114 protein-coding genes, 1 tRNA gene and 1 pseudogene (1 of these 116 only partly in view) are annotated in these 108888 nt (G+C 72.5%); 41 read left to right on the forward strand and 75 right to left on the reverse strand.

What is annotated here, in order from left to right; all coding sequences use genetic code 11:
* Nucleotides 1-235: 235 nt before the first annotated feature.
* Genes QDS12_RS00005 through QDS12_RS00015 form a run of 3 tightly spaced genes read right to left on the reverse strand, consistent with a single transcriptional unit; the run spans nt 236 to nt 3026 of the window.
* On the reverse strand, nt 236-850 hold the full coding sequence (locus QDS12_RS00005) for a response regulator transcription factor (RefSeq protein ID WP_279876152.1): 615 nt from the start codon (nt 848-850) through the stop codon (nt 236-238).
* Between the two features lie 57 nt (nt 851-907).
* A complete protein-coding gene (paaK, locus tag QDS12_RS00010) occupies nt 908-2218 on the reverse strand; it encodes a phenylacetate--CoA ligase PaaK (RefSeq protein WP_279876153.1) in 1311 nt (436 codons plus the stop codon).
* 22 nt (nt 2219-2240) lie between these two features.
* Nucleotides 2241-3026, reverse strand: a complete 786-nt coding sequence (locus QDS12_RS00015; RefSeq protein WP_279876154.1) for an enoyl-CoA hydratase-related protein — start codon at nt 3024-3026, stop codon at nt 2241-2243.
* Nucleotides 3027-3134: 108 nt separating this feature from the next.
* Between QDS12_RS00015 and QDS12_RS00020 the strand changes: the two genes are divergently transcribed.
* Entirely contained in the window at nt 3135-3779 is a 645-nt protein-coding gene (locus tag QDS12_RS00020; protein ID WP_279876155.1) for a TetR/AcrR family transcriptional regulator, read from the forward strand.
* On the opposite strand, the gene paaI is transcribed toward QDS12_RS00020, so the two are convergent.
* The 9 genes from paaI to paaA are packed head-to-tail and all read right to left on the reverse strand — an operon-like array spanning nt 3776 to nt 10852.
* Nucleotides 3776-4153 carry a hydroxyphenylacetyl-CoA thioesterase PaaI gene (gene paaI, locus QDS12_RS00025; RefSeq protein ID WP_279876156.1) on the reverse strand — a complete coding sequence of 126 codons (378 nt, stop codon included), beginning with the start codon at nt 4151-4153 and terminating at the stop codon, nt 3776-3778. The two genes, QDS12_RS00020 and paaI, sit on opposite strands and share 4 nt — an antisense overlap.
* 59 nt (nt 4154-4212) lie before the next feature.
* Nucleotides 4213-5043, reverse strand: a complete 831-nt coding sequence (locus QDS12_RS00030; protein ID WP_279876157.1) for a 3-hydroxyacyl-CoA dehydrogenase family protein — start codon at nt 5041-5043, stop codon at nt 4213-4215.
* Entirely contained in the window at nt 5040-5783 is a 744-nt protein-coding gene (locus tag QDS12_RS00035) for an enoyl-CoA hydratase/isomerase family protein (protein WP_279876158.1), read from the reverse strand. Before QDS12_RS00035 ends, QDS12_RS00030 begins: the two co-directional genes overlap by 4 nt.
* Nucleotides 5780-6958, reverse strand: a complete 1179-nt coding sequence (locus QDS12_RS00040) for a thiolase family protein (RefSeq protein WP_279876159.1) — start codon at nt 6956-6958, stop codon at nt 5780-5782. The genes QDS12_RS00035 and QDS12_RS00040 overlap by 4 nt, the downstream gene beginning before the upstream one ends.
* Nucleotides 6959-6972: 14 nt before the next feature.
* Nucleotides 6973-8055, reverse strand: coding sequence for a 1,2-phenylacetyl-CoA epoxidase subunit PaaE (paaE, locus tag QDS12_RS00045; protein WP_279876160.1), 1083 nt, complete (start codon nt 8053-8055; stop codon nt 6973-6975).
* Between the two features lies 1 nt (nt 8056).
* Entirely contained in the window at nt 8057-8560 is a 504-nt protein-coding gene (paaD, locus tag QDS12_RS00050; RefSeq protein WP_279878431.1) for a 1,2-phenylacetyl-CoA epoxidase subunit PaaD, read from the reverse strand.
* Nucleotides 8560-9495: a 1,2-phenylacetyl-CoA epoxidase subunit PaaC gene (paaC, locus tag QDS12_RS00055; protein WP_279876161.1), complete on the reverse strand. Its 936-nt coding sequence runs from the start codon at nt 9493-9495 to the stop codon at nt 8560-8562. The genes paaD and paaC overlap by 1 nt, the downstream gene beginning before the upstream one ends.
* 50 nt (nt 9496-9545) lie before the next feature.
* Nucleotides 9546-9839, reverse strand: coding sequence for a 1,2-phenylacetyl-CoA epoxidase subunit PaaB (paaB, locus tag QDS12_RS00060; RefSeq protein ID WP_279876162.1), 294 nt, complete (start codon nt 9837-9839; stop codon nt 9546-9548).
* Entirely contained in the window at nt 9836-10852 is a 1017-nt protein-coding gene (gene paaA / locus QDS12_RS00065) for a 1,2-phenylacetyl-CoA epoxidase subunit PaaA (RefSeq protein ID WP_279876163.1), read from the reverse strand. Before paaA ends, paaB begins: the two co-directional genes overlap by 4 nt.
* A gap of 136 nt (nt 10853-10988) precedes the next feature.
* Between paaA and paaZ the strand changes: the two genes are divergently transcribed.
* Both paaZ and QDS12_RS00075 read left to right on the forward strand, forming a co-directional pair.
* The gene (paaZ, locus tag QDS12_RS00070; protein ID WP_279878433.1) at nt 10989-13028 is read left to right on the forward strand and encodes a phenylacetic acid degradation bifunctional protein PaaZ; all 2040 of its coding nucleotides are present in this window, start codon (nt 10989-10991) and stop codon (nt 13026-13028) included.
* Entirely contained in the window at nt 13025-13348 is a 324-nt protein-coding gene (locus QDS12_RS00075; protein WP_279876164.1) for an EthD family reductase, read from the forward strand. The genes paaZ and QDS12_RS00075 overlap by 4 nt, the downstream gene beginning before the upstream one ends.
* A gap of 18 nt (nt 13349-13366) precedes the next feature.
* Here the strand turns inward: QDS12_RS00075 and QDS12_RS00080 are convergent, their stop codons facing one another.
* The 3 genes from QDS12_RS00080 to pdhA are packed head-to-tail and all read right to left on the reverse strand — an operon-like array spanning nt 13367 to nt 16760.
* Nucleotides 13367-14668: a dihydrolipoamide acetyltransferase family protein gene (locus tag QDS12_RS00080; RefSeq protein ID WP_279876165.1), complete on the reverse strand. Its 1302-nt coding sequence runs from the start codon at nt 14666-14668 to the stop codon at nt 13367-13369.
* Nucleotides 14665-15669: an alpha-ketoacid dehydrogenase subunit beta gene (locus QDS12_RS00085; protein WP_279876166.1), complete on the reverse strand. Its 1005-nt coding sequence runs from the start codon at nt 15667-15669 to the stop codon at nt 14665-14667. Before QDS12_RS00085 ends, QDS12_RS00080 begins: the two co-directional genes overlap by 4 nt.
* The gene (gene pdhA, locus QDS12_RS00090; protein ID WP_279876167.1) at nt 15669-16760 is read right to left on the reverse strand and encodes a pyruvate dehydrogenase (acetyl-transferring) E1 component subunit alpha; all 1092 of its coding nucleotides are present in this window, start codon (nt 16758-16760) and stop codon (nt 15669-15671) included. The genes QDS12_RS00085 and pdhA overlap by 1 nt, the downstream gene beginning before the upstream one ends.
* A 116-nt stretch (nt 16761-16876) precedes the next feature.
* On the opposite strand from pdhA, the gene QDS12_RS00095 reads away from it, so the two are divergent.
* Together QDS12_RS00095 and QDS12_RS00100 are read left to right on the forward strand one after the other, a co-directional pair.
* Nucleotides 16877-17338 carry an Lrp/AsnC family transcriptional regulator gene (locus QDS12_RS00095; protein WP_279876168.1) on the forward strand — a complete coding sequence of 154 codons (462 nt, stop codon included), beginning with the start codon at nt 16877-16879 and terminating at the stop codon, nt 17336-17338.
* Between the two features lie 68 nt (nt 17339-17406).
* On the forward strand, nt 17407-18582 hold the full coding sequence (locus QDS12_RS00100; protein ID WP_279876169.1) for a 4-hydroxybenzoate 3-monooxygenase: 1176 nt from the start codon (nt 17407-17409) through the stop codon (nt 18580-18582).
* On the opposite strand, the gene QDS12_RS00105 is transcribed toward QDS12_RS00100, so the two are convergent.
* The 3 genes from QDS12_RS00105 to QDS12_RS00115 are packed head-to-tail and all read right to left on the reverse strand — an operon-like array spanning nt 18579 to nt 21111.
* The gene (locus QDS12_RS00105; protein ID WP_279876170.1) at nt 18579-19226 is read right to left on the reverse strand and encodes a 3-oxoacid CoA-transferase subunit B; all 648 of its coding nucleotides are present in this window, start codon (nt 19224-19226) and stop codon (nt 18579-18581) included. The two genes, QDS12_RS00100 and QDS12_RS00105, sit on opposite strands and share 4 nt — an antisense overlap.
* Nucleotides 19226-19921, reverse strand: coding sequence for a 3-oxoacid CoA-transferase subunit A (locus QDS12_RS00110; RefSeq protein WP_279876171.1), 696 nt, complete (start codon nt 19919-19921; stop codon nt 19226-19228). The genes QDS12_RS00105 and QDS12_RS00110 overlap by 1 nt, the downstream gene beginning before the upstream one ends.
* On the reverse strand, nt 19918-21111 hold the full coding sequence (locus QDS12_RS00115) for a thiolase family protein (RefSeq protein WP_279876172.1): 1194 nt from the start codon (nt 21109-21111) through the stop codon (nt 19918-19920). Before QDS12_RS00115 ends, QDS12_RS00110 begins: the two co-directional genes overlap by 4 nt.
* 71 nt (nt 21112-21182) lie before the next feature.
* Between QDS12_RS00115 and QDS12_RS00120 the strand changes: the two genes are divergently transcribed.
* The gene (locus QDS12_RS00120) at nt 21183-22064 is read left to right on the forward strand and encodes a LysR substrate-binding domain-containing protein (RefSeq protein WP_279876173.1); all 882 of its coding nucleotides are present in this window, start codon (nt 21183-21185) and stop codon (nt 22062-22064) included.
* A gap of 9 nt (nt 22065-22073) precedes the next feature.
* On the opposite strand, the gene pcaC is transcribed toward QDS12_RS00120, so the two are convergent.
* Genes pcaC through pcaH form a run of 4 tightly spaced genes read right to left on the reverse strand, consistent with a single transcriptional unit; the run spans nt 22074 to nt 25796 of the window.
* Nucleotides 22074-23210: a 4-carboxymuconolactone decarboxylase gene (gene pcaC / locus QDS12_RS00125; RefSeq protein ID WP_279876174.1), complete on the reverse strand. Its 1137-nt coding sequence runs from the start codon at nt 23208-23210 to the stop codon at nt 22074-22076.
* Complete coding sequence (locus QDS12_RS00130; RefSeq protein ID WP_279876175.1) at nt 23210-24406, reverse strand: lyase family protein; 1197 nt, start codon at nt 24404-24406, stop codon at nt 23210-23212. Before QDS12_RS00130 ends, pcaC begins: the two co-directional genes overlap by 1 nt.
* 5 nt (nt 24407-24411) lie before the next feature.
* Nucleotides 24412-24948 carry a protocatechuate 3,4-dioxygenase subunit alpha gene (pcaG, locus tag QDS12_RS00135; protein ID WP_279876176.1) on the reverse strand — a complete coding sequence of 179 codons (537 nt, stop codon included), beginning with the start codon at nt 24946-24948 and terminating at the stop codon, nt 24412-24414.
* Nucleotides 24945-25796 (reverse strand): protocatechuate 3,4-dioxygenase subunit beta, encoded by an 852-nt coding sequence (pcaH, locus tag QDS12_RS00140; protein ID WP_279876177.1) that lies wholly within the window; start codon nt 25794-25796, stop codon nt 24945-24947. Before pcaH ends, pcaG begins: the two co-directional genes overlap by 4 nt.
* Nucleotides 25797-25865: 69 nt before the next feature.
* On the opposite strand from pcaH, the gene QDS12_RS00145 reads away from it, so the two are divergent.
* From QDS12_RS00145 to QDS12_RS00185, 9 genes are all read left to right on the forward strand, one after another.
* On the forward strand, nt 25866-26615 hold the full coding sequence (locus tag QDS12_RS00145) for an IclR family transcriptional regulator (RefSeq protein WP_279876178.1): 750 nt from the start codon (nt 25866-25868) through the stop codon (nt 26613-26615).
* 53 nt (nt 26616-26668) lie between these two features.
* The gene (locus QDS12_RS00150; RefSeq protein ID WP_279876179.1) at nt 26669-27109 is read left to right on the forward strand and encodes a DUF2269 family protein; all 441 of its coding nucleotides are present in this window, start codon (nt 26669-26671) and stop codon (nt 27107-27109) included.
* Between the two features lie 58 nt (nt 27110-27167).
* Complete coding sequence (locus QDS12_RS00155; RefSeq protein WP_279876180.1) at nt 27168-28418, forward strand: multidrug effflux MFS transporter; 1251 nt, start codon at nt 27168-27170, stop codon at nt 28416-28418.
* Between the two features lie 101 nt (nt 28419-28519).
* Nucleotides 28520-29209, forward strand: coding sequence for a GTP pyrophosphokinase family protein (locus QDS12_RS00160; protein WP_279876181.1), 690 nt, complete (start codon nt 28520-28522; stop codon nt 29207-29209).
* 31 nt (nt 29210-29240) lie between these two features.
* Nucleotides 29241-30074, forward strand: coding sequence for a LysR family transcriptional regulator (locus QDS12_RS00165; RefSeq protein ID WP_279876182.1), 834 nt, complete (start codon nt 29241-29243; stop codon nt 30072-30074).
* Nucleotides 30071-30973, forward strand: a complete 903-nt coding sequence (locus QDS12_RS00170; protein ID WP_279876183.1) for a class A beta-lactamase-related serine hydrolase — start codon at nt 30071-30073, stop codon at nt 30971-30973. The genes QDS12_RS00165 and QDS12_RS00170 overlap by 4 nt, the downstream gene beginning before the upstream one ends.
* A 68-nt stretch (nt 30974-31041) precedes the next feature.
* Nucleotides 31042-32238: a SpoIID/LytB domain-containing protein gene (locus tag QDS12_RS00175; protein WP_279876184.1), complete on the forward strand. Its 1197-nt coding sequence runs from the start codon at nt 31042-31044 to the stop codon at nt 32236-32238.
* Nucleotides 32235-34109, forward strand: a complete 1875-nt coding sequence (locus QDS12_RS00180) for a penicillin-binding transpeptidase domain-containing protein (RefSeq protein WP_279876185.1) — start codon at nt 32235-32237, stop codon at nt 34107-34109. The genes QDS12_RS00175 and QDS12_RS00180 overlap by 4 nt, the downstream gene beginning before the upstream one ends.
* A 343-nt stretch (nt 34110-34452) precedes the next feature.
* A complete protein-coding gene (locus tag QDS12_RS00185) occupies nt 34453-35082 on the forward strand; it encodes an N-acyl homoserine lactonase family protein (protein ID WP_279876186.1) in 630 nt (209 codons plus the stop codon).
* 207 nt (nt 35083-35289) lie between these two features.
* Here QDS12_RS00185 and QDS12_RS00190 read toward each other — a convergent pair whose 3' ends face one another.
* The 16 genes from QDS12_RS00190 to QDS12_RS00265 all read right to left on the reverse strand — a co-directional run bounded on the left by QDS12_RS00190 (nt 35290) and on the right by QDS12_RS00265 (nt 48663).
* The gene (locus QDS12_RS00190; RefSeq protein ID WP_279876187.1) at nt 35290-36171 is read right to left on the reverse strand and encodes an intradiol ring-cleavage dioxygenase; all 882 of its coding nucleotides are present in this window, start codon (nt 36169-36171) and stop codon (nt 35290-35292) included.
* Complete coding sequence (locus QDS12_RS00195; protein WP_279876188.1) at nt 36168-37217, reverse strand: maleylacetate reductase; 1050 nt, start codon at nt 37215-37217, stop codon at nt 36168-36170. The genes QDS12_RS00190 and QDS12_RS00195 overlap by 4 nt, the downstream gene beginning before the upstream one ends.
* A gap of 55 nt (nt 37218-37272) precedes the next feature.
* Nucleotides 37273-38121 (reverse strand): class III extradiol dioxygenase subunit beta, encoded by an 849-nt coding sequence (locus QDS12_RS00200; protein ID WP_279876189.1) that lies wholly within the window; start codon nt 38119-38121, stop codon nt 37273-37275.
* Nucleotides 38114-38464: a protocatechuate 4,5-dioxygenase subunit alpha gene (gene ligA / locus QDS12_RS00205; RefSeq protein ID WP_279876190.1), complete on the reverse strand. Its 351-nt coding sequence runs from the start codon at nt 38462-38464 to the stop codon at nt 38114-38116. The genes QDS12_RS00200 and ligA overlap by 8 nt, the downstream gene beginning before the upstream one ends.
* Complete coding sequence (locus QDS12_RS00210) at nt 38461-38739, reverse strand: muconolactone Delta-isomerase family protein (RefSeq protein WP_279876191.1); 279 nt, start codon at nt 38737-38739, stop codon at nt 38461-38463. The genes ligA and QDS12_RS00210 overlap by 4 nt, the downstream gene beginning before the upstream one ends.
* Before the next feature lie 26 nt (nt 38740-38765).
* A complete protein-coding gene (locus QDS12_RS00215; RefSeq protein ID WP_279876192.1) occupies nt 38766-39470 on the reverse strand; it encodes an alpha/beta fold hydrolase in 705 nt (234 codons plus the stop codon).
* Nucleotides 39471-39498: 28 nt separating this feature from the next.
* A complete protein-coding gene (locus tag QDS12_RS00220; protein ID WP_279876193.1) occupies nt 39499-40449 on the reverse strand; it encodes a VOC family protein in 951 nt (316 codons plus the stop codon).
* A 1-nt stretch (nt 40450) separates the two neighbouring features.
* Nucleotides 40451-41530, reverse strand: coding sequence for a PrpF domain-containing protein (locus tag QDS12_RS00225; RefSeq protein ID WP_279876194.1), 1080 nt, complete (start codon nt 41528-41530; stop codon nt 40451-40453).
* Entirely contained in the window at nt 41527-42234 is a 708-nt protein-coding gene (locus QDS12_RS00230; RefSeq protein WP_279876195.1) for a 4-carboxy-4-hydroxy-2-oxoadipate aldolase/oxaloacetate decarboxylase, read from the reverse strand. Before QDS12_RS00230 ends, QDS12_RS00225 begins: the two co-directional genes overlap by 4 nt.
* A 9-nt stretch (nt 42235-42243) precedes the next feature.
* Nucleotides 42244-42978 carry a PIG-L family deacetylase gene (locus QDS12_RS00235; RefSeq protein WP_279876196.1) on the reverse strand — a complete coding sequence of 245 codons (735 nt, stop codon included), beginning with the start codon at nt 42976-42978 and terminating at the stop codon, nt 42244-42246.
* Between the two features lie 114 nt (nt 42979-43092).
* A complete protein-coding gene (locus tag QDS12_RS00240) occupies nt 43093-43878 on the reverse strand; it encodes a DUF1932 domain-containing protein (RefSeq protein ID WP_279876197.1) in 786 nt (261 codons plus the stop codon).
* 77 nt (nt 43879-43955) lie between these two features.
* Nucleotides 43956-45206 (reverse strand): ABC transporter substrate-binding protein, encoded by a 1251-nt coding sequence (locus QDS12_RS00245; RefSeq protein ID WP_279876198.1) that lies wholly within the window; start codon nt 45204-45206, stop codon nt 43956-43958.
* Nucleotides 45203-46300 carry a branched-chain amino acid ABC transporter permease gene (locus QDS12_RS00250; RefSeq protein ID WP_279876199.1) on the reverse strand — a complete coding sequence of 366 codons (1098 nt, stop codon included), beginning with the start codon at nt 46298-46300 and terminating at the stop codon, nt 45203-45205. The genes QDS12_RS00245 and QDS12_RS00250 overlap by 4 nt, the downstream gene beginning before the upstream one ends.
* Nucleotides 46300-47181, reverse strand: coding sequence for a branched-chain amino acid ABC transporter permease (locus QDS12_RS00255; RefSeq protein ID WP_279876200.1), 882 nt, complete (start codon nt 47179-47181; stop codon nt 46300-46302). Before QDS12_RS00255 ends, QDS12_RS00250 begins: the two co-directional genes overlap by 1 nt.
* Nucleotides 47182-47183: 2 nt before the next feature.
* Nucleotides 47184-47894 (reverse strand): ABC transporter ATP-binding protein, encoded by a 711-nt coding sequence (locus QDS12_RS00260; protein WP_279876201.1) that lies wholly within the window; start codon nt 47892-47894, stop codon nt 47184-47186.
* Nucleotides 47881-48663, reverse strand: a complete 783-nt coding sequence (locus QDS12_RS00265; RefSeq protein ID WP_279876202.1) for an ABC transporter ATP-binding protein — start codon at nt 48661-48663, stop codon at nt 47881-47883. The genes QDS12_RS00260 and QDS12_RS00265 overlap by 14 nt, the downstream gene beginning before the upstream one ends.
* A 234-nt stretch (nt 48664-48897) precedes the next feature.
* On the opposite strand from QDS12_RS00265, the gene QDS12_RS00270 reads away from it, so the two are divergent.
* Nucleotides 48898-49551: a GntR family transcriptional regulator gene (locus QDS12_RS00270; protein WP_279876203.1), complete on the forward strand. Its 654-nt coding sequence runs from the start codon at nt 48898-48900 to the stop codon at nt 49549-49551.
* Nucleotides 49552-49588: 37 nt separating this feature from the next.
* On the opposite strand, the gene QDS12_RS00275 is transcribed toward QDS12_RS00270, so the two are convergent.
* Genes QDS12_RS00275 through QDS12_RS00285 form a run of 3 tightly spaced genes read right to left on the reverse strand, consistent with a single transcriptional unit; the run spans nt 49589 to nt 51863 of the window.
* Complete coding sequence (locus QDS12_RS00275) at nt 49589-50542, reverse strand: PDR/VanB family oxidoreductase (protein WP_279876204.1); 954 nt, start codon at nt 50540-50542, stop codon at nt 49589-49591.
* Complete coding sequence (locus QDS12_RS00280; protein WP_279876205.1) at nt 50539-50745, reverse strand: hypothetical protein; 207 nt, start codon at nt 50743-50745, stop codon at nt 50539-50541. The genes QDS12_RS00275 and QDS12_RS00280 overlap by 4 nt, the downstream gene beginning before the upstream one ends.
* 5 nt (nt 50746-50750) lie before the next feature.
* Nucleotides 50751-51863, reverse strand: coding sequence for an aromatic ring-hydroxylating dioxygenase subunit alpha (locus QDS12_RS00285; protein ID WP_279876206.1), 1113 nt, complete (start codon nt 51861-51863; stop codon nt 50751-50753).
* A gap of 107 nt (nt 51864-51970) precedes the next feature.
* Between QDS12_RS00285 and QDS12_RS00290 the strand changes: the two genes are divergently transcribed.
* The gene (locus QDS12_RS00290; protein ID WP_279876207.1) at nt 51971-52786 is read left to right on the forward strand and encodes an IclR family transcriptional regulator; all 816 of its coding nucleotides are present in this window, start codon (nt 51971-51973) and stop codon (nt 52784-52786) included.
* 3 nt (nt 52787-52789) lie between these two features.
* Here QDS12_RS00290 and QDS12_RS00295 read toward each other — a convergent pair whose 3' ends face one another.
* The 3 genes from QDS12_RS00295 to QDS12_RS00305 form a co-directional block, all read right to left on the reverse strand.
* Complete coding sequence (locus QDS12_RS00295; RefSeq protein ID WP_279876208.1) at nt 52790-53488, reverse strand: hypothetical protein; 699 nt, start codon at nt 53486-53488, stop codon at nt 52790-52792.
* A gap of 110 nt (nt 53489-53598) precedes the next feature.
* A tRNA-Thr gene (locus QDS12_RS00300) sits at nt 53599-53671 on the reverse strand.
* 175 nt (nt 53672-53846) lie between these two features.
* Entirely contained in the window at nt 53847-54029 is a 183-nt protein-coding gene (locus QDS12_RS00305; RefSeq protein WP_279876209.1) for a hypothetical protein, read from the reverse strand.
* A 70-nt stretch (nt 54030-54099) separates the two neighbouring features.
* Here QDS12_RS00305 and QDS12_RS00310 point away from each other — a divergent pair, with 70 nt between their 5' ends.
* Nucleotides 54100-55020: a LysR family transcriptional regulator gene (locus QDS12_RS00310; RefSeq protein WP_279876210.1), complete on the forward strand. Its 921-nt coding sequence runs from the start codon at nt 54100-54102 to the stop codon at nt 55018-55020.
* A 6-nt stretch (nt 55021-55026) separates the two neighbouring features.
* Here the strand turns inward: QDS12_RS00310 and QDS12_RS00315 are convergent, their stop codons facing one another.
* From QDS12_RS00315 to topA, 6 genes are all read right to left on the reverse strand, one after another.
* Nucleotides 55027-56577 carry an alpha/beta fold hydrolase gene (locus QDS12_RS00315; protein ID WP_279876211.1) on the reverse strand — a complete coding sequence of 517 codons (1551 nt, stop codon included), beginning with the start codon at nt 56575-56577 and terminating at the stop codon, nt 55027-55029.
* The gene (locus QDS12_RS00320) at nt 56574-57722 is read right to left on the reverse strand and encodes a DNA polymerase III subunit delta' (RefSeq protein WP_279876212.1); all 1149 of its coding nucleotides are present in this window, start codon (nt 57720-57722) and stop codon (nt 56574-56576) included. The genes QDS12_RS00315 and QDS12_RS00320 overlap by 4 nt, the downstream gene beginning before the upstream one ends.
* The gene (gene tmk, locus QDS12_RS00325) at nt 57719-58357 is read right to left on the reverse strand and encodes a dTMP kinase (protein WP_279876213.1); all 639 of its coding nucleotides are present in this window, start codon (nt 58355-58357) and stop codon (nt 57719-57721) included. Before tmk ends, QDS12_RS00320 begins: the two co-directional genes overlap by 4 nt.
* 9 nt (nt 58358-58366) lie before the next feature.
* Nucleotides 58367-58936 carry a hypothetical protein gene (locus QDS12_RS00330; RefSeq protein WP_279876214.1) on the reverse strand — a complete coding sequence of 190 codons (570 nt, stop codon included), beginning with the start codon at nt 58934-58936 and terminating at the stop codon, nt 58367-58369.
* 493 nt (nt 58937-59429) lie between these two features.
* A complete protein-coding gene (locus QDS12_RS00335) occupies nt 59430-60266 on the reverse strand; it encodes an alpha/beta fold hydrolase (RefSeq protein WP_279876215.1) in 837 nt (278 codons plus the stop codon).
* Complete coding sequence (gene topA, locus QDS12_RS00340; RefSeq protein ID WP_279876216.1) at nt 60263-62947, reverse strand: type I DNA topoisomerase; 2685 nt, start codon at nt 62945-62947, stop codon at nt 60263-60265. The genes QDS12_RS00335 and topA overlap by 4 nt, the downstream gene beginning before the upstream one ends.
* Nucleotides 62948-63148: 201 nt before the next feature.
* On the opposite strand from topA, the gene QDS12_RS00345 reads away from it, so the two are divergent.
* Nucleotides 63149-63907, forward strand: coding sequence for a hypothetical protein (locus QDS12_RS00345; RefSeq protein ID WP_279876217.1), 759 nt, complete (start codon nt 63149-63151; stop codon nt 63905-63907).
* A 6-nt stretch (nt 63908-63913) separates the two neighbouring features.
* Here QDS12_RS00345 and QDS12_RS00350 read toward each other — a convergent pair whose 3' ends face one another.
* From QDS12_RS00350 to QDS12_RS00360, 3 genes are all read right to left on the reverse strand, one after another.
* On the reverse strand, nt 63914-65419 hold the full coding sequence (locus QDS12_RS00350; protein ID WP_279876218.1) for a methyltransferase: 1506 nt from the start codon (nt 65417-65419) through the stop codon (nt 63914-63916).
* Between the two features lie 48 nt (nt 65420-65467).
* Entirely contained in the window at nt 65468-67771 is a 2304-nt protein-coding gene (locus tag QDS12_RS00355) for a sodium-translocating pyrophosphatase (protein ID WP_279876219.1), read from the reverse strand.
* A 161-nt stretch (nt 67772-67932) separates the two neighbouring features.
* Entirely contained in the window at nt 67933-68271 is a 339-nt protein-coding gene (locus QDS12_RS00360; protein WP_279876220.1) for an anti-sigma factor antagonist, read from the reverse strand.
* A gap of 191 nt (nt 68272-68462) precedes the next feature.
* Here QDS12_RS00360 and QDS12_RS00365 point away from each other — a divergent pair, with 191 nt between their 5' ends.
* Nucleotides 68463-70802 carry a DEAD/DEAH box helicase gene (locus QDS12_RS00365; protein WP_279876221.1) on the forward strand — a complete coding sequence of 780 codons (2340 nt, stop codon included), beginning with the start codon at nt 68463-68465 and terminating at the stop codon, nt 70800-70802.
* Nucleotides 70799-71260 (forward strand): MOSC domain-containing protein, encoded by a 462-nt coding sequence (locus QDS12_RS00370; RefSeq protein WP_279876222.1) that lies wholly within the window; start codon nt 70799-70801, stop codon nt 71258-71260. The genes QDS12_RS00365 and QDS12_RS00370 overlap by 4 nt, the downstream gene beginning before the upstream one ends.
* A gap of 26 nt (nt 71261-71286) precedes the next feature.
* Here the strand turns inward: QDS12_RS00370 and QDS12_RS00375 are convergent, their stop codons facing one another.
* The 7 genes from QDS12_RS00375 to ssd all read right to left on the reverse strand — a co-directional run bounded on the left by QDS12_RS00375 (nt 71287) and on the right by ssd (nt 76022).
* Nucleotides 71287-71628, reverse strand: a complete 342-nt coding sequence (locus QDS12_RS00375; protein WP_279876223.1) for an Rv3654c family TadE-like protein — start codon at nt 71626-71628, stop codon at nt 71287-71289.
* A complete protein-coding gene (locus QDS12_RS00380; RefSeq protein ID WP_347882169.1) occupies nt 71625-71993 on the reverse strand; it encodes a TadE family protein in 369 nt (122 codons plus the stop codon). Before QDS12_RS00380 ends, QDS12_RS00375 begins: the two co-directional genes overlap by 4 nt.
* Entirely contained in the window at nt 71993-72181 is a 189-nt protein-coding gene (locus QDS12_RS00385; protein WP_279876225.1) for a DUF4244 domain-containing protein, read from the reverse strand. Before QDS12_RS00385 ends, QDS12_RS00380 begins: the two co-directional genes overlap by 1 nt.
* A 148-nt stretch (nt 72182-72329) precedes the next feature.
* The gene (locus tag QDS12_RS00390; protein WP_279876226.1) at nt 72330-73067 is read right to left on the reverse strand and encodes a type II secretion system F family protein; all 738 of its coding nucleotides are present in this window, start codon (nt 73065-73067) and stop codon (nt 72330-72332) included.
* A complete protein-coding gene (locus QDS12_RS00395) occupies nt 73064-73825 on the reverse strand; it encodes a type II secretion system F family protein (protein ID WP_279876227.1) in 762 nt (253 codons plus the stop codon). The genes QDS12_RS00390 and QDS12_RS00395 overlap by 4 nt, the downstream gene beginning before the upstream one ends.
* A complete protein-coding gene (locus tag QDS12_RS00400; protein ID WP_279876228.1) occupies nt 73822-74988 on the reverse strand; it encodes a TadA family conjugal transfer-associated ATPase in 1167 nt (388 codons plus the stop codon). The genes QDS12_RS00395 and QDS12_RS00400 overlap by 4 nt, the downstream gene beginning before the upstream one ends.
* Nucleotides 74985-76022 carry a septum site-determining protein Ssd gene (gene ssd, locus QDS12_RS00405; protein ID WP_279876229.1) on the reverse strand — a complete coding sequence of 346 codons (1038 nt, stop codon included), beginning with the start codon at nt 76020-76022 and terminating at the stop codon, nt 74985-74987. The genes QDS12_RS00400 and ssd overlap by 4 nt, the downstream gene beginning before the upstream one ends.
* A 116-nt stretch (nt 76023-76138) precedes the next feature.
* Between ssd and QDS12_RS00410 the strand changes: the two genes are divergently transcribed.
* On the forward strand, nt 76139-76939 hold the full coding sequence (locus QDS12_RS00410) for an HAD-IB family hydrolase (RefSeq protein WP_279876230.1): 801 nt from the start codon (nt 76139-76141) through the stop codon (nt 76937-76939).
* Between the two features lie 359 nt (nt 76940-77298).
* On the opposite strand, the gene QDS12_RS00415 is transcribed toward QDS12_RS00410, so the two are convergent.
* Entirely contained in the window at nt 77299-78027 is a 729-nt protein-coding gene (locus QDS12_RS00415; RefSeq protein ID WP_279876231.1) for a Fic family protein, read from the reverse strand.
* Nucleotides 78028-78082: 55 nt separating this feature from the next.
* Nucleotides 78083-78214: pseudogene (locus QDS12_RS00420) on the reverse strand (FCD domain-containing protein); the annotation flags it as partial.
* Between the two features lie 340 nt (nt 78215-78554).
* On the opposite strand from QDS12_RS00420, the gene QDS12_RS00425 reads away from it, so the two are divergent.
* The gene (locus QDS12_RS00425) at nt 78555-79445 is read left to right on the forward strand and encodes a class I SAM-dependent methyltransferase (RefSeq protein WP_279876232.1); all 891 of its coding nucleotides are present in this window, start codon (nt 78555-78557) and stop codon (nt 79443-79445) included.
* Here the strand turns inward: QDS12_RS00425 and QDS12_RS00430 are convergent.
* Nucleotides 79442-80773, reverse strand: coding sequence for an SDR family oxidoreductase (locus QDS12_RS00430; protein WP_279878435.1), 1332 nt, complete (start codon nt 80771-80773; stop codon nt 79442-79444). The genes QDS12_RS00425 and QDS12_RS00430 overlap by 4 nt on opposite strands.
* Before the next feature lie 164 nt (nt 80774-80937).
* On the opposite strand from QDS12_RS00430, the gene QDS12_RS00435 reads away from it, so the two are divergent.
* Nucleotides 80938-81558 (forward strand): acetate uptake transporter, encoded by a 621-nt coding sequence (locus QDS12_RS00435; RefSeq protein ID WP_279876233.1) that lies wholly within the window; start codon nt 80938-80940, stop codon nt 81556-81558.
* Nucleotides 81559-81680: 122 nt separating this feature from the next.
* A complete protein-coding gene (gene acs, locus QDS12_RS00440; protein ID WP_279876234.1) occupies nt 81681-83657 on the forward strand; it encodes an acetate--CoA ligase in 1977 nt (658 codons plus the stop codon).
* 67 nt (nt 83658-83724) lie between these two features.
* On the opposite strand, the gene QDS12_RS00445 is transcribed toward acs, so the two are convergent.
* A complete protein-coding gene (locus QDS12_RS00445) occupies nt 83725-84012 on the reverse strand; it encodes a hypothetical protein (protein ID WP_279876235.1) in 288 nt (95 codons plus the stop codon).
* Between the two features lie 70 nt (nt 84013-84082).
* Here QDS12_RS00445 and QDS12_RS00450 point away from each other — a divergent pair, with 70 nt between their 5' ends.
* A complete protein-coding gene (locus QDS12_RS00450; RefSeq protein ID WP_279876236.1) occupies nt 84083-84613 on the forward strand; it encodes a GNAT family N-acetyltransferase in 531 nt (176 codons plus the stop codon).
* Here the strand turns inward: QDS12_RS00450 and QDS12_RS00455 are convergent.
* Nucleotides 84603-85607 (reverse strand): agmatine deiminase family protein, encoded by a 1005-nt coding sequence (locus QDS12_RS00455; protein WP_279876237.1) that lies wholly within the window; start codon nt 85605-85607, stop codon nt 84603-84605. The two genes, QDS12_RS00450 and QDS12_RS00455, sit on opposite strands and share 11 nt — an antisense overlap.
* Before the next feature lie 14 nt (nt 85608-85621).
* On the opposite strand from QDS12_RS00455, the gene QDS12_RS00460 reads away from it, so the two are divergent.
* The 3 genes from QDS12_RS00460 (at nt 85622) to QDS12_RS00470 (ending at nt 89108) form a co-directional block, all read left to right on the forward strand.
* On the forward strand, nt 85622-87307 hold the full coding sequence (locus QDS12_RS00460) for an amidase (RefSeq protein WP_279876238.1): 1686 nt from the start codon (nt 85622-85624) through the stop codon (nt 87305-87307).
* A gap of 64 nt (nt 87308-87371) precedes the next feature.
* On the forward strand, nt 87372-88661 hold the full coding sequence (nhaA, locus tag QDS12_RS00465) for a Na+/H+ antiporter NhaA (RefSeq protein WP_279876239.1): 1290 nt from the start codon (nt 87372-87374) through the stop codon (nt 88659-88661).
* Between the two features lie 42 nt (nt 88662-88703).
* Nucleotides 88704-89108 carry a phage holin family protein gene (locus QDS12_RS00470; protein ID WP_279876240.1) on the forward strand — a complete coding sequence of 135 codons (405 nt, stop codon included), beginning with the start codon at nt 88704-88706 and terminating at the stop codon, nt 89106-89108.
* A 6-nt stretch (nt 89109-89114) separates the two neighbouring features.
* On the opposite strand, the gene QDS12_RS00475 is transcribed toward QDS12_RS00470, so the two are convergent.
* Nucleotides 89115-89498: a hypothetical protein gene (locus QDS12_RS00475; protein WP_279876241.1), complete on the reverse strand. Its 384-nt coding sequence runs from the start codon at nt 89496-89498 to the stop codon at nt 89115-89117.
* 119 nt (nt 89499-89617) lie between these two features.
* On the reverse strand, nt 89618-90238 hold the full coding sequence (locus QDS12_RS00480; protein ID WP_347882176.1) for a Crp/Fnr family transcriptional regulator: 621 nt from the start codon (nt 90236-90238) through the stop codon (nt 89618-89620).
* A 238-nt stretch (nt 90239-90476) separates the two neighbouring features.
* Between QDS12_RS00480 and nth the strand changes: the two genes are divergently transcribed.
* The 4 genes from nth to QDS12_RS00500 are packed head-to-tail and all read left to right on the forward strand — an operon-like array spanning nt 90477 to nt 93694.
* Entirely contained in the window at nt 90477-91208 is a 732-nt protein-coding gene (nth, locus tag QDS12_RS00485; protein ID WP_279876243.1) for an endonuclease III, read from the forward strand.
* The gene (locus QDS12_RS00490) at nt 91208-91813 is read left to right on the forward strand and encodes a TlpA disulfide reductase family protein (protein ID WP_279876244.1); all 606 of its coding nucleotides are present in this window, start codon (nt 91208-91210) and stop codon (nt 91811-91813) included. The genes nth and QDS12_RS00490 overlap by 1 nt, the downstream gene beginning before the upstream one ends.
* Nucleotides 91810-92505, forward strand: coding sequence for a CoA pyrophosphatase (locus tag QDS12_RS00495; RefSeq protein WP_279876245.1), 696 nt, complete (start codon nt 91810-91812; stop codon nt 92503-92505). Before QDS12_RS00490 ends, QDS12_RS00495 begins: the two co-directional genes overlap by 4 nt.
* Nucleotides 92506-92509: 4 nt before the next feature.
* Nucleotides 92510-93694 carry a MarP family serine protease gene (locus QDS12_RS00500; protein ID WP_279876246.1) on the forward strand — a complete coding sequence of 395 codons (1185 nt, stop codon included), beginning with the start codon at nt 92510-92512 and terminating at the stop codon, nt 93692-93694.
* Here QDS12_RS00500 and QDS12_RS00505 read toward each other — a convergent pair.
* The 4 genes from QDS12_RS00505 to QDS12_RS00520 all read right to left on the reverse strand — a co-directional run bounded on the left by QDS12_RS00505 (nt 93691) and on the right by QDS12_RS00520 (nt 95772).
* Nucleotides 93691-94413 (reverse strand): MBL fold metallo-hydrolase, encoded by a 723-nt coding sequence (locus tag QDS12_RS00505; RefSeq protein ID WP_279878437.1) that lies wholly within the window; start codon nt 94411-94413, stop codon nt 93691-93693. The genes QDS12_RS00500 and QDS12_RS00505 overlap by 4 nt on opposite strands.
* Nucleotides 94414-94475: 62 nt before the next feature.
* Nucleotides 94476-95168, reverse strand: a complete 693-nt coding sequence (locus QDS12_RS00510; protein ID WP_279876247.1) for an NUDIX domain-containing protein — start codon at nt 95166-95168, stop codon at nt 94476-94478.
* Nucleotides 95165-95623: a RidA family protein gene (locus tag QDS12_RS00515; protein WP_279876248.1), complete on the reverse strand. Its 459-nt coding sequence runs from the start codon at nt 95621-95623 to the stop codon at nt 95165-95167. Before QDS12_RS00515 ends, QDS12_RS00510 begins: the two co-directional genes overlap by 4 nt.
* Complete coding sequence (locus tag QDS12_RS00520) at nt 95620-95772, reverse strand: DUF4177 domain-containing protein (RefSeq protein WP_139230050.1); 153 nt, start codon at nt 95770-95772, stop codon at nt 95620-95622. The genes QDS12_RS00515 and QDS12_RS00520 overlap by 4 nt, the downstream gene beginning before the upstream one ends.
* A 91-nt stretch (nt 95773-95863) precedes the next feature.
* On the opposite strand from QDS12_RS00520, the gene QDS12_RS00525 reads away from it, so the two are divergent.
* From QDS12_RS00525 to QDS12_RS00545, 5 genes are all read left to right on the forward strand, one after another.
* Nucleotides 95864-97030: a sensor histidine kinase gene (locus QDS12_RS00525; protein ID WP_279876249.1), complete on the forward strand. Its 1167-nt coding sequence runs from the start codon at nt 95864-95866 to the stop codon at nt 97028-97030.
* Nucleotides 97027-97698 carry a response regulator transcription factor gene (locus QDS12_RS00530; RefSeq protein ID WP_279876250.1) on the forward strand — a complete coding sequence of 224 codons (672 nt, stop codon included), beginning with the start codon at nt 97027-97029 and terminating at the stop codon, nt 97696-97698. The genes QDS12_RS00525 and QDS12_RS00530 overlap by 4 nt, the downstream gene beginning before the upstream one ends.
* Before the next feature lie 78 nt (nt 97699-97776).
* Nucleotides 97777-98472, forward strand: coding sequence for an ABC transporter ATP-binding protein (locus tag QDS12_RS00535; RefSeq protein ID WP_279876251.1), 696 nt, complete (start codon nt 97777-97779; stop codon nt 98470-98472).
* Entirely contained in the window at nt 98472-100826 is a 2355-nt protein-coding gene (locus tag QDS12_RS00540) for an FtsX-like permease family protein (RefSeq protein WP_279876252.1), read from the forward strand. The genes QDS12_RS00535 and QDS12_RS00540 overlap by 1 nt, the downstream gene beginning before the upstream one ends.
* Before the next feature lie 26 nt (nt 100827-100852).
* Complete coding sequence (locus tag QDS12_RS00545) at nt 100853-101662, forward strand: maleylpyruvate isomerase family mycothiol-dependent enzyme (protein WP_279876253.1); 810 nt, start codon at nt 100853-100855, stop codon at nt 101660-101662.
* On the opposite strand, the gene QDS12_RS00550 is transcribed toward QDS12_RS00545, so the two are convergent.
* Both QDS12_RS00550 and QDS12_RS00555 read right to left on the reverse strand, forming a co-directional pair.
* Entirely contained in the window at nt 101652-102257 is a 606-nt protein-coding gene (locus tag QDS12_RS00550; protein WP_279878439.1) for a YdeI/OmpD-associated family protein, read from the reverse strand. The genes QDS12_RS00545 and QDS12_RS00550 overlap by 11 nt on opposite strands.
* Before the next feature lie 259 nt (nt 102258-102516).
* Nucleotides 102517-103188 (reverse strand): VOC family protein, encoded by a 672-nt coding sequence (locus QDS12_RS00555; RefSeq protein ID WP_279876254.1) that lies wholly within the window; start codon nt 103186-103188, stop codon nt 102517-102519.
* 48 nt (nt 103189-103236) lie between these two features.
* On the opposite strand from QDS12_RS00555, the gene QDS12_RS00560 reads away from it, so the two are divergent.
* Both QDS12_RS00560 and QDS12_RS00565 read left to right on the forward strand, forming a co-directional pair.
* Nucleotides 103237-104238, forward strand: a complete 1002-nt coding sequence (locus tag QDS12_RS00560) for an ArsA-related P-loop ATPase (RefSeq protein ID WP_279876255.1) — start codon at nt 103237-103239, stop codon at nt 104236-104238.
* A 64-nt stretch (nt 104239-104302) separates the two neighbouring features.
* Nucleotides 104303-105487: an ArsA family ATPase gene (locus QDS12_RS00565; RefSeq protein ID WP_279876256.1), complete on the forward strand. Its 1185-nt coding sequence runs from the start codon at nt 104303-104305 to the stop codon at nt 105485-105487.
* A 27-nt stretch (nt 105488-105514) separates the two neighbouring features.
* Here the strand turns inward: QDS12_RS00565 and QDS12_RS00570 are convergent, their stop codons facing one another.
* On the reverse strand, nt 105515-105793 hold the full coding sequence (locus QDS12_RS00570; protein WP_279876257.1) for a WhiB family transcriptional regulator: 279 nt from the start codon (nt 105791-105793) through the stop codon (nt 105515-105517).
* A 217-nt stretch (nt 105794-106010) separates the two neighbouring features.
* Between QDS12_RS00570 and QDS12_RS00575 the strand changes: the two genes are divergently transcribed.
* A complete protein-coding gene (locus QDS12_RS00575) occupies nt 106011-108398 on the forward strand; it encodes a transglycosylase domain-containing protein (protein WP_279876258.1) in 2388 nt (795 codons plus the stop codon).
* A gap of 24 nt (nt 108399-108422) precedes the next feature.
* Here QDS12_RS00575 and QDS12_RS00580 read toward each other — a convergent pair whose 3' ends face one another.
* Nucleotides 108423-108888 carry the 3' portion of a GatB/YqeY domain-containing protein gene (locus tag QDS12_RS00580; protein ID WP_279876259.1) on the reverse strand. The gene runs 2 nt beyond the window's last position, so 466 of the gene's 468 nt are visible here — the last part of the coding sequence; its start codon straddles the right edge of the window (only 1 of its three bases is visible, at nt 108888); its stop codon occupies nt 108423-108425.

Consider the following 108888-nt stretch of genomic DNA (forward strand, 5'->3'; position numbering starts at 1 on the left):
TCAGTCGTCCCCGGTGACCAGCGGGCCATAACGAGAGTGGCTCCGAATTGGCCCTTAGGGGTGACGAACGCCCGAGGCATCCCCACCCCTGCGGGGGGGGTGACTCGAGACCGTCACCCCGGTCAGGACCCCGCGGCCTCAAGACCGGGGCGACGGCGCCGGTCCGCGGTTCGAGTGTCGATGTGGTCACCGGACCTCCGGCCGACACGGGCCGGTACCCCACGCCGCGGAAGCGCTATTCGCCGGGCGTCCTGGGATCGGGCGGTGCGAAGCCGTGCTGCATGCACCAGGCGACGGCCTGGGCGCGGGAGCCGGCCCCGATCTTCTTGTAGGCCTGCCGGATGTGGCTCTTGAGCGTGTTGATCGTCAGGAAGAGCCGATCGGCGATCTCCTGGTTCGACATGCCGAGGGTGACCAGCGAGAGCACCTCGACCTCGCGCGGCGAGAGCCCTGCCTCGTGGCCGATCCAGTCGACCTGCTCCTCCTGCGGCTTGCCGTCCGCGGCCCGCTCGATCGCCTCGACCAGCTCCGGCGCGTGGTTGCTCATGGAGACCCAGCCGTCCGCCCCTCGAGCCAGGGCCCGCGCGCGGAGGTCCGGCCGCATGTCGCGGCTGAAGACGAGGACCTTGGCGTCGGTCTTCTGGATCAGGTGATCGAGGTCGGCGCCGTCCGCCCGGTGCAGGCAGTGGCTGTCGTAGAGCACGACGTCGACGCCCCTCGCCCTGCTGTAGACACTGGCGAGGGCCACGACCGTGATCCGGTCGGGGTAGTCGGCGAGCATCGCGGTGAGACCGCGCGCGACGACCTCCTGGCGACTCACGATGGCGAGCCGAATGGGCTGGTCAGGCATGTTCGGCACCCATGTGGAGAAGCGTGCCAGACGACATGGAGGAACGCGATATCCAGGTCAGGAACGGGGCGGGCGGCGGTCGACGATGCGGCGCATCTTCCCGACCGAGCGCTCGATCTCGAACGGCTCCTTCACCTCGACGTCGACCGTGACCCCGATCGTGCGCTTCACGAGCTGACGGACGTGGTCGGCCGCGGCGGCGGCCTCCGCCGACGTGGCGTGCTCGGCGCGCTCGATCGTGACGGTGAGCTCGTCCATGTTGCCGGCACGGGTCAGCACGCACTGGAAGTGCGGGGTCAGGGCCGGAACCTGGAGGACGAGCTCCTCGATCTGGGTCGGGAAGAGGTTCACGCCGCGCAGGATGATCATGTCGTCGGTCCGGCCGGTGATCTTCTCGATCCGGCGCATCGGGCGCGCGGTGCCGGGCAGCAGTCGGGTCAGGTCCCGCGTCCGGTAGCGGATGACCGGCATGGCCTCCTTGGTGAGCGAGGTGAGCACGAGCTCGCCCTCCTCGCCGTCGGGCAGCACCTCGCCGGTGACGGGGTCGATGATCTCCGGGTAGAAGTGGTCCTCCCAGACGTGCAGCCCGTCCTTCGTCTCGACGCACTCCTGGGCCACGCCGGGACCGATGATCTCCGAGAGCCCGTAGATGTCGACCGCGTGCATGTCGAGCCGCTGCTCCATCGCGACGCGCATCTCGTTGGTCCAGGGCTCGGCGCCGAAGATGCCCACCCGGAGCGAGCTCGCGCGTGGGTCCAGGCCCTGGCGCTCCATCTCGTCGATGATGTTGAGCATGTACGACGGCGTGACCATGATCAGGTCGGGCCGGAAGTCGGCGATCAGCTGGACCTGCCGCTCCGTCATGCCCCCGGACACCGGGACGACCGTGCAGCCGAGCTTCTCCGCGCCGCCGTGGGCGCCGAGCCCGCCGGTGAACAGGCCGTAGCCGTAGGCGTTGTGCAGGATGTCACCAGGCCTGCCGCCAGCGGCCCGGATGCTGCGGGCGACCACCGTCGCCCACAGGTCGAGGTCGTTGCGGGTGTAGCCGACGACCGTGGGGCGCCCCGTGGTCCCCGACGAGGCATGCACTCGGACGACCTGCTCGCGCGGGACGGCGAACATGCCGAAGGGGTAGTTCTCGCGCAGCGTCGCCTTCGAGGTGAACGGCAGCCGGGCCAGGTCGGCGAGATCGGTGATGTCGTCGGGGTGGACCTCCGCTGCCTCGAACGCCTTGCGGTAGTGCTCGACGTTCTCGTAGGCGTGGCGCACGGACCACTGCAGCCGCCGCAGCTGCAGCGCGCGCAGCTCGTCGACCGACGCGCTCTCGATCGGCTCCAGGCCGTGGTCGGGTGGGATGGACGCGGGCACGGTGTCTCCTGCGGTGGGGATCTCAGCGGCCGGCGAAGACCGGCCGCTCCTTGCTGAGGAAGGCCGTCACGGCGTTGGCGTGGTCGTCGGTCGAGCCGGCGCGGGTCTGCGCCGCGCCCTCGGCGGCGAGCGCGGCGTCGAGGTCCCGGCTCCACGTCTCGGCCAGCAGCAGCTTGGTCTCGGCGTAGGCGGCGGTCGGGCCGGCGGCGAGCCGCTCGGCGAGGCGCGTCGCGGCGACCAGCGTGACGCCGGGGTCGCTGACGTCGTGGTCGATGCCCCAGGCGAGCGCCTGGGCGGACGTGAACGGCTCGGCGAGCAGGACCAGACGGCGGGCGCGGGCCTCGCCGACCGCGCGCGGGAGCGTGTAGGACAGCCCGGAGTCGCAGGTCAGGCCGATCGAGCTGAAGGCGGTGGCGAGGGTCGCGTCGGCGGCGATCACCCGCAGGTCGCAGGCGAGCGCGAAGCCGAGGCCGGCACCCACGCAGTTGCCCTCGACCGCCGCGACGACCGGCTTCGGCATGGTCGCCAGGCTCCGCACGATCGGCGCGTAGTGGTCGGCGACGGTCGTGAACGCGCTCGCGGCGCCCCCACCCAGGCCGTCGGCGTGCTCCTTGAGGTCCTGCCCGGCGCAGAAGTGCTCGCCGGCGCCGGTGAGGACGACCGCCCGCACGCCCGAGTCGGCGGCGACGTCGGCCAGCGCGTCGCGCAGGGCCTCCTTGACGACCGTGTTGAGCGAGTTGCGGCGCTCGGGACGGTTGATCGTGACCGTGGCGACGGCGTCGTGCCGCTCGACCAGCACAGGCTCCATGGGCCCCTCTTCCGAATTCCTGACCTTTCGGTCAGTATTGCAGTACCTGGGCCGTTCCGGCTAGACCCTTCGGGCGTCCCGCCCGTCTCCGTGTGGGAGCCTGCAGCCATGACGACGCCCGACCCCGCGCCCGACCCCGCGGCCGAGTCCGCGCCCGCTGCGCCGCGCCGCGGGCGTCCGGGCTACGACCAGGCGACGGTGCTGCGCCGGGCGATCGACCTGTTCAACCGGCAGGGGTACGACGCCACGTCGATGGGCGACCTCGCCGCGGAGCTCGGCTTCACGAAGTCGGCGATCTACCACCACGTGCCGAGCAAGACGCACCTGCTCAAGGAGGCGCTCGATGAGGCGCTCGACAACCTCAACGCCGTGCTCGACCGCGCCGACGCCGACCGGTCGGGGTCGGCGTACGACCGACTGCGCGGAGCGATGGGCGGCAGCATCGAGGTGCTCGTCGAGCACCTGCCCGCGGTCACCCTGCTCCTCCGGGTCCGCGGCAACGGCGAGGTCGAGCAGGACGCGCTGCGCCGCCGCCGCATCATCGACGACCGGCTCGCCGCGCTGGTCCAGGCGGCGGTCGAGGAGGGCGCCGTACGCGACGACCTCGACCCCTACCTGATCAGCCGGCTGCTGTTCGGCATGGTGAACTCGCTGGTCGAGTGGGTGCGTCCCGACGGCAGGTACGACGCCCACCAGCTCGCCGAGGCGGTCGCCGCCGTCGCCTTCGACGGCCTCACGCGGCCGCGCGCCTAGCCGATCGGCCGGCCGAGCGACCGGCTGCGGCCGCGGAACTCCGCGACGACGGTGTCGCCGCTGCGCACGGTCACGTCGTAGATCCCCGAGCGCTGGCGACGTACGCGCTCCACGGCCGTCGCGACGAGGACGTCGCCGAGCCGGGCGGGCTCGAGGAAGTCGATCTCGAAGCCGGAGGCCACGGTGACCTCGCCGTAGGTGTTGCAGGCGTAGGCGAAGGCGCTGTCGGCCAGCGTCGCGATCAACCCGCCGTGCCCGATGTCGTAGCCGTTGACCATGTCGGGGCGGACCTGCATGGCGAGCTCGGCCCGGCCCGGCGCCACCTCGCGGATCTCGATCCCGAGGGCCTTCACGGCGGTGTCGGACGACCACATCGCGTCCGCCGACCGGCGCGCGACCTCCTCCGGGGACCCTCCTGGGCCTGTCGAAGGGGTCACCACCGGTAGAACCCCTCCCCGGTCTTGCGGCCGAGCTTGCCCTCGGCGACCTTCTCGCGGAGCACGGTCGGCGGCTCGAACCGCGGGCCCAGCTCGCGGGCGAGGTGCTCGGCGATGTCGAGGCGTACGTCGAGCCCGACGATGTCGGTCGTCCGCAGCGGCCCGACCGGGTGCCGGTAGCCGAGCGTCATCGCGGCGTCGATGTCCTCGGCGCTCGCGACGCCCTCCTCCAGCATCCGCATCGCCTCGAGCGCGAGCATGACGCCGAGACGGCTGGAGGCGAAGCCCGGCGAGTCGGTGACGGTGATCGCTGTCTTCCCGAGCCGCTCGACCCAGCCCTGCGCCTGCGTGACGAGCGCGGGGGACGTGTGCCGCCCGACGACGATCTCGACGAGCGCGCTCGCCGGGACCGGGTTGAAGAAGTGCAGCCCGACGAGCCGGCTCGGGTCGTGGAGCGCGTCGGCGAGGTGGTCGATGGAGAGCGAGCTGGTGTTGGTGCCGATGTCGGCCGTGGGGGCGGCGGCCTCGATGGTGGCGAGCACGTCGGCCTTGAGGTCGGGGAGCTCCGGTACCGCCTCGACGACGAGCTCGGTGGCACCGAGGTCGGAGGCGGCCATCGTGACCGCAAGCCGGCCGACCCGGCCGGTCGCGCCCCGCTCGGCGGCCTTCGCCAGGCTCGCCTCGACCCGTCCACGAGCCGCCTCCACCGTCTCCGGGCTCGTCTCGACGACGATCACGTCGGACCCGGCGGACAGGAACGCGTGGGCGATGCCGGCGCCCATCCGGCCGCCGCCGAACACGCCGACGGTCTTCGGCAGGCTGCTCACTTCTTCTCCTTCCGGCGCTCGAGGAACGCCGTCATCCGGTCGTGCTTGTCGGTCGTCTCGAACAGGACCGCCTGGGCGAGATCGTCGATCACCGGGTGCGCCTCGCGCGGCGCGTGGAAGACCGACTTGGTGAGGCGCACCGCGAGCGGCGCCTGCTTCGCGATCCGGTCCGCCCAGCGGTGGCCGGCGGCGAGCAGGTCGTCGGGCTCGACCACCTCGTTGAGCAGCCGGAGCGCGTGCGCCTCGTCCGCGTCGAGCACCCGGCCGGCCAGCAGGATCTCCTTGGCCACCGGCTCGCCGACGAGCTCGACCAGCCGCCAGGTACCGCCCGCGGCGGCCAGGATGCCGAGGCCGGGCTCGGGGTTGCCGATCCGCGCGGTCGGCGTACCGACCCTGAAGTCGCAGGCGTAGGCCAGCTCGGCGCCGCCACCGAGCGCGTAGCCCTCGACCAGGGCGATCGTCGGCATCGGCAGCCGGCGGATCCGGTCGAAGAGGCCCGAGTTGATGCCGCGGAGGGCGTCGTCGCGCCGGCGCTCGCGCAGCTGGGCGATGTCGGCGCCGGCCGCGAACGTGCCGCCGGACCCGGTGAGCAACAGGATCCGGGGATCGGCCTCGAGCTCCGCGCAGACCTGGTGGAGCTCGGTGACCATCTGCTGGTCGATGGCGTTGCGTACGTCGGGCCGGCTGAGCGTGACGACGACACGGTCGACGCTCTCCTCGACGACGAGGGTGTCCGTCATGGGCGCTCCACCAGCAGCGCGGCGCCCTGGCCGACGCCGACGCACATCGTGGCGAGCCCCCGGCGGGCGTCCTCGCGCTCCATCCGACCCAGCAGGGTGAGCACGATGCGGGTGCCGGACGCGCCCAGGGGGTGACCGAGCGCGATCGCGCCGCCGTCGGCGTTGACGGTGTCGAGGTCGAGACCGAGGTCGCTGACGCAGGCGAGCGACTGGGACGCGAACGCCTCGTTGAGCTCGACGGCGTCGAGGTCGTCGACCGTCCAGCCGGCGCGGTCGAGGGCCTTGCGGGTGGCGGGCACCGGGCCGATGCCCATGATCGCGGGCGGGACGCCGGCGCTGGCCGCCGCGACGAGCCGCGCCCGGGGCTGCAGGCCGTGCTCGGCGACGAACCGCTCGCTGGCCACGACCACCGCCGCAGCGCCGTCGTTGAGCGAGCTCGCGTTGCCGGCGGTCACGACGCCGTCGGGGCCGTTCACGGGCCGGAGCCGGGCCAGCCGCTCGAGGCTGGTGTCGGCGCGCGGCCCCTCGTCGACGGTGACCTCGCCGTCGCCGACCGGGACCGCCACGATCTCGTCGGCGAAGCGCCCGTTCTTGATGGCGTCGACCGCCCGCTCGTGGGACCGCAGCGCGAACGCGTCGAGCTCCTCGCGGGTCAGCGCCCACTGCTCGGCGACGCGCTCGGCGGTCTGGGGCATCGACAGGGTGGCGTCCGCGTCGAAGCGGGGGTTGGTGAACCGCCACCCGATGGAGGTGTCGAACGCCGCGCCCGGCTTGGCGAAGGCCTTCTCGGGCTTCTCCATCACCCACGGCGCCCGGGTCATCGACTCGACACCGCCGGCCACGACCACGTCCGCATCGCCGGCCGCGATCATCTGCCGTGCGGTCGCGATGGCGGTGAGGCCGGACGCGCAGAGGCGGTTGACGGTGAACCCGGGCACGGTCTCCGGGAACCCGGCGAGCAGGGCGGCCATCCGGGCGACGTTGCGGTTGTCCTCGCCGGCCTGGTTGGCGGCACCCAGGATCACCTCGTCGATGAGAGACGGGTCGACGCCGGCCCGGCGTACGGCCTCCCCGACGACGAGCGCCGCGAGGTCGTCGGGGCGCACCCGCGAGAGCGCACCGCCGTAGCGGCCGATCGGGGTGCGCGCGCCCGCGAGGATGAAGGACTCGGTCATGGCTCTCCTCAGCTTCAGGCGTCGTAGTCGACGGTCACGGCGTCGCTCACCGGATAGGTCTGGCAGGTCAGCACGTAGCCGGCGGCGACCTCCGACTCCTCCAGCGCGTAGTTGCGGACCATGTCGACCTCGCCCTCGGAGACGTGTGCTCGACAGGTGCCGCAGACGCCACCCTTGCACGCGAACGGCAGGTCGGTGCGCTGGGTCTGCGCGGAGTCGAGGATGGTGCGCGTGCGCGCCATCGGCGTGGTGGTGCTGCGCCCGTCGAGCACGACCGTCACCGCGGTCGTCACGCCTTCCAGGGTCGGGTCCTCGTGGCGCAGCTGCGGCGGGGGCTCGTCGACGAAGAACAGCTCGAAGTGGATCCGCTCGGGCGCGACGCCCAGCTCGGCGAGGACACCGCGGGCGTCCTCGATCAGGCCGAGCGGGCCGCAGAGCCAGACGTGGTCGACGTCCTCGAGCGCGACGAGCAGGGTGAGGATCGTGCGCAGACGGTCGGCGTCGAGCCGTCCGGAGAACAGCTCCACGTCGCGGGGCTCGCGAGAGAGCACGTGCACCAGGTCGAAGCTGGGACCGTGCTGGTTCTTCAGGTCGGCGAGCTCCTCGGCGAACATCACGGTGTTGGTGCTGCGGTTGCCGTAGAGGAGCGTCACCGTGCTGTCCGGGTGGGCCAGCACCGTGGCCGCGATCGACAGCATCGGCGTGATGCCCGACCCGGCCGCGATGCACAGGTGCCGGCCGCCGGTCGCCGCGTCGGCCCGGAAGCTGCCGGACGGCGCCTGCACCTCGACCGGGTCGCCGGGTCGCAGCTCGTGCACGAGCCAGGCGGAGAACATGCCGTGCGGGATCTCCCGTACGCCGATCCGGGGCGCGCTCCCGGCGGGGGCGCAGATCGAGTAGGTGCGGCGGTGCTCGACGCCGTCGATCACCCGGCGCAGGGTCAGCGACTGCCCGGCGTCGAACGCGAAGGTCTCGCGCAGCTCCTCGGGCACGTCGAACGTCACCGCGACGGCGTCGTCGGTGAGGCGCTCGACGGCTGCGACCGTCAGCGTGTGGAACTCCGTCGCCGCCCGTGGTCGCACGGTCATGGTCGTCATCTCAGATCTCCTTGACGTGGTCGAACGGCTCGAGACAGGCGCGGCAGCGGTAGAGCGCCTTGCAGGCGGTCGAGCCGAACTCCGACGTCAGGTCGACCTCGGTCGACCCGCACCGGGGGCAGGTCACGTCCCGGCGCACCGGCCCGAGCGTGAGCGGGACCGGGCCGCTGCGCACCGGCGCCGTGCCGGGTGCGGAGATGCCCGCCTCGGCCAGGGCGGCGCGGCCGCGCTCGCTGATCCAGTCGGTGGTCCAGGCCGGGTGCAGGGCGACCCGGACGCGTACGTCGTCAAAGCCGGCGTCCTGCAGCCGGTGCACCAGGTCGTCGCGCATCGTCGCCATGGCCGGGCAGCCGCTGTAGGTCGGGGTGATCGCGACCTCCACGCCCCCGTCCTCGTCGACGCTCACCTCGCGCAGCACGCCCAGGTCCGCCAGGGTCAGCATCGGCAGCTCGGGGTCGGTGACGGTCTCGGCGACGGCCCGGGCCCGGGTCGCGACCGCCGCCATCACCAGCGCCCCCTCGGATGGGCCCGCGCGACCACCTGCATCTCGGCGAGCAGTCGGCTCAGCGCCTCGGTGTGCAGGCCGTCGCGACCGGTCCGGCCCCGGATCCCGGCGAGGGCGGGGCGCTCCGGGCGCTGCACGCGGGCGATGGCGAGGACCTGGTCGAGCACGGCGTCGGCCTCACCCGCGACCTCGGCCGGGTCGACGCCGACGGTGGCGCCGGCGACCTCGCGCTCGACGTCGTGCGTCGCGAACAGCTCGGGCCACAACGGCATCAGACCGTCCACGGCGGCGAGCAGGCGGCGACGCGACTCCTCGGTCCCGCCCGCGAGCGTGACGAACCAGCGCGCCGCGAAGTCGCGGTGGTAGGACAGCTCCTTGACGCCCTTGGCGGCGACGGCGGCGAGCACGGCGTCCCGGCTCCGGGCGAGCCGCTCGAACAGCGCCAGCCGCCAGGTCGAGAACAGCAGCAGGCGGGCCACCGTCTCCGCGAAGTCGCCGTTGGGCACCTCGACCAACCGCACGTTGCGGAAGCCGTCGGCCTCCCGGAAGAACGCGAGCGCGTCCTCGGCCGGCACCGGCGAGCCCTCGGGCAAGGCCGGCACGACCGACGGGTCGGCCGCGGCCGCACGAGCCAGCAGGAGCCGCGCCTGGCCGAGGAGGTCGAGCGAGATGTTGGCCAGCGCGATGTCCTCCTCGAGGTCGGGCGCGCGGCTGCACCACTCCGACAGCCGCTGGGAGAGCACCAGGGCGTCGTCGCCGAGCATCAGGCAGTACGTCGCCAGGGCTGGCGCGTCGACACCGTCCGGCACCGTCGTGTCGACGCCGGCGAGCGGGTCCTCGAAGTCGGTGCCGAACGCCCAGTGGGCGTCGTTGACGAGCAGGCCGTCGTACGCGCTCTCGTGGTCGTCGGGCGCATGGGTGTGGATCTCAGTCATGGTTCTCCGGTGGTCGAGCGTGGTTCTCCGGTGGTCGAGCCTGTCGAGACTCACATGTGGGGTACGTCGGCCGGGATGTCGTAGAACGTCGGGTGCCGGTAGACCTTGTCGCCGGACGGCGCGAAGAGCGGGTCCTTCTCGTCGGGGCTCGAGGCGGTGATGGCGGACGAGCGGACCACCCAGATCGAGACGCCCTCGTTGCGGCGGGTGTAGACGTCGCGCGCGTGGCGCAGCGCCATCTGGTCGTCCGGCGCGTGCAGCGACCCGACGTGGACGTGGTTGAGCCCCCGCTTCCCGCGGACGAACACCTCGTAGAGCGGCCACTCCGCCTTGACGCCGGTCATCGGGTCTCCTCCTTGGTCTCGATACGCTCGCTGGCGCTCGCTACTCGACCAGCGGAGTCCTCGCTGGCGCTCGCTACTCGACCAGCGGAGGCGGCGAAGGCCAAGGCGGCCTCGCGGACCCACGCCCCGTCGTCGTAGGCCTGGCGCCGGTGCGCGAGCCGCTGCTCGTTGCACGGGCCGTTGCCCTTGACCACCGCCCAGAACTCCTCCCAGTCGACCTCGCCGAAGTCGTAGGAGCCCCGCTCCTCGTTCCACCGGAGGTCCGGGTCGGGCAGGGTCACGCCGAGTGCCTCGGCCTGCGGCACGGTCATGTCGACCATGCGCTGGCGCAGCTCGTCGTTGGTGTGCCGCTTGATCCCCCAGGCCATCGACCGCTCGGTGTTGGGCGAGTCGCCGTCGGGCGGGCCGAACATCATCAGCGCCGGCCACCAGAACCGGTCGACCGACTCCTGCACCATCGCGCGCTGCTCGTCGGTGCCCCGCATCATCGTCATCAGCAGCTCGTAGCCCTGGCGCTGGTGGAAGGACTCCTCCTTGCAGATGCGGATCATCGCCCGCCCGTAGGGGCCGTACGACGTCCGGCACAGCGGCACCTGGTTGCAGATCGCGGCCCCGTCGACCAGCCAGCCGATCGTGCCGACGTCGGCGTAGGAGAGCGTGGGGTAGTTGAAGATGGAGGAGTACTTCTGCGCCCCGCTCATCAGCTTCTGGGTGAGCTCCTCGCGGGAGACGCCGAGCGTCTCGCAGGCGGAGTAGAGGTAGAGGCCGTGGCCCGCCTCGTCCTGCACCTTGGCGAGCAGGATCGCCTTGCGGCGCAGCGACGGCGCGCGGCTGATCCAGTTGCCCTCGGGCTGCATGCCGATGATCTCGGAGTGCGCGTGCTGGGCGATCTGGCGCACCAGCGTCTTGCGGTAGTCCTCCGGCATCCAGTCACGCGGCTCGATCCGGTCGTTGTGCGCGATGGTCGAGTCGAACGACGACTGCAGGACGGCCTCGTCCGCGACGGCTGTCATCGGTTCCTCCGGGTCTCTCACGGCTATTTACTGACCGAGCGGTCTGTAATAGCGTGGCACACCGAGCGCCGACCTGGCAACGGGCCCGTCCGAGCCGGGCGCTCCCATCCCTGACGGAAGGACTGTCGTGAGCGAGATGCTGGAGAGCTATGCCGCGGGGCGCTGGTTCCGCGCCGCCGACGAGGGCGAGCCGCTGCTCGATGCGGCCACCGGCGAGGAGGTCGCCCGGATCTCGAGCCGCGGCCTCGACCTCCAGGAGATGGTCGACCACGCCCGCACCGTCGGCGGTCCGGCCGTCCGCGCGCTCACCTTCCACGAGCGCGCCGCGCTGCTCAAGCAGCTCGCGAAGCACCTGTCGGCGGACAAGGAGGCCTTCTACGCGCTCTCGGCCCGCACCGGCGCCACGGCGCGCGACTCGATGGTCGACATCGACGGCGGCTTCGGGACGCTCTTCTCCTACGCCAGCAAGGGCACCCGGGAGCTGCCCAACGACACCGTCGTCCTCGACGGGCCGCCTGAGCCGCTCGGCCGCGGTGGCACGTTCGTCGGCCAGCACGTCTACACGTCGCGGCCCGGTGTGGCGGTGCAGATCAATGCGTTCAACTTCCCGGTGTGGGGCATGCTCGAGAAGCTCGCCCCCGCCTTCCTCGCTGGCCTGCCGTCGATCGTGAAGCCGGCCAGCCAGACGGCGTACCTCACGGAGGCCGTCGTCCGCCGCATCATCGAGTCTGCGATCCTCCCCGAGGGATCGCTCCAGCTGCTCAGCGGCAGCGCCGGCTCGCTGCTCGACCACCTGGGCGTGCAGGACTCGGTCGCGTTCACCGGCTCCGCCCACACGGCCGGCATCCTGCGCACCCACCCGTCGGTCGTGCACGGCGGGCTCAGCCTCGGCGTCGAGGCCGACTCCCTCAACTGCTCGATCCTCGGGCCCGACGTCGGCGGCGACGATCCCGAGTTCGACCTCTTCGTCAAGGGCGTCGTCACCGAGATGACGGTCAAGGCCGGCCAGAAGTGCACGGCGATCCGCCGCGCGATCGTGCCCGCCGCCATCGCCGACCAGGTGGTCGAGGCGATCTCGGCCCGACTGGCGAAGGTGACCGTCGGCAACCCCGCCGACGAGACGGTGCGGATGGGCGCGCTCGCGTCGCTCGCCCAGCGCGACGAGGTCCGCAAGGCGATCGAGGCGCTGCGGTCCTCCGCCGACATCGTCTACGGCGACCCGGCCCACGTGCAGGTCGTGGACGCCGACGCCGAGCGCGGCGCGTTCCTCTCCCCCGTGCTGCTGCGCGCCCGCGCCGGCGCGGTCGAGCCGCACGACGTCGAGCCGTTCGGTCCGGTCAGCACCGTCATGACCTACGGCTCGCTCGACGAGGCCGTCACCCTGGCCGCCCGCGGCCGGGGCAGCCTGGTCGGCTCGCTGGTCACCCACGACCCCGCCGTCGCGCGCACCGTGACGCTCGGCCTGGCGCCCTGGCACGGCCGTATCCTCGTGCTCGACCGCGACGACGCCGGTGAGTCGACCGGCCACGGCTCGCCCCTGCCCAACCTCGTGCACGGCGGCCCGGGCCGCGCCGGCGGCGGCGAGGAGCTCGGCGGCATCCGCGGCGTGCTCCACCACATGCAGCGCACCGCACTGCAGGGCTCCCCCGACATGCTCACCGCTGTCACCGGCCGCTGGACGGTCGGGGCGCACCGCTCGGTGACCGACGTGCACCCGTTCCGCAAGAGCCTCGCCGACCTGCGCATCGGCGACACGATCGAGAGCGCCTCACGGACGGTCACCCTCGACGACATCGGCCACTTCGCCGAGTTCACCGGCGACACGTTCTACGCCCACACGGACGCGGAGGCGGCCGCCGCCAACCCGCTCTTCGGCGGCATCGTGGCGCACGGCTACCTCGTCGTCTCCCTGGCCGCCGGCCTCTTCGTCGAGCCGAGCCCGGGCCCGGTCCTGGCCAACTTCGGGGTCGACAACCTGCGCTTCCTGACACCGGTCAAGGCCGACGACACCATCCGCGTGCAGCTGACGGTCAAGCAGATCACGCCGCGCACCTCCGCCGACTACGGCGAGGTCCGCTGGGACGCGGTCGTCTGCAACCAGGAGGGCGACGCCGTGGCGACCTACGACGTGCTGACACTGGTCGCGAAGACGTGGCCCACCGAGACGGGGTCGTGAGCGTGCACCGCCTGACGATCCAGTACGCCGCGCCCGCGGACCCCGCCGCCTTCGACGAGCGCTACGAGCACGAGCACGTCCCGCTCGTCCGTGCGGTGCCCGGCCTCGCGCGGTTCACCCTCAGCCGTCCGCGCGCCCTCGGCCCCGCGACAGGCTCGGGAACCGACGGCGCGCCGTACCTCGTCGCCGAGCTGTGGTTCGCCGACGCGGAGGCCATGAAGGCGGCGATGAAGTCGCCCGAGATGGCCGAGGCCGCCGCCCACGCCGAGGGGTTCGCCACGCCGATGACGAGGTTCAGCAGCGAGGTCGTGGAGGCCTGAGGGGCAGGTGACCCGGCTTCAGAGCCGGGCGATCGCCGACGCCGGGTTCTCGATCGCGTCGGCGACCGACCGCATGAAGCCGGCCGCGGTGCCGCCGTCGCAGACGCGGTGGTCGAAGACGAAGGACATCTGCGTGATCTTGCGCGGCACGATCTGGCCGTCGACCACCCACGGGCGGTCGATGATCCGACCGAAGCCGAGGATCGCGACCTGCGGGTGGTTGATGATCGCGGCGCTGCCGTCGACGCGGAACCCGCCGTAGTTGTTGAGGGTGAACGTCCCGGCCGCGAGCTCCTCGGCGGTCGCCTTCCCGACCCGGGCGCGGGCGGTGACGTGCCGGATGGCCCGGTCGAGCTCTGCCGTCGTCATCGTGTCGGCGCCGATCACCGCGGGCACGACCAGCCCCCGCTCGCCCTGGACCGCGAGGCCGAGGTCGATGGCGTCGTACTCCACGATCTCGTCGCGCTCGGTGTCGAGCCGGGCGTTGAGGACCGGGTGCTCCTTCAGACCGGCGACCACGAAGCGCGCGATGTAGGCCAGCAGACCAGGCCCGGCGTCGGTCGCCGTCCGCGCCGACTCCCGCAGGTTCCAGAGCGCGGTGGCGTCGACGTCGACCCAGACCGTCGCCTCGGGGATCTCCGAGCGGCTCCGCGACAGGGCCGCGGCCACCGTCTTCCGGAAGCCGCTGAGGGGGATCCGTCGCTCACCGGCGACCGGCGCCGCCTCCGCCACCGGCGGCGGCGCGGCCGGCGGCGCACCGGCGATGGCACGCTCCACGTCGGCCTTGGTCACGATGCCGCGGTAGCCGGTCGGCTCCACGCGGTGCAGGTCGACGCCGTGGTCCCGGGCCATCTTGCGCACCATCGGCGAGATGACCCGCACGGGACCACGGGTGGCGGGTGCGGACACCACTCGTTCGGTCGTGCGCGGGCGGCGTCGGCGGACGGCGCCGCCGTGGGCGGCGGTCCCGTAGCCGATCAGGACGTTGCCGGAGCCGGCCTGCTCCTCCTCGCGGTAGGCCTGCGCCTCGCGGCCCCCGGCGGGCTCCGGCGCGGGGTCGGTCCTCGCGCCGGCCGCCACGGTGATCAGCGGCTTCCCGACGTCGACGGTCTCGCCCTCGGCGGCGTGCAGGGTGAGCACCCGGCCGGCGTACGGCGTGGGCACCTCGACCACCGACTTGGCGGTCTCGACCTCCACGACCGTCTGGTCGACCGTGACGATGTCGCCCTCGGCGACCAGCCAGTGGACGACCTCGGCCTCGGTCAGCCCCTCGCCGAGGTCGGGCAGCAGGAACGTCTGGTCGCCGGCGGCGCTGGTCATGCGTCCTCCCACTGCAGGTCGTCGACGGCGTCGAGGATCCGGTCGACCGACGGCAGCTGGAAGTGCTCCAGCTTCGGCGGCGGGAACGGGATGTCGAACCCGGTGACGCGGCGGACCGGCGCGTGCAGTGAGTGGAAGCAGCGCTCGCCCACCCGAGCGGCGATCTCGGCGGCGACGCTGGCGAAGCCGGTCGCCTCGGCGACGACCACGGCGCGGCCGGTCGACTCGACGGCGGCGCACACGGTGGCGTCGTCGAAGGGCACGATCGAGCGCAGGTCGACGACCTGCAGGCTGCGCCCGTCACGCGCGGCGGCCTCGGCGGCCTCGAGCGCCACGGGCACCGACGGGCCGTAGGCGATGAGGGTCGCGTCGGTCCCCTGCCGGCGTACGACGGCGGTGCCGATGCCGGGCTCCTGCCCGCGGCCGAGGGCCACCTCGTCCTTGGCCCAGTAGAGCTTCTTCGGCTCGAGGAACACGACCGGGTCCGGCGAGGCGATGGCGTCGCGGAGGAGCGAGTAGGCGTCGGACGGGGTCGAGGGCGCGAGGACGTGGAGCCCCGGCGTGTGCGCGTAGTAGGACTCGGAGGAGTCGCAGTGGTGCTCGACGCCACCGATGCCACCGGCATAGGGGATCCGGATGACGATCGGCAGCTGCACGCGCCCGCGGGTGCGGTTGCGCATCTTCGCGATGTGGCTGACGACCTGCTCGAAGGCCGGATAGGCGAACGCGTCGAACTGCATCTCGATCACCGGCCGCATGCCGTTCATCGCGAGGCCGACCGCGAAGCCGGCGATGCCCGACTCGGCGAGCGGGGTGTCGAAGCAGCGGTCCTCGCCGAACTCGGCCGTGAGGCCGTCGGTGACCCGGAAGACGCCCCCGAGCGGGCCGACGTCCTCGCCGAGGACCAGCACGCTCGCGTCCTCGGACATGGCGTCGCGGAGGGCGCAGTTGATGGCCTGCGCCACGCTGAGCTTCTCGTGCTCGACAGCCGATGCGGTCATCACTGGGCCTCCTCTCGGCTCAGCTCGTCGTGGACGATCGCCAGCTGCTCGGCGAGCTGCGGGGTGGGTCGGGAGTAGACGTGGCGGAACAGGTCGTCGGGGTCGGGTACGACGTCCCGGTTGAGCCCGTCGCGGGTGTGCTCGGCGAGCCGCTCGGCGGCGTCGGCGAAGGCGGCGACCTGCGCGTCGTCCAGGGCTCCCTGCGCCCGCAGGTACGCCTCGAGCCGGACCAGCGGGTCCTTGGCCACCCAGGCGGCGACCTCGGCGTCCTCCCGGTAGCGGGTGGCGTCGTCGGCGTTCGTGTGGGCCTGCATGCGGTAGGTGTGCGCCTCGACCAGCTGCGGACCCTCGCCCGCCCGAGCGCGCGCGACGGCGTCGACGAGGACGCGGAGCAGGGCCGCGAGGTCGTTGCCGTCGACGCGCTCACCGGGGATGCCGTAGCCGACACCCTTGTGGGCCAGCGACGGAGCGACCGACTGACGGGCCAGCGGCACGGAGATCGCGTACTCGTTGTTCTGCACGAAGAAGACGACGGGCGCCCCGAAGACGGCGGCGAAGTTGAGCGCCTCGTGGAAGTCGCCCTCGCTCGTCGCACCGTCACCGCACATCGCCATCACCACGGTGTCCTCGCCGCGGTGCCGCGCCGCGTGCGCGACACCGACCGCGTGCAGCAGCTGGGTGGCGAGGGGCGTGGCCTGCGGCGCGACCCGGTGCTCGTAGGGGTCGTAGCCCGAGTGCCAGTCCCCCTTGAGGAGCACGAGTACGTCGACCGGGTCGACGCCGCGCGCCACGATCGCCGCCGTGTCGCGGTAGGTCGGGAAGAGCCAGTCCTGCTCGGCCAGCACCTGGGCGGCGGCGACCTGGCAGGCCTCCTGCCCGTGGGACGACGGGTAGACCGCGAGACGGCCCTGCCGGACCAGCGCGTAGGCCTGCTCGTTGAGCCGCCGCGCGGTGACCAGGCCGGCGTACCCCGTCAGGAGCTCCTCGGCCGCGGGCAGCGCCGCCGGGTCGGCCCCGGTCGGGCGTCCGTCGGGGTCGAGCAGCATGACCGGCTCAGCCGACGGCAACATGCGATCTGCGTCACGTGGCATGACGGCATGCTGCTCCTCCTGCCATTCGAATGCCACCGGCCGCCGGGATCGGAGAGAATGTCCACGCGAAGCCGATCGTCGGTTGCCGAACGTCCACACACGGAGGGTGCGCGAGCATGGTGGCGAGACAACTGGCCGGGGCCTTGGACGACGTCGACCAGCGCATCGTCGCCGAGCTGCGCCGGGACGCCCGGCTGTCGATGCGCGCGCTCGCCGAGCGGCTGCACATCTCCCGCGCCAACGCCTACGCCCGGGTCGGCCGGCTGGAGGAGAGCGGTGTCATCCGGGGCTACCACGCCGACATCGATCCGGTGCTCGCCGGGCTCGGCACGACGGCGTACGTCACCGTCACGCTGCACCAGGCGGAGTGGCGGTCGGTGCGGGACGAGCTGCAGAACCTGCGGGGCGTGGAGCACATCGGGCTGGTCGGCGGCGACTTCGACGTCATCCTGCTCGTGCGGGCGCGCGACAACGCCGACCTGCGGCACCTGATCCTCGACCAGATCCAGGGCATGGAGGGGGTGCAGAACACCCGCACGCTCCTCGTCTTCGAGGAGCCGACCCCGGCCCGTGACTGACGCACTGGCTTCCGCAGGGCGGAAGCCGGCGATGGACGGCCGGTGGCCGACGGACGTAGAAACGCACCATGCGCACCGAGGTCGCCATCATCGGAGCCGGCCCGGCCGGGCTGCTGCTCGCCCACCTGCTCGCCCAGGACGGCGTCGAGTCGATCGTCGTGGAGACCCGCACGCAGGAATACGTCGCCGCGCGGATCCGCGCGGGCATCCTCGAGCACTCCAGCGTCGAGCTGCTCCGCTCGGTCGGGCTGGGCGCCAACATCGACGCCCACGGTGACGAGCACCGCGGCATCTACCTCCAGTGGCCGCACGAGCGCCACCACCTCGACTTCGTCGACCTCGTCGGTCGCAGCGTCTGGGTCTACGGACAGACCCAGGTCCAGGCCGATCTGGTCGCCGCGTCGGAGGCGGCCGGCCGCCACGTCGTCTACGGCGTGTCCGACACGGCCGTGCACGATCTCGACACCGACCGTCCGTCGGTGACCTTCACCGACGCCGACGGCGTCCAGCAACGGATCGAGGCGGAGGTCGTCGTCGGCTGCGACGGCTCGTTCGGCGTCAGCCGGTCGGCCGTCCCGGAGACGGTCCGCGAGACCTGGGAGCGGGTCTACCCCTACTCGTGGCTCGGCATCCTGGCCGACGTGCCGCCCTCGACCGACGAGCTCATCTACGCGTGGCACCCCGACGGCTTCGCGCTGCACTCGATGCGCTCCGACACAGTCAGCCGGTTCTACCTCCAGGTGCCGAACGGGACCGACGTCACCGAGTGGTCGGACGACCGGATCTGGGACGGGCTCGCCACCCGTCTCGGTCACGACCAGGACGGCTGGCAGCTGACGCCCGGGCCGATCACTGACCGCAGCGTGCTGCCGATGCGCAGCTTCGTGCAGCAGCCGATGCGCCACGGCCGGCTCTTCCTCGCCGGCGACGCCGGGCACATCGTGCCGCCGACGGGCGCCAAGGGCCTCAACCTCGCCATCGCCGACGTGGCGCTCCTCGCCCCGGCGTTGTCAGCACTGCTGCGCAAGCGCGAGAGCGGGCTCGCCGACGCCTACTCCGACACCGCGCTGCGCCGGGTGTGGCGCTGCGAGCACTTCTCGTGGTGGATGACGTCGATGCTGCACACCTCGGACGACCCGTTCGACGCGCAGCTCCAGCTGTCCCAGCTGCGCTGGGTCACCAGCAGCTCCGCCGGCGCTTCCGGGCTGGCCGAGAACTACGCCGGACTGGCGATCGGGTTCTAGGACAACGGCAGCTCGAGCCGTTCCTGCAGCTCGCCGACCTCGATGCCGAACGTCTCTCGCACGACCGCGCCGTCGACACCGACGTCGAAGACCGCGACGTCGGTGTAGACCCGGCTGACGCAGCCGACGCCGGTCAGCGGGTAGGTGCACGTGGGGACCAGCTTGGGCCGGCCCTGCTTGTCGAACAGCGTCATCATCACGAAGACCTGCTTCGCGCCGATGGCGAGGTCCATCGCGCCGCCGACGGCGGGGATCGCGTCGGGAGCGCCGGTGTGCCAGTTCGCCAGGTCGCCGTACGCCGACACCTGGAACGCACCGAGCACGCACACGTCGAGGTGGCCGCCGCGCATCATCGCGAAGGAGTCGGCGTGGTGGAAGTACGACGCCCCGGGCAGCTCCGTGACCGGCACCTTGCCGGCGTTGGTGAGGTCGGGGTCGACCTGGTCGCCGGTCGCGGCCGGGCCCATGTTGAGCATGCCGTTCTCGGTGTGGAGGACGACGCCGGATCCCTCGGGCAGGTGGTCGGCGACCTTCGTGGGCTGCCCGATGCCGAGGTTGACGTAGGCGCCCTGCGGGATGTCGCGCGCGACGATGGCGGCGAGCTCGTCGGGGGTCAAGGCGTGGGTCGAGCTGGTCGAGACCATCAGCGAGCTCCCTGCACGGTGTAGTGGCGGGCGTCCACGCGGACGACCCGGTCGACGAAGATGCCCGGCGTCACGACGGCCTCGGGGTCGAGCGACCCCGTGGGCACGACCTCGGTCACCTGGGCGATGGTGGTGGCCGCGGCGGTCGCCATGACGGGGCCGAAGTTGCGGGCCGTCTTGCGGTAGACGAGGTTGCCCATCTCGTCGGCGCGATGGGCGCCGATCAGGGCGTAGTCGCCCTTGATCGGGTACTCCAGGACGTAGTCGCGCCCGTCGATGGTGCGCTGCTCCTTGCCCTCGCCGAGCGGCGTGCCCACAGCCGTCGGCGAGAAGAACGCGCCGATCCCGGCCCCGGCCGCGCGCATCCGCTCGGCGAGGTTGCCCTGCGGCACGACCTCGAGCTCGATCCTCCCGGTGCGGTAGAGCTCGTCGAAGACGTAGGAGTCGCTCTGCCGGGGGAAGGAGCACAGCACCTTCCGCACGCGGCCGGCCTTGAGGAGCGCGGCCAGGCCGACCTCGCCGTTGCCGGCGTTGTTGGACACGATGGTCAGGTCCGTGGCGCCCTGCCGGATGAGGCCGTCGATCAGGTCGAACGGCATGCCGGCGAGGCCGAAGCCGCCGACGAGGACAGTGCTGCCGTCCTCGATCCCGGCGACCGCCGCGTCGACGCTCTCCAGCACCTCGGTACGGCTCATCGAGCCGCCTCCGTGTTCTCGAGCACGACGGCCAGGCCCTGCCCGACGCCGATGCAGATCGCCGCCACGCCCCACCGCTCGCCGCGCCCGCGCAGGACCTTGGCGAGCGTGCCGAGGATGCGGCCGCCGCTCGCGCCGAGCGGGTGGCCCACCGCGATCGCGCCGCCGCGGGTGTTGACGAGCTCCGCGTCCTTCAGGCCCTGCTCGAGCCACGCGTCGACGCAGACCAGCGACTGCACCGCGAAGGCCTCGTTGAGCTCGACCGCGCCGACCTCGCTCCAGCCGATCCCGGCGCGGGCGAGGGCGCGGTTGGCCGCCTCGACGGGCGCGTAGCCGAACGCCTGCGGGTCCAGGGCGAACGCCCCGCGGCCCGCGATGCGCGCGATCGGCTCGAGCCCGATCCGGGTCCCGGCCCGCTCGGACCCGAGCAGCACGGCGGAGGCGCCGTCGCTCAACGGGCTCGCGTTGCCGGCGGTGATGGTGCCGTCGGGCCGGAAGCTCGGCTTCAGGCCGGCCAGCTTCTCGACCGACGAGTCGGGGCGCACGCCCTCGTCGCGGGCCAGCCCCTCGACGGGCGTGACCAGGTCGTCGTAGAACCCCTCGTCCCAGGCCGCGGCGGCGAGCCGGTGGGAGCGCACCGCGAACTCGTCCTGCCGGTCACGGCCGACGCCGTACTTGTCCTGCAGCTGCTCGTTGGCCTCGCCGAGGCTGACGGTCCAGTCCTTCGGCATGCGGGGGTTGACCAGCCGCCAGCCGAGGGTCGTGGACACGGCGGTGACGTCGGTGGCGGGGAACGCTTTGCCCGGCTTCGGCAGCACCCACGGCGCCCGCGTCATCGACTCGACGCCCCCGACGAGGACGACGTCGGCGTCGCCGGTCTCGATCTGGCGCGAGCCGATCATCGCGGCGTCGAGGCTGGAGCCGCACAGCCGGTTGACGGTGTTGCCGGGGACGCTCGTGGGCAGGCCCGCCAGCAGCGCGGCCATGCGGCCGACGTTGCGGTTCTCCTCGCCGGCGCCGTTGGCGTTGCCCCAGACGACCTCGTCGATCGCGGCGCGGTCGAGCCCGGGCGCCTTCGCCAGCAGGGCCTCGATGACGCCGGCGGCGAGGTCGTCGGGGCGGACACCGGCGAGCGCACCGTTGAACCGGCCGAACGGGCTACGGACCGCTGTGTAGACGAAGGCACTCATGGCACCGACGGTAGGCGGTGCGAGCGATATGGTGAAGTATCAATATCCCTCAGGATTGAGACGGCCGGCATATGGAACTGCGACATCTGCGCTACTTCGTCGCCGTCGCCGAGGAGCGCCACTTCGGCCGGGCCGCGGACCGGCTGCACATGGCCCAGCCACCGCTCTCCCAGGCGATCCGGCAGCTCGAGACCGAGCTCGGCGTGACGCTGCTCCACCGCACCACCCGGCGGGTCGAGCCGACGGAGGCCGGCACGGCCTACCTGACCCGCGCGCGGTCGATCCTCGCCGAGGTCGACGAGGCCGCCCACGAGGCGCGGCGGGTGGCGGCCGGCGCGGTGGGGCACCTGGCGATCGGCTGCGTCGGCTCGGCGACCTACAGCCTGCTGCCGGCGCTCTCCCGCCACCTCGCCACCGAGCTGCCCGGGGTCGACTTCGCGTTCCGCGGCGAGATGCTCGCTCCCGACCAGGTCGACGCGCTCCGCTCGGGCGAGATCGACGTGGCCCTGCTCCGGCCACCCGTAGCCGACCTGTCCCTGACGGTCACGCCGCTGCGCCGCGACCGGCTCGTCGTCGCGCTGCCGGCCGACCACCCGCTGGCCGCGCGCGCCCGGGTGCGCGTGAGCGACCTGGGCGACGCGGACCTGATCGTGCACTCGGCCGATCGCCGCTCGGTGATGTACGACGTCGTGGTCGGCCTGTTCCGCGACGCCGGCCTCGATCCGCACGTCCGGCACGAGGTCGGCGAGACCTCGACCCTGGTCACCCTCGTGGCCGGTGGCCTCGGCGTCGCCGTCGTGCCGGAGCCGGTCACGGCGCTGGCGCTCGACGGAGTCGTCTACCGGCCGCTGGTCCGCCCGGCCGTCGGCGTCGAGCTCGCCGTCGCCCACCGCTCCGACCGGGCCGAGCCACACCTCCTGCGGACGATCGAGGTCATCCGCCGGATGTTCTGACCGGGCGACTCAGCCGTCCGCCGACTCCCCCAGGACCCGCTTGGCGACGCCGAAGGCGGTGTTGGCGGCGGGCACGCCGACGTAGACCGCCGACTGGAGCAGCACCTCGACGATCTCGTCGCGGGTGAGGCCGTTGGTCAGCGCCGCACGGAGGTGGAACTCGAGCTCGTCGAAGTGCCGGCCCGCGACGAGCGCGGTGAGCACGGCGATGGAGCGGTCGCGGCGGGCCAGGCCCGGACGGGTCCAGATCGAGCCCCAGGCGTAGTGGGTGATGAAGTCCTGGAAGTCGCGAGTGACGTCCGTGGTCCCGGCCACCGCGCGGTCGACGTGGGCGTCGCCGAGCACCGCCCGGCGGACCTTCATCCCGGCCTCGTGGTGCCGGTCGCGGAGGAAGTCGACGAGCAGCGTGGCGACGGTGCTGGGCGCCTCGGCCGGAGCCTGGTGGGCGACTCCGTCGAGCTGGACGAAGCGGGCGCCGGGCACGGCGGCGGCGTCGGCGCCGAGCAGCGCCGCGGGCGCCGCCTCGTCGTCGCTGCCGCCGATCGCGAGCACGGGCACGGAGATCGAGGAGAGCCGGTCGCGGACGTCGTACGCCGCGAGCGCCTCGCACACGAGCGAGTAGCTCTCCCTGTCGGCGTCCTGCAGCGAGTGCAGCAGCGCCGTGCCCGCCTCCGGACGGCGCTCGAGGAAGCCGGGGGCGAACCACCGGCGAGCCGACCCCTCGACCATGACCGGCGTCCCCGAGGCGCGGACCAGCGCGGCGCGCTCGTGCCAGCCGTCGGGGGTGCCGATCCGGGCGCCCGTGCAGAGGGCGGCCACGCCGGTCACCCGCTCCGGGAAGTCCAGCGCGAGGTGCAGACCTGTGGCGCCGCCGACGGAGTCGCCGGCATAGGCGAACGGGACCGGGCCGAGTGTCCGGTCGACTGCGTCGACGACCGCGGCGGCGAGATCGGCGACGGTGAACGACTCGGTCGTCGGCGCGCCCCGGCCGTGACCGGGGAGCTCCCAGCCGACGACGTGGAACCGGTCGGCGAGCAGCTCGGCGCAGGCGCCCCAGAGCGCCGTCACGGAGGTGCCGAGCGAGGGGCCGACGACGAGCGTGGGCAGGGCCTCGTTCCCGGCCAGCCGGACGAGGGTCAGCTCCATCACAGGTCCTTCCACAGGATGCGCGCCCGGTCGAGGGCGTCGTCGATGATCAGGTCGGTCGCGCCGAGGTAGGGCGCCTCGTGGATCCCTCCGGAGCTCGTCGAAGGGCCGCCCATGCTGCGCTGCTCGGCTCGCAGCGTCTCGTCAGCCGCGACGGCGCGGGCACTCATCGCCTCCGCATCGACGACGAGCCCCTCGAGGAGGTCGGCCGCCTGCGAGGCCGCGACGACGCTGCGGCGGGCCAGCGTGCGCAGGGAGTCCCACTCGGCGTGCCAGGCGCCGTCCGGCCGCTCGTCGACGTACGACGCCGCGGCGGTGTGCAGCGTCGCAGCCAGGCCCGGCGCCGCGAGCGCGTGCCGGCGCAGGAGCACCGACAGGACCGGGTTCGCCTTGCCCGGCATCGTCGAGGAGCCGCCCCCGGCGGCCTCCCGCAGCTCGGCGATCTCGGGGCGCGACAGCAGTGCGACGTCGGCCGCGACGCGACCCCAGGCGTCGGCGCAGCCGACCAGGGCGTCGGCGTGCTCGGTGAGGACGGAGCGCTCGGTGTGCCACGGCGCGGCGAACGCCAGGCCGAGCCGTTCGGACGTGTCGACGGCGAGCGCCCGGGCCACCGCCGCGCCGCCGCCCAGCTGGGCCGGTGCGGCCAGCGTGCCGGCCGCCCCGCCGAGCTGGGCCGGGAACGCGGGTCCGCGGTCGAGGCGCTCGGCGGCGGCGGTCACTCCCTGCAGCCAGGTGGCCGCCTTGAGGCCGAACGTGATCGGCACGGCGTACTGGGTGAGGGTGCGGCCGGCCATCACCGTGCCGCGGTGCTCCCGGACGAGCCCCGCGAGAGCGTGCGCCTGCCGCCGCAGTCCCTCGCGCACCTCCGCCACCGCGTCGCGCAGGCAGAGGACGAGCGCCGTGTCGAGGACGTCCTGGGAGGTCAGGCCGCGGTGCACCCAGCGCGATCCGGTGCGCTCGCGCAGGAGCTCCACCAACCCGATCACGGGGTTGCCGCCCGCCTCGGCGCCGGCGGCGACCTGCTCCAGGTCGGCCGCGGTCACCACCCCCGCCAGAGCGACCGGGTCCGGTGCGACCCCGCTCTCCGCGAGGGCGTCGAGCCACGCCTGCTCGACCGTCACCATCGCGTCGAGGAAGGCGGTGTCGGTGAAGACCCCGCCTGCGCGCTCGTCAGCCGGCCACAGGAGGTCACCCATGGTGGTCAATCATGCTGCAGGAAGACCGTCTCGCCCTCGCCCTGGAGCCGGATGTCGAACCGCAGGCCGGTCGGCTCGTCGGTCGCGACGAGCGTGGCTCGCTCCTCCTCGGTCAGGGAGGCGAGCAGCGGGTCGTCGTCGTTCGCCGGGTGGCCCGGCAGGTAGATCCGCGTGAACAGCCGGTCCAGCAGTCCGCGCGCGAACACGACGACGGCGAAGAACGGCGCCTTGCCCTCCTCGGTCGGTCCGGGCCGCACCGTGGTGAACGAGTAGTGCCCCGTCCGCTCCGTCTCGGCGCGGCCCCAGCCGGTGAACGTCCAGCCGTCGCGGTGCAGCGAGCCGGTCTCGCGCGGCACCCGGCCGGTCGCGTCGGCCTGCCAGATCTCGATCATCGCGTCGGGGATCGGCGTCCCGTCGCCGTCGTGGACGAAGCCGTGCAGCCGGATCGCGTCGGGCCGGCCCACGGGAACGAGCTCGTTGCCGCCGTCGTACGGCAGCGCCTGCCCGAAGAAGGGGCCGACGGTCTGTCCGGGGGTGATCACTCGCTGTGCTCCTTCGGCTCCTCGGGCTCCATCCACGTCCGGTCGCCTCCGGTCAGGACGATGTCCCACCGGTAGCCCATGCTGTACTCCGGCACCGTCAGGTCGTGGTCGTACGTCGCCAGGAGGGCGTCGCGCGCCTTCTGGTCGGTGATCGCCTGGTAGATCGGGTCGAGCGCGAACAGCGGGTCGCCCGGGAAGTACATCTGCGTCACGAGCCGCTGGGTGAAGGCGTTCCCGAAGATCGAGAAGTGGATGTGCGCCGGCCGCCACGCGTTCCGGTGGTTGCCCCACGGGTAGGGGCCGGGCTTGATGGTCTGGAAGTGGTAGGAGCCGTCCGGGCCGGTGAGGCAGCGGCCGACGCCGGTGAAGTTCGGGTCGAGCGGAGCCGGGTGCTGCTCGTTCTTGTGGACGTAGCGGCCCGCGGCGTTGGCCTGCCAGATCTCGACGAGCTGGCCCGCGACCGGACGGCCCTCGCCGTCGACGACCCGGCCGGACACCGTGATCCGCTCGCCGATCGGCTCCCCCGAGACCTGGGAGTTGGTGCCCGCGTGGGCCCCGATCGTCAGGTCGGCCTCGAGGGGGTGGACGTCGCGGTGCCCGAAGCAGGGCGCCCAGCGCTCGATCGTCTCGGGGTCCGCGTGGCGGAGGTCCTTGGTCGGGTGGCGCAGGATGCTCGAGCGGTACGGCGGGTAGTCGATGCTCGGCTGCCGCGCCTCGCCGCCCGCGTGCTGCGCGGCCGACGCGAGCTCCTCGATCTCCGCGGAGATCTCCTGCTGCGTGGTGACCGCGGCGTCGGACGACGGGACCGCCGTCTCCTCCGCCGCGTCGCTCTTGGGTGTCGTGCTCACCGTCACACCGTAAGGAGCAACGGCTACTCTGCCGAGACGGCGCTTCCACTCAGCAGAAGGAGACGACAGATGGCCGGCAACACCGGCACCGCGGGCACGACGGTGACCTCCCGCGTGATGGCCATCCTGGGCGCCTTCGACGCGGGTCACCGCACGCTGACGCTGACCGAGATCGCGGAGCGCGCGGGCCTGGCCCGACCGACCGCCCACCGGCTCATCGGCGAGCTCACCGAGTGGGGTGCGCTGCGCCGCGAGGCGGACGGCCGGTACGTCATCGGCCGGCGGCTCTGGGACCTCGGCCTGCTCGCGCCGGTGCAGACCGGCCTGCGCGCCACCGCCTCGCCGTTCCTGCACGACCTCTACGGCGCGACGCTCGCGACGATCCACCTGGCGGTCCGCGACGCCACCTCGGTGCTCTACCTCGACACGCTCCGCGGCCACGCGTCGGTGCCGATCGTCAGCCGCGTGGGCTCCCGCCTGCCGCTGCACTCCACCGGGGTGGGCAAGGTCCTGCTCGCCCACGCGCCGGACGACGTACGCCGCGCGGTGCTGGGCGCGCCGCTGCAGCGACTCACCAGCTACACGATCACGCAGCCGGCCGCGCTCGAGCGCCAGCTCGCACGGATCCGCACGGACGGCTTCGCCACGACGCAGGAGGAGATGACGCTCGGTGCCTGCTCCGCCGCCGTGCCGGTCACCGTCGGCGGGGAGGTCGTCGCGGCGCTGGGCATCGTCGTCCCCGACCTCCGCCGCGCCCGCGGGCGGCTGGTCGCGGCGCTCCAGGTCGCCTCCCAGGGCATCGCCCGCAGCCTGACCTGACCGCGGCACCGGGCACCGCCGGTCCGGACGACCGGGTCCAGTAGCGTCGAGCCATGTTCAAGGTGCTCCTGGCTCTCCACATCCTCGCGGCTGTCTTCGCGATCGGACCGCTCGTCCACGCCGCCACCACCGCCTCCCGCGGGCTGCGCCTCGGTGACGCCGCGGCGATCAAGACCTCGTCCCGGATGTGCACGATCTACTCGGCCGCGTCCGTGGTGGTCGTCATCCTCGGCTTCGGGCTGATGTCGGCCACCTCGCCCTACACGCACGAGAAGGTCGCCGACTTCGGCGACCTGTGGATCTGGCTGTCGCTGCTGCTGTGGCTGGTGGCCGCGGCGCTCGCGTTCTTCGTGGTCGTTCCGGCGCTCGACAAGGCCGCGGCCGACACCGCCACGGCGCCGTCGATGGTAGGCCGCGTGGCCGCCGCGGGCGGGATCGTCGGGATCCTCTTCGCCGTCATCGTGTTCCTGATGGTCTACCGCCCGGGTTCCTGACGACCGACTCGCAGCGGTCGGTTTCTGCGGAGGATCGGCGACTCGCTACCGTCCGCGGGTGACCCTCTCCCCTCCGAGCGCGACCGACGACGCCGCGGCCCCGGACCGGGAAGGTCTGGGGCCGCGGCTTCTCGTCGTCCTGGCGCTGCTCGCGGCCGCCGCTCCGATCGGGTCGGACCTCTACCTCGCGTCGTTCCCCGAGGTGAAGTCGGGGCTGGCGACCGACGCCACCCACGTACAGCTCACGCTCACCGCGTTCCTGATCGGCATCGGCCTCGGCCCGCTGCTGTGGGGGCCGCTCTCCGACCGCGTCGGCCGGCGACGCCCGCTGCTGGCCGGGGTGTCGATCGCCGTCGTCGCCGGCGTCGTCGCCGTGGCGGCCCCGAACGTGGAGGTGCTGATCGCGGCCCGCTTCGTGCAGGCCCTCGCCGGGTCCGCCGGGATGGTGCTCGGCCGGGCGACGGTGACCGACCTGACCCGCGGCTACGTGCGGGCCCGCGCGATGTCGATGATGATGACGATCACCAGTCTGGCGCCGATCGTGGCTCCCGTCGTCGGCGGACTGCTCGCCGACCGCGTCTCCTGGCGCGGCGTGCTCGGCGTCATCCTCGGCGTGATGGTGCTCCAGGTCGTCGCGGCCTGGACGACGGTGCCGGAGTCCCTCCCGCCGCACCTGCGCACGACCGGTCGCGGTGACGGTGCGCTGGCCTCTCGTTTCCGCCGGCCGGCGTTCCTCGCCTACGTCCTGGCCCAGGCCTTCGCGTTCGGCTCGCTGATGACCTACGTCGCGAGCTCGTCGTTCGTCTACCAGCACGTGCTGGGCGCCTCGAGCCGGGTCTACGGTCTCGGCTTCGCCGTCAACGCCTGCGGGATGACCGCGGCCGGCATCCTCTCCGCCCGGCTCGCGCGCCACCGCGTGCACCCGGTGCGGCTGGTCCGGATCGGGCTGCCCGTCCTGCTGGCCGTCTCGGCCTGCGTGCTGCTGGCCGCGCTGTCGCCGGCGCCGGTCCTGGTCGTCGTACCGCTGTTCTTCGTGCCTGCGTCGTTCGGCTTCACCGCCGGCAACATGTCGGCCCTCGCGATGGAGCACACCCACGACGCCGCGGGTGCCGGCAGCGCGGTGCTCGGCGGCGTGATGTTCCTGGCCGGCGGCGTGATCTCGCCGCTCGGCGGCCTGGGCGGTGACGACACCGCCGTCCCGATGGGCGTCGTCATGCTGGCGTCGGCGGTGCTCGCGACGCTGTGCTTCCTCGTCGCCAGGCGGTACGTTGCCCGGCACCCGCATCTCGAGGCGGCGTTCGACGACTGAGCGACCCCGCCGACCCGGCGCCCTTGTGACGTCACGGAGGATGGTCCGTAGCCGTCGATCTCCTCGAGGGCGACGCCGAGCCGAGAAGGGACGCCTGAACGATGAGCGCCTACGACCTGGTGGACGAGTCCGACGCCGACCCACACAGCGCAGCGCTGTCGGAGGCCGCCCACGAGGTGGGGCAGCTGTTGATGCCCTACCGGTTCGGCCTCGAGGAGATGCTGACCAAGATCAACATCATCCGCGAGGAGCTCAGCTTCCGGCCCGAGGGCAGCCCTATCGAGCACGTCACCTCGCGGCTGAAGTCGATCGACAGCATCCGCGCGAAGGCCGCCCGGATCGGCTGCGAGGTCACCCCGGAGGCCATCGCCCACCAGATCTTCGACATCGCCGGCATCCGCATCGTCTGCAGCTTCATCGAGGACACCTACTGGGTGCTGTCGATGCTCACGAACCAGTCCGACATCAAGGTCGTCGAGATCAAGGACTACATCGCGAACCCGAAGCCCAACGGCTACCGCAGCCTCCACGCGATCGTCCAGATCCCCGTGTTCCTGTCCGACTCGATCCGCGACGTCTGCGTGGAGCTGCAGGTCCGCACCGTGGCCATGGACTTCTGGGCGAGCGTCGAGCACAAGACCTACTACAAGTTCCGCCGGGAGATCCCCGAGCACCTCGGCGGCGAGCTGGCCGAGGCCGCCCGTGTCGCGCACGAGCTCGACCAGCGGATGAGCGACCTCCGCGAGACGCTCCTCGGCTCGGTCCCCCCGCCCCGCGGGACGGACGGCTAGCGAGCCGCAGCGATCCCTATCATCCCTGGCCATGGACCTGATCCGGCATCTGCGGTTCTTCCTGGCGGTAGCCGAGGAGCGGCACTTCGGACGGGCAGCGGCGAGCCTCGGGATGACCCAACCGCCGCTGTCACAAGGGCTGGGGCGGCTCGAGCAGCGGCTCGGCGTCAGGCTGTTCGACCGGGACGCCCGTGGGGTGCGCATCACCCCGGCCGGCAGGTCGCTCCTGCCGCGCGCCGAGGAGCTGGTCGGGTCCGCCGACGCATTTCTCACCGACGCCGCCGCATGGTCGGTGGAGCCGGTCCTGCGGGTCGGCCTGGCGGCTGACCTCGAGCACCTCGTCGGTGTACTGGTCGCCACGCGAGCGGGACTCGAGTGTGAGGTCAGACCGGTCGTCGCCGGAAGCGCGGAGCTGGTCGACGAGGTGAAGGGCGGAGCGCTCGACGTCGCCGTCGTCCGACATCCCGGGGTGGCGGACGGCGTGGTGGTCGGCCCCGTCCACACGCTGGCCACGAGCGTGGCCGCACAGCAGGAGACCGACCTGCGGACGACCGCACTGCCCGTCGTCGTCCCACCCCGCCGGTGGCACCCGGCCGCCCACGACCAGCTGGTCGACTCCCTGCGACGGATCGGTCACTCAGGCCGGGTCCTCGAGGTCGCCGACACCCTCGCCCGGCAAGCGCTCGTCGCGGTCGGTCACGCCGTGGGCGTCCGGCCCGGGTGCGGTGACGGCGAGGGTTCGGCCCCGCCCCTGCGGTTCCGCGTCGTCCAACCGGTACCGGCCGACCGCCAACCGGGACTGGACCACGAGCGCGCGGCCGCTGGTCTCGAGCAGGCGCTCGCGGCGATCGGGCTGTCGGCGTGACCACGGTCGCCGACGAGCTCCGCGCCGTCGCTGCCGACGCCGGCGTGACCGCGTGGGTCTCCGCGCACCGGATCGGGGAGCCGGAGTCGGCGGTCTCCTGGCAGGAGGACGTTCCGGTGCCGATGGCATCGCTCTACAAGCTGCCGCTCGCACTCGGCTGGGCACAGCTCGTGACGGAGGGCGGTCTCGACCCGCTCGCGCCGGTGCTGCTCTCGCCTGAGAACCGGTCGCCGGGGCTCACCGGCGTCGCCATGCTGCTCGACGAAGTGCGGATCAGTCAGCGCGACGCCGTGCGCCTCATGCTCGCGGTCTCGGACAACGCCTGCAGTGACCTCCTGCTGCGGCTCGTCGGCCGGGAGCGGCTCGCCCGGCTGCTCTCGGAGACCGGTCTCGCCGACGTCGAGGTGCGGCACGGCTCCGCAGAGTCCCTGCGGATCATCCAGCGCGAGACCGGGGCCACCGATCCAGCGCTCGCCGAGCGCGCCCTGGCCTCGCCCGACGTCGACGTCACCACGAGCGAGTACGACGCCGCGCTGGCGAGCGCCGCGACGGCGGCAGGGATTTGTCGGGTGCTCGACGCGCTCTGGCGCCGGTCGGGGCCGGCGTACGACCTGGTCCGCGACGCCATGGCCCACCAGGCGTGGCGGCACCGGATCGGCTCGGGTTTCCCGCACGACGACGTGGTGGTCCACGGCAAGACCGGCACGCTGGCCCGCCTGCGTCACGAGGCGGCAGTCGTCGCGTTCCCCGGCGAGCAGCCGGTGGCTGTCACGGTCCTCACGCGCGCGGCTCGCGCCGAGCGCCACCTGCCGCGCGTCGACGCCGCCATCGGCGAGCTGGCCCGGATCGCGGTCGGTCCCCTTCGTCGCGCGACCGAGACGGCCCACCCCGCGCGATAGGCGATCCGAATCGTGCCGGGTCGAAAGTCCTCTTTGCTTTCGGGCCCGGGTCCCACCAGAGTGAGGTCATGCCTTTCGCGCGCCACCCCCTCCGTGCCCTCGCGGTCAGCGCCGGTCTCGCCACCGGCCTGACCCTCGCCGTCGCCCCGTCCGCGCACGCCGACAGCACGTTCACCGTGCCGGCCGGGGCCACCTCGGTGACGGTCAACGGCGAGGGGAGCGGCCACGGCCACGGCCTGTCGCAGTACGGCGCCAACGCCGCGGCGAAGCGCGGACTGAGCACCGACCAGATCCTGCGCCACTACTACCCCGGCACTGCGAACGGGACGGCCGGCGGTCAGGTCCGGGTGCTGCTGAGCAGCCGGCCCACGCTCGTCGTCGGCACCCGCAAGGGGCTCGTCGCGAGCGTCGTCGGGGGTCGGCGCTTCCGGCTCACCCACGTCTCGAGCAGCGCGGCCCGCAAGGCCAAGCGGTGGATGATCGCGCCGGTCTCGGCGACGCGCACGCGGCTCGCCTACCGCAAGGGCGGTCACTGGAAGACGTTCCGCGTCGTGACGGGCGAGCTCCAGTTCAGCGCCGGCGGTGCCCCGATCACGCTCTACGCCGGCGCCGACCGCGGCACCTTCCGCGGGACGCTGCGGTCCGCGCGCCCCTCGGCGACGAGCGCCGACCGCGACATCGTCAACGTCCTTCCGCTCGAGGCCTACGTGAAGGGCGTCGTGCCCAACGAGATGCCCGCGCTGTGGGCTCCCGCCGCGGTGCGCGCCCAGGCGATCGCCGCGCGCACCTACGCCGTGCACGAGCGCGTGACGGTGCACCGCGGCTACTTCGACGTCTACGACACGACGCAGTCGCAGGTCTACCGCGGGGCCGGCTCCGAGCAGGCCGCCTCCAGCCGGGCGGTCGACGCGACGAGGAGCCGGATCCTGACGTACGCCGGCCGGCCGGCGTACACGCAGTTCACCTCCAGCAACGGCGGCTACATGCTGGCCAACGCCGCCGCTCCCTACCTGGTGAGCGGCCGGGACGTCTACGACCCCGTGCGGACGTGGTCGAAGGCGATCTCGGTCAGCGCGCTGAAGGGCCGGTTCCTGCCGAACTACCCGTTGGGGTCCATCACCGTGACGACGTATCCGAACGCGGGCGGCTGGGTCCACGAGGTCGTCGTGAGCAGCTCCGACGGAGTGCACGCCAACACCATCCCCGCCGAGACCTTCCGCACCTGGGCCGGCCTCAAGTCCGGCTCCTTCCGCATCGCCGGATGAGGCGGCGCACGCGCCTGGTCGGCATCCTCGCCGTCCTGGCCCTGCTCGCGACCGGCTGCACAGGATCGGACGACCAGGCCACGGCACAGCGCGCGGCCGACGTGTTGGCCCAGAAGCTCCACGACCACACCCTCGCCGGCGTCGCGCTGGCGGACGCCTCCGCCACCACGCTGTTCGACAAGCAGGTGGCCGGCATGAAGACCTACCCGGTCAAGGTCTCGGCCGGCGACGTGAAGACCGACGGTGACGCCGCGACCGCCGACCTGAAGTGGTCGTGGTCCATCGGCGACCACGACTGGAGCTATCGGACGACCGCCCACCTCGTGAAGGCCGACCACGAGTGGGCGGTGCGCTGGAGCCCGGCCACGCTCGCGCCGGAGCTCACCGACACCGAGCACCTCCAGGTGGCCCGCACGGCGCCCGCTCGTGCCGACATCCTCGGCGCGCGCAACGAGCCGATCGTCACCCCGCGGAAGGTGCTCCGCTACGGCCTGGACAAGGCCCGCATCCCGGCGGCCGACGTACCCGCGACCGCCCGCCGGATCGCGAAGGCGGTCGGCGTGGACCCCGCGGGCTTCGTGAAGAAGGCGCAGGCGGCCGGCGGGAAGCAGTTCGTCGAGGCGATCGTGCTCCGTCCGGGCGACGCGCACGACTCGGTCGACCCGAACTTCGGTCACATCCCGGGCGCGCTGGTCCTCGACGACACGATGCCGCTCGCCCCGACCCGTGACTTCGCCGCCGAGCTGCTCGGTCAGGTCGGTCCCGCCACCGCGGAGATCGTCGAGAAGTCGGACGGCCGGGTGCAGGCCGGCGACGAGGTGGGTCTCTCCGGTCTGCAGGGTCGCTACGACGAGCAGCTGGCCGGCACACCGACGATCGAGGTCAGGGCCGTCGGAGCGTCCGACCAGAAGCGCGTGCTGACGAGCTCGGCCGGACAGCCGGGTACGCCGCTCGCGCTCACGCTCGACGTCGCGCTCCAGACCAAGGCCGAGAAGATCCTCGCCGACGCCGGCGACGAGCACTCCCCCGCCAGCGCCATCGTCGCGATCCGGCCCTCGACCGGCGACATCCTCGTGGCCGCCAACGGTCCGGGCAACAAGGGGCTGAACGCCGCGACCTACGGACGCTACGCGCCCGGCTCGACGTTCAAGGTGGTCAGCTCGCTCGCCCTGCTGCGAACCGGTCTCAGTCCCGACGACGTCGTCTCCTGCCCGGCCACCGTCGACGTCAACGGTCGCCACTTCAAGAACTACTCGGACTACCCCGCGAACCGGCTCGGGCGGGTGAGCTATCGGACGGCCATCGCGAACTCCTGCAACACCGCCGTCATCGGCCAGCGCGACCGGCTGGGGTCCGACGACCTCACCCAGGCCGCCGCCTCCCTCGGCGTCGGCGTCGACCACGACCTCGGGTTCCCGGCCTACTTCGGCCAGGTACCCGCCCCGGCCGGGGAGACGGAGAAGGCCGCCGACCTGATCGGCCAGGGCAAGGTGCTGGCCAGCCCGCTCGCCATGGCGACCGTCGCGGCCTCGGTGGCGGCCGGCCGGACCGTCGTACCGCACCTGCTGGAGGGCAAGGCGCCCGCCGCGAACCCGAAGAAGCCGCTCACCGCGGCCGAGGCCCGGCAGCTGCGCGGCCTCATGCGAGCGGTCGTGACCGAGGGCTCCGGGCGCTTCCTCGCCGGTCTCCCGGGCGACGTGGGCGCGAAGACCGGAACAGCTGAGTACGGCACCGCGAAGGCCGGCGGCTCGCTGCCGACGCACACGTGGATGATCGCGACCCAGGGCGACCTCGCCGTCGCCGTCTTCGTCGAGACCGGCGAGTCAGGCTCCGGCACCGCGGGGCCGCTGCTGAAGGCGTTCCTGTCCTGAGACGGTCCGGATCCGTCTGAGCGGTCGTACTGCCGCTCGGGCACCGACACGGCGAACTCACGCGTCGAGCGGCGGTAGACCTCGGCGGGGCGGCCCGACCCCGGCCCCGTCCGGCCGGTGAGGTTGCGGTCGCCGAGCTCGTGCAGCCCCTCCGCGGCGAGCTTGTCGAGGTGGAACTTGGCGCTGTGGGCCGCCACGAGATGCTCCTCGTCGCCGGGCTGAGACTCGCACGCCCGGCCCGACCGGAGGTGAGCCGTCCACCCCGATGACATCCGGGCCACGGGGAGGTCATAGTGCTGGCAGCCGCGCCGGCGGCCACCCACGACGAGGGAAGTGAGCACGCATGGCTACCTCCACCACCATCACGCCGGTGCTCGTGGCCGAGCTCCTCGCCGAGGGCGAGCGGATGCCGGTCTACGTGCACGTCATCGACCATCCCGACGGGCGCGTGCTGGTCGACACGGGCATGACGCAGCTGCACCCCGCGGTGGCCGACATGGATCCGCGCCTGACCCCACTCGGCGCGCAGGCCGACTTCGACCTGGACAGCATCGACGTCGTCGTCAACACCCACCTCCACTTCGACCACTGCGGCGGCAACCACCTCTTCGCGGGCAGGCCGATCTACGTGCAGCGCAGCGAGCTCGACGACGCGCGCAGCCTGGATGACTACACGATCCGGGAGTGGGTCGACGCCCCCGGCGTGGAGTACGTGCCGCTCGACGGCGCCCGCGAGCTGCTGCCCGGCATCCGGCTCGTCCCGACGCCCGGCCACACCCGGGGCTCGCAGGTCGTCGTCGTCGAGACAGGCGCGGGGGCGGTCGTGATCGCCGGCGACACGGCGGTCTTCTTCGCCGAGCTCGACGAGCCGCGTACCGAGGGCCAGCGCTTGGTCCGCGCGCTCGATCCTGCGGTGGTCTGGCTCTCGCACGAGCACGAGCCCTGGCGGCCGGACGTCGACGAAGACCGCTGACTGGCGCCCGTCAGTCCGCCGGCGGCAACGCCGGGTGGTCGGTGGGGTAGATGCCGATCGCGACGTACGTCGTCTCGCCTGACCTCGGCACGTGTGGAACATGCGCGCGTGTCGGATGAAGCCCCCCAGCTCTCCCCCGCTCGAACCCCTGGGGGAACCTCTGGGACCTTCTCGGCGAACCGGCCTGACGAGGCCGACACGACCCCGTCAGACGCCCGATGGCGCGAGGACGATGTCGAAGCGAACCCTGCTCCAGGCTCCGTCGACGGCTCGCCCGTCCGGCGTCGGCGTGCCGGCGGGCTGCTGGTCGAACGTCTTGATCAGCGACTCCTTGATCCCGAACACGGAGTCGTTCCAGCCGACGGGGTCGCCCTCCGGGAAGATGTGGGTGACGAGCGTGCGGCTGCCCTCGTGGGCGACCATGAAGTGGAGGTGCGCGGCCCGCAGCGGGGAGCGCCCGACGGCGTCGAGCAGCTGGCCGACCGGGCCGTCGTTCGGGATCGGGTACGGCGTCGGCGTGAGTGCCCAGAACCGGTAGCCGCCGTCGGCGTCGGTGAAGAGGTGGCCCCGGGCGGCGCGCTTCGCGCCGTCGTACTGCACGTCGTAGAGGCCGTCCGCGTCCGCCTCCCAGACCTCGATCCGGGCTCCCGCCAGCGGCTTGCCGTCGGTGTCGGTGACGGTCCCCTCGACCCAGCACGGCTCGCCCGGCGCGCCGAAGGCAACGTCTCCACCGAGCTCGACCTCGGCGCTGTCCTGGACGAAGAACGGCCCGAAGACGGTGGCCTCGGTGGCGTCACGGTAGGCCTCGTTGTTGATGTTGATCGTCTGCATCGAGGCGCCGAGCGTGTCGGAGAGGAGGATGAACTCCTGCCTGACGTCGTCGGTGATGTGGCCGGCCTTCGTCAGGAACTCGATGGCGGCGCCCCACTCCTCCTCGGTGGGCCGCACCTCCCGGAGAAACGCGTGCAGGTGCCGGGTGAGCGCGGTCATCACCTCCCGCAGCCGTGGTGACCGGCACGCGTCGAAGGAGGCGACGACGGTGTCGACGAGCCTCTGCTCGACGGCCTCCTGCTCGGGGCTGACGCTCATGACGGCGCTCCTTCCCAGGCCGCGCGCAGCAGCGCGGTGAGGTTCTCCTCGGTGACGGGGGTGGGGTTGTTGCCCGGGACCGCGGCCAGGATCGGCGGCACCGCCTCGGCGATGCCGCCCTCCGGCATGCCGAAGTCGGCGAGCCTGCGCGGCGCGTCCACGGCCGAGCGCAGCGCCGCCAGGCCGGCGACGGCCGTCTCGGCCCCGAACGCGGCCGCGATCCGAGCCTCGGCGTCAGGCGCATGGGGCACGTTGAACGCCAGCACGTGCGGCAGGACGACGGCATGGGTCTGCGCGTGCGGCAGGTCGAACATGCCGCCGAGGACGTGGCAGATCTTGTGGTGCAGCCCCGACCCGGCCGAGGCGAACGCGACCGCGGCGACGTAGGCGCCGTACAGCGTCTGCTCGACGCCCTCGAGAGCGCCGTCCCGAGCGACCCTGGGCAGGCCCGCCGCCAGCGCTCGGATCCCCTCGCCGGCGAGGGCCTGGTCGATCGGGTCGACCCGCGGACCCCACATCGCGTCGACGCAGTGCGCGAGCGCGTTGAGCCCGCTGGCCACGGCCAGCTCCGCCGGCAGCGAGGTCAGCAGCATCGCGTCGTAGACGATCGAGCGCGGCAGCACCCTGCCGTCGACGCCCGTCGTCTTGGTGCCGCCCGCGGTCAGCCCCCAGACGTCGGTCGCCTCGGACCCGGCGTAGGTCGTGGGTACGGCGACGATCGGGAGCCCGGTCGTCAGCGCGACCGCCTTGCCCAGCCCGGTGGTCGAGCCGCCGCCCACGGTCACGACCACGTCCGCCTCGGCCGTCCTGGCCGCGGCCCGTGCCCGCTCGGCCACCTCGACCGGGACGTGCATGACGACCTCCTCGTGCCGGAGCACGAGGGGCAGCCGCGCGGCGATCGGCTCGGCGGCCGACGCTGCACGCCCGGAGGCGATCAGCATCGCCCGGCGGGCGCCGAGGGCGGAGACCTCATCGGCGACGGCCTCGGGCGAGGAGCCGGGTGCGAAGACGACGCGTTGCGCCAGCGTGGCGTGGGTGAACCTCATGGGCACGCGTGACGATACGCCCCGGCAGGGCGGTGGAGCAGGCCCTTCTACGACGTCACTGGACGCGGTTGTCGAAGAGGGCCAGCGCCGCGGCGGTGTTGGAGGCCGGCACGTGGTAGGTCTCGTGGACGCGGCGGATCTCGTCGTTCATCGCCCCGCGCATGATCAGCCACATGATGAGCTCGATGCCCTCCGAGCCGGCCATCCGGATCAGCTCCTCGCGCGAGAGCCCGGCGAGCCTCTCGGGGTCGGTCTGGATCGCCTCGAGGTACATCGCGTCGAACTCGGGGTTGACGAACCCGGCCCGCGCCCCGGCGAGCTGGTGCGACATGCCGCCGGTCCCGAAGATCGCCACCTTCACGTCCGGCTCATAGCTGGCCAGCGCCCGGCCGATCGCCTTGCCCAGCGCGTAGCACCGCGCCGCCGTGGGCTGCGGGTACTGGATGACGTTGACGAGCAGCGGCACGACCCGGCACGGCCAGGCCTCACCCGGGTCCGGGCAGTAGATGGACAGCGGCACGGTGAGGCCGTGGTCGACGTCGAGATCCTGGAAGAGCGTCAGGTCGAAGCCGTCGTCGACCAGGCTCTCGACCAGGTGCTGGGAGAGCTCGGGGTCGCCGACGACGTCCGGGACCGGGCGCGGTCCCCAGCCCTCGTCGGCGACCTGATAGTGGTCAGCCGTACCGATCGCGAACGTCGGCACGACCTCGAGGTCGACCCCGTTGGCGTGGTCGTTGTAGACCACGATGGCGACGTCGGGCGTGTGCTCGGCCATCCAGTCGCGTGCGGGCTGGTAGCCGTCGAAGAGCGGCTTCCAGTACGGGTCCTGCGTCTTCCCGTGGTCCATCGCGGCGCCGATCGACGGGACGTGCGAGGTCGCCAGACCCCAGATCACCTCAGACATCGGTCCGCCCTCCCGCGATCAGAGCCGCCCGGAACTCGTCCTCGGTCATCCCCGAGAACACCCCACCCAGGTACTGCATCGACCGTCCGTCCATCATCGCCAGCTTGTAGATGTAGAAGATGCTGCCGCCCAGGTCCACCATCGCCTGCCAGTCGCGCTCGAGCACGGCCCGCCGCTGCTCGGGCGTGAGCCGGTAGTCGTCGCAGTAGGCGACCTCGTCGGCGGTGAACCGCTCGCGGTTGGCCGCCGACCGCAGGCTCATGAACAGCTGGTTCATGTGCAGCCCTCGCCGGCTGGCACCACCGTCGAAGATCGGCGTGCCCGGGAGGTCGTGGGTCGTCACGACCGCTCCTGGGGGTGCTGGGCGAGCGCCTCGACGTGGACGTCGAGCCAGGGCGCCATCGGCAGCGACATCAGCGCCTCGTGCAGCGCAGCCGGGTCCGGCGCCTCGTAGAGGCCGATCGTCGCGTTGCGCCCGGGGACGCGCCACAGGCGCTTGAGGGTTCCGGCGGCTCGCAGCTCCATGGCGCGGGCGCGCTCCGCCGACCGCAGGTCCTCCCGCCGCTCGACAGGGGTCTCGGCGGGCAGGCGGTTCTCCGACCTGACGAGGAACTCCATGGCGCTCTCCTTCTCGTGTCAGATGATCATCCGGCGAAGGCGCAGAGCGCCTCGGCCAGCTCCTTGGGGGCGGTCACCATGGCCTCGTGCCCGGTCGCGAGGTCGGTCACCGGCCACCCCTTCGCGCGGGCCCGGTCGGCCTGGCTCTGGAAGACGCGCATCCAGTCCACGCACTCGATGAACGCGGCCGGGACCCGGTCGACCGCACCGCTCAGCCGCAGCGGGTCGGTGTAGGTCTTCCAGGGGTGCGGCGTGAGTCGGGGCGTCAGCCACTCGACGTCGACGGGGTCGGTCACGCCGAGGACCTCGAGCTTGCGGACCGGAACCAGCCAGCCGAACCCCGGGCCGGCGGCCGACTCGGACCAGTGGTGCGCCACGGTCTCCGGCTGCAGCGACACCGCCGTCTCGCCGTCCTCGCCGACGAAGGCGTCGAGGTAGATCCGCTTCGCGATCGCGTCGGGGCGCCGATCGGCCACCGCGGTGACGATCTGCCCGGCATAGCTGTGCCCGACGAGCACCACGTCCTGCAGACCGAGCACGTCGATGAGCCGGACGACGTCCTCGACGTGCGTGTCGAGCCCGACGGTCGGCGACAGCAGGTGGGCCCGCTCGGAGAGTCCGGTCAGCGTCGGGGCGTGCACCTCGTGGCCGGCTGCGCGCAGCAGCGGGGCCACCCGGTCCCAGCACCACCCTCCGTGCCAGGCGCCGTGCACCAGGACGAACGTCGCCATGCTTCCCTCTTTCTCGGTTCTCGCCCGGTCAGCCGACCGGTGGCGTGCCGTGCGTGTGGAACGTCTCGATGGTCTTCAGGCCCCACGCCTGGCCCTTGGCCCGCTCGGCCTCGGTCCAGGTGACGACCGGCCAGTCCGGCGCCATGACGAGCCGGGCCTGCGGGTTGCACAGCTCGATCCGGTTGCCACCGGGCTCGTAGACGTAGAGGAAGAAGGTCTGCTGGATCGCGTGCTTGTGCGGCCCGGTCTCGATGTGGACGCCGTGGTCGACGCAGAGGTCGGCGGCGCGGAGGATGTCGTCGCGGCTGTCCGGGGCGAACGCGATGTGGTGCAGCCGGCCGCTGGAGCCGGTCCAGTCGGAGGAGTAGACGACGTCGTACGACTTGTTCGTGAAGGTGGTCCAGCGGCCCGAGATCGCGCCGGTGTCGAGCTGGATCTGCTCGGTGGGCCGCGCGCCGAGGACGTTCTCCAGGAAGTCGGTGTTGGCCAGCACGTCGTGGGCGAGGTAGTTGACGTGGTCGAGCCGGCGCACGGCGATCCCGCGGTTCGGCTTGGCCTGCGGCTGGTTCTTCAGGCCGGGCCTGAGGTCGTCGGGCGCGACGTAGCGCTCGGTCTCGAAGTAGAGGCCGATCTCGTGGCCGTCCGGGTCGGTGGTGAGGTACGTCGGCCCGGTGCCGGCCGCACCGTCGACCCACTGGCCGGGACGGCCTGACTCCTCGACCGCCTTGACCCGTCGGGCCAGGGCGTCCTCGCTGGAGGCGCGCAGCGCCATCCGGCGCAGCCCGGAGGTCTCGTGACCGGTGACGATGAGGCTGGTCTGCTCGTAGTCGTCGAACGTGCGCAGGTGGACCGAGTCGCCGTCCCGCCGCGTCTGCGTCAGACCGAGGATCTCGGTGAAGAACCAAACGCTGCCGTCGAGGTCGGGGGTGAGCAGCTCGACGTGTCCGAGATGGGCGATGTCACCGAGGACGGCGGGCATGTCAGGACTCCTTCGTGGTGCGGGGCGGGCGCGGGTGGACGACGCCGTCCAGGATCATCCGGGCCGTGCGCACGACGGCTGTCCTGGTGACGTGGCCGTGGGGGTCGGTCTCGACGCCGACGGCCAGGAAGCCGGTGGGGTGCTCGAGGCGCATCGGCTCGCCGGTGGGCGGGAGCTTCGCCAGGTCGTGAGCGACCGTTCCAGGAAACGCTGCCCCGGCGGCGACCGTGGCGGCAGCGACCACGCCGATCGAGCGGTGCACGCGCACCGGGATGAAGCTCCGGGTGGACAGCACGCCACCGTCCTGCGGAGCGGAGAGGAGCACGATCTTGGGGACGCTCGTGGCATCGGGATTCGGGTCGAGCCCCATCGCGGTCAACGCCTCGGCGCGGATGGCGCGGACCCGCTCGGTCAGCGCGGCATCGTCTTCGAGCTGCTCCGGCCGCTCGGTGCCGTCGACACCGAGGTCGGCGGCACGCACCAGGACGCACGGCATGCCGTTGTCGATGCAGGTGACCTCGACCCCAGCGAGCGTGTCCACGAGGTGGCCGGTGGGCAGCAGCGGGTGCGGGCTCGGGGCCAGCACCACCTCGACGGGAGCGGCCGTGCCGGGCACGCCGGAGATCGCGGTGTCGCCGTCGTAGGTGACGACGCCCCCCGGCGTCTGCACGCGCAGCGTCGCCACCGTGCCGGTGTTCACCATCCGCACGCGGACCTCGGTGACGTCACCCGACGCCTGCACCAGGCCGCGCTCGATGGCGAACGGTCCGACGCCCGCGAGCATGTTGCCGCAGGGCTGGGCGGTGGTGACGACCTGCAGGTCGGGGACCACCTGGAGGAAGAGGTAGTCGACGTCCACGTCCTCGGTGGCGGACGTCGCGACGACCGCGACCTTGCTGGTCAGCGGGTGACCGCCGCCCAGCCCGTCGACCTGCAGCGCGTCGGGTCCACCCATGATCCGGAGCAGCAGGTCGTCGCGCTCGACGGTGTCACCCGAGAGGCCGACGGGGAGGTCGTCCGCGAGCAGGAACGCGCCGCGCGACGTCCCGCCGCGCATGAGGGCGCACCTCAGTCCGCTCATCGCCGGTCGAGCTCGTCCAGGTCGGCGTAGGAGACGTACTCGACGCCCAGCCGCTCGAGGAGCGGGCGGAGCCCGTAGCGGTCCAGGCCGAGCTCGCCCTGCTCGAAGGCGGCGCGGGTGGCGGCCTCCTTCGCGACCCGCGCCTCGCAGGCGGTGATCGTCTCGGCGACCCGCTCGAGCGGGACGACCACGACCCCGTCGTCGTCGGCGACCACGACGTCGCCGGGTCGGATCCACTGGCCGGCGACGACGACCGGCAGGTTGACGTTGCCGGCGGTGGCCTTGACCGTGCCCTCGGCGGAGACGTGGCGCGCCCAGGCGCCGAAGCCCATCTCGCGCAGCTCGCGGGTGTCGCGGACGCCGCCGTCGATGACGAGCCCGGGCACGCCGCGGTGCTGCAGGGCCGTCGCGAACAGCTCGCCGAAGAAGCCGTGCGTCGCCGGGGCGGCGGTCGCGACGACGAGCACGTCGCCCTCGCGGCACTGCTCGACGGCGGCGTGGATCATCAGGTTGTCGCCGGGCCAGCACAGCGCGGTGACCGCGGGGCCGGCGACGGTGAGCCCCTGCTGGATCGGTCGCAGCTCGGCACCGAGGCTGCCGGTGCGGCCCATCGCCTCGTGGACCGTCGCGACGCCGAACTCGCGGAGCCGGTCGACGTCGGCGGGCGCGGGACGAGGGGTGTCGGTGACGATGAGGGTCCTCATGGACGCTCCTCAGGCCAGCCGGTCGGTGACCTGCGGGTAGAAGCGCATGAACGCCTCGCCGTACGTCGTCGAGGGCAGGCCCAGGTTCGGCCCGGCGTTGCGCTTGAGCTGGGTGCCGCGGCGCCGGCCGAGGTCGCTGTAGTACTCCCACAGGTGCTGCTGGGCGCTCAGACACTCCATCGCCTTGCGCTTGGTCTCCCAGACGTCGGTGATGTCGAGGAGGACCTCGGGCCGGAAGTCGCTCATCTCGGGCTGGTGCGGCTCGAAGAAGAACACCGGTGGCGCGCCGAGCGCGTCGCCCTCGGCCGGGTAGCCGACGGCCTGCGCCAGGACGCGCGCATCGAGCGCCATCCGGGCGGCGGCGGGGTGGTCGGCGTTGTAGGGGTCGTCGAGCGGGTGGGTCAGCACGACCGTCGGCTGCACCTCGCGGTAGAGGTGCACCAGCCGGTCGGTGAGCTCCGGGCCGGCCACGAGCGGGTAGTCGCCGGCGTCGAAGAACCTGACCTCGGCACCGAGTGCGCCGGCGGCCGCCTCGGCCTCCTCCCGGCGCATCGTCTTGATCTCCTCGAGCGAGAGCCCGTCGCGCCAGGCCCGGGCCGACTCGCCGCGCTCGCCGAACGTCAGGCACGCGATGGTGACGCGCTCCCCGCGGGAGGCGGCAAGGGCGATCGCACCGCCGGCGCGCCAGACGAAGTCACCGGCGTGCGCGGTGACGACGAGGGTGTGAGGGGTCAGTTCGGGCACGATCTCGCTCCTGCTGGTGGGGACGCGTGGCGCCATGGTGGGTACGTCAAGGACGGTAGTGATCTGCGGACGAAATTGTCAACGATCTTGGAAGCAGGAAGGTTCGGAGGTTGGCTACGCCTGGTCCCGGCGCGCCGCCAGGTCCTCCAGCCAGCGCTCGCTGGCGCGGGCGACGCGCGGCGGCACGCCGAGGTCGTCGAGCATCTCGGCGGCCGCGGACATCTCGTGCGCACGGCGTACGGCGTGCCGGATGCTGCCCGACACGAGGCGCTCGACCGTCGTGGCGCCCGCCCGCTCGAGCTCGCGGGCGATCTCCGCGTGCGTCTCGTCCTCCAGGCCGGCGGCCCGGGCCGCCTCCAGGCTCTCGACCACGGCGGCGGCGAGCCCCTTGAAGAAGACCGAGCGGAGCAGCTTGCGGGCGGCGGCGTCGCCGATCGGGCCGTCGACGACCGCCACCGTCGCGCCGAGCGGACCGAGCAGCTCGGCCGCTCGACCGGCACCGGGCCCGCTGGCCGTCATCGGCACGCGGATGCCCTGACCGGGGACCGTCGACATCAGTGCGAGGTCGGCGACCAGGACGTGCGCCGGCAGGGCTCCGGCCACCTCGCGCTTGCGGGACGGCGACGACGAGTTGGCCTCGGCCCAGACGACGCCCTCCCGCAGACCGGGGGCCGCGTTGGTGGCGGCGGTCAGCGAGTCGGCGCTGCTGTTGACGCTCAGCACCAGGTCGGCCCCGGACACGGCGTCGGCCTCGTCGGAGCACGCGACGGTGCCCTCGGGGGCGGCGACCGCCGGGTCGTAGGCCCGCACGACCGCCCCGGCCGCCAGCAGGTCGGCGACCAGCGCCGAACCCGCCTCGCCGGTGCCGAGGACGGCGACGGTGGTCGGCTCAGTGGTCATCTGAGGAACCTCGCTCCATGGGTGGGGCCGGGCGCCGGGCGAGGGACGCCCGACCCCCGACCCCCGACCGTCTCCGGTCAGCCGAAGCTCTGGACCGTGGCGTAGCCGGTGCCGTTGTACTTCTGGACCTGGACCGTCGAGACGGCGGGCTGCCCGTCGACGGTCGTGTCGACCGAGGTGCCCTCGAGCATGAGCGGAGCCGAGAACGCCGACACGGTCCGCAGCTCCTTCATGAAGTCCTCACGCGTCGGCTTGGTCATCTTCTGGAAGACCTGGTCGAGCGTCGCGCCTGTCATGTAGCTCCACATGCAGTGCGGGAACGCCGGGACGTCGCTGTAGTCGCCGTACTGCTTGAGGTCGGACAGGAACGTCTTGACGTCCTCGTCACCGGCGAACGCCGGGCTCTGCGGGGCCTTGGCGAAGGAGACCGAGTAGACGCCCGGGAACGCGGTGGCCTTGCCCGGCTCGAGGATCGCCTTCGGGCTGGACGTGTTCGACGGGAGGAACCAGCTCGGCTTCCAGTTGAGCTGCTGCGCCTTCTGCAGGGACGCGATCGCCAGCGGGGTGATCGACATGGCGTTGAACATGACATCGGCCTTGGTGCCCGCGAGCTGGGTGATCTGCGCGTCGACCGACGTGTCGGTGGCCTCGTAGGTCAGCTCCTTGACGATCTTGACGTTGCTCGCGCCCTCGATGCCCTTCTTGAAGCCCTCGACGTAGCCCTGGCCGTAGTCGTCGTTCTGCGAGAGGACGGCGACGGAGTGCTCCTTGCCGGAGGCGGCGAGCAGCTTGCCGAACGCCTCGCCCTCGTTGATGTAGGTCGGCACGAAGCCGAGCTGCATCGGGCTCTCGCCCTTGTCGCTGAAGATGGGGTCACCGGTCATGACGAGGACCTGCGGAACCTCGTCCGAGATCGCTGCCTCGCGGTAAGCGCGGTTCGTCGGCGTGCCGAGACCGGCCGTCATCGCGAAGACCTTGCCCTTGAGCTGGTCGTAGTTCGACTTCGCCTTCTGGGGGTCGTAGGCGTCGTCGAGGGCCTTGATCTCGACCTTGCGGGTCTTGCCGTCGCCGAACTTCACGCCGCCCTTGGCGTTGGCGGCGCCGAAGTAGGCCTTGATGCCGGCGACGGTGCACGTGCCCGGACCAGCGGTCGGACCACTCAGAGGCGTCGTGATGCCGAGCGTGACGGTCGAGTCGGTGATCCCGGCGCTGCCCCCGCGGGCGCCACCGGAGGAGTCGTCGCGACCGCCACAACCGGCGAGCGTCACCGCGACGGCCGAGATCAGGGCGACTGCGCCCGTCAACCGCAGGTTCTTCTTGCGATTCATGCCTGTTCTTGCCTCTCTGTTGGCCGTTGGGTCGGAATGCCGCCCACCGTGGGGGTCTCCTCCACCGCTTCCCGCCCCGGTGCGGGCTCTGCAGAGGGGGTCTGTCGGCGCTCGGGCCCGCCGTCGGGGCGGGATCGGCGCAGCCTTCGTGCGATCTCCCGGGGCAGCGTCACGAGGCCGCCCGGGAGGAGGAACAGCGTCAGCAGGAGAAGGGCACCCTGCAGCAGCTCCGTCAGGTTGGGGTTGATGTCGTTGGACCACTGGGGCACGAGCACGTAGTAGGCGCCGCCCAGCAGCGAGCCGATGATGCTGGCCGCGCCGCCGATGACCATCGACGCGAGCAGCGTGATGGAGTGGCTGAACGTCATGGTCTCCGGCGAGGTGAACTGGATGACCGCCATGTAGAGGAACCCGCTGACACCGCCGATGAGCGAGGCGACCGTGAAGGCCAGCACCTTGTAGCGGTAGGGCGAGATGCCCATCGAGGCGGCGACCGCCTCGTTGCTCTTCACGATGGCGAAGGCGCGGCCGTACTTGCCTCGCACGAGGTTGCGGGTGAGGAGGTACGTCGCCCCGCCGATCACGATCACCAGGTAGAGCTGCCACTGGTCGTTGTAGAGCCCGGTCCAGTCGGGGGCGTTCGAGAACGCCGAGGAGAGGCCCTGCGACCCACCGGTGAAGTCGGACAGCCGCTTCGCGAGCGGGACGCCGATGATCGGGAGGGCGATCGTCACCATGGCGATGGCGAGGCCCCCGAGCCGGGCCGCGGCGAGCGCGACCACGAGCCCGATCACTCCCGGGACCAGGACGCTCGCCAGGAAGACGACGACGATGTTCCAGTCGTGGGTGGCGCCGTAGCCGGTGACGTAGGCACCGACGCCGACGAAGAAGATCTGGCCGAGGGAGACCTGGCCGGTGTAGCCCATGACGACGTTGAGGCCGAGCACGGCCACGGCGAAGACGCCGATCCGGGCGAGGTTCTGGTTCGTGTACTCGCTGAACAGGAGTGGCACCACCAGCAGGGCGACCGCGACGACAGCGGTGATCGCCCAGCGCACCCAGGCGCGCGAGAGGAACCCGGTGATGGAGGACATCAGACGCGCACCACGACTTTCCGGCCGAACAGGCCCTGCGGCCGCACGATCAGGACCACGAAAATGAGGATGAACGGCACCGCGACCTTGAGGTCGTAGCCGATGAAGTGGACGTAGACCGCCGCGAGGTTCTCGAGGACGCCGATCAGCCAGGCCGCGACGACGACGCCGATCGGGCTGGACAGACCGCCGAGGATCACGGCGGCGAGGGCATACACGAGAGCGCTGTCCATCATCCCGGGCGTGAGCGTGAGCTGCGGCGCGACCAGGGCGCCGGCGACCGCTCCCAGCGCCGCCGCGAGGCCCCAGCCGGCCATGAGCAGGCGACCCACGGGGAGACCCGAGAACGCCGCCGACTGCGGGTTGATGGCGACCGCGCGCAGGGCGAGGCCGAGCTTCGTCCCGAGGAACAGCGCCTGGAGCAGGAGCATGATCGCGACGATGACCAGGAACGTGCCGATGGACCTGACGCTGACGGCCGCGCCGAAGATGTCGACCGTCTTGAGTGAGAACAGCGACGGGAACTGCTTGTTGTTGTAGGTCCACAACCAGCCGCAGATACCGGTGATCAGCGTGAGCAGGCCGATGGTCACGACCACCGCCGTGTCCGGGTCGCCGCGCTCGAAGCGGCGCATGACGAAGCGCTCGATGAGGCCGCCGAGCACGAACGACAGGAGGATCGAGACCAGGATCGCGACGACGAGCGGGAGCCCGTGCTCGGTCAACCACCACGTCGCGTAGGCGGAGAGCACCGCCATGCCGCCCTGGGCGAAGTTGATCATCCCGGTCGCCTGGTTGACGAGGACGATCGCGAGCGCGAGCACCGCGTAGATCGACCCGTTCGAGAGCCCGTCGACGAAGAGCTGGATGAATTGGCCCACGGTCAGCCTCCTAGGTAGGCGCGTCGGATCTCGTCCATGCCCTTGAGCTCGGCCGTCGTACCGCTGAGCACGCTCCGGCCCGTCTCGAGCACGGTGGCGCTGTCGACGAGGCGGAACGCGAGGTTCGCGTTCTGCTCGACGACGAGCATGGCGATGCCGGACTCCCGGCGGAGCCTGGCGATGGCGTCGTAGACGACCTTCGCGGTGCTCGGCGCGAGGCCGAGCGAGGCCTCGTCGAGCAGCAGCAGCCGCGGCTTCGCCATGACCGCGCGCCCGACGGCGAGCATCTGCTGCTCGCCCCCGGAGAGCGCCGACGCGTTCGACTTGTAACGCTCCTTCAGGTTCGGGAAGAGGTCGAGCAGGAACTCGATGTCCGCCGCGATGCCCTTGCGGTCGCGCCGGAGGTAGGCCCCGACGCGGAGGTTCTCGCGGACGGTGAGGGCGCCGAAGCTGCCCCGGCCCTCGGGAACGTGCGCGATGCCCAGGGCGGCCACCTGCTCGGGGCGCTTGCCGCGGATGTCCTTGCCCTCGAAGAGGATCCGTCCGCCCGCGCGCACGGTCCCGCTGATCGACCGCAGCGTCGTGGTCTTCCCCGCGCCGTTGGCGCCGAGGATGCCGACCGCGCCGCCCTCGGGCACGGACAGGGACACCCCGTCGAGCACCTGGACCGGGCCGTAGGACGCCGTCACCGACTCCAGCTCAAGCAACGTCATCGGCCGCGTCCTTCCCGATGTAGGCCTCGATGACGCGCGGGTCGGACTGCGCCTCGGCGGCGGCGCCCTCCATGAGCTTGGCGCCGTGGTCCAGGACGACGACGCGGTCGGTCAGAGCTGCGATGAGCCCCATGTGGTGCTCGACGACCACGACCGTGATGTCGTCGTCATGACGGATCCGGCGGACCGTCTCGATGAGCTGCTCGACCTCCGAGTGCGGCAGGCCCGCCGCCGGCTCGTCGAGCAGCAGGAGCTTGGGCCGCGACAGGAGCGCACGGCAGAGCTCGACGCCCTTGTGCAGGCCGTGCGACAGCTCGTCGGCGCGCCGGTGCGCCGCCCAGCCGAGGCCGTTGCGCTCGAGCAGCGTGAGCGCCTCGATCCGGAGCTCGCGCTCCGAGCGGGCCAGCCGGGGCAGCCGCAGCGCCCACTCGACCGGACCACCCGAGAGACGGGTGTGCGCGCCGAGCAGCACGTTCTCCAGGACGGTCGCCTGCAGCTGCAAGGCCGGGTGCTGGAACGTGCGGGCCAGGCCGTGCCGCGCGAGGGTCGCCGGCGCGGTGCCGAGCACCTCCTCGCCGTCGATGGTGATCGACCCCGAGCTCGGGCGGTAGTGCCCGCTGATGCAGTTGAACAGGGAGGTCTTGCCGGCGCCGTTCGGACCGACGAGGCCGAAGATCTGACCGGGCTCCACCTCGAAGCCGACGTCGTTCAGGACCTTGATCCCACCGAAGCGGAGGTTGAGATCGGTGAGCCTCAGCTGAGCACCCATCGGTCGCCCTTCTTTCCGTGCGGGTGACCCGACTGTGTCGTGGATCACTCGACCCGGACCGTACGGACCTCCGCCTATATTGTCAACAATTCTGTATGAATTCGTGGCCACGACCCCGGGCCCCTTGCCGCGGACGAAATCGTCCACGATCCTGACGGACCAGGAGGTGTTGGAATACTGTCCGGCGTGCGTAGTCGTGAGCAGCGCCGCTCACCACGAGCCGAGGAGGTCTCCATGGAAGTCGATGCCGATCGGGTGGTGTCCCAGGCAGAGGTCGCCGACGCCGTGCGCCGCGGCATCCTGGCCGGTGACCTCGTCGCTGGCCAGCGCCTGGTCGAGGCCGAGCTCACCGAGAGCCTCGGCGCCAGCCGTGGCGCGGTCCGCGCCGCGCTCATCGACCTCACCCACGAAGGCCTGGTCGAGCGCATCGCCAACCGCGGTGCCCGGGTCCGCGTCGTCAGCGTCGAGGAGGCCCTCCAGATCACCGAGGTCCGCATGGTCGTCGAGGGCCTCTGCGGCGCCAAGGCCGCCGAGCGGATCACCGACACCGAGATCGCCGACCTCCAGGGCCTCGGCGACCTGATGCGCGCCTGCGTCGAGACCGGCGACGTCGTCGGCTACTCGCGGCTCAACCAGCAGCTCCACGAGAGCGTCATCCGCATCGCCGCCCAGCCGGTCGCCGCCGAGGTCATCAGCCGGCTGCGCGCCCGCAACGTCCGGCACCAGTTCCGGCTGGCCTACCGGCCCGGTCGGCCGCAGATCTCCCTGCCTCAGCACCTCGCGATCATCGAAGGGCTCGCCGCCCGCGACCCGGAGGCCACCCAGGCCGCCGTACGCGCCCACATCGGCAGCGTGATGGACGCGCTGCGCGACTCCGAGCACGCCTGAGCCCCGGACGTCTGCCAACGCCCGGGAATCGACAAGGTCAGAGCTCCAGGACCAGCTTCGGGCACGACGCCCGCGAGACGCACACGAACATCACGTCGTTGGCCGCGCGCTCGGCGTCGGTCAGGAGCGAGTCGCGGTGGTCGACCTCTCCCTCGAGGACCCCGGTCTCGCACGTCCCGCACGTGCCCTCGCGGCACGAGGACAGGATGCCGATGCCCGCCGCCTCGAGGACTGAGAGGACCGACTGGTCGGCGGGCACCCGCAGCGTCATCCCCGACTCGGCGAGCTCGACCTCGAACGACGCGTCGGGCTGGTCCCGCTCGACGGTGATCGGCGAGAACCTCTCGACGCGGAGCTCGTGACCGTGCTGCCGGCACACCGCGTCGACGGCGTCGAGCAGCGGCTCGGGTCCGCAGCAGTAGACCACGGCCCCGGGCGTCGCCCTGGCCAGGACGGCAGGCAGGTCGATGAGCCCGGTCTCGTCCTGGGGGTGCAGCCGTACCCGGTCTCCGTGGCGGGCGGACAGGTTTCCGGCGAACGCCATCGACGCCCGACTCCGTCCGCCGTAGTCCAGCGACCAGTCGGCTCCCGCAGCCTCCGCGGCGGCGATCATCGGGACCAGCGGGGTGATGCCGATGCCGCCGGCGATGAAGACGTAGCGAGGGGCCGGGGCGAGCTCGAAGCTGTTCCGCGGACCGCGGACGGTGATCCGGTCGCCCAGGGCCAGCTTGTCGTGCACGTACGACGAGCCGCCGCGACCCTCCGGCTCCCGCAGCACCGCGACCGTCCAGCGGTCGCGCCGGGACGGGTCGCCGCAGAGCGAGTACTGCCGGACGAGGTCGTCGGTCAGGCACAGGTCGATGTGCGCGCCCGGCTGCCACTCGGGTAGGTCGGCGCCCGTCGGCGAGACGAGCTCGACCAGGCGTACGCCGCTCGCCGGCTCGTCGAGATGAGCGACCACGAGCTCCAGCACGGCCTCGGTCACCGTCATCGGGCACCTCCGGTCGGGTGGGTGTCGGGATGCGCGAGCAGCCACTCCCACATGGCGATCGGGTCGATGTCCTCGTGGGACTCGCCGCACCAGCAGTAGCCGATCAGCACGTCGGTGTTGAGCTTCCAGACGATCCGGTAGACGCTCGTGCCGCCGAGCATCTGGGTCGGGGCAGGAAGCTCGGCCCGTAGCGGTTCGGTCACCGGGATCACGCCGTGGGGACCGGGTCACCGGACGTCGGAGCGGGGACGGCCGGAGCGTCCGTGGTCGCCGTGGTCTGCGGTGCCGGCGCGTTGCCCTCGTCGACCAGCTTCTTCAGCAGCCGCCGAGCGGCCAGGCCGCCGGTGTCGATGTTGATCGACAGCTCCTGGTAGCTGTCCTTCTCCCCCTCGACGACCACCTCGAGCACGTCGAGCGCCGTGACGTCCTGGAGGACGACGGTCCGGTTGTTCTCCGCCAGGAACGTGCTGATCTCCTGGTCGTCGAGGGCGAAGTCGCGCGCGACCATCCAGAAGTCGTGGGTCGAGTGCTCGGTCTCCGGCGTGATCGCGTAGGCGACCTCGACGTGGAAGGCCTGGTCGTCGGGCCCGTCCGCCGGCGGCAGGACGCCGACGGGCGCGATCCGGCTGTGGAGCAGGTAGAGGCACGGCGGGTGGTACTCGATGTCCTGCCACCGCGTGATCCGGCCCTCGATGCCGGTCGACTTCGAGTAGAGCGACGGGCACTCGGCGTCGGCCATGTGCCGGCTCACGTAGACGACGTTCGCCTCCTCGTCGACCTCGGTGGTGATCGGCGTCTCGGCGACCTCCGGGGTGCCGATGTAGCCGCCGTGCAGGTAGGTCTCGTGCGAGAGGTCGAGCAGGTTGTCGACGAGCAGCCCGTAGCGGGCCTTGAGCGGCTCCATGCCCCGCACCGTCGTGTACCGCGGGTCGTCGAGCCACGGGGCCCGCGGGATCAGCGCGGTGTCGGCACGGTCGGCGTCGCCGATCCACACCCACACGAACCCGTCGAGCTCGTGAACGACGAACGAGGGCACCCGGGCGGTGCGCGGGATCCGCTTCTGCGCCGGCGCCGCGACACACTGGCCGCCCTTGTCGTAGGTGAACCCGTGATAGCCGCAGACGATCATGTCGTCGACGCGGTTGCTCATCGACAGGGGGAAGCGGCGGTGGACGCACCGGTCGGCGAGCGCCACGACCTCTCCGTCGCTCGTGCGGTACATGACCAGTGGCTCGTCGCAGATGGTGCGACCCAGCAGGTCGTCGCCGACCTCCTGGCTGTACGCCGCGACGTACCACTGGTTGAGCGGCCAGCTCGGCATCTCGGACTCCTGAACTCTCGAGGGTGACTGACGTCACGGACGACTGTGCGGGTCGGGGCGTGACGACGGGCACACGCTTTCCGGTCACCGGAAGAGATACTGAGGCCGTGACCGACCCGACGAGCGCCGTGCCCTCGCTCACCACGAAGACGCTCGAGGTGTTGTCGGCGTTCTCGAGCTCGCACCCCCGCTTGGCGCTGTCCGACGTCAGCAGGCGCTCCGGGCTGCCCCTCACCACGGTGCATCGCATCGTCACGGACCTGGCGTCCTGGGGAGCGCTCGAGCGAGCCGCCGACGGCCGCTATGAGCTCGGGCTCCGGCTCTGGGAGATCGCGTCGCTGGCGCCGCGGGGGCTGCCGCTGCGGGAGGTCGCCCTCCCGATCATGGAGGACCTCTACGAGGCGACCCACGAGAACGTCCAGCTGGCCGTCCGCGACCACCTCGACGTCGTCTACCTGGAGCGTCTGGCCGGCCGCAACGCGGTCAGGGTGCTCACCCGTGTCGGCGGGCGCTTCGCCCTGCACGCCACTGGAGTCGGGCTGGTGCTGCTGGCCCACGCGCCGCTCGGCGTCCAGGAGGAGGCGCTCAGCGGCGCCCTCCGGCACTGGACGCCACGCACCGTGACCGACCCGGCACAGCTGCGGACGATCATGGCCGAGGTCAGGCGAACCGACGTGGCTGTCAGCGACCGCCAGGTCACCCTCGACGCGATCTCCGTCGCCTGCCCGATCAGGGGCGCGGACGACACCGTGGTCGCCGCCCTCTCGGTCGTGTTCGACGCCGACGGCCCCATCACGCCGCAGGCCGTGACCCCGGCCGTCCGGGCGGCCAGCCGGACCATCTCCCGGCTCCTCGGCTCGCCGTCGGCGCGGCGGCAGCCGCACGACGTACGTCGCCGGTCCGGACGACTCGGCGACGTGTGACGCCTACGCCGCAGCGGGGACTCGCTCCGGCGCGACCACCTCGCGCGGTGCGGGTCGGTCGGCGAAGACGAGCCGCACGCCCGGGATCCGCGCCATCCGCCACAGGCCCCACGCGATGCATCCGCCGACCGACGCGACGGTGCAGCCGATCGCGAGAGCGCTCGTGACGGCGACGTCCGAAGGGGTCGGCAGGGTGATCGCCCAGGCGCCGAGGGCCGCGCAGACCAGGTGGACGACGCCCCAGGTGCCGGAGAGCTGGGCGAAGAGGCGTCGGAGCGTGGGCGAGTCGGGGAGGTCGGCGGTGTAGTCGGCCGCGAGCCGCATCATGACGGGGCGCTCGGCGAGGGCCGACCCGACGAAGAAGAGACCCTGGAGCGCGCAGAGCACCACGGGGATCAGGAGATAGAGGCTCACCGACCCGGCGGCGAGCCCGCCGCAGGCGCGGGCGAGGAAGAGCGCGAAGGCGAACCAACACGTCGTCGGCACCCGCCGATGGCCGGCGATGCGGCCCAGGATGCAGGCGCTGCGCCAACCCAGGACGACGAGCAGACCGGCCATGGCGTGGCCGGCCGCTGCGAAGGCGTACAGGAGCACGCCGGGGATGACGACCGCCTCGCCCAGCAACACGGCGCCGCGCTGGAGCATGGCCGGTGCACGGCCAAGCTGGATGACGGTCGGAACCTGGGCTGGTGGATATCGCATGACGGGTTGGTAATCGCCGTACCCATCCCGGACGGGGAGTACGCGCGACCGGCCCGGACACGACGAGAGCCCCTGGACCTGTCACCCAGGTCCGGGGGCTCTCGCGCCGGAGCCGCCTGTCAGAATCGAACTGACGACCTACTCATTACGAGTGAGTTGCTCTACCGACTGAGCTAAGGCGGCGTGTTGACCGCTCGTCGAGCGGGGTAACGCGGGGAAGCATACCGACGACCCCGCCAGGCGACGAAACCGGCGGGGCCGTCGGGAGCACGAGTGCGTCCAAGGAGAGGCACACCCGGGCTGACGACGGTACGTCGTCCGCCAACCGTCCGGGCCCGTGAAGGCCCGACCGGGAGGGTCAGGCGGCGACGACGTCGGCAGTACGGCGGTCGGCGAGCCGACCGGAAACAGTGGTCTGCTCCGCGCCGCACCAGCAGGTGAAGCGGAGCTCGATGCCGTTCGCGGTGTTGTCCAGCGACGTGAGCTGGCTCTCGAAGATGAGGTACGTCTCCTCGCAGGCGGAGCAGTGGTGCGCGAACATGGCTCCATTCTGAGTCCGCACTACTCATAGAGGTAGCCTCTCTTTCCGAGAGATGCCATAGGTTGCACCTATGCTTTCGCTGCATCAGCTGCGCTGCTTCCTCACCACCTACGAGCTGGGCTCCCTCACCGCCGCCGCCGAGGAGCTGGGCTATGCCCAGCCGTCGATCTCCGAGCAGATCCGCGGCCTGGAGAAGACGCTCGGCGTCCAGCTCTTCCGACGGGTCGGCCGGGGCGTGGTGCCGACCACCGTCGCCGACGAGCTGCGGCCGCACGCGGAGCGGACGCTGGCGGCGGCGGAGGACGCCCGCAAAGCCGTGCAGAGCGTCAAGCAGTTCGAGACCGGGACGATCCGGTTCGGGATGTTCGGGGCGGCGCGGCTCTACACCGGGGCGCAGCTGGTGGCCGACGTACTCGAGCGCTACCCGGGCGTGCGTGTCGAGCTCATCGGGCAGAACTCCACCGAGGTCCATGAGGAGCTGCGCCGCGGCCGTCTCGAGGCCGCGATGATCGCGGTCGCCGGCCTCGAGAGCGAGGGCATGACGGTGACGCCGGTGGCGCGGGACGAGCTCGTCTACATCAGCGCCGACCCGGCCCACCTGTCCTCGCCGGTCACCGCGCACCGCCTCTCGCTGGCGTCGCTCGTGATGCCCGAGACCACCTGGCGGCAGGTCGACTCGATCCGGATCATCCTGCGCCAGATGCTGCACGAGACCGGCCGCAACCCGGCGAGCCGGATCGAGGTCGAGGACATCGAGACGGCGGTGGAGATCGTCGGCATGGGGCTGGCCGACTCGGTCATCCCCCGCGGTGCCGCCGAGCAGCTGCTGCCGCGGCTGGCGCCGAACGCCGGCTGGGTGTCGCTGCGCCCGAGGCACTGGGACACCTTCGCGATCGTGCACCGCGCCGATGCCACCCTCTCGCCGGCCGCGCGGCTGATGATCGAGCTCGCCACCGCGCGGATGCAGGCGATCGCCGAGCCGCTCGGGTGAGTCGCCTCAGCAGGCGAGCCCGTTCTTCGGGACCTTCCCGTCGAGCAGGTAGTCCTCGAGTGCGGAGTCCACGCACTTGTTGCCCGAGTTGTAGGCCGTGTGCCCGTCGCCGTCGCGGGTGACCAGCACCCCCGAGTCGAGCTCGGAGGCGAGGTTCTTCGCCCACTGCAGCGGCGTCGCGGGGTCCCGGGTCGTGCCGGTGACCACGATCGGCGCGGCGCCGGCAGCATGCACCGCGCGCGGCTTCGACGTGGTCGGCTCCTGCAGCCCGGCGCAGGTGCCGCCCATCCACGCGAACACGCGCCCGAACGTCGGTGACGCCTTCTCGAACGCCGGGACGTCGGCCTTCACCTCGGCCGGCGTGTGGCGCGCCCACGGGTCGTCGAGGCAGTTGATGGCGTAGATCGCCTCCATCGAGTTGTTGTCGTACGCCGTGCCGGTCCGGCCGACGTAGGCGTCGGCGAGCATCATCAGGGTGCTGCCGTCCCCGGACATCGCCGACTTGAGCGCGGTGCTCAGCACCAGCCAGTAGTCGCGGGAGTACAGCGGTAACGCGAGCCCGAGGAACGCGTCGCCCTCGGTGACCTCCCGGCCGTCCTTGGTCGGCAGCGGGTGCTGGTCGAGACCCTCGAGGAAGGAGCTGATCTTGGCGACATCCTCGTCGACCGTGTCACCGAGGAAGCATCCGGACGTCTTCGTGCAGTTGCCGACGTAGGCCCGCAGCGCTGTCTCGAAGCCCTGCGCCTGCTGGAGGTTGAGCTCACGCGTCGGGAGGGCCGGGTCGACGGCACCGTCGAGCACGAAGCGCCCGACGCGGGACGGGTAGAGATCGGCGTACGTCGCCCCGAGCTTGGTGCCGTAGGACGCACCGAAGTAGGTCAGCTCGGACTCGCCCAAGGCCGCGCGGAGGACGTCCATGTCGCGCGCCGCCTCGACGGTCGACACGTGCGCGGCGACCGGGCCAGACCGCTTGGCGCAGCCGGCGCCCATCGCGCGGGCCGACGTGAAGAAGGCCGACTCCTCGCTGGGGTCGTCGGGGTCCGGGTCGGCGGCGAGGTACTTCGTCAGCGCGCCGTCGCTCAAGCAGTCGACCGGGCTGCTGGCGCCGGTGCCCCGGGGGTCGAAGCCCACGATGTCGTAGTGCTCCCGCAGCGGCGCGCGGAAGGCGCGCGCGCTGGCGGCCGCGTAGTCGGTGCCCGGCGCTCCCGGCCCGCCGGGGTTGACGACCATGGCGCCGATCCGCTTCCCGCTGGCCGGCGCGGTCAGCAGCGCCAGCCGGATGGTCGTGCCGCCCGGGTCGGCGTAGTCCAGCGGCACCTCGAGCTCGGCGCACCAGAACCGGCTGCGGCACCGCTCCCAGTCCAGCTTCTGGCCGTAGAACCGCTGGAGCGCGGGGTCGGGCGCGTCCTGCGCGCCCGGCTGGACCGACGTGGGCGGCGGTGACGGTGGGGTCGAGGACGACGAGTCCTCGACGGAGCGGAGCAGGGTGAGCGCGACCAGCCCGCCGCCCCCGAGGACGAGCGCGGCAACGACCACGATCGCGACGATCCGGCTCATCGAACCATCTCGTCGGCGCCGCGCAGCGCGATCATCATGGACTCCAGGGCGAGCGCCGGCTGGACGTTGAACTCGAGCATCTGCTCCCTGGCTTCGAAGACCGCAGCGATCCGCTGCAGGTTGAGCTCCGGCGTGGCGTTGCGCGCGAGCTCCTCGACCTCCGCACGGATCTCCTCGTTGACGAGGGCGCCGGGCGCCCCGGTCGCCAGCGCGATCGCGTCGCGATAGACGCTGACCAGATCCATCAAACCACGGTCCACAACGTCGAGGACGCGGCGCTTCGCCCGGGTCTTCTGTGACTCCTCGAGGCGCCGGAGGGCGGGGCCGTACTCACGCGGGCGACGGCCGCGCTCGACCACGCCGTAGGACGCGTCGAGGTCGGCCTTCTCGCGGGCGTCGAGCTCGGTGGTGATCGCCTCGGCCTCGGCCTTGGCGACCTCGACCATGTTCTCGGCGGCGCGCAGGCATGACCCGAGGCTGGTCAGTCGGGTGGGGATCGACACGATCTCGTGGCGCCGGTTGCGGGTCGCCTGGTCGCGCGCCAGCGCCCGCGCGCGGCCGATGTGGCCCTGGCTGGCGCGGGCGGCATACGTCGCCAGGGCGTCGTCCACCCCGTCGGCGGTGCGCAGGAAGCCGGCGACCTCCTCGGTCGTCGGCGTCGACAGCGTGACGAGGCGGCAGCGCGAGCGGATGGTCGGCAGCAGGTCCTCGACCGTCGGCGCGCACAGCATCCAGACCGTGTGGGAGCTCGGCTCCTCGATGGCCTTGAGCAGCGCGTTGTTGGCCTGCTCGGTGAGCCGGTCGGCATCCTCGACGATCATGATCTGCCAGCGCCGCCCGACCGGAGCCAGCGCGGAGCGGCGGACCAGGTCGCGCACCTCGTCGACGCCGATGGACAGCTTCTCGGTGCGTACGACGTTCACGTCGGCGTGGCTGCCGGCCAGGACCGTGTGGCACTCGTGGCACACCCCGCAGCCGCCCTGCGGGCACTGCAGCGCCGCGGCGAACGCGACGGCGGCGTTGGACCGGCCCGACCCGGGCGGACCGGTGAACAGCCACGCGTGGGTCATCCCCCGACCGCCCACGGCGGCACGCAGGACCTCGATCGGTCGGCGCTGCCCGACCAGGGCGTCCCAGACGGTCATCGCACCGCCTGCGCGAGCAACGGCTCCAGCCGGGCGCGGATCGCGCCGTGGATGTCCTGGACGGGGGCACGGGCGTCGAGCACGAGGTAGTGGTCGGGATCGGCCTTCGCCATCGCGACGAACGCCTCCCGGACCCGCTCGTGGAACTCGAGGGACTCGCCCTCGATCCGGTCGCGCTCCTCGAAGCGGCCGAGTCCCGCGGACGGCTCCAGGTCGAGCACGACGGTCAGGTGCGGCCGCAGGTCCCCGGTGGCCCACCGGGTGACCTGCTCGACCTCCTCGACCGCCAGGGAGCGACCGGCGCCCTGGTAGGCGAGGGCGGAGTCGACGTAGCGGTCGGTGATGACCACCTCACCGCGGTCGAGGGCCGGGAGCACCATCGTCTCGACGTGCTCGGCCTTGTCAGCGGCGTAGAGGAGCACCTCGGTCTTGTCGGCGAGCTCGCCGGTCTCCGGGCTGAGCACGATGCGGCGCACCTCGCGCCCGACCTGGGTGTCGCCCGGCTCGAACGTGAGCAGCACGGCGTAGCCCTCGGCCGCCAGCGCGTCGCGCAGCAGCTGGGACTGGGTCGACTTGCCCGACCCCTCACCGCCCTCGAAGCAGACGAAGACGCCGCGCTCGGTGTACCTGGTCACACGGTGAACCTACGAGACGCCGCCGACGTTGGCGATTCCGCCCCGCGCGAGCGGACGACGGGCCAGCGGGGACACCGCGGCGAGCATCACGAGCGCCGCCGGCAGCAGCAGGTCGAGGTCGACGCCGATCGCGACGTTGGCCAGCAGGAACGCCGCCGGCGACCACGCCGGCACGCCGCGGCCGACGTGCAGGGCCAGCAGGGTGACGAGGCCGAGGGCGAAGGACAGCGGTCCGACCGCCATCAGTACGTCGGGCATGTCCCAGGCGTCGTCGAGGCGCTCGCTCAGGTCGGTGAGCGTCACCCAGCTGAACAGCGCGACCCCGACCAGGGTTGCGACCAGGGCGACGCCCGCGACGGGCGTGGGGGACCGACGGGACGCCGAGCTCGCCAGGTGCACCCCGAGCACACCGAGGCCGAGCACGGCCAGGAGCAGAGCGCCGTGGCCGAGGTTCCAGAACACGCCGGGGCCGTGGCCGCCGTCGAGCCCGTCGAGGAATCGGAGGACGCCGTAGGCGGCCATCAGCAGCGGGGCCGCCAGGGCGACGGTGCGGCGGCTGAGGAAGGAGGAGAAGGTCATGTCTCTCACCCTCGTGATCCGACGACCGCGCCGCCATCGGTGACTCCCCCGGTCCGTCACCAGGGAGGACCCTGGGAGCGCTCCCATGGGCGGTGCCGCGCGGTCACCGGCGAGGGGCGGTGAGTGGTCAACCGTTTCGCGATGGGCTTGGGTTCATGGCTCACCGCTGGGATGCGGGACGGCCCGCGGCGGTGAGTGGTCAACCGTCGACGGTGCCCCGACCGTTGATGGCTCACCGCTCGGTGGACCACGCCTCGAACAGCGGTGAGTGGTCAACCGTTTCGCGATGGGCCTGGGTTCATGGCTCACCGCTGGGATGCGGGACGGCCCGCGGCGGTGAGTGGTCAACCGTCGGCGGTGCCCCGACCGTTGATGGCTCACCGCTCGGTGGAGCACGCCTCCAACAGCGGTCAGTGGTCAACCGTCGACAGTGCCCCGACAGTTGATGGGTCACCGCTCGGTGGCGGGACCTCGCTGTCCCCGCGCCGCCGCGTCAGCGAGAGGCGTCCGACGCGGCCGCCCGGACGCTGCTCGCGGCCCACGCCACGATCCGGGGTACGACGACCTCGGGCCGCCTCGCCCACTTGAAGTGGTCGATGCCCTCGGCGTCCACGTGCTCGCGGTCGACCGTGGCCACCGGGAGCTTGGCCACCAGCGCGTCGACGGCCGCCCGGGGACCGAGCCAGTCGCCCTCGACGGAGACGGCGAGCACCGGGAGGTCGACGCCGGAAAGCCCTTCCTCGCCGGCGACGAAGCGGCCGGTCCGGGCCAGGTGGGCCCAGTCGCGGATGACGCCACGCGACTCGCGCCCGGCGAACTTCACGCGCTGGCCGGGGAAGTGACCGAGCACCTTGCTGGCGCCGACGAACCCCAGGCTGAGCGGGAGGATCCAGGGCGCCCACGTGCGCCAGTGCGGCGTCGAGGAGGCCATCAGGACGATCCCGGCCAGCTCGCCGGGATGGAGGGCGGCGTACATGAACCCGACCTGTCCACCCATGCTGTGGCCGAGGAGCACGACCGGTGCGCCCGGGAGGACGGCGCGCGTCGCGGCGACCGCGTCGGCGACGTCGTCGACCATGTCGACGTACCCGAAGTCGTAGTCGCGGCCCGGGAGCCGACCGCCCGACGCCTCGTGGCCACGCAGCTCCATGAGCGAGCAGTGCACGCCCGCGGCGGCGAGCGCCTCCCCGAACCGGTGGTAGTAGCTCGAGGGCATGCCCATCGCCGGCACGACGAGGACGACGGGTGCGCTCGCCTCCGCGGCCGACCAGACGGTCAGGACCGACCGGGTGCCCTCGCCGCGCTCGAGGACGATCTCGGTCGCGGTCACGCCTTCTTGGCCGTCTTCTTCGCGGTCGACTTCTTCGTGGTCTTCTTGGCGGTCGTCTTCTTGGCGCCGCGCTTGGCCGTCTTCTTGGCCGGGCCCTTCGCCCGTTTCTCCGCCAGCAGTTCGGCGGCGCGCTCGAGCGTCATCGCGTCGACCGAGTCGTCCTTGCGCAGGGTCGCGTTGTACTCGCCGTCGGTGACGTACTCGCCGAAGCGGCCGTTCTTGATGACGACCGGGTTGCCCGACACGGGGTCGTTGCCGAGCTCCTTGAGCGGGGCGGCGGCCGCCGCCCGACCGCGCTGCTTGGGCTGGGCGTAGATGCGCAGCGCCTCGTCCATCGTGATGGCGAGCAGCTGGTCCTCGCTGGTCAGCGAGCGGGAGTCGGTGCCCTTCTTGAGGTAGGGCCCGTAGCGCCCGTTCTGGGCCGTGATCTCCTCGCCGTCCTCGGCGGTGCCGACCACGCGCGGCAGGGTGAGGAGCTTGACCGCGTCGGCGAGCGTGATCGTGTCGAGGCTCATCGACTTGAAGAGCGAGCCGGTGCGCGCCTTGGCGTTCTTGGGCGCGTCCTCGGGCAGCAGCTCGGTGACGTAGGGGCCGAACCGGCCGTTCTTGGCGACGACCTCGAGCCCCGTCTCCGGGTGCCGCCCGAGCCTGACCTCCTCCCCGGCGGGGTTCGCGAGCAGCTCCTTCGCCTTCTCGACGGTGAGCTCGTCGGGCGGCAGGTCGTCCGGGACGTTGGCGCGCACCGCCAGCGGCGTCCCGTCGTCGCCCGGTCCTTCCAGGTAGGGGCCGTACTTGCCGACCCGCAGCTGGATGCCGGTGTCGTCGCCGATCGGGTAGGTGGCCAGCTCCTTGGCGTCGATCTCGCCCAGCCCCTCGACGAGTGCCTTGAGGCCGTCGTGCCGGTCCGAGCCGAAGTAGAACTCGCCGAGCTCGTTCTGGCGGGTGCTGCGGCCGCCGGCGATCTCGTCGAGCGCGCGCTCCATCTGCGCGGTGAAGTCGTAGTCGATCTGCCGCGGGAAGTGCTCCTTGAGCAGCCGCACGACCGAGAAGGCGATCCACGCCGGCACCAGCGCGGTGCCCTTCTTGTAGACGTAGCCGCGGTTGAGGATCGTCCCGATGATCGAGGCGTACGTCGACGGGCGACCGATCTCCCGGTCCTCGAGCTCCTTGATGAGCGTCGCCTCGGTGTAGCGGGCCGGCGGCTTCGTCTCGTGGCCCTGCGCCCGCAGGCTCGCGGCCGAGACCGCGTCGCCCTCGGACAGGTTCGGCAGCCGGGTCTCGGCGTCGTCGCTGCTCTGCTCGGCCGAGTCGGTGCCCTCGACGTAGGCCTTGAGGAAGCCGTGGAACGTGATGACGCGGCCGCTGGCCGAGAACACGACGTCCTCGCCGCTCGCCGCGGCGCCACCGAGCCGGATCGTCACCGATTGGCCGACGGCGTCCTTCATCTGGGAGGCGACGGTCCGCATCCAGATCAGCTCGTAGAGGCGGAACTGCTCGCCTGTCAGCCCGGTCTGGGCGGGCGTCCGGAAGGAGTCACCCGCGGGCCGGATGGCCTCGTGCGCCTCCTGGGCGTTCTTGACCTTGCTGGCGTAGGTCCGCGGCGCGTCGGGCAGGTACTCGCCGCCGTAGAGCTCCTGGACCTGACGACGGGCGGCGGTGATCGCGGTGTCCGACAGGCTGATGCTGTCGGTTCGCATGTAGGTGATGAAGCCGTTCTCGTAGAGCCGCTGCGCCACGCTCATCGTCACGCTGGCGCTCATGCCGAGCTTGCGGGAGGCCTCCTGCTGCAGCGTCGTCGTGCGGAAGGGGGCGTAGGGGCTGCGGCGGTAGGGCCGCGACTCGACCGAGCGGACGTCGTACGTCGTCTCGGCGAGCGCCGCCACCAGTGCCTCGGCCCGCGTGCGGTCGAGGTGGACGACGCTCTTCTCGCCGGTCGAGCCCTTCAGCAGGCCGTCGGGGCCGAAGTTGCTGCCGGACGCCACGCGGGAGCCGTCGATGGTCCACAGTCGCGCCGGGAACATCCGCTGGTCGGCCTTGCTGCCGGCGTCGAACGTGCCGTCGATGTCCCAGTAGGAGGCGACCTTGAAGTCCATCCGCTCCTGCTCGCGGTCCACGACGAGCCGGGTCGCGACCGACTGCACGCGGCCGGCGGAGAGGCCGGAGGAGATCTTCTTCCACAGGACCGGCGAGACCTCGTAGCCGTAGAGGCGGTCGAGGATGCGACGGGTCTCCTGCGCCTCGACGAGGTCCATGTCGAGCTCGCGCGGGTTCTCCGCGGCGGCCTGGATGGCCGACTTGGTGATCTCGTGGAACACCATCCGCTTGACCGGGATGTTCTTCGGCTTGAGCTCGTCGAGCAGGTGCCAGGCGATCGCCTCGCCCTCGCGGTCCTCATCGGTGGCGAGGTAGAGCTCGTCGGCGTCCTTGAGCAGCGTCTTGAGCTTGGAGATGTGGCTCTTCTTGTCGCGCGGCACGACGTAGAACGGCTCGAAGCCGTTGTCGACGTCGACCGCGAGCCGGCCCCACGGCTTGTCCTTGATCTTGGCCGGGGTGTCGGCGGCGCTCTGCGGAAGGTCGCGGATGTGGCCGATGGAGGACTCGACGACGTACCCCTGGCCGAGGTACCCGCCGATCGTGCGGGCCTTCGCCGGGGACTCGACGATCACCAACTTGTGCGCCAACTGCCTACTTCCCTACTCGCTCATTCGACCCGCTCGGGGCACATGATGTGACACCGATGGGTCTCACGGCCGAACACGGTAGCGCGTCGTGTCCATTCCCCTCGCTGTGGATTCCCACACGCCGGACCCGGCGACTGTCGGTGCCCTGCTGTCCGATGGCCGTGGGACGACGACTTCCACCCCGAGCTGGAGGTCATCTTCATGTACGACGAATACGGCGACATCACCCGCACCCCCGAGGTCTCGAGCTGGTACGGCGAGCGCCCGCCCGACCCGGACCACCTGATCCACCTGTGCCCGGAGTGCCGCGACCTCATGGCCTCCGCCGTCTCGCTCGCACGACGGCTCCCCGAGCCCCGCCCGGAGCCCGACTGGACGCAGGCGCTGCGCTGGCTCGACTCGGTGTGCGGCGGCCGCGACGCGGTCCTCGCCGTCGACGCCGAGCCGCTCTCCGACGACGACCTCCGGGTCCCCGATGGCGTCCCCGCCGGGCATCGGCAGCGGCTCGAGTCGTGCCTCACCCTGCTCGACGCCGCCGCCCGCCAGTTCTTCGACGACGAGGCCGGCGTCGCGCTGCGGCGTGGCCTGCTGCGCCTCTACGAGCGCGAGCCGGGGCTCGTGACCGGTGCCCGGAGCGCGTCGCAGCTGGCGCTCGGCGTGATCTGGGCGGTCGGCCACGCCAACGGCCTGCTGCACCCACGCGGCACCGTCACCGAGAAGCAGCTCAGGCCCTACCTCAACGCCACCCAGCCCGCCTCGACCCTCGGCCACCAGGTCCGCGACGCGCTGAGTGGCCCCTTTCGGTGGAGCACCCCGAGCCGGCCGTGGGGGTACGGCGGCCAGCCGCGCGACCTCGAGCCGCTCGGCCACGCCGACCTGCTCGTCTCCGGGGTCCGACGCCAGCTGATGGGGGTCCGCGAGCGGGCTCTGGCCGCGGAGGCGCGGGAGGTGGTCGCCTGACGGGGCCTAGGCGATGAGGAGGAAGCCCTCGGCGACCAGCTCCTCGGCGATCGGCTCGTACGTCGCCCGGGTGGCCGCCGGGTCCAGCTCGAGCAGCTCGCTGATGGCGTCGAGCAGCTGGCCGACGGTGAGCTCGCCGTCGCAGGCGCCGACCAGCGCAGCGGTGACGGTGTCGACCTGGCGCGCACGCCGAAGGCCGCGCTGCTGGCGGAGGACGACGGCGGTGGGGTCCTCGGCGCCGGGCGACCCGATCGTCTCCTGCTGCACGTCGGCGGGCAGCACCAGTCGCGAGTCGAGGCCCACCTCCGCGCGTACGGCACTCCCCCAGGACGCGATCGCGGGGGCGATCGGCTGCTCCACGTCGTAGGGCCACTCGAGGAGCTCGCGTCGGGGGTCGACGTCGTGGACCACGTCGGTCGAGCCTGTCGAGACCTTGTGCAGGTTGATCCACCCGAAGCCGATGCCCTCGATGCGCTGCTCCTCCATCCAGGACAGCCAGGTGTCGTAGCGATGGCGGTAGTCGTCCGCGCCGCCGGTGCCGGTGGAGGGGTGGTGGCCGGAGTCCTTGAGCCACAGCTCGACGTACGCGGCCGGGTCGAGGATCTCGCGCTGGACGACGAAGGCGTCGGTCTCGTCGGTGAGCCACGACTCGAGGCGCTCGTCCCACGGCAGATCCTTCGCGATCACCCAGTTGGCGAGGATCTGGCACCAGCCGTCGGGGGCGAGCAGGTCGGGCGCGGCACGGACGATGTCCTCGACGACGCGGTCGCCCGGGAGGCCGGAGTCGCGGTAGACGAGCCGCTCGCCGGTCGCCGGGGAGATCACGAACGGCGGGTTGGTCGCGATCAGGTCGAACGTCTCGCCCTGCACCGGGTCGAAGAACGAGCCCTCGCGAACCTCGACCTTGTGGCCGACCTCGTTGAGGGCGGCATTGAATCCGGTGATCCAGAGGGCCCGCTGGTTGACGTCGGTCGCCACAACGTGGCCGGAGTGAGTGGCCAGGTGGAGCGCCTGGACGCCGCACCCGGTGCCGAGGTCGAGGCTGCGGCTGGCGTGCTCGCGGATGGTGAGCTGCGCCAGCGACGTCGAGGCCGGGCTGATGCCCAGCACGTAGTCGGAGCCCACCCGCTGAGGCGTGCCGTCGAGGCCAGGCGTGAGGTCGGAGAGGACCCAGAGGTGCTGGTCGTCGGCGTCGTAGGGCCGCACGTCCATGCGGGCGGCCACCTCGCCGACCGACTGCTCCAGGAGCCCCTCGACCGCGAGCCGGTCGACGAGGCCGGGTAGCGCGGCCTCGGCGGCGGCCAGGGGTACGGGGGTCTGCAGCAGGAAGAGCCGCACCAGCGTCTCCAGGGGGCTGCCGCCCCGCGTGCGGCGCAGGCCGGGCGTCGTCTCGTTGCGGCCGAGGGCCGCGTGAGCGAGCGGACCGAGCACGTCGGCGACCTCGTCGTAGGTGAATCGCGCGGCGGTCAGTGCCTCGCGGAGCCGGTGGGGAAGGTCGGTGACGTCGCGCACGCCCGGGACGTTACCCGTCCCGGGCGTGCGTCCGCTTCCGTGGCCGGGTCAGCCGAGGCCGCTGCGCACGGGCGCCGACGACAGGGTGTCGGGTTCACCGTCGCCGCTGTCGATCGCGACCGGCCGTCGCTTCGAGATGTAGACGGCGACGACGATGCCGAGGGCCGCCACGACGGCGATCAGGATCCGCAGCCAGTCGGTCTCGTGCTTGCCATAGCTGAGGTTCACGATGGCGGCGACGATGAGCAGGCTGACCAGGTTCATCACCTTGAGCAGCGGGTTGATCGACGGGCCGGCGGTGTCCTTGAAGGGGTCGCCGACGGTGTCTCCGATGACGGTGGCGGCGTGGGCGTCCGAGCCCTTGCCGCCGTGGTGGCCGTCCTCGACGAGCTTCTTGGCGTTGTCCCAGGCGCCGCCCGAGTTGGCGAGGAACACGGCCATCAGCGTCCCGGAGGCGATCGCCCCGGCGAGGAACCCGGCGAGCGGCCCTATCCCCAGACCGAACCCGACGGCCACGGGCGCCAGGATCGCGAGGATGCCCGGCGTGGCCAGCTCGCGCAGCGAGTCGCGGGTGACGATGTCGACGACCCGGCCGTACTCCGGCCGGCCGGTGCCCTCCATGATCCCGGGGATCTCACGGAACTGACGGCGTACCTCGTAGACCACCGCCCCGGCCGCCCGGCCGACCGCGTTGATGGCCAGGCCGGAGAAGAGGAAGACCACGCTCGCGCCGAGCAGCGCGCCGACGAGCAGCTTGGCGTCGAAGACCAGGAAGCCGTCGAGGATGCCGCTCTGGGACTTCCCGGTCGCGTCCTTGAACGCGTCGAAGGCGCTCTGAGTGTAGGACGCGAAGAGCGCGCTCGCCGCGAGGACCGCGGTGGCGATGGCGATGCCCTTGGTGATCGCCTTGGTGGTGTTGCCGACGGCGTCGAGCTCGGTGAGGATCTGCGCGCCGTCCTCGCCCACCTCGCCGGACATCTCCGCGATGCCCTGGGCGTTGTCGGAGACGGGCCCGAACGTGTCCATGGCGACGATGACCCCGACGGTGGTCAGCAGGCCGCAGCCGGCGAGGGAGACCGCGAAGAGGGCGAGCGCGGTGGTGCCACCCGCCAGCAGGGCGGCGCCGAACACCGCCGCGCCGATGACGATCGCGGTGTAGACGGCCGACTCGAACCCGACGGACAGGCCGCTCAGGATCACAGTCGCCGCTCCCGTCAGGCTGGTGCGCCCGACGTCCTGGACCGGCCGGTGCTCGGTACCGGTGAAGTAGCCGGTGAGCGCGAGGATCGCCGCGGCGAGCACGACGCCGATGACCACGGCGCCCGCGGCCAGCACCCGCGGGCTGACGTCGGCCGTGACCCCGGACGCGCCGGCCAGGTCAGCCCACGTGCCGGGCAGGTAGATGAAGGCGGCGATCGCCGACGCGATGGCGCCGATCGCGGCGGAGATGTAGAAGGCCCGGTTGATGGTCCGCAGGCCGTTCTCACCGACGCGCGGCCGGCACAGGACGACGCCGACCACGGCGGTCAGCGCACCGATCGCGGGAACGATGAGCGGGAAGACGAGGCCCTTGTCGCCGAACGCCTGCGAGCCGAGGATGAGCGCCGCGACCAGCGTGACGGCGTACGACTCGAAGAGGTCGGCGGCCATGCCGGCGCAGTCGCCGACGTTGTCGCCGACGTTGTCGGCGATGGTCGCGGCATTGCGTGGGTCGTCCTCGGGGATGTTCTGCTCCACCTTGCCGACCAGGTCGGCGCCGACGTCGGCCGCCTTGGTGAAGATGCCGCCGCCGACGCGCATGAACATCGCGAGCAGCGCGGCGCCGAAGCCGAAGCCCTCGAGGACGTGCGGCGCCTTGTCCTGGAAGATGATGACGACGATGCTCGCTCCGAGCAGGCCCAGGCCGACGGTGAGCATGCCGACGGTCGCTCCGGTGCGGAAGCCGATGGTCATGGCCGGCTCGCGGCCCTCGGTCTCGGCTGCGGCCGCGACGCGCACGTTGGCGCGCACGGCGAGGGACATGCCGAGATAGCCGACGGTGGCGCTGAACCCCGCGCCCAGGAGGAAGAAGATCGAACGTCCGATGCGGACGCCGGCATCGTCGGCCGGCAGTGCGAAGAGCACCACGAACGCGACGACGGCGAACACCGCGAGGGTTCGGAACTGGCGGCCGAGGTACGCCGCGGCGCCCTCCTCGACAGCTTGGGCGATCGTCCTCATCTTCTCGGTGCCGCTCGCGGCCGCGAGCACCTGGCGCCGGAACATGAATCCCAGGCCCAGGGCGGCCAGGGCGACCACCGCGACGATGACGACCAGGACGAGGTCGCCTCCGGATACTTCGACTTCAGGCATGCACGCCTCCTGCGAAAGGGTCGGTTCCCCACCGCAGGGTATGTGACCCGGGCCACAGGGGGAAGGAGGCGAAGCGAACGACTGCGCGGAAAGTGCGCAGGACGTGGGAGCACCCGCTCGGACGTCCGAGCGGGTGCGTGGAAGTGACGGTGGGTGGCGGCTCAGCCGGCCGCGATCGCCGCCTCGGCGGAGCCGTGGATCGCGAACACCTTCGCCAGGCCGGTGATGCGGAAGATCTTGAGAAGACGATCCTGCGTGCAGACGAGCTGCAGGCTCCCGTCGTGCGCGCGCACCTTCTTCAGTCCGCCGACGAGGACGCCGAGGCCCGTCGAGTCGAGGAACTCCACCGCCTCCAGGTCGATGACCAGGTGGTGCGCACCAGCGGCGACCAGCTCGGTGATCTTGTCGCGGAGCTTGGGCGCCGTGTAGACGTCGATCTCACCACCGACGGACACGATGGTCGTCCCATCGACCTCGCGGGTCGCCAGGGTCAGGTCCACGGAGCACTCCACTGTGGCGGTCAAGGTGATGGACGGTCTGCTCGCGCGTCGGGACTCACGACGTCCCGGTCCGCGAAGCCGGACCCTATGTAACCACGTAAAGCGACTTCACGTACAAAGAAGTCCCACAGCACCGGTGGACGACAACAACGACGGGGTCGGTTGTCGGTGCCCTTTGCGAGGATGGAGCAGTGACGGCGCCTCCCCTGCACCACGACGTGCCGACCCTTCTGCACCGGCTCTCGGCCGTGCCGGGCCGAGAGGGGCGTCTCACGCACCTCGAGGACCTGCCGCCGCGTCCCGCCGACGACGTCGACTGGCCGGGCTGGGCCGATCCTGCGGTTGTCGACGCGTTCCGGGCCCGCGGTGTCGACCGCCCGTGGCGCCACCAGGTCGTCGCGGCGGACGCCGCCTACTCAGGGGCCCACGTCGTGCTGGCCACCGGCACCGCGTCGGGCAAGTCGCTCGCCTACCAGCTGCCCGCGCTCACCGCCGTGCGGGAGGGACGAGGACCGCGCGGACAGCGGGGCGCCACGGTCCTCTACCTCGCGCCGACCAAGGCCCTCGCGCAGGACCAGCTCGCACGTCTCCAGGCCCTCGAGCTCGACGTCCGGGTCATGACCCACGACGGCGACAGCCCGCGGGAGCAGCGGGAGTGGACGCGGGCCTACGCCGAGTACGTGCTGACCAACCCGGACATGCTGCACCGGTCGTTGCTGCCCGGGCACAGCCGCTGGGCGTCCTTCCTGGGCTCGCTCGCCTACGTCGTCGTCGACGAGTGCCACCACTACCGCGGCGTGTTCGGCGCGCACGTCGCCCACGTGCTGCGTCGCCTGCGCCGGGTGGCGGCGTCCTACGGCGCCTCGCCGACGTTCGTGCTGGCCTCGGCCACCGTCGCCGAGCCGGAGACGGCCGGGCGCCGGCTCACCGGGCTCGACATGGTGCCGGTGACGACCGACGGCTCGCCACGAGGCCGGGTCTCGCTCGCGCTCTGGCAGCCGCCGCTGACCAGTCACGCCGGCGAGAACGGCGCGCCCGTACGCCGCGCGGCCTCGTCGGAGACCGCCGACCTGCTCGCCGACCTGGTGTCCTCGGAGGTGCGCACCCTGGCGTTCGTGCGCTCGCGGACCGGGGTCGAGCAGGTGGCGCTGACCGCCGCCGGCCTGCTGGCCGACGTCGATCCCGAGCTGCCGGGCCGGGTGGCGGCCTACCGCGGCGGCTACCTCCCCGAGGAGCGGCGCGAGCTCGAGCGGGCGCTCCGCTCGGGGCAGCTGCTCGGCATCGCGGCGACCAACGCGCTCGAGCTCGGCATCGACGTGAGTGGACTGGACGCGGTGCTGATGGCCGGCTATCCCGGCACCCGAGCCGGGCTGTGGCAGCAGGTCGGCCGGGCGGGCCGCGGCGCCCAGGACGCGCTCGGCGTCCTCGTCGCCCGCGACGACCCGCTCGACACCTACCTCGTCACGCACCCGGAGGCGCTGCTCGGCCGACCGGTCGAGGCGACCGTCTTCGATCCGGGCAACCCCTACGTCCTCGGGCCGCACCTGTGCGCGGCCGCCCAGGAACTCCCGCTGACCTCCTCCGACTTCGAGCTGTTCGGTCCGACCGCGGCGGGCATCGTCGACTCGCTCACCGAGGCCGGCGTCCTGCGGAAGCGTCCCCGGGGTTGGTTCTGGACGGACCGGCGCCGTGCCGCCGACTTGGTCGACATCCGATCGGCCGGTGGCAGCGCCGTCCAGCTCGTCGAGGCCGGGACCGGACGCGTCGTCGGGACCGTCGACGCCGCTCGGGCACACGGCACGGCGCACACCGGTGCCGTCTATCTCCACCAGGGCGAGACCTGGCTCGTCGGCTCCCTCGACCTCGAGGAGAGCGTCGCCGTCATGGAGCGGGCCGATCCCGGCTACACCACCACGGCGCGCGAGACGACCGACATCAGCATCGTCGCCGAGCGCGAGCACGAGTGGTGGGGCGACTGCCGGCTGTCCTTCGGCGACGTCGACGTGTCCCACCAGGTCGTGTCGTTCCTGCGCCGTCGTCAGCCCGGCGGCGAAGTGATCGGCGAGGAGCCGCTCGACCTCCCGGAACGGACCCTGCGGACGAGCGCGGTCTGGTGGACCGTCCCCGATCACGTCGTCGCCGACGCCGGACTGCAGCAGTCGGACGTCCCCGGCTCGGCCCACGCGGCCGAGCACTGCTCGATCGGCCTGCTACCGCTGTTCGCAACCTGCGACCGCTGGGACATCGGCGGCGTCTCGACAGCCGTCCACCCGGACACCGGCGTCCTCACCGTCTTCGTCTACGACGGGCACCCCGGCGGCGCCGGCTTCGCCGAGCGGGGGTTCCAGGCGGCCAACGGGTGGCTCTCGGCGACGCTCGAGACCATCGAGGCCTGCGAGTGCGACGACGGCTGTCCGTCCTGCGTGCAGTCCCCCAAGTGCGGCAACCAGAACAACCCCCTCGACAAGGCCGGCGCCGCCCGACTGCTGCGAGCGCTGCTCACCGGCGTCCCCGCTCGCGGGGACCGATGACCGCTCGCGTCCTCGAGATCCACCTCGCGCCCGGGCGGCGGCTGCCCACTCGCTCGGTGCCGTCCGTCGAGGCCGAGGCCGGTCGCGGGCTCGTCGGCGACCGCTACCACGGCGCCAAGCACCGTCACGTCAGCGTGCAGGCACGAGACGAGCTCGACCTGGCGGCCGCCGAGCTCGGTTCAGCCGTGCCGTCCGGCGCGACCCGCCGCAACATCACGGTGGACCACGGCCCGGTGCCGACGAGGCCGGGCGAGCGGCTGCGGGTCGGGCCCGTGCTCCTCGAGGTGGTGCGGGTCGCCGCACCGTGCCGGCTGCTCGACGACGGGATCGGACCCGGTGCCGCCGCCGCCCTGCGCCGGCGGGCCGGCACCGTGTTCCGGATCCTCGAGTCGGGGACGATCAGCGTCGGCGACGTCGTCCAGGAGGCGGACGAGGAGTCGTCGGAGCCGACGCCCTGACGGCCGGTCCCGGCCCCCGGCCGGCCTCAACCAGGCCCGGCCCGGGCCTCCGCCTCCAGGTCACCGTGGCTGCCCAGCCAGCGCGGCCCGGCGACGATGACTCTGACCCGGAGGTCCGCACCCTCCCTCCGACACGCGGACAGCGCCGCCCCGTTGTCGGTGGCGACCCGGCCCGCGGCGCCACAGCCGTCGCGACCGTCGGCGAGAGCTGAGGCGCCGGCCAGGGCGGCGAGGTCGGCGGCCGCCTGGGCCGTCCGGTGGTCGGCCACCATCGCGCCGGCCACGCCGAGCGCAGCGCCGAGCAGCAGCACCACGCCGAGGCAGGCGACGGCGAACGGGACGGCAGAGCCGCGCTCGCTCCGCCTCATCGCGCGGTGTCCTCCTCCGCTGCCGCCACGGCTCGGGCCCGGACCGTCACATCGGGCAGGAACCCGAAGAGGCCGCCGGGTCCCGCGACGCGCGCCCGCGCGGTCGCCACGACGTGCTCGCCGACGGTCGACACCGACACGCGCGTGCCCGCCACGCCGACCCGGACGCCGCGGTCGATGGCCTCACCGCGGTCGTCCCCGCGGGCGAGGGCACGAGCGGTCTCCCGCGCCGCATCGACGGTCCGCACCTGCGCAGCACCGACCGAGAGCAGCCACACCAGCCCGATCGTGACGGCCACCAGCGCCGGTAGCACCATGACCAGCTCAGCCGTGGCAGCTCCCCGGTCCCGAGCCGGCGAGGACATCAGATGCCGAGGAGCCGCAGGACGTGGTCGTAGAGCTTCTGCAGCAGCTCGTTGCCGAAGCCGCCGGTCAGCATCTTGTAGAGCAGGCCGGCCAGGCCGGCTCCGGCCGCGGTGCCGACGGCGTACTCAGCGGTCGTGATGCCTCGGTCGGTTCGACCGGCAGGCAGCCAGGGGGACCAACGGTGCATGGGATCTCCTTCGGGTTCGGGCCGCGGGTCGCGGCGGGGTTCTGACGATGGGCCGTGGCGCGAACTTCCGCATCCGGGCTCACACCGCCTGTTGAGTGAGGCGTCCCGGGATGCGGCGGTGGACGGCGACCGGCCCATCCACGCCCCCTCACAGACGCAGCGAGCTCAACAGCCCGCCGACGAGCGGGACGATGCCGATCAGCAGGAAGGACGGGAGCAGGCAGACGCCGAGCGGCACGGCCGCCTTCACCCCGACGCGCCGGGCCCGGTCCTCCGCGTCAGCGCGCGCCGCGCGCGCCAGCTCGTCGCCGAGGCGCTCCACCGAGGCGACCACGCTCGCTCCCGACGACTGTCCTCGGGCGAGGGCACGGCCGAGCGGCGCGAGGGCCGGCTCCTGGGCGAGCGCCTCCCACACGGCGACCGGAGACGAACCGAGCCGCAGCCGTGCCGCGGCACCGGCGAGTCGCGCCCCACCCGGGCCCGGCAGGGCGTCGGCGACCGCCTGGACGGCCTCGACGGGCGCGGCACCGGCCGCCAGCGCCGCCGCGAGCAGGCGGGCGAGGTGGGGCAGCTCGCGGCGCAGCTCCTCCCGCTCGCGGCGTACGCCGGCCGGCTCGGCGCGATCGATCGCCCTCCAGCAGCCGGCGGCTGCGAACGGGGCAGCGACACTGCCGACCAACCCGCCGACGAGGGTGACGGTGGCGATCCCGGCGAGCAGGCTGAGTGGCAGCCGGTAGCGCCTCATCCAGTCGCCCCCGTCGACGGCGCTCGCGCGCACGCTGGTGGTCCGGCGCGGCTCGACGACGGGCGCGCGGGCCCGCGGGAGGAGCGCCACCGCGAGTCCGGCGAGGACGGCCGCTGCACCGACGACCAGAGGCTGGCTCATGGCGACTCCACCCCTCGTGCGATCGCCTCGATCCACCACAGGCCGACCCAGCCGAACACCAGGCCCGCGCCGAGACAGACCAGGCCGGCCGGGGTGCCGAGGAGGAACCCCCACGGGTCGCCGCCGACCCCACTGCCCATCGCGAGTGCCGCGAGCGGCAGGAGCGCGACGAGCTTGGCGGTCGCGCGGGCCGAGGCGAGCTCGCCGTCCACGACGCGCCGGGTCGCCTGCTGGGCGCGCAGGTCGAGGGCGACGCGGTCGACGGCACCGGCCAACCCCTGCCCCGTGCGGTGCGCGACCTGCCAGGCGGCCGCCACCCAGCGCAGGCCGTCGGCCCCGGGCGTGAGCGCTGCTCGGCGCAACGCGTCCGGCACGTCGGCACCGACCCGTGCCGCTTCGGCGACCGGCGCCAGCAGCGGCCACTCAGCGCCCGCCCTGGCGAGGGCCCGCCCCGGCGGACGCCCGGCCGCGAGCTCGGCGGCGAGCCGCTCGCAGACCTCGACCAGGGCGGCCCCGGTGCGGTGGGCCGCCAGTCGGGCCGCGCGGCGGCGCCACAGCATGGCGGCGCCGAGCGCGCCGGCCGAGACGGCGACGGCCAGGGCCAGCACGCGGGGCGGAGCGACGAAGCACAGGGCGGCCACGGCGAGGAGGGGCAGGAGCACCGGACGAGTCGACCGCCGCAGCGACAGGCGCGGCCTGGGCAGCACGGCCGCCGCCGCACTGGCCGCCACCGCGGCGAGGAGGCCCACGGTGGTCATCGCCGCTCCAGCAGCGCGGTGAGCCGGCCGGCGCCCGGCTCCTCGACGAGGCCGCCGTCGGTCGGGAACGACGCCGCCAGCTCCATCCGCACCAGCCCGTCGTGCTGCCGGACCGGGACGGCGACCTGGGCGAGCCGGCGCCGCCCGTCGCGTGCGCGCTGCAGGTGCAGCACCAGGTCGACCCCGGACGCGAACTGGCTGTGCGTCGCCTCCCGGCCGAGCCCGGCCGCGAGCGCGAGCGCCTCGACCCGGGCCGGCACGTCGAGCGCTGAGTTGGCGTGCAGGGTGCCGCACCCGCCCTCGTGACCGGTGTTGAGGGCCGCGAGGAGGTCGACCACCTCACCGCCGCGCACCTCCCCGACCACGAGGCGGTCGGGCCGCATCCGGAGCGCCTGTCGGACGAGCGTCCGCAGCTCGACGGCTCCGGCGCCCTCGATGTTGGGCGGCCGCGCCTCGAGCCCGACCACGTGCGGGTGGTCGGGGCGCAGCTCGGAGGCGTCCTCGACCAGCACGAGCCGCTCCTCCGGACCCACCAGGCCGAGCAGCGACGCGAGCAGGGTCGTCTTGCCGCTGCCCGTGCCGCCGCTCACGAGGAATGCCATGCGGGCCGCGACGACAGCGCGCAGCAGCGCCGCTCCGGCGCCGGTGAGGGTGCCGGCAACGACGAGCTCATCGAGCGAGAACGAGCGCCGCGAGGGCACGCGCAACGAGATGACGGTGCCCGGTCGCGCGAGCGGCGCCAGCACTGCGTGGAAGCGGGTGCCGTCGGCCAGCCGCAGGTCGACGAAGGGCGCCGCGTCGTCGAGTCGTCGACCTCCCGCGGCCGCCAACCGCTGCGCCAGGCGTCGCACCGACCCCTCGCCGGGGAAGGTGACGTCGGCCTGCTCCAGCCCATGGCCGCGGTCGACGAAGACCTGCTCCGGACCGTTGACGAGGACGTCGGTCACGCCCGGCAGCCGCAGCAGCGGCTCGAGCGGGCCGGCACCGACGACGTCGCGGCGGAGCAGCTCGTAGACCGTGAGCACGGTCGCGTCACCGACCGGTCGGCCGGCCGCCCGCAGGCCCTCGGCCACCCGGTGCGGCGTGAGGTCTCCCGGCGTTCGGGCCAGCCAGTCGCGGACCTCGTCGACGACCTCGGGCGCGAGGTCGACGACCGCGCTCACGCCGCCGCCGGCATCAGCCCGAGCACCGTCTGGGCGGCGCGGCCCAGCGGGCCGCGCCTCGACCGCACGGGGCCGAGGCCGAGGTCGATGGCCTCGGCGAGCCCGCGCTGGTCGCCCATCGCCGCGATCAACGGGACGCCGACGGCGCGGGCGACGGCCTCGGGCTCCGCCCCACCGCCTCGTACGACGAGCCGCAGCCGCGACCGGTCGCCGAACCGCGCCACCAGCCGAGCCGCCGACGCGATGCCGGTCACCGAGGCCGTGACGACGAGCAGCACCTGGTCGCACCGGTTGACCAGATCGTCGGTGACCGGGTCGCCGGCGCGCGGCAGGTCGACGACGACCGTGTCGTGGCCGCGACGTGCCGCGGAGAGGACCTCGCGGACCGTCGCCACGTCGAGATCGCGGGGATCGCCGGTGGCCCAGGTGAGCACGGCCAGGTCGGCGTACCGCGGCAGGCCCTCTCTCAGCGAGCGCGCGCTGAGCCTGCCGGCCGTGCGGGCCAGCTCGCCCCAGCGCACCCCCGGTCTCTCCTCGAGCCCGAGGACCCGGTCGGCGCCCGGCCCCAGCGGATCGGCGTCGATGACCACGGTCGGGCCGCCACGGGCGGCGAGCTGGGCCAGGGCGCAGGCGAACGTCGTCGCGCCGGCACCCCCCGATCCGGCCATGAGCCCGATGGTCAGGCCGCGAGCCCGGCCGACGTCGCCGACGTCGCCGAGGACGGCCGCCAGCCACTCCGCCGAGCCGGGCAGCAGGGCGACCCCCTCGGCGCCGACCGCCAGCGCCGTCCGGAACAGCGCGTCGGGAGCGCTGCCCCAGGCCACCACGTGGACGCCGTCACGGCGCGGCGGGGCGGCGCGGGCCACCTCGGGCGCGAGGTCCGCACCGAGCAGCACCAGTGCTGCCGAGGACCAGCCACGCAGCGCGGCGCCGACGTCAGCGGCGACGTCGGGCGTGGTGCCGGCCGCGGCGCAGAGCCGGACCAGCTCGTCGAGGAGGGTCTCGTCGGCCGTGATGAGGAGCGCGTGGGTCATGCCGTCGAGGCTTCCCGTGCCCGCCGACGTACCGACCCGGCTCGGCCGGGGGCTGTGGAGCGCCGTTCATCCTGATACGCCTGTGGACGACGATCGGCCCCTCTACCCTGGGAACCATGGCAAGCAGCCGGCAAGCGGCGTTCTTCGACCTCGACAAGACGATCATCGCCAAGTCGAGCACGTTGGCGTTCAGCAAGCCGTTCCAGGCCGGCGGGCTGATCTCCCGCAAGGCCCTGCTGCGCAGCGTCTACTCCCAGTTCGTCTACGTCGTCGGTGGCGCCGACCACGACCAGATGGAGAAGATGCGCCGGTTCATGTCCGAGCTGGTCGGCGGGTGGGACGTCGAGACGGTCCGGGACATCGTCGCCGACACGCTGCACAACATCGTCGACCCGCTCGTCTACGACGAGGCGGTCCAGCTCATCGAGGAGCACAAGGCGGCCGGACGCGACGTCGTCATCGTCTCGACCAGCGGCCTCGAGGTGGTCGAGCCGATCGGCGAGATGCTCGGCGCCGACCACGTGGTCGCCACGCGGATGGGCGTGGAGGACGGGCACTACACCGGCGAGATCGTCTACTACGCCTACGCCGAGGAGAAGGCCAATGCGGTCCGCGCGCTCGCCGAGGAGCGCGGCTACGACCTCGCCGAGTGCTTCGCCTACAGCGACTCGGCCACCGACGTACCCATGCTCGAGGCGGTCGGCCACGCCTTCGCCGTGAACCCCGACCGCGAGCTGCGCCGCACCGCCATGGCCCGCGACTGGCCGATCCTGGTCTTCACGAAGCCGGTGGCGCTGCGGGGCAGCCTGCCGCTTCCGCCGGCGAAGCAGACGCTCGCGGCACTGGCCGTCGGCGGCGTCGTGGTCGCCGGCGGGGTCATCTGGGCCAACGCCAAGCGGCGCCGCGTCGGCGCCTGAAGCTCGCCCCGGAGGGGGCCGGACCATCGCCGCCCCGAGGCGGGAAGTCAAGCCGTGGCGGGGCTTGAAGGGGCTCGCAAAGCGGCGTAGACATGTGGTTGGGAGAACTCAAGAGCGCCACACGATCGGGTACCCACGCGGCGATCCACCCTTCCTACAGGGCGCTGTCAAGGCGGGGAGATAGCCCGCCGGCAGCAATAAAGACGGTGCACGCCTGGTAGCCCGACGATCGTGTGACAAGCGGTGGCATCCGGCCTGTTCCTCGAGAACCCGGGTGCCACCTGCACGCCGGGCCGCGGAGTCCTCCCGATACCTCCCGCGACCTCGCGCTACCTCCCGCGACCTCGCGCTACCTCCCGCTACACCGCGTCGCGACGTAGCGGGGATGCCTCCGCACCGGCGGCGAAGGCCTCGGCGCCGTAGAGCAGCCACGCGTGTACGCCGGCCGGCGACCCGCTCGCGTAGCCGCGCAGGTTCGACTCGTACTCCGCGCGCAGCGCCAGGTGGCCGGCCTCCGGCACGACGAGCGACTTCTCGTCGACGCCGCGCGCGACGAGCACCAGCCGTTCGGCCGCGCGGGCGACGATCCCGTTGTGCGACGCGAACGGCGCCGCCGTCGCGAGGTCGGCGTGCACGATCGCGGCGACGACGAGCGCCGGCGCCGACGTCTTGGCCGTCAGGAGGTCGGCGAGGTCCCGCAGCCGCGCCGCCGCATCCGCGGACCGCGGCCGGCCGAGCTCCTCGGCGTCGACCGACCCGGCGGCCGCCAGCGCGTGCAGCCGGGCCAGCGCCTGCAGCGGCGTGCGCTGCAGCACCGGCACCAGGCCGAGCAGCTCGGTGGACAGCCGCACCGCGTCGCGGGCGACTGCGTCCCCGCCTGAGGAGCGCACGTCGGCCAGCGTCGACGCCGAGCCCTCGAGCACGGCGGACGCGTGCGCGCCGCGCAGCAGAGACTCGGCGGTCGTCTCGGGCGAGGTCCGTCGCAGACCCCGGTCGCGCAGCATCACGTCGATCCCGTCCCGCGTGGCGGCGTACGCGGACGACACGCCCTCGAGCGACACCAGCCAGGACAACGGATCGGAACTCACGGGTGGCAACGCTAGCGGCCCGGTGCCACGGTGCTGGTCGGGGCTGCGCCCCCCTTCAGGACTGGTCCGACTCCCGCAGCGCGACCACGACGCTGGCGATGTGGGTGCGTACGGCGGCCTGGGCGGCCTCCGGATCACGGGCGGCGAGTCCCTCGATGATCGCCAGGTGCTCGGACAGCGACACCTGCGGACGACCGGGCCGCTAGGCCAGGCGGAACTGGTGCCGGACGTTGCGCGCTCGCAGCCGGCCGATCACCTCGGCGCCGCGGCTGGCGCCGAGGGACTCGGAGAGGTCCGCCTCCGCGAGGCGCTGGCCGGCGACGAATTCCGTCGAGGATCCCGCAACGGACCGCCGCGGCGACCTCCGTCTGGGAGACCACCCCTTCGGTACCGACACCCATGGGGACCCCCCTCGCCTCGCTGACCTGCGTCCGCATCCCATCGGCGGCGTTTCGTGTCGCGCCTCATCCCGCGACGCACGGCACGCCTCCGGAGCCGGGGCGCCGCGCGCGGGTAGCCTGCGAGGGATGACAGAGCAGGGCCGGGTTTTCGGGAAGGTCGCGGAGAGCTACGACCGCGGCCGGCCGACCTATCCGCGTGCGGCCGTGGAGTGGCTGGTCGGCGCCGGACAGCGGTCGGTCCTCGAGCTCGGTGCCGGGACCGGCAAGCTGACCCGCACCCTCGTCGAGCTCGGTCACGACGTGCACGCGACGGAGCCCGACGAGGCCATGCTCCAGGTGCTGCGCCGCAACCTGCCGGACCTCCGCTCGTCCCTCGGCAGCGCCGAGCGCATCCCCGCGCCCGACCTGACCTACGACGTCGTGATCGCCGGGCAGGCCTTCCACTGGTTCGACCTCGAGAAGGCCCTGCCCGAGATCTCGCGGGTGCTCGCCCCGGGCGGCACGCTGGCGCTCGCCTGGAACCAGCGCGACGAGTCCATCCCGTGGGTGCGCAAGCTGGGCCGGCTCATCGAGCGGCCGATCGAGTCGATGGACCCGAGCGAGCCGCTCCTCGACTCGGGCTGCTTCGAGGGTGTCGAGCACGGCCAGTACTCGTTCTGGCAGACGATCGATCGCCAGAGCGTCGTCGACCTGGTGCTGTCGCGCTCCAACATCGCGATGCGCTCCGACGAGGAGCGCGAGGCGAAGCGGCGCGAGGTGCTCGCGTTCTACGACGACTACGGCCGCGGGATGGACGGCATGCAGCTGCCCTACACGTGCATGGCCTACCGCGCGACCGTCGTCCCGCAGGTGCCCGCGCGGCCGACGGCGCCGCCCATGCCGACGACGTTCATCTCCTCCGACCGCAACGCGCTGACCGACACGGCCCAGGCGTTGCCGCGGATCCTCGACAGCCTGCCCGACGACGGCCCTGACTCGGGCGGCTCGAGCAGCATGGTGCTCATCGACTTCCGCTAGACCCCGCGCCAGTCAGCACCCTTCGCGTCGTGCCCGTGCGCGGCCATGAGCATCAGCCCGCCGTCAACGGCGTACGACGACCCGGTGACGTAGGCCGCCCGCGGCGACGCCAGGAAGGCGATCACGGAGGCGACCTCGGCGACGTGCCCGGGCCGGCCGACGGGGTTCCCGGGGCGCTCGACCCGGTAGGCGTCCTGCTCCGCCTGCCCGGTCATCTCGGTGGCGATCTCGCCCGGGGCGACCGCGTTGACCGTGATGCCGTGCACGCCGAGCTCGAGGGCCATCACCTTCGTGAGCATGCCGAGCCCCGCCTTGGCGGTGCAGTAGGCGGCCGACCCGTAGCGCGGGACGTGCTCGTGGACGCTCGTCACGTTGACGATGCGGCCGCCCCGGCCGGCGTCGACCATCCGCTGCGCGGCCCGCTGGGCGCACTGGAACGGGCCGTCGAGATCGGTGGCGAGCACCTGTCGCCACCGGTCGACGGAGAGGTCGAGCGCGGGGTCGCTGTGGCCCGTGCCGGCGACGTTGACGAGCACGCCGACGCCACCGAGCTGGTCCCCGAGCCGGTCGACGACGTCTCCGGCGATGGGCGAGGCGGCGTCGAAGGGCTCCACGACGGCGCGCTGGCCGCGCGCCTCGACGGCCTTGACGGTCTCGGCGAGCGCGTCGAGGTCGTGGTGGGCCGTCAGCCCGAGGTCGTAGCCCTCCGCAGCGAGCAGCTCGGCGGTCGCGGCCCCGATGCCGGAGTCGCTTCCGGTGACGATGGCGAGGCGAGGATAGGTACCGGTCATGGGGAACTGGGTACCCATGTCGTCGGGGAGGGGTGAGCGCCGGCGCGACCCGAGTTCGCGCCGGCGCTCACGCCGGGACGCGGGCGCGCTCGACGACGAGCCGGACGAGCAGCTCGTGCACGCCGAGCACCCCGGCGACCACACCGGCGCCGGCCGCGCGTGCCTCCGCGACCGCCCGGGTGGGCGAAGTGGCCCGGGGCGAGGAGGTAGGGCGACACGACGTCGCCCGTCCCGCGACCCGGCGGCGACCATGACCACCGGAGCGCCCGGCACGGCGCCGGCCTGCGCCAGCCGGTCCGCCTGGGCACGGGCGAGCAGCGGGTGCGGCCCGAGCGGCGCGAGCGTGATCTCGGCGGCCGCGCCGAGCACCGCAGCGGGCAGGTCGACGGCGACGTGGTAGCCGCGTGAGAGCAGCAGCGGGACGGCGACCGCCGGCTCGTCCGACACCGCGACGGCGTCCGCGAAGAGCCGTCCGCAGAGCTCGACGTACGACGCCTGCGCCTGGATCCCGAGCCGCTGCCCGGCCTGCCGGGTGATCTCGGCCTCCGTTCGGTCAACATCCGCTCACGACCTCACGTGGCGCCCCGTCCCGCAGGGAATGCCGACCTCGTGCATAGCCAGACGATGTGTGACGTAGGTAACGTCGAAGGTGTTCCGGACCCCCCGGAACCGGTCTTCCGTCTTTTTCTCGAGGAGCAGACATGACCAGCCACTACGGCAACGAGGTCCCGGCCGAAGCGCCGATCTCCCGTCCTCTTCCAGGGGCGCACCTCGCCGACCCGGCCCCGCTGGGCCTGGCCGCCTTCGCGCTCACCACCTTCCTGCTCAGCGTCGTCAACGCGGGCTGGATGGACAGCGCCAACGAGGGCTACGTCCTCGGGCTCGCCCTGGCCTACGGCGGCCTCGGTCAGTTCGCGGCCGGGATGTGGGAGTTCGCCAAGGGCAACACCTTCGGCGCGCTCGCCTTCTCGTCGTACGGCGCCTTCTGGATCTCGTTCTGGTGGCTGGTCGAGCACGACGCCGCCAAGCTCGCCGATGCCGACAAGGCCGTCGGGTGGTACCTCTTCGCCTGGGGCATCTTCACCCTCTACATGACGGTCGCGGCCACCCGGGTCAGCGGCGCGGTGCTGGCGGTCTTCGTCCTCCTCACGCTCACGTTCTTCGTGCTCGCGTGGGGCAAGTGGGCGACCTCCGACAGCATCACGCACATCGGCGGCTACATCGGCCTGCTGACGGCGATCGCCGCGTGGTACACCTCCTTCGCGGGTGTCACAGCGTTCACGTTCAAGCGCCAGCTGCTGCCCGTGGCGCCGCGCACCTGACCCCGCGGACCACCCCGCAACCGACTCCCCACCTGCCTACGCCACGCTGGGCGCCACGCTGGGCCGCGCGGGCCTAGTGTGGCGTAGGCCATGCTCGCCTCTGTACCGGGAAGTGATCGATCGTGACTGAACAGACTCTGTCCAACCTGCTCCATGAGAACCGCAGGTTCGAGCCGCCGGCCGAGCTGGCCGCTGCCGCCAACGTGAAGGCGGACGCCTACGACGCCGCCGCGACCGACCGCGAGGGCTTCTGGGCCGCCGCGGCGGAGCGGCTCTCGTGGGCGAAGAAGTGGGACCGCGTCCTGGACTGGGACAACCCCCCGTTCGCGAAGTGGTTCGTGGGCGGGCAGCTCAACGTGGCCTACAACTGCGTCGACCGGCACGTCGAGGCCGGCCACGGTGACCGGGTCGCGATCCACTGGGTCGGGGAGCCGGTCGGCGACAAGCGGGACATCACCTACCGCGAGCTGCAGGACGAGGTCTCCAAGGCGGCCAACGCGCTCATCTCGCTCGGGGTGGGCACCGGCGACCCGGTCGCGATCTACATGCCGATGATCCCCGAGGCGATCTTCACGATGCTGGCCTGCACCCGCATCGGTGCGCCGCACACGGTGGTGTTCGGCGGCTTCTCGGCCGAGGCGCTCGGCTCGCGCATCGAGGACTTCAAGGCCAAGGTCGTGGTCACCTCCGACGGCGGCTACCGGCGCGGCGCACCCTCACCGCTCAAGCCGGCCGTCGACGAGGCCTGCGGCATCGCGTCGCGGGCCGGGCACAGCGTGGACAAGGTGCTCGTGGTCCGGCGTACGGGTCAGGACGTGGCGTGGAACGACTCGACCGACGTGTGGTGGCACGACGTCGTCGATGCGGCCAGCTCCGAGCACACCCCGGAGGCGTTCGACTCCGAGCACCCGCTGTTCGTCATGTACACCTCCGGCACCACCGGCAAGCCCAAGGGCATCCTGCACACCACCGGCGGCTACCTCACCCAGGCGGCGTACACGCACTGGGAGGTCTTCGACCTCAAGCCCGAGACCGACGTCTACTGGTGCACCGCCGACATCGGCTGGATCACCGGCCACTCCTACATCGTCTACGGACCGCTGGCCAACGGCGTCACCCAGGTGCTCTACGAGGGCACTCCGGACTTCCCCGAGCGGGGCCGCTGGTGGCAGGTGATCGCCGAGAACAAGGTGACGATCTTCTACACCGCGCCGACCGCGATCCGCTCGTTCATGAAGCAGGGCCACGAGATCCCTGACAAGCACGACATGTCCTCGCTGCGCATCCTCGGCAGCGTGGGCGAGCCGATCAACCCGGAGGCCTACGTCTGGTACCGCCACGTCATCGGCGGCGACCGCACCCCCGTGGTCGACACCTGGTGGCAGACCGAGACCGGCGCGATCATGATCAGCCCGCTGCCCGGCGTGACCGCGGGCAAGCCCGGCTCGGCGATGACGCCGCTGCCCGGCATCACCGCCGAGGTCGTCACCGACGAGGGCCAGCCGGTCGACAAGGGCTCCGGCGGCTACCTCGTGCTCACCTCGCCGTGGCCCTCGATGCTGCGCACCATCTGGGGCGACGACCAGCGCTACATCGACACCTACTGGGCCCGCTACCGCGACCAGGGGTACTACTTCGCCGGCGACGGCGCGAAGAAGGACGAGGACGGTGACCTGTGGGTGCTCGGTCGCGTCGACGACGTCATGAACGTCTCCGGCCACCGGCTCTCGACCACCGAGATCGAGTCCGCGCTCGTCTCCCACCCCAAGGTGGCCGAGGCGGCGGTCGTCGGCGCCAACGACCCCGACACCGGCCAGGCGGTCGTCGCGTTCGTGATCCTCCGTGAGGAGGCCGGCGACGGCGGGGAGAACATCGCCAAGGAGCTCTCCGACCACGTCCGCACCCAGATCGGCCCGATCGCCAAGCCGCGCCAGATCATGATCGTCCCCGAGCTGCCCAAGACGCGGTCGGGCAAGATCATGCGACGCCTGCTCCGCGACGTCGCCGAGAAGCGCGAGGTAGGCGACACCACCACGCTGGCCGACCAGTCGATCATGGACCTGATCTCCGCCGGCCAGGCGACGTCCACGGAGGACTGACCCGGCCGATATCGACACCAGAAGCGCCACCCGGCCCGGCCCGGGTGGCGCTTCTGCGCGTTCGGGGTCAGTCGGGGGTCGACGTACGCCGGATCCGGACCGTGCCCTTCCTCAGGTCGACGGTCACCGGGCGATCGTCGTCGTCCGGTGACGGGATGACCTCCCCCTGGTGCTCGCGGGAGTCGAGGTCGCGGTCGGCGCGGGCGCGGGCCGGGTCGAAGACGTCGATGAAGCTGCCGAGCGCGTCGGCGGCGCCCGACCCGCTGCCGTCGTGGTGGCGCAGCAGGCGGGTCCCGGCCAGGACGACGAGGCCGAGCAGCAGGACGCCGGCCACGAGGAACACGACGAGGGTCACCCGATCAGTGTTGCACCCGCCGCGTGGAAACGGTTCGCACCGACGGCTGCTCGCATGCTCGGATGGCGCCATGACCGCCCTCTCCCGACCGTCCCTCGACCTCTACGACCCCTGGGCGGACTGCATCCGCGACTTCGGGGAGGAGTACATCCACGGCTCGGGGATCTGGAACATCACCGACGGAGTGCTGGACCCGACCCGCGACGCCTGCGCGTTCCTCGTCGAGAAGGCGCGGCAGGAGGCCGACCTCAGCCGGCCGCCGGCCGAGGGCCGCGTCCACTGCGACCAGTTCTGGATCACCCAGGACGACGGGGTCATCGAGGTCATCGGGTTCGTGTCCTTCCGGCACTCCCTCGACAACGAGTTCCTCCGGACGGAGGGCGGTCACATCGGCTACAGCATCCGGCCGTCGTACCGCCGGCAGGGCCACGCCTCCCGTGCCCTCGGGCTGGCGCTCGAGCGCGCCCGCGAGATCGGCCTCGACCGGGTGCTCATCACGTGCGACGAGGACAACCTGGGGTCGGCGAGGACCATCGAGTCCCAGGGTGGCGTCTTCGAGAGCATGTGCGGCATCAAGCGCCGCTACTGGATCAGCCTCTGAGCGGCGACGGCTGCTGCTGGGTGATGCAGTGGATGCCCCCGCCGCGGTCGAACAGCGGTCGCGCGTCGACGGACACGACCTGCCGGCCGGGGTAGGCCTCGCGCAGGATCGCGACGGCCTCGGCGTCGTGGGGGTCGTCGAACGAGCAGGCGATGACCCCGCCGTTGACGACCAGGTGGTTGACGTAGGACCAGTCGACCCACCCCTCGGCGTCCTGGAGCGTGGCGGGCGCGGGCAGCTCGACCACGTCGAACCGCGCTGCCAGCAGGGCGTGCAGCGCGCGGGACACCTCGTGGTCGGGGTGCGACTCGTCGCGCTGGGTGTGCAGCAGCACGCGGCCGGGTGAGGTGAACGTCGCCACGATGTCGACGTGCCCGCGGGTGCCGTAGCGCTCGTAGTCGCGGGTGAGGCCGCGCGGCAGCCAGACCACCTCGGTCGCCCCGATCGTCCGGGCCAGCTCCGCCTCGACCTCGGCGCGGGTCCACGACTCGTTCCGGCCCTGGCCGAGCTGCACCGTCTCCGTCACCAGCACGACGCCGGTGCCGTCGACGTGGATCGCGCCGCCCTCGTTGACCATGGCGGAGCCGATCCGCGGCACCCCGGCGGCCTCGCACACGAAGGAGCCGATCTTCTCGTCCTTGTCCCAGACCGCCCAGTCGCACTGGCCCCAGCCGTTGAACACCCAGTCCACGCCCGCGACCGACCCGTCGGCCTGGTGCACGAACGTCGGGCCCATGTCCCGCATCCAGGCGTCGTTGAGCGGCGCCTCGACCACCTCGACCTCGGGCGCCAGCACCGCGCGGGCCGCGGCGGACTCCACGGGGTCGACCACGACGGTGACCGGCTCGAACGCCGCGCACGCGTTGGCCACCGCGGCCCACGTCGTCCGTGCCTCGTCGGCCTCGGCCGCCGTGTCGCCGAGCGAGTAGCCGGGCGCCGGGAACGCCATCCAGATCCGGTCCTGCGGGGCCCACTCCGGGGGCATGAGACTCATGCCAAGATCTTGCCGTGTTCGACATCGTGGAAGCGACCATTCCCGCCCTGCGCGCCGCGCTCGAGGCGGGCGAGATCACCAGCGTCGGACTCGTGGAGGCCTACCAGGCCCGCATCGCGGCGTACGACGACCAGCTCAACTCGGTCGTCGTCGCCAACCCGGCCGCCCTCGACGAGGCGCGCGCCTCCGATGAGCGGCGCGCCCGCGGGGAGACGCTGGGCCCGCTCGACGGCATCCCCTACACCGCGAAGGACTCCTACCTCGTCGCGGGCCTGACCGCGGCGGCGGGCAGCCCGGCGTTCCAGGACCTGGTCGCCCAGCGGGACGCGTTCACGATCGAGCGGCTGCGCGGCGCCGGGGCGATCTGCCTCGGGCTCACCAACATGCCCCCGATGGCCAACGGCGGCATGCAGCGTGGCGTCTACGGCCGGGCGGAGAGCCCCTACAACGCCGACTACCTGACGGCGCCGTTCGGCTCCGGCTCGTCCAACGGCTCGGGCACCGCGACCGCCGCCAGCTTCGCGGCGTTCGGCCTGGGCGAGGAGACCTGGTCGAGCGGTCGGGGCCCGGCGTCCAACAACGGGCTCTGCGCCTACACCCCGTCGTGGGGGGTCATCTCGGTCCGGGGCAACTGGCCGCTCGTACCCACGATGGACGTCGTCGTCCCGCACACCCGCACCATGGTCGACCTGCTCGAGATCCTCGACGTCGTCGTCGCCGACGATCCGGTCACGCGCGGCGACTTCTGGCGCGTGCAGCCGTGGGTGAGCATCCCGCGGTCCAGCGAGCTCCGTGCGCCGTCGTACGTCGCCCTGGCCGAGCACACTCAGCTCGACGGCATCCGGCTGGGCGTCCCGCGCATGTACATCAACGCCGATCCGGACGCCGGCACCGCTGAGCACCCGGGCATCGGCGGCCCCACCGGGCAGCGCATCGAGACCCGCGCGTCGGTGATCGCGTTGTGGGAGGTCATGCGCGCCGACCTCGAGGCCGCCGGCGCGACGGTGGTCGAGGTCGACTTCCCGGTGGTCAGCAACTACGAGGGCGACCGGCCGGGCGCACCGACGATCAGGACCCGCGGACTGGTCAGCGAGGCCTACCTCCAGCGCGAGATCGTCGACCTGTCCGCGTGGGCGTGGGACGACTTCCTCGCCGCCAACGGCGACCCGGCGCTGAGCTCGTTGACCGACGTCGACGGGGCGACGATCTTCCCGGCCCCGGAGGGCGCGCTGCCGGACCGCTACACCGGGTTCGACGACGACATCGCCGGCTACCCCGCCCAGGTCCGCGACCACCCCTACGCCTCACTCACCGACATCCCGGAGCTCGAGGCGGGCGTCCGCGGGCTCGTCGAGACGCGCCGTCTCGACTACGAGACCTGGCTCGACGACCTCGGCCTCGACGCCGTCGTCTTCCCCGCCGTCGCCGACGTGGGACCGGCCGACATGGACGTCGACCCGGCGTCGGCCGACCTCGGCTGGCGCAACGGCGTCTGGGTCGCCAACGGCAACCTCGTCATCCGCCACCTCGGCATCCCGACGGTGACGGTGCCGATGGGCACCATGGCCGACACCGGCATGCCCGTCGGACTGACCGTCGCCGGGCGCCCGTACGACGACACCTCCCTGCTCCGCCTGGGCGTCGCGATCGAGGCGACCGGCGAGCGTCGCACGGAGCCGCCGCGGACCCCGCGGCTGTAGCCTGGACGGCGGTGTGCCGGGAAGTCTGGTCGGCGGGACAGCAGCCGACCCCGGAGGACGCCCGATGACCGACCCGAGCCGCCGCACCCGCCTCTTCGAGCGAGGCTCGTTCCTGGAGAGCTCGCGGGTCGCCGAGGTGCTCCGCGCCGAGACGACCGGGGGGCTGCTGCTCATCGCCGCGGCCGTCGTCGCGGTCGTCTGGGCCAACACGCCGTGGTCCGAGTCCTACCTCGACCTGCGCGACCTCCACGTCGGCCCCGAGGCGCTCGACCTGCACCTGACCGTCGGCGAGTGGGCGTCGGAGGGGCTGCTCGCGATCTTCTTCTTCGTGGCCGGGCTCGAGCTGAAGCGCGAGTTCGTCGCCGGCGACCTGCGCGACCCGCGCCGCGCCGCGCTCCCGGTCGCGGCCGCGGTCGGCGGCATGGCGGTCCCCGCTCTGATCTACGTCGCGGTCAACGCGCTGAGCGACGACGGGCGACCGGTCGGCTGGGCGATCCCGACGGCGACCGACATCGCGTTCGCGCTCGCGGTCCTCGCGGTCATCAACACCCACCTGCCGAGCGGGCTGCGCACCTTCCTCCTGGCGCTCGCGGTGGTCGACGACCTGCTGGGGATCAGCGTCATCGCGCTCTTCTACACCGACGACCTACGACCCGGCGTGCTCGTGCTCGCACTCGTCCCGATCGGCGCCTTCGCCCTCCTCACCCAGCGCCGCGTGCGGAGCCCCTGGCTGCTGGTGCCGCTCGCCCTGCTCGCCTGGGAGTGCGTGCACCTCAGCGGGGTTCACGCGACGGTGGCGGGCGTGCTGCTCGGCTTCACGGTCCCCGTCCGGCCCCGCGACGGCGGTGAGGGACGTGGCCTGGCCGAGCACCTCGAGCACCTGGTCCGACCGATCAGCGCGGGCGTCGCCGTGCCGATCTTCGCGTTCTTCGCCGCAGGGGTGCACGTCGGCGGCTGGGCCGGGCTCACCGAGGCGCTGAGCGAGCCGGTCGCGCTGGGCATCGTCGTCGGTCTCGTCGTCGGGAAGTGCGTGGGCATCACGGGCTCGACCTGGCTGCTGTCGACGTTCACGCGCGCCGAGCTCGACGACGAGCTCGCGTGGGTCGACGTGATCGGCATGGCGCTGCTCGGTGGCATCGGCTTCACGGTGTCGCTGCTCGTCGGCGAGCTGGCCTTCGGTCACGGCACGCCCGCCGATGACCACGTGAAGGTCGGCGTGCTCGCCGGGTCGGTCGCGGCCGGCGTACTCGCGACCCTCGTGCTGCGGGCGCGCAACCGGGTCTACCGCGGCCTCTGCGAGCTCGAGAGCATCGACGACGACGCGGACGGGGTACCAGACGTCTTCGAGCGCTGACATCGGTAAGGTCAGAGCACACGCCTGAACAGAGGGGGACGCATGGCCCAGCAGGTCCAGCAGCCGGAGGAGCCGACGATCGGTCGGCTGGTCGCCGACGCGAGCCGTGACATCTCCAGCCTGGTGCAGAAGGAGATCGAGCTCGCCAAGTCCGAGCTCAAGGTCTCGGTGCAGGCCGGCGGGATCGGCATCGGGATGTTCGCCGCGGCCGCCTTCCTCGCCGTCCTCGCGATCATCATGCTCTCGGTCGCGATCGCCTACTTCATCAACTGGAACGGCGACGGTCTCGCCCTCCACTGGGCATTCCTCATCGTCTTCGGCTTCTACCTGCTGGTCGCTGCGCTGCTGGTCCTCATCGGCATCCGCAAGGTGAAGCAGGTGAAGGCGCCCGAGCGGGCGATCACCCAGGGCCGCGAGATCCCGAAGGCGCTCAAGGGCAGGGCCTGAGCGCGCTCAGAAGAGGCACCAGTCGCTGCTCCAGTCGGCCGGACCGGACGCCAGCGCGTGGATCAGCGCCCACACCGGCACCGTCGCTACGAGCAGGCCGCCGACCAGGATCCTGACCCACGGCCGGCGACGTAGGCCGGTGGCCACGACGGCGACGAGCCACGGTGCGAGAGCGACCCCCACCGCGACGAGCAGGTCCGCGCGCGCCTGGGTGAGGTCGCCCGGCGCCGCCGGCTCACGGCAGGAGCCCTGGGTGTCCAGCTCGACGAACGCCGTCACGAGCCACATCACGAACGCGTGCAGCAGGACGACGACGACCAGACCCGCCCAGGCCCAGGGGCTCCACCGACGCGGCGCGGCGGCACGCGGGACCTCGTACTCGTTGCTCATGCCCGACACAGTGGCGGAGACCGGACCGGGGCCGCCTGAGTGCAGGCACTCAATTCAGGGCGCGGAAAATGACTGAGGGGGCACCGGCCGGTGCCCCCTCAGTCACGTTCGTACGGCGACTACCGCGCGCGGCGCGCCATCCGCTCGACGTCCATGATGACCACCGAGCGCGGCTCGAGGCGGAGCCAGCCGCGCGAGGCGAAGTCGGCGAGCGCCTTGTTGACGGTCTCACGGGAGGCGCCGACCAGCTGGGCGAGCTCCTCCTGCGTGAGGTCGTGGTGGACGTGGACGCCGTCGTCGGCGGTGCGGCCGAAGCGGTCGGCCAGGTCGAGCAGCGCCTTGGCGACGCGGCCCGGGACGTCGGAGAAGACGAGGTCCGCGACCACGTCGTTGGCCTTGCGGAGCCGGCCGGCGAGCTGGGCGAGCAGGCCGCGGGCGACCACGGGTCGACCCTCGAGCCAGCGCAGCAGGTCCTCGTGCGAGAGCGACGCGAACGTCGCGTCGGTGACGGCGGTGACGGTCGCCGAACGCGGGCCCGGGTCGAAGAGCGAGAGCTCACCGAACATCTGGCCGGGGCCCATGATCGCCAGCAGGTTCTCCCGGCCGTCGGTGGAGGTGCGACCGAGCTTCACCTTGCCCTCGAGCACGACGTAGAGCTTGTCGCCGGTGTCGCCCTCGTGGAACAGCACGTCCCCGCGGCGCAGCCTGGTCTCTGCCATCGACGCGTGGAGGGCCGCCATCGCCTCGTCGTCGAGCGCGCTGAACAGCGGCGCCTGACGGAGTACGTCGTTGTCCACCCCGAACCTCCTGAAGCCGTCGACCCCGCCCACGACGGGGTCCTGAGCAAGATCCTATCCAGTGGAATGCCTCACAGCGTGGACGCCCCCCGCCGCGGGGGCGGGCGTCGCGTCGCGGCGGTGCACCGGCCGCCCACCCGGCGAGACTGGTGATGTCGGCGGAGCGCCGTACCCTAGGGCCGTGCCGGGCCCCGCAGCGACACCGTCCCCGAGCGCCGTCGAGACGAGGACGGCGCTGGTGCGCCGTGCCCGCAAGGTCGACCGGATCCTCGCCGTGACCTACCCGGACGCGAAGGCCGAGCTCGACTTCGACAACCCCTTCGAGTGCCTCGTCGTCACGGTCCTGTCGGCGCAGACCACCGACAAGCGCGTCAACGCGGTGCGCCCCCAGCTGTTCGCCGTCTACCCGGACGCGAAGGCGATGGCGGCGGCCGACCGCGCGACCCTGGAGGCGATCGTGGGGCCGCTCGGGTTCTTCCGGGCGAAGACCGACTCCCTGCTCAAGCTGAGCGCGGCGCTCGTCGAGCAGCACGACGGCCAGGTGCCGCCCTCCCTCGACGCGCTCGTGAAGCTGCCGGGCGTCGGCCGCAAGACGGCCAACGTCGTCCTCGGCAACGCGTTCGGCATCCCGGGCATCACCGTCGACACCCACTTCGGCCGGCTCGCGCGCCGTCTCGGCTTCACGAACGAGACCGACCCGGTGAAGGTGGAGCACGCGGTCGGCGACCTCTTCCCCTCGCGCGACTGGACCATGCTCAGCCACCACCTGATCTGGCACGGCCGGCGCATCTGCCACGCCAAGAAGCCGGCGTGCGGCGCGTGCCCGGTGGCCAAGCTCTGCCCGTCCTACGGCACCGGGCCGACCGACCCGGTGGTCGCCGCCGCTCTCGTCCGCACGGAGGGCCCCAACTGATGCGGCGCACCGCGCGCATCCTCGGCGTCGCCCTCCTCGCGTTGGTCCTCCTCGCCGGATGCGACGGCACGCCCAGCGTCAGCGCCCCCCACGAGTCCAACGTCAAGGTCGACACCCCGGCCTACCGCGTCCTCAAGACCAGCGCCGGCATCCAGGACTGCCCCGCCGCCCAGACCACCGACGGCGGCCTTCCCGACACGTCGGTGCCCTGCCTCGGCGGCGGCCGGCGGGTGGACCTGTCGACGCTGAAGGGGCCGCTGGTCCTCAACTTCTGGTACGGCGCGTGCGGGCCGTGCCAGAAGGAGATGCCAGCCCTGGCCGCGTTCTTCAAGAAGTACGGCGACCGGGTGCCCGTCCTCGGCGTCGACTCCACCGACACCCAGCCCGGCTACGCGCTCGAGCAGGCCAAGAAGTTCGGCGTGACCTATCCGCTCGTCGCCGACCCCGGCGGTGACCTCCAGGGCACCCACCTGAGGGTCCGGGGCTATCCGACCTTCTTCTTCCTCTCCGCCGACGGCACGCTCAGCAAGCCGGTCGCCGGCGGACTCCACTCGGTCGACGAGGTGCGGGCCCTGGTGAAGCAGCAGCTGGGGATCGCGCTGTGACCCGACCGGAGTGGCTCGAGCCGGTGGTCACCGCGCTCGACGCGATCACCTGGCGCGACCTGACCATGTTCGGCGTACCCGAGGGTGCGTCGCCGCGCCGCTCCGCCGTGCTCATGCTGTTCGGCGAGGGCACGTCCGGGCCCGACCTGCTGCTCACCGAGCGCTCCCACACGATGCGCTCCCACCCCGGCCAGGTGTCCTTCCCGGGCGGTGCGATCGACCCCGGCGAGACGGCGATCGAGGCGGCGCTGCGCGAGGCCGAGGAGGAGGCCGGGGTCGAGCCCGCCGGCGTCGAGGTGCTCGGCCAGCTGCCGGAGCTCTACCTCCCGCCGAGCGACAACGCCGTCACCCCGGTCGTCGGATGGTGGGCCGACCCGAGCGAGGTCGAGCCGACCAGCGTCGACGAGGTGCACGCGGTCTACCGCGTGCCGATCAGCGAGCTGCGCGACCCTGCCCACCGGATCACCGTCCGCTCGCCGCGTCACAACTGGCGCATGCCGGGTTTCCTCATCGGCCCGGACAAGGACGTCATCCTGTGGGGGTTCACCGGCGGTATCGTGCAGCGGTTCCTCGGCTATCTCGGTTGGCTCGACGAGCTGCCGGACGCGCGGGAGATCGAGCTGCCGGCCTACATGCTGCGCGGCCGTGAGCGCGCCGGCGGACGCGACGTGCAGGAATGGGCGGAGGACTGACTCGTTGAACTGGATCGACTGGCTGCTGGTCGTCCTCGTCGTCACCTACGCCCTCTCGGGCTACTGGCAGGGTTTCATCACCGGCGCGTTCGCGACCGGCGGACTGCTCCTGGGCGGTCTGGTGGGCGTCTGGCTCGCACCGAAGGCACTGGGTGACGCCTCTCCGTCGCTGTGGGTCTCCCTGGGGGCGCTCTTCATCGTCATCCTGGCCGCCTCGCTCGGCCAGGGCGCGCTGCAGTACGCCGGCGCGAAGGTGCGCGATCGGATCCGCTGGCAGCCGGTCCGCGTGGTCGACGCCGTCGGCGGCGCCGCGCTCTCCGCCGCCGCTGTCCTGCTCGTCGCCTGGGCGCTCGGTGTCGCCATCTCCGGCTCGCGCATCTCCGGGCTGTCCAACGCGGTGCGCGAGTCGGCCGTGCTGGCACGGGTCAACAAGGTCATGCCGCCGAGTGCCGGCGGCCTGCTCGACCGGTTCAACACCGTCGTCGGCACGTCCTTCTTCCCGCGCTACCTCGAGCCGTTCGCGCCCGAGCGGATCGTCCGCGTCGGGCCGGGGCCGGAGCGGCTGCGCAAGGACCCGGACGTGGTCCGCGCGAGCGCGAGCGTGTTCAAGGTCCACGGCACCAACTCCTGCGGCCGCGGCGTCGAGGGCAGCGGCTTCCTCTACGCGCCCGGCTACCTGATGACGAACGCGCACGTCGTCGCCGGTGTGAGCCGGCCGACCGTCGAGATCGGCGACGACGGCGACAGCCGCGAGGTCTCCGGCAAGGTCGTGCTCTACGACCCGCAGGAGGACGTCGCCGTGATCGAGTTCGACAGCGGCGACGCCACGCCGCTCTCCTTCGACCCGACCGTGGGGCCGCGCGCCGGCGTCGCGATCCTGGGCTACCCGCAGGACGGGCCGTTCGACGTCGAGCCCGGTCGGATCCGCTCCGAGCAGCGGCTCCGCTCACCGGACATCTACGGCAACAGCACCGTGATCCGCAACGTCTTCTCGCTGCGCGGCCTGATCCGTCCGGGCAACTCCGGCGGTCCGATCGTCGACTCCGACGGCGAGGTGGTGGGCGTGGTGTTCGCCGCGTCGGTGACCGACCGCGACACCGGCTACGCGCTCACCGCCGAGCAGGTCCAGCAGCTCGCGTCGGCCGGCGCCGGACGGACCTCCCGGGTGTCGACCGGCGGCTGCGCCTAGCGAGCGGCGAGGAAGGCCAGCTGCGCGCGGACCGAGAGCTCGGCGGCGCCCCACAGGACCGGGTCGACGTCGGCATACACGATCTCGACGACGGTCCGGGCGTCGGCCGAGCAGGCGGGCACGTCGAGCGTCCGCAACGCGGCGGCGACCTGGTCGAGCCGGTCGCGCCGGTGCGAGATGTAGTGGTCGAGGACGGCCAGCGCGTCGCCGATCACCGGCCCGTGACCGGGCCAGATCGACGTGACCTCCTGCGCCTCCGCGAGCGCCCGCAGCCGGTCGAGCGAGTCCAGGTAGGCACCGAGCCGGCCGTCGGGGTGCGCGACCACCGTCGTGCCGCGCCCGAGCACCGTGTCGCCGGTCAGCACCGCCCCGTCGGCCGGGACGTGGAAGGACAGCGAGTCGCCGGTGTGGCCCGGCGTCCCGACGACGCGGATCTCCAGTCCGTCGACCTCGACGACGTCGCCGTCGACCAGGCCCTCGGAGCCCAGCCGGTAGGCCGGGTCGAGAGCGCGTACGCCGGCCCCGACCCGTTCCGCGAACTCCCGCGCGGCCTCGGCGTGGTCGCTGTGGTGGTGCGTGAGCAGCACGACGGCGACGTCACCCGCGGCCTCGGCCACCGCGTCCAGGTGCGCCAGGTCGGACGGCCCCGGGTCGACGACGACCGAGCGCCGAGCGCCCGGCTCACGCAGCACCCACGTGTTGGTGCCGTCGAGCGTCATGATCCCGGGGTTCGGGGCGAGCACGCAGGCGGCACGCTCCCCGAACGACCCGCCCGACCAGGTCACGGCGCGTCCCCGAAGAGGGCACCCGCCCACTCCGGCAGGCTCAGCCGCTCCCCCTCGACGCGCGGGGTGAACATCTCCACGCTGGCGCCACGGGTCACGTCGAGCACGTCAGCGACCGAGCCGAACGTGCCCAGCCGCCGCACCGAGAGGTACGTCGGGGGCATCATCGTCCACTCCCCGGACTCGACCTTGGCGAGCGCCGCCGCTGCCGTGGTCCAGCGCACCGACGTCGACTCGGTCGACAGCTCGCGCGGCTCCTGGCCCTCGGGCAGCCGAGCCACGAAGAACCAGGTGCGGTAGCGCCGCGGCTCGAACTCGGGCGTCGTCCAGGCGTCCCAGACGCCGAGGTCGTCCAGCGTCAGGCGGACGCCGGTCTCCTCCTCGACCTCGCGCAGTGCGCCACCGACGACGGCCGCAGCGACGTCGGGCGGGGCCCCGAGCCGGGCTGCCCAGTCGTCCGGCAGGTCGGCCGTGTCCGACGGCGCGATCCCGCCGCCGGGGAACGCGACCATGCCGCCGGCGAAGGCCATCCCACGGTGGCGCACCATGACGTGCACCTCCGGGCCGTCGGCACCCTCGCGCAGCAGCAGCACGGTCGCGGCATCCCGCGGCTCCGCCGGCACGCGCTCCCCCGCGGCGTACTCACGGGCGGTCGCCAGCAGCGACGGCGGTAGCGGGACCTGCTTCACAGCTCGACGAGGATCTCGACCTCGACCGGCGCGTCCAGGGGCAGGACCGGCGCGGCCACGGCCGAGCGGGCGTGCACGCCGGCGTCGCCGAACGCCTTGCCGAGCAGCTCCGAGGCACCGTTGGCGACACCGGGCTGACCGGTGAAGTCAGGGGTGGACGCGACGAACGCGACCACCTTGACGACCCGCTTCACGAGGGACAGGTCGCCGACTTCGGCCTTCACCGCCGCGATGGCATTGAGCGCGCACTGGCGGGCGCACTCGTAGGCCTCCTCAGGGCTCACCTCGGCGCCCACCTTGCCGGTCGCCATCAGCTCCCCGTTGCGCATCGGCAGCTGGCCGGAGGTGTAGATGTAGCGGCCGGTCCGCACGGCCGGGACGTAGACGGCGACCGGCGGAGCGACGTCCGGGACGGTCAGCCCGAGCTCGGCCAGGGCCTCCTCCGGCGTGGTCATTCGACCGGCCGCTTGAAGTAGCCGACCAGGTTTCCGCTGCCGTTGTCGGTGATGGTCACGAGCTCCCAGCCGTCCTGGCCGAAGTTGTTGAGGATCTGCCCCGCGACATGGTTGAGGATCGGGGCGACCTGGTACTCCCACTTGGTCATGGCCCGCACCCTACCCGCGGCCGACCTGGGGCGGACCGGGGTCCGACCACGGTCTGACGCGCACGGCCGCGCCAGCGTCTACGGTGACCGCGTGGACCTCGCGACGCGGCAGCCGTGGCGGCTCGGCCCGCGTGGCCGGCTCTGGTTCGACCGCGGCCTGGTCGGCCTGCTGCTGGCGCCGGCACCGGTGCTCCTCGCGGTCGGCACGGCGTGGCTCGACGTGCTTCTCGCCGTCGCGCAGATCGTGCCGCTGTGGTGGCGTCGCCGCCACAGCGTCGAGGCGTTCGGCGCCGTCGCGGCCGCGAGCGCCCTCCAGGCCGTGCTCATCGACCAGCCGCTCTGGAGCCAGCTGGCCTTCCCGGTCGCGACGTACTCCGTCGCCCGCTACTCCCGCGGCCGCTGGGGCCTGCTCGCGCTCGGCGTCGGGATCGCCGGCGCCGCGGTCGCGTCGCTCGACTGGGTGCGCAACTGGTACGACGACACCGACCCGACGAAGGCCGCGTTCGTGTCCTACTTCCTCACGATCTCGGTGATCGTCGTCGCCGCCTGGGCGCTCGGGACGCTGGGCCGGACCAGGGCGGCGTACGTCGACGCGCTCGTCGACCGCAACGAGCAGCTGCGCCGCGACGCCGCCCAGCAGGCGGCCCTCGCGGCCGGCGAGGAGCGGGCCCGGATCGCCCGCGAGATGCACGACGTCGTCGCCCACGGCCTCTCGGTGATCGTCGTCCAGGCCGACGGCGCCCGCTACGCCGCCGAGCAGGACCCGCCGGTCGCCGCGAAGACGCTGGCGACGATCTCCGAGACCGCTCGTGAGGCGCTCACCGAGATGCGACGCACCCTCGGGCTGCTGCGCGCCGACGACGAGGCGGAGACCCGGCCGCAGCCCCGCCTCGGCGACCTGCCGGCGCTGGTCGACGAGACGCGGGCGGCCGGCACCCCGGTGCGCGCGACGCTGCCCGCGCCGGAGACGACCGTGCCCGACGGGGTCGCCCTCACCACCTATCGCGTCGTCCAGGAGGCCCTGAGCAACGTCCGCAAGCACGCCGGCCCCGGTGCCGCCGCGACGGTCCTCGTCGCGGTCGGCGACGACGTGAGCGTCGAGGTCGGGGACGACGGTCGCGGCGCGTCGGCGCCCGACGACGGCGGAGGCCTCGGGCTGGTCGGCATGCGCGAGCGGGTCGCCGCCCACGGCGGGCGGCTCGAGACGGGCCCGGTCGCCGGCGGGGGGTTCCGGGTGTGGGCGAGGATCCCGCTATGAGCGCAGGTGAGCCGATCCGCGTCTTCCTCGTCGACGACCAGGAGATGGTGCGCGCCGGGTTCAAGATGCTCGTCGACAGCCAGCCCGACCTCACCGTGGTCGGCGAGGCCGGCGATGGGGGCGACGCGCTGCAGCGGCTGTCCGCGACGCGTGCCGACGTCGTGCTGATGGACGTCCGGATGCCACGGATGGACGGGGTCGAGGCGACCCGCCACCTGCTGGCGCGGGCCGACCCGCCGCGGGTCCTCGTGCTGACGACGTTCGATCTCGACGATTACGCCTTCGCGGCGCTCCGCGCGGGTGCGGCGGCGTTCCTCCTCAAGGACGCGCGCCCGGAGGACCTGCTCGGCGCGATCCGCACCGTGCACGCCGGCGACTCAGTCGTCGCACCGAGCACGACCCGGCGCCTCCTCGACCACTTCGCCGCCGCGCTGCCCGACCCGGCCGCCCCGCGCGACACCCGCCTCGACGGCCTCACCGAGCGCGAACGCGAGGTCTTCGAGCTGGTCGGGCGCGGGTTGTCCAACACCGAGATCGCCGCGACGTTCGTCGTCTCCGAGGCGACCGTGAAGACCCACGTCGGCCGCCTGCTGGCGAAGACCGGCAGCCGTGACCGCGTGCAGCTCGTGGTCCTGGCCTACGAGACGGGTCTGGTCCGACCGACCTGACCCGTCCACCCGGGGTCGTACGAGTGATCAGCTCATGGTCCGACGACGTGGCGCCCCGCGACGGCGAGCGTTGTCGCCATGACGCAGACACCCCTGACCACGGCCGTCGCCGCGAGCGCGCGCGGCCTCACCAAGACCTACGGACGCGGCGACGCCGAGGTGCACGCCCTGCGGGGCGTCGACCTCGACCTGAGCGCCGGCACGTTCACCGCGATCATGGGTCCCTCGGGCTCGGGCAAGTCCACGCTGATGCACTGCCTGGCCGGGCTCGACCAGCCCACCTCCGGGTCCGTCACGGTCGCGGGGCAGCGGCTGGAGTCGCTGAGCGACGACCAGCTCACGGTGTTCCGGCGGGAGCGGCTCGGGTTCGTGTTCCAGGCCTTCAACCTGCTGCCGATGCTCACTGCCGGGCAGAACATCCTGCTCCCCCTCGAGCTGGCCGGGCGACGCATCGGCGCCGCCGACCGGGAGCGGGCGCTCATGCTGGCCGACGTCCTCGCCCTCGGCGACCGGCTCGGCCACCGCCCGTCCGAGCTCTCGGGCGGCCAGCAGCAGCGGGTCGCGATCGCCCGGGCGCTCGTCACGGAGCCGACCGTCGTGTTCGCCGACGAGCCGACCGGCAACCTCGACAGCACCACGTCCGCCGAGGTCCTCGACCACCTGCGCCGCTCCGTGCGCGAGCTCGGGCAGACCGTCGTCATGGTCACGCACGAGCCCAGCGCCGCGGCGTACGCCGACCACGTGGTCACGGTCGCCGACGGGCGGATCGCCTGATGCGGACCGTCTGGCTCGGCTCGCTGCGCACTCACACGCGGCGCTACGTCTCCGCCGCCCTCGCGGTCGCGGTCGGGGTCGCGTTCGTCGTCGTCACCGCGGCGCTGGCCTCGTCCACGCGGACGGGTCTGTCGGCGGGTCTGGACGCGCCCTACCGCCATGCCGACGCCGTCGTGAAGGACCCCTCCGTCGCCATCGCGGACGGGCTGACGGTGAGCCATGACGCCCTGCCGGTCGGCTGGTCGACCCAGTCGGTGCGCGCCGGCGGCCGGCTCCTGTCGGACCGGGCCGACGTCGGCATCGTCGCCACCGACCCCGCGTGGCAGTGGCAGCGGCTGACCGCCGGGCGCTTCCCGACCGGCCCCGGCGAGGCGGTCGTCGACTCCAACGCCGCGAAGCCTCGGCACGTGACCGTCGGCGACCGGCTGCGGATCGGCAGCGGCGACCAGCGCCTCGACGTACGGGTCGTCGGCCTCGCGACCTCGCCGACGCAGCTGGCCCGCGCCGACGTCTACGTCACCTGGTCCGACCTCCTCACGTGGCGCGACGACGTCCACCTCACCGGCATCGCGCTCGCCGGTGACACGCAGGGCGTCGCGCGCGCACAGTCGGTCGCGTCGTACCTCCACGACGTGCAGAAGGACCTCGACCGCCAGGTCGACGTCGTGGCGCTCGTGCTGCTCCTGTTCGCGGCCATCGCGCTGTTCGTGTCGGTGCTGGTCATCGCGAACACGTTCTCGATCCTCTTCGCCCAGCGGATGCGCGACTTCGCCCTGCTCCGCAGCATCGGTGCGACGCGTCGCCAGGTCGTCCGCTCGGTGCGGCTGGAGGCGCTGGCCATCGGCACGCTCGCGGGCCTGGTCGGGCTGGTCGCCGGTGTCGGCCTGGGTCACGGTCTCGTCGCCCTCATCCAGCGACTCTCGGACTCTGCGCCGCTCGGCCCCGTCGACATCGGCCCCGGCTGGATCGTCGGCGGCTTCCTCGTGGGCCTCGTCGTCACGCTGGTCGCGTCGTGGCTGCCGACCCGTCGCGTCATGCGGGTCAGCCCGATGGCGGCGCTGCGGCCACAGGAGGACGTCGACCTGCGGACCGGCGCCGGGCGACTCCGGATCCTGCTCGGCCTCCTGCTGGTCGCGGGCGGTACGGCCCTGCTCGGTCTCGCGGTGGCTCAGCGGTCGAACCCGGCGATGCTGGCCGGGGGTGCCGCCGCCTTCACCGGCATCCTGGTGCTCGGCCCGATCCTCGTGCCGGCGCTGGTGCGAGCCGCGGGCGCGGCACTCGCCCGCGTGGTCGGTGCCGAGGCACGGCTCGCGAGCGCCAACGCGGTCCGCAACCCCCGGCGTACGGCGGCCACAGCCGCCTCGCTGCTGGTCGGCGTCACCCTGACGACCGCGGTCCTCACCGGGATGGCGACCGCGCGCGATGCCGTCACCGGGTCGATGGACACCGACCACCCGGTCGACCTCGCGCTCACCGGCAGTACGCCGCTGCCCGAGGACGTCCTCCAGCGCGCTGGTGCGGTGCCGGGCGTGGCCACGGCGGTCGGCCTCGACGGGGTGCGGGCCCGGGTCGACGGACAGGACATGACGCTCCTCGCCGTGCCGACCACAGGCCGGGTGCTGCGCTCCCGCGACGCCGTGCCCTCCGCCGGCCAGATCACCCTGCCGCCCGAGGTCGCGGGCCACGTCCCCGACCCGGTCACGGTCACGGTCGGCGACCGTCACCTCAGCCTGCAGGTCGTCGGTGGCGGCGGCTTCGGCCCGGCCGGTCTCGTCACCGCGTCGACCCTGGCCGAGCTGACCGATGCCCCGGCGACCTTCGCGATCTGGGTCCGCGGGGCCGGCGGAGCCGACGCCGACGACCTCGGCGGCGACCTCGGGGCACTGGCCCCCGACGCCGACCTCGACAACGGGCTGGCCGACCGCCACTGGGTCGACCTGCAGCTCGACGTCTTCACCGGGGCGGTCGTGGGCCTGCTCGGCATCTCGGTGGTCATCGCCCTGGTGGGGATCGCCAACACGCTCGGTCTCTCCGTCCTGGAGCGCGCCCGGGAGCACGCCCTGCTCCGTGCGCTGGGGCTCACGAGGCGGCAGCTGCGCCGGATGCTCGCCGCGGAGGCGGTGCTGCTCTCGGTGGTGGCGACGGTGCTCGGCACGATGATCGGCGTCGTCTTCGCCTGGGTGGCCGTGCGGACGATGGTCGCCCAGGCCTTCGACGACGTGCCGATGGTGCTGCCGCTCGGCCAGCTCGCGATCGTCGTCCTGGTCGCCGCCGGCGCCGGCCTGGTGTCGTGCCTGCTGCCCGCCCGTCGGGCCTCCCGGGTCGCGCCCGCCGCCGGCCTGAACCTGGAGTGAGCGGCCGACGCCCTAGGGTCGAGCGCGTGAGCAACGAGCTGCGGGCCTACATCGACACGTGGTGGCAGGCGGTCGGGGAGTTCGCCGACCTGGCCGAGTCGCTGGCGGACGCCGACTGGGCGCGACCGACGGACCTGCCCGGCTGGGACGTGCGGGCGGTCGTCTCGCACGTCGCACACCTCGAGGGGATCCTCGGCGGCGCGCCGCGGGAGGAGGCCGAGGTCGGCCCGGCCGCGCACGTCCGCGGACCGATGGGACAGTTCACCGAGATCGGCGTGCTCACCCGCCGCCACACGTCGCCGGGGGAGATCGTCGAGCAGATCCGGCACTACGCCGCCGCCCGGCACGACGCCCTCCTCGCCGACCTGCCGACCGACCCGTCGGCGCCGGCGCCCGGCGTGTTCGGCGCGATCGGCTGGGACGTCAGGCGGCTGCTCCGCAACCGGCCGCTCGACGTCTGGATGCACGAGCAGGACGTACGCCGCGCGGTCGGACGCCCAGGCGGCCTGGGCTCCCCCGCCGCCGAGCACAGCGTCACCTACCTGCTGGAGAGCCTCGGCTACGTGCTCGCGAAGCGGGTCGGCGCGGCGCCCGGCACCACGGTCGTCGCCCTGGTCGAGGGCAGCCCGCCGGCGGCGTACGGCGTCGGGGCGGACGGACGGGGCCAGCGGCTCGACACCCCGCCGGCGGAGCCGACGACGACGCTGCGGATGAGCCGCGACACCTTCGTGCGGCTGGCCGGCGGCCGCGGCCACGTCGACCCGGACGCCGTCACGATCGAGGGCGACGTGGCGCTCGGCGAGAAGATCGCCGCGAGCCTCGCGGTCACTCCGTGACCGGCCGCCGCTTCTGCGGGTGGATCGTCTCGCCGCGAGCGAGCATCGCGACGTAGTCGGCGACCCGACGGGCCCGGGCCGCCTCCGTCTTGATGGCGGTCAGCCGGTGGTAGAGCGCGTAGCGGTTCTGCGAGGTCAGCACGTCGAACATCGCCTGAGCGTCCGGGTTGGCCGCCAGCGCGGCGAGGAGGTCGGGCGGCGTCTCGGCGGTCGCCGGGCCGGCGTAGGCCGCTTCCCACCGACCGTCCGCCTTCGCCGCCTCCACGGCGGCGAGGCCCGCGGGCGTCATGCGACCGGCCGCGGTGAGCCTCTCGACGTGGCCGATGTTGATGAGCGACCATCGGCTCCTCGGTCCGCGCGGCGTCCACCGCTGGAAGGTCGTCTCGTCGTCGCGTCGCCGGGTCTGCCCGTCGATCCAGCCGAAGCAGAGTGCCTCGTCGAGCGCGCCGGCGTAGTCGAGCGCGGTCGTCGTCCCACCCTTCTTGGTCAGCACCAACCAGACGGCGGGCACCGAGTCGTGGTTCTCCGCGAGCCATGCCCGCCAGGCGGCGGCATCGGGCAGGAACAGCTCGATCCCCGGCAGCACCATGGTCATCCCTTCCAAGAACGAGAACGTGTGACGACGTTTCAAGCATGGCGGAGACGACCGACAGTGCTGACCGGGCCCGGATCGAACGGCTCGAGTATCGCTACGTCCGGCTCCTCGGCACCAAGCAGTGGACGCGTTCGCGACCTGCTTCACCGCTACCGCGAGCGGCGACTACGACGGACTCGCCTTCGAGTCCCGCGACGCACTGGTGGCCCGGCGACGTACCCAGCCTCGAGGTCGGCGGGCCCGACACCCACACGCACGCCTAGGACGCCGGCTCGACCCAGGCGCAGAACTCGTTGCCCTCGGGGTCGGCCATCACCGTCCACGAGATCTCGTCGTCCTGCGGCCGCAGCACCGTGGCACCGTCGCTGGTCAGCAGCGCCAGGTCCCCGACGGTGACGTCCCAGTGGATGCGGTTCTTGGCCGTCTTCGGCTCGGGTACCGGGGCGAACACGATCGACTCGAACGGCGCGCCGGGCACGCCCTCGATCCACGACCACTCCGGACCGTGCTGGGCCGGTACGCCGAGGACGTCGCCCCACCAGGTCGCGATCCGCTCCGCGTCCTGGGCGTCGACGGCCAGCTCGTAGAGCCGGTAGGCCGGCACCTCCTCGCGCTCGAAGACACACAGCTCGCCGCCCTCCGGGTCGCGGAGCACCTTCCAGCCGAACGACTCCAGGTCCAGCGGGGTCGCGCCCAGCCGGAGGACGTCGTCGACGGAGCCGGCATGCACGTCGAGGTGGACGCGCTGCTTGGCCGTCACCGGCTCGGGCACCGTCTCGACCCACACCGAGTGCTGGGGCGTGGGCCCGCGCAGCAGGGTCTCGTCGCCGCGCGGCTCCGCGGGCAGGCCCAGCACGGCTGACCAGAAGTCGCCCATCGCGACGCAGTCGTTGGAGTCGATGCACAGGTGCCGGTAGCGGGCGAGCGCCATGCGTCACAACCTAGACGGTCGGCCCGACGGTCTGGCTAGAGTCGCCCCATGTCCTCCGACTGGCCGCGCGTGCAGCTGCACGTGGTGACCGGCAAGGGCGGCACCGGGAAGTCCACCGTGGCCGCCGCCCTGGCGCTGGGCCTCGCGAGCCACGGCAAGAACGTCCTGCTCTGCGAGGTCGAGGGCCGGCAGGGCATCGCCCGGATGTTCGACGTCGACCCGCTGCCCTACGCCGAGACTCGCGTCGCCACCGGCCTCACCGCCGGCGAGGCACGCCCGGGCAGCGTCTACGCCCTCCACATCGACGCCGAGGCGGCGCTGCTCGAGTACCTCGCGATGTACTACAAGCTCGGCCGGGCCGGGAAGGCGCTCGACCGCTTCGGCGTCGTCGAGTTCGCCACGACCATCGCGCCCGGTGTGCGGGACGTGCTGCTGACCGGCAAGGTCTTCGAGGCGGTGCGGCGCAACAGCCGCAACAAGGGCGCACGCCACTACGACGCCGTGGTGCTCGACGCCCCGCCGACAGGGCGGATCACCCAGTTCCTCAACGTGAGCGACCAGGTCGCTGGCCTGGCCAAGGTCGGTCCGATCAAGAACCAGGCAGACACGATGATGACCCTCTTCCGCTCCCCGCGTACGGCGGTCCACCTGGTCACCCTGCTGGAGGAGATGCCCGTCCAGGAGACCGCCGACGCGATCGCCGAGCTGCGGCACGCCCGGCTCTCGGTCGGCGGCGTGATCGTCAACCAGGTCCGGCCGAAGGACCTCGACCCCGACGAGCTGGCCGCGGCCCGGGCCGGCACGCTCGACGCCGGCGCGATCGCCAAGGACCTGGACGGGGCCGGCGTGGCGGTCTCGGACGACCTCGTCGACGGGTTGCTGGCCGAGGCGGCCGAGCACGCCGAGCGGCGGGCCCTCGAGGACGCGCAGCGCGCGGTCGTGGCCGGGCTGGACGTGCCGTCGTACGAGCTCCCGCGGCTCTCGGTCACGGTCGACCTCGGCTGCCTCTACGAGCTGGCCGAGCATCTCAAGGAGCAAGGACTCGCATGATCACCCCACGCGATCCTTCGCTCCCCCGATTCGCTCCTCCGCGAACAATCGCGCGGGGACCCCGATGAGGACCCAACCACGGGTCGGGCCACTGGCGGCGGTCCCGACGAGCGCACCCGGCCTCGACGTCGACCGACTGCTCGACGACCCGGAGACCCGGATCGTCGTCTGCTGCGGCTCGGGTGGCGTCGGCAAGACGACGACCAGCGCCTCCCTGGCCCTACGCGCCGCGGAGCGCGGCCGCAAGGTCGTCGTGCTCACGATCGACCCGGCCCGTCGGCTGGCGCAGAGCATGGGCATCGAGCAGCTCGACAACACGCCGCGGCCCGTCCCGGGGATCTCGACGGGCTCGACCAGCGGGTCGGGCGGCAGCCTCGACGCGATGATGCTCGACATGAAGCGCACCTTCGACGAGGTGGTGCTCCAGCAGGCCAGCCCGGAGAAGGCCCGGCAGATCCTCGAGAACCCCTTCTACATCGCGCTGTCGAGCTCGTTCGCGGGCACGCAGGAATACATGGCGATGGAGAAGCTGGGCCAGTTGCACCGCCAGGGCGCCTACGACCTGATCGTCGTCGACACCCCGCCCAGTCGCAGCGCGCTCGACTTCCTCGACGCGCCCGACCGGCTCTCGAGCTTCCTCGACGGCCGCTTCGTCCGCCTCATGCTGGCGCCCGCCCGCGGGCCGGCGAAGCTGATGACGGCCGGCTTCGGGATCATCACCAACACCCTGACGAAGATCCTCGGCGGTCAGATCCTGACCGATCTCCAGACGTTCGTGGCCGCGCTGGACACCGTCTTCGGCGGCTTCCGGCAGCGGGCGCAGCAGACCTACGCGCTGCTGCAGGCGCGCGGCACCGCGTTCCTCGTCGTGGCGGCGCCGGAGGGCGACGCACTGCGCGAGGCGGCGTACTTCGTCGAGCGGCTCAGCGGCGACCGCATGCCGCTCGCCGGGCTCATCGTGAACCGCGCGACCGCCGCGCCGCCCGGCGACCTGTCGGCCGCGGGCGCGCTGGCCGCGGCCGAGCGGCTGCGTGCCTCGACCGACACCGGGCCGACCGCCGGCCTGACGGCCGGACTGCTGCGCCTGCACGCCGACCGCGTGCGACTGGTCGAGCGCGAGCAACAGCTGCGCGAACGGTTCGCCGCGGCTCACCCGCGCGTGCCGACCGCCGTCGTGCCCGCGCTCGCCGGCGACGTGCACGACCTCGAGGGCCTCCGTCAGGTCGGCCGGCTGCTCGCCGACGCCTGACGCGAAGGACCGGAAGCGCGGGTGCGCTCAGGCGCCCGCGGCTTCCTTCGTCCGCGCAGCCTCGAGCACCGAGCGCCACGAGGAGCCGGGCTTGCGGCGCAGCAGCGCGCGGCGCTCCCGCTCCGTCATCCCGCCCCAGACGCCCCACTCGATCTGGTTGTCCAGTGCCTCGGCCAGGCACTCGGTGCGCACCGGGCACCCGGCGCAGACCTGCTTGGCCTTGTTCTGCTCTGCTCCCCGAACGAACAGCTGGTCCGGCTCCTGCGCGCGGCAGGCAGCCTTCGGGGCCCAATCCTCAACCCACATACGTGTCCCCAATGTCCCGAAATCGGCTCCGCGGTCCCCACGACGACGGCACCGACTTTTTCCGTGGACAAAACGTAAAGGCCTGGGTTTGGGTCGGTACAGACCTATTTGACCCAAGTTGCATGGTCCGTTGTGACTAGTCCTCTTGAGTCATATCGGCGCGGGGGGCGATGTCGGCGAGGCCGCGTCTGCTACGGGGGTCACGTAACCTATGCGCATGCCGAGCCCCCGAATGGACCGCCTCCCGGCCTCGCGCCTGCTTCCCCACCTGGGTGTGATGCTGGCGGTGGCCGCCGTGCTCGGCGCCGTGGTGGCCGGCCTGGCGATCCCGTTCGCGGGCGTCGCCGGCATCGGGGCGCGCAACGTCGCCCGCAGCATGGACGACCTGCCGGCCGAGCTGGAGACGGGCGACCTCGCGCAGCGGACGCGGATCCTCGACAGCGAGGGCAAGCTCATCACCACGCTCTACGACGAGAACCGGATCAACCGCCCGCTGAGCCAGATCTCGCGCAACATGGTGACGGCGCTGGTTTCGATCGAGGACTACCGCTTCTACCAGCACGGCGCCCTCGACCTGAAGGGCACGCTGCGCGCGTTCGTGACCAACCAGGCCAACAGCGGCGTGGTCCAGGGCGGCTCCTCGCTGACCCAGCAGCTGGTCAAGATGACGCTCATCGCCCAGGCCAAGCAGTCGGGTGACGAGAAGGCCATCAAGGCCGCCACCGAGGAGTCCTACGCCCGCAAGATCAAGGAGCTGCGCTACGCGATCGCGCTGGAGCAGACCCACAGCAAGGACTGGATCCTCGAGCGCTACCTCAACGCCGCCTACTTCGGCGACGGCGCCTACGGCGTGCAGGCGGCCGCGAAGCACTACTTCAACGTCAACGCCAACAAGCTCTCGCTGACCCAGGCGGCGACGCTGGCCGGGCTCGTGAAGAACCCCACCGGCTACGACCCGACCAACTCGCCCGACCGGGCCGTCGCCCGCCGCAACGTGGTGCTCGACCGGATGGCCCAGCTGCACGCGATCAGCGCGAAGGACGCGGAGGCCGCCAAGGCGGCACCGCTCGGGCTCGACGTCCAGGGCTCGCAGAACGGCTGCGTGAACTCGACCGCACCGTTCTTCTGCGACTACGTGCTCAACCGGCTGCTCAGCGACCCGTCGCTCGGCAAGAGCGTCGACGACCGGCGCAGCCTGCTCTACTCGGGCGGTCTCACGATCAAGACGACGCTCGACCTGCGCTTCCAGAAGGCGGCCGACCAGGCGGTCGCCGCCCACGTCGCGCCCACCGACCAGGCGATCGGCGCCCTGGCGATGGTGGAGCCCGGCAGCGGTGCGGTCCGAGCGCTCGCCCAGTCGCGGCCGATGGGGCGCGACAAGAAGAAGGGTGAGACCTACCTCAACTACATCGTCCCGCAGCGCTTCGGCGACTCGAACGGCTTCCAGGCGGGTTCGACGTTCAAGCTGTTCGTGCTCTCCTCGGCGATCGAGTACAACGGCTTCCCGCTGCACCAGCAGATCAACTCGCCGGAGCAGAAGGACATCCCCGAGTCCAACTACAAGGGCTGCCCCGGCGACGGCAACCGCGTCGGCGTCTGGCAGGTCCACAACTCCACCGACTCCGGCAACATGGACGCCTACTCCGGCACCCGCCTGTCGGTGAACACGTTCTTCGCCCAGCTCGAGGAGATCACCGGGCTGTGCAACCCCTACAAGCTCGCGAAGTCGATGGGCCTCGAGCTCGACGACCCCAAGGGTGAGCGCGTGCCGTCCTTCACGCTCGGCATCGCCAGCGTCAGCCCGCTCGAGATGGCGGAGGCGTACGCGACCGTGGCCGCGCGCGGTTTGCACTGCGACGCCCAGCCGGTCACCGAGATCATCGGGTCCGACGGCAAGCCCGTGAAGGACTACGGCAAGTCGTGCCAGCAGGTGATGGCCCAGGGCACCGCCGACGCCGTCAACGACATCCTCCGCGGGGTCCAGGAGCCGGGCGGCTTCGGTGGCGACGCCGGGCTCGGCCTCAACATCCCCAGCGCGGCCAAGACCGGAACCATCAACAGCAACATGACGGTCTGGTACGACGGCTACACGCCGTCACTGGCCACCGCGTCGATGATCGCCGGTGCGAACTCCAAGGGCGAGTGGATCACCCTCAACGGCCAGCACCTCAAGGGCGGCTACGTCGCCACCGCGCACGGCTCGACCACGGCCGGCCCGATGTGGGGCGACGCGATGCACGTCATCCAGCAGTGGCTGCCCGACAAGGACTTCGTCAAGCCGAGCCAGAGCGTGATCGACGGCATCCAGGTCGACGTCCCGTCCGTGGCGGGCATGACGATCAGCCACGCGAAGGACGTCCTCCGCCAGGCCGGCTTCACCACCACCGTCGGCAGCAAGGTCTACTCGGACTACTCGGTCGGCACGGTGGCCTACAGCAACCCGTCGGGCAAGGCGGCCAAGGGCAGCCCGATCACGGTCTACCCGTCCGCCGGCCCCGAGCCGAAGCCCAAGCACAACAAGAAGAAGCGCAAGGGCAACCCGCCGCCGTCGTTCCCGTTCAACTGGGGCGGGAACGGCAACGGGAACGGACACGGCGGGCACTAGCCCGCCGGGCCGGGTCAGGAGCGGTCAGGCGCCGAGCTGGCGGCGTACCTCCGCAGCCACGGCGCCGCCGTCCGCACGGCCCCTGACCTGGGGCTGGACGACGCCCATGACCTTGCCCATGGCGCGCATGCCCTCGCCGGCGGCGCCGGTCTGCTCGACGGCCTTCGCGACGAGCTCGGCGATCGCGGCCTCGGAGAGCTGCTCGGGCAGGTAGCCGGCGATGACCGCCGCCTCCGCCTGCTCCTTGTCGGCGCTCTCCTGGCGGCCCCCGTCGGCGAACGCGGTCGCCGCCTCCCGGCGCTTCTTGGCCTCGCTGGTGAGCACGCCGATGATCTCGTCGTCGGACAGCTCGCGCGACTCCTTGCCGGCGACCTCGGCATTGGTGATGGCGGTGAGCACCATCCGCAGCGTCGAGGACCGCACCTCGTCGCGCGCCTTCATGGCGGTCGTGAGGTCGCTGCGCAAGGTGTCCTTCAGGCTCATGTGGATC

Source organism: Nocardioides sp. CER19 (genome assembly GCF_029846275.1).
Classification (GTDB): domain Bacteria; phylum Actinomycetota; class Actinomycetes; order Propionibacteriales; family Nocardioidaceae; genus Nocardioides.

Coding starts and splice junctions, on each gene's coding strand:
- QDS12_RS00005 (WP_279876152.1), bottom strand. CDS start 850: ATGCCTGACCAGCCCATTCGGCTCGCCATCGTGAGTCGCCAGGAGGTC.
- QDS12_RS00240 (WP_279876197.1), bottom strand. CDS start 43,878: ATGACCACTGAGCCGACCACCGTCGCCGTCCTCGGCACCGGCGAGGCG.
- QDS12_RS00185 (WP_279876186.1), top strand. CDS start 34,453: ATGGCTACCTCCACCACCATCACGCCGGTGCTCGTGGCCGAGCTCCTC.
- QDS12_RS00425 (WP_279876232.1), top strand. CDS start 78,555: ATGACAGAGCAGGGCCGGGTTTTCGGGAAGGTCGCGGAGAGCTACGAC.
- QDS12_RS00230 (WP_279876195.1), bottom strand. CDS start 42,234: ATGAGGACCCTCATCGTCACCGACACCCCTCGTCCCGCGCCCGCCGAC.
- QDS12_RS00435 (WP_279876233.1), top strand. CDS start 80,938: ATGACCAGCCACTACGGCAACGAGGTCCCGGCCGAAGCGCCGATCTCC.
- QDS12_RS00520 (WP_139230050.1), bottom strand. CDS start 95,772: ATGACCAAGTGGGAGTACCAGGTCGCCCCGATCCTCAACCATGTCGCG.
- QDS12_RS00195 (WP_279876188.1), bottom strand. CDS start 37,217: ATGAGGTTCACCCACGCCACGCTGGCGCAACGCGTCGTCTTCGCACCC.
- QDS12_RS00270 (WP_279876203.1), top strand. CDS start 48,898: ATGGAAGTCGATGCCGATCGGGTGGTGTCCCAGGCAGAGGTCGCCGAC.
- QDS12_RS00380 (WP_347882169.1), bottom strand. CDS start 71,993: ATGTCCTCGCCGGCTCGGGACCGGGGAGCTGCCACGGCTGAGCTGGTC.
- QDS12_RS00015 (WP_279876154.1), bottom strand. CDS start 3,026: ATGGAGCCTGTGCTGGTCGAGCGGCACGACGCCGTCGCCACGGTCACG.
- QDS12_RS00220 (WP_279876193.1), bottom strand. CDS start 40,449: ATGCCCGCCGTCCTCGGTGACATCGCCCATCTCGGACACGTCGAGCTG.
- paaI (WP_279876156.1), bottom strand. CDS start 4,153: ATGTGGTCGTCCGACACCGCCGTGAAGGCCCTCGGGATCGAGATCCGC.
- paaE (WP_279876160.1), bottom strand. CDS start 8,055: ATGACGACCATGACCGTGCGACCACGGGCGGCGACGGAGTTCCACACG.
- QDS12_RS00275 (WP_279876204.1), bottom strand. CDS start 50,542: ATGACGGTGACCGAGGCCGTGCTGGAGCTCGTGGTCGCTCATCTCGAC.
- QDS12_RS00295 (WP_279876208.1), bottom strand. CDS start 53,488: ATGCGATATCCACCAGCCCAGGTTCCGACCGTCATCCAGCTTGGCCGT.
- QDS12_RS00265 (WP_279876202.1), bottom strand. CDS start 48,663: ATGGGTGCTCAGCTGAGGCTCACCGATCTCAACCTCCGCTTCGGTGGG.
- QDS12_RS00455 (WP_279876237.1), bottom strand. CDS start 85,607: ATGAGTCTCATGCCCCCGGAGTGGGCCCCGCAGGACCGGATCTGGATG.
- QDS12_RS00515 (WP_279876248.1), bottom strand. CDS start 95,623: ATGACCACGCCGGAGGAGGCCCTGGCCGAGCTCGGGCTGACCGTCCCG.
- QDS12_RS00095 (WP_279876168.1), top strand. CDS start 16,877: ATGGTGGCGAGACAACTGGCCGGGGCCTTGGACGACGTCGACCAGCGC.
- QDS12_RS00260 (WP_279876201.1), bottom strand. CDS start 47,894: ATGACGTTGCTTGAGCTGGAGTCGGTGACGGCGTCCTACGGCCCGGTC.
- QDS12_RS00130 (WP_279876175.1), bottom strand. CDS start 24,406: ATGGGTGACCTCCTGTGGCCGGCTGACGAGCGCGCAGGCGGGGTCTTC.
- QDS12_RS00390 (WP_279876226.1), bottom strand. CDS start 73,067: ATGAGCCAGCCTCTGGTCGTCGGTGCAGCGGCCGTCCTCGCCGGACTC.
- QDS12_RS00165 (WP_279876182.1), top strand. CDS start 29,241: ATGGACCTGATCCGGCATCTGCGGTTCTTCCTGGCGGTAGCCGAGGAG.
- QDS12_RS00175 (WP_279876184.1), top strand. CDS start 31,042: ATGCCTTTCGCGCGCCACCCCCTCCGTGCCCTCGCGGTCAGCGCCGGT.
- QDS12_RS00285 (WP_279876206.1), bottom strand. CDS start 51,863: ATGCCGAGCTGGCCGCTCAACCAGTGGTACGTCGCGGCGTACAGCCAG.
- QDS12_RS00120 (WP_279876173.1), top strand. CDS start 21,183: ATGGAACTGCGACATCTGCGCTACTTCGTCGCCGTCGCCGAGGAGCGC.
- QDS12_RS00540 (WP_279876252.1), top strand. CDS start 98,472: ATGCGGACCGTCTGGCTCGGCTCGCTGCGCACTCACACGCGGCGCTAC.
- QDS12_RS00475 (WP_279876241.1), bottom strand. CDS start 89,498: ATGAGCAACGAGTACGAGGTCCCGCGTGCCGCCGCGCCGCGTCGGTGG.
- QDS12_RS00180 (WP_279876185.1), top strand. CDS start 32,235: ATGAGGCGGCGCACGCGCCTGGTCGGCATCCTCGCCGTCCTGGCCCTG.
- QDS12_RS00210 (WP_279876191.1), bottom strand. CDS start 38,739: ATGGAGTTCCTCGTCAGGTCGGAGAACCGCCTGCCCGCCGAGACCCCT.
- QDS12_RS00535 (WP_279876251.1), top strand. CDS start 97,777: ATGACGCAGACACCCCTGACCACGGCCGTCGCCGCGAGCGCGCGCGGC.
- paaB (WP_279876162.1), bottom strand. CDS start 9,839: ATGACCGGCGTCAAGGCGGAGTGGCCGCTCTACGAGGTGTTCGTCCGC.
- QDS12_RS00480 (WP_347882176.1), bottom strand. CDS start 90,238: ATGGCGGCCCTCCACGCGTCGATGGCAGAGACCAGGCTGCGCCGCGGG.
- QDS12_RS00190 (WP_279876187.1), bottom strand. CDS start 36,171: ATGAGCGTCAGCCCCGAGCAGGAGGCCGTCGAGCAGAGGCTCGTCGAC.
- QDS12_RS00040 (WP_279876159.1), bottom strand. CDS start 6,958: ATGACCGAGTCCTTCATCCTCGCGGGCGCGCGCACCCCGATCGGCCGC.
- QDS12_RS00250 (WP_279876199.1), bottom strand. CDS start 46,300: ATGTCCTCCATCACCGGGTTCCTCTCGCGCGCCTGGGTGCGCTGGGCG.
- QDS12_RS00555 (WP_279876254.1), bottom strand. CDS start 103,188: ATGGCGCTCGCCCGCTACCGGCACCTGTGCATCGACTCCAACGACTGC.
- QDS12_RS00215 (WP_279876192.1), bottom strand. CDS start 39,470: ATGGCGACGTTCGTCCTGGTGCACGGCGCCTGGCACGGAGGGTGGTGC.
- QDS12_RS00550 (WP_279878439.1), bottom strand. CDS start 102,257: ATGACCATGGTGCTGCCGGGGATCGAGCTGTTCCTGCCCGATGCCGCC.
- QDS12_RS00570 (WP_279876257.1), bottom strand. CDS start 105,793: ATGTGGGTTGAGGATTGGGCCCCGAAGGCTGCCTGCCGCGCGCAGGAG.
- QDS12_RS00505 (WP_279878437.1), bottom strand. CDS start 94,413: ATGACGCTCGACGGCACCAACACGTGGGTGCTGCGTGAGCCGGGCGCT.
- QDS12_RS00560 (WP_279876255.1), top strand. CDS start 103,237: ATGTCCTCCGACTGGCCGCGCGTGCAGCTGCACGTGGTGACCGGCAAG.
- QDS12_RS00160 (WP_279876181.1), top strand. CDS start 28,520: ATGAGCGCCTACGACCTGGTGGACGAGTCCGACGCCGACCCACACAGC.
- QDS12_RS00370 (WP_279876222.1), top strand. CDS start 70,799: ATGACCGCTCGCGTCCTCGAGATCCACCTCGCGCCCGGGCGGCGGCTG.
- QDS12_RS00305 (WP_279876209.1), bottom strand. CDS start 54,029: ATGTTCGCGCACCACTGCTCCGCCTGCGAGGAGACGTACCTCATCTTC.
- pdhA (WP_279876167.1), bottom strand. CDS start 16,760: ATGCCACGTGACGCAGATCGCATGTTGCCGTCGGCTGAGCCGGTCATG.
- QDS12_RS00395 (WP_279876227.1), bottom strand. CDS start 73,825: ATGACCACCGTGGGCCTCCTCGCCGCGGTGGCGGCCAGTGCGGCGGCG.
- QDS12_RS00470 (WP_279876240.1), top strand. CDS start 88,704: ATGGCCCAGCAGGTCCAGCAGCCGGAGGAGCCGACGATCGGTCGGCTG.
- QDS12_RS00385 (WP_279876225.1), bottom strand. CDS start 72,181: ATGCACCGTTGGTCCCCCTGGCTGCCTGCCGGTCGAACCGACCGAGGC.
- QDS12_RS00085 (WP_279876166.1), bottom strand. CDS start 15,669: ATGACCGCATCGGCTGTCGAGCACGAGAAGCTCAGCGTGGCGCAGGCC.
- QDS12_RS00080 (WP_279876165.1), bottom strand. CDS start 14,668: ATGACCAGCGCCGCCGGCGACCAGACGTTCCTGCTGCCCGACCTCGGC.
- QDS12_RS00530 (WP_279876250.1), top strand. CDS start 97,027: ATGAGCGCAGGTGAGCCGATCCGCGTCTTCCTCGTCGACGACCAGGAG.
- QDS12_RS00110 (WP_279876171.1), bottom strand. CDS start 19,921: ATGAGCCGTACCGAGGTGCTGGAGAGCGTCGACGCGGCGGTCGCCGGG.
- QDS12_RS00105 (WP_279876170.1), bottom strand. CDS start 19,226: ATGGTCTCGACCAGCTCGACCCACGCCTTGACCCCCGACGAGCTCGCC.
- QDS12_RS00575 (WP_279876258.1), top strand. CDS start 106,011: ATGCCGAGCCCCCGAATGGACCGCCTCCCGGCCTCGCGCCTGCTTCCC.
- QDS12_RS00410 (WP_279876230.1), top strand. CDS start 76,139: ATGGCAAGCAGCCGGCAAGCGGCGTTCTTCGACCTCGACAAGACGATC.
- QDS12_RS00115 (WP_279876172.1), bottom strand. CDS start 21,111: ATGAGTGCCTTCGTCTACACAGCGGTCCGTAGCCCGTTCGGCCGGTTC.
- ssd (WP_279876229.1), bottom strand. CDS start 76,022: ATGACCCACGCGCTCCTCATCACGGCCGACGAGACCCTCCTCGACGAG.
- paaC (WP_279876161.1), bottom strand. CDS start 9,495: ATGACTGAGATCCACACCCATGCGCCCGACGACCACGAGAGCGCGTAC.
- paaZ (WP_279878433.1), top strand. CDS start 10,989: ATGCTGGAGAGCTATGCCGCGGGGCGCTGGTTCCGCGCCGCCGACGAG.
- QDS12_RS00315 (WP_279876211.1), bottom strand. CDS start 56,577: ATGAGCCGGATCGTCGCGATCGTGGTCGTTGCCGCGCTCGTCCTCGGG.
- QDS12_RS00565 (WP_279876256.1), top strand. CDS start 104,303: ATGAGGACCCAACCACGGGTCGGGCCACTGGCGGCGGTCCCGACGAGC.
- QDS12_RS00345 (WP_279876217.1), top strand. CDS start 63,149: ATGTACGACGAATACGGCGACATCACCCGCACCCCCGAGGTCTCGAGC.
- QDS12_RS00145 (WP_279876178.1), top strand. CDS start 25,866: ATGGCCGGCAACACCGGCACCGCGGGCACGACGGTGACCTCCCGCGTG.
- nhaA (WP_279876239.1), top strand. CDS start 87,372: ATGACCGACCCGAGCCGCCGCACCCGCCTCTTCGAGCGAGGCTCGTTC.
- QDS12_RS00200 (WP_279876189.1), bottom strand. CDS start 38,121: ATGTCTGAGGTGATCTGGGGTCTGGCGACCTCGCACGTCCCGTCGATC.
- QDS12_RS00035 (WP_279876158.1), bottom strand. CDS start 5,783: ATGACGGACACCCTCGTCGTCGAGGAGAGCGTCGACCGTGTCGTCGTC.
- QDS12_RS00310 (WP_279876210.1), top strand. CDS start 54,100: ATGCTTTCGCTGCATCAGCTGCGCTGCTTCCTCACCACCTACGAGCTG.
- QDS12_RS00100 (WP_279876169.1), top strand. CDS start 17,407: ATGCGCACCGAGGTCGCCATCATCGGAGCCGGCCCGGCCGGGCTGCTG.
- QDS12_RS00245 (WP_279876198.1), bottom strand. CDS start 45,206: ATGAATCGCAAGAAGAACCTGCGGTTGACGGGCGCAGTCGCCCTGATC.
- paaD (WP_279878431.1), bottom strand. CDS start 8,560: ATGGCGGCGGTCGCGACCCGGGCCCGGGCCGTCGCCGAGACCGTCACC.
- QDS12_RS00330 (WP_279876214.1), bottom strand. CDS start 58,936: ATGACCTTCTCCTCCTTCCTCAGCCGCCGCACCGTCGCCCTGGCGGCC.
- QDS12_RS00225 (WP_279876194.1), bottom strand. CDS start 41,530: ATGAGCGGACTGAGGTGCGCCCTCATGCGCGGCGGGACGTCGCGCGGC.
- QDS12_RS00320 (WP_279876212.1), bottom strand. CDS start 57,722: ATGACCGTCTGGGACGCCCTGGTCGGGCAGCGCCGACCGATCGAGGTC.
- QDS12_RS00355 (WP_279876219.1), bottom strand. CDS start 67,771: ATGCCTGAAGTCGAAGTATCCGGAGGCGACCTCGTCCTGGTCGTCATC.
- QDS12_RS00490 (WP_279876244.1), top strand. CDS start 91,208: ATGCGGCGCACCGCGCGCATCCTCGGCGTCGCCCTCCTCGCGTTGGTC.
- QDS12_RS00450 (WP_279876236.1), top strand. CDS start 84,083: ATGACCGCCCTCTCCCGACCGTCCCTCGACCTCTACGACCCCTGGGCG.
- pcaC (WP_279876174.1), bottom strand. CDS start 23,210: ATGGAGCTGACCCTCGTCCGGCTGGCCGGGAACGAGGCCCTGCCCACG.
- QDS12_RS00375 (WP_279876223.1), bottom strand. CDS start 71,628: ATGAGGCGGAGCGAGCGCGGCTCTGCCGTCCCGTTCGCCGTCGCCTGC.
- QDS12_RS00150 (WP_279876179.1), top strand. CDS start 26,669: ATGTTCAAGGTGCTCCTGGCTCTCCACATCCTCGCGGCTGTCTTCGCG.
- paaA (WP_279876163.1), bottom strand. CDS start 10,852: ATGACAGCCGTCGCGGACGAGGCCGTCCTGCAGTCGTCGTTCGACTCG.
- QDS12_RS00020 (WP_279876155.1), top strand. CDS start 3,135: ATGACGACGCCCGACCCCGCGCCCGACCCCGCGGCCGAGTCCGCGCCC.